This window comes from Sphingomonas sp. (assembly GCF_030145815.1).
GTDB lineage: Bacteria > Pseudomonadota > Alphaproteobacteria > Sphingomonadales > Sphingomonadaceae > Sphingomonas.
On sequence record NZ_JAIXHL010000019.1, the window covers coordinates 1 to 104,516 of the forward strand.

98 protein-coding genes, 3 pseudogenes and 1 riboswitch are annotated in these 104,516 nt (G+C 66.3%); of the genes and pseudogenes, 50 read left to right on the forward strand and 51 right to left on the reverse strand.

Going from position 1 to position 104,516, the window contains the following annotated elements; all coding sequences use genetic code 11:
- Positions 1-232 precede the first annotated feature (232 nt).
- The 15 genes from trbG to KYX69_RS16165 form a co-directional block, all read right to left on the reverse strand.
- On the reverse strand, positions 233-1,114 hold the full coding sequence (gene trbG / locus KYX69_RS16095; protein WP_082737834.1) for a P-type conjugative transfer protein TrbG: 882 nt from the start codon (positions 1,112-1,114) through the stop codon (positions 233-235).
- Entirely contained in the window at positions 1,111-1,929 is an 819-nt protein-coding gene (gene trbF / locus KYX69_RS16100) for a conjugal transfer protein TrbF (protein WP_066573294.1), read from the reverse strand. Before trbF ends, trbG begins: the two co-directional genes overlap by 4 nt.
- A 3-nt stretch (positions 1,930-1,932) precedes the next feature.
- Positions 1,933-3,237 carry a P-type conjugative transfer protein TrbL gene (gene trbL, locus KYX69_RS16105; protein WP_066573929.1) on the reverse strand — a complete coding sequence of 435 codons (1,305 nt, stop codon included), beginning with the start codon at positions 3,235-3,237 and terminating at the stop codon, positions 1,933-1,935.
- Positions 3,238-3,357: 120 nt separating this feature from the next.
- On the reverse strand, positions 3,358-4,113 hold the full coding sequence (gene trbJ / locus KYX69_RS16110; protein ID WP_066657190.1) for a P-type conjugative transfer protein TrbJ: 756 nt from the start codon (positions 4,111-4,113) through the stop codon (positions 3,358-3,360).
- Positions 4,114-4,138: 25 nt separating this feature from the next.
- Positions 4,139-6,583 (reverse strand): conjugal transfer protein TrbE, encoded by a 2,445-nt coding sequence (gene trbE, locus KYX69_RS16115; protein WP_066573290.1) that lies wholly within the window; start codon positions 6,581-6,583, stop codon positions 4,139-4,141.
- The gene (locus KYX69_RS16120; RefSeq protein WP_066573287.1) at positions 6,577-6,852 is read right to left on the reverse strand and encodes a VirB3 family type IV secretion system protein; all 276 of its coding nucleotides are present in this window, start codon (positions 6,850-6,852) and stop codon (positions 6,577-6,579) included. Before KYX69_RS16120 ends, trbE begins: the two co-directional genes overlap by 7 nt.
- A complete protein-coding gene (locus KYX69_RS16125; protein ID WP_075152901.1) occupies positions 6,852-7,181 on the reverse strand; it encodes a TrbC/VirB2 family protein in 330 nt (109 codons plus the stop codon). Before KYX69_RS16125 ends, KYX69_RS16120 begins: the two co-directional genes overlap by 1 nt.
- Before the next feature lie 2 nt (positions 7,182-7,183).
- Complete coding sequence (gene trbB, locus KYX69_RS16130) at positions 7,184-8,137, reverse strand: P-type conjugative transfer ATPase TrbB (RefSeq protein ID WP_066573926.1); 954 nt, start codon at positions 8,135-8,137, stop codon at positions 7,184-7,186.
- Between the two features lie 41 nt (positions 8,138-8,178).
- Complete coding sequence (locus tag KYX69_RS16135; protein ID WP_066573285.1) at positions 8,179-8,583, reverse strand: CopG family transcriptional regulator; 405 nt, start codon at positions 8,581-8,583, stop codon at positions 8,179-8,181.
- Between the two features lie 2 nt (positions 8,584-8,585).
- Positions 8,586-10,610, reverse strand: coding sequence for a conjugal transfer protein TraG (locus tag KYX69_RS16140; protein ID WP_066573283.1), 2,025 nt, complete (start codon positions 10,608-10,610; stop codon positions 8,586-8,588).
- Positions 10,611-11,023: 413 nt separating this feature from the next.
- A complete protein-coding gene (locus KYX69_RS16145; RefSeq protein ID WP_300498972.1) occupies positions 11,024-11,896 on the reverse strand; it encodes a nucleotidyltransferase and HEPN domain-containing protein in 873 nt (290 codons plus the stop codon).
- Positions 11,897-12,290: 394 nt separating this feature from the next.
- Positions 12,291-14,114 carry an ATP-dependent helicase gene (locus tag KYX69_RS16150; protein ID WP_066573275.1) on the reverse strand — a complete coding sequence of 608 codons (1,824 nt, stop codon included), beginning with the start codon at positions 14,112-14,114 and terminating at the stop codon, positions 12,291-12,293.
- An 8-nt stretch (positions 14,115-14,122) separates the two neighbouring features.
- A complete protein-coding gene (locus KYX69_RS16155; protein WP_066573273.1) occupies positions 14,123-15,982 on the reverse strand; it encodes an AAA family ATPase in 1,860 nt (619 codons plus the stop codon).
- Between the two features lie 275 nt (positions 15,983-16,257).
- On the reverse strand, positions 16,258-18,240 hold the full coding sequence (rlxS, locus tag KYX69_RS16160) for a relaxase/mobilization nuclease RlxS (RefSeq protein WP_066573271.1): 1,983 nt from the start codon (positions 18,238-18,240) through the stop codon (positions 16,258-16,260).
- A 330-nt stretch (positions 18,241-18,570) separates the two neighbouring features.
- The gene (locus tag KYX69_RS16165) at positions 18,571-18,930 is read right to left on the reverse strand and encodes a hypothetical protein (protein ID WP_066573268.1); all 360 of its coding nucleotides are present in this window, start codon (positions 18,928-18,930) and stop codon (positions 18,571-18,573) included.
- A 440-nt stretch (positions 18,931-19,370) separates the two neighbouring features.
- Between KYX69_RS16165 and KYX69_RS16170 the strand changes: the two genes are divergently transcribed.
- A complete protein-coding gene (locus tag KYX69_RS16170; RefSeq protein ID WP_066573264.1) occupies positions 19,371-20,042 on the forward strand; it encodes a hypothetical protein in 672 nt (223 codons plus the stop codon).
- 101 nt (positions 20,043-20,143) lie between these two features.
- On the opposite strand, the pseudogene KYX69_RS16175 reads toward KYX69_RS16170, so the two are convergent.
- The 7 genes and pseudogenes from KYX69_RS16175 to KYX69_RS16205 all read right to left on the reverse strand — a co-directional run bounded on the left by KYX69_RS16175 (position 20,144) and on the right by KYX69_RS16205 (position 25,464).
- Positions 20,144-20,737 (reverse strand): annotated as a pseudogene (locus KYX69_RS16175) (lytic transglycosylase domain-containing protein).
- A 31-nt stretch (positions 20,738-20,768) separates the two neighbouring features.
- Complete coding sequence (locus tag KYX69_RS16180; RefSeq protein ID WP_066573259.1) at positions 20,769-21,362, reverse strand: S26 family signal peptidase; 594 nt, start codon at positions 21,360-21,362, stop codon at positions 20,769-20,771.
- Complete coding sequence (locus KYX69_RS16185; RefSeq protein ID WP_066573256.1) at positions 21,355-21,597, reverse strand: helix-turn-helix domain-containing protein; 243 nt, start codon at positions 21,595-21,597, stop codon at positions 21,355-21,357. Before KYX69_RS16185 ends, KYX69_RS16180 begins: the two co-directional genes overlap by 8 nt.
- A gap of 161 nt (positions 21,598-21,758) precedes the next feature.
- Complete coding sequence (locus KYX69_RS16190; protein ID WP_066573253.1) at positions 21,759-22,079, reverse strand: DUF736 domain-containing protein; 321 nt, start codon at positions 22,077-22,079, stop codon at positions 21,759-21,761.
- Positions 22,080-22,492: 413 nt separating this feature from the next.
- A complete protein-coding gene (locus KYX69_RS16195) occupies positions 22,493-22,834 on the reverse strand; it encodes a hypothetical protein (RefSeq protein ID WP_066573250.1) in 342 nt (113 codons plus the stop codon).
- Positions 22,835-23,005: 171 nt separating this feature from the next.
- Positions 23,006-24,895, reverse strand: coding sequence for a ParB/RepB/Spo0J family partition protein (locus tag KYX69_RS16200; RefSeq protein WP_075152902.1), 1,890 nt, complete (start codon positions 24,893-24,895; stop codon positions 23,006-23,008).
- Between the two features lie 86 nt (positions 24,896-24,981).
- Entirely contained in the window at positions 24,982-25,464 is a 483-nt protein-coding gene (locus KYX69_RS16205; protein ID WP_066573247.1) for a DUF2958 domain-containing protein, read from the reverse strand.
- 698 nt (positions 25,465-26,162) lie between these two features.
- Between KYX69_RS16205 and KYX69_RS16210 the strand changes: the two genes are divergently transcribed.
- A complete protein-coding gene (locus KYX69_RS16210; protein ID WP_066573243.1) occupies positions 26,163-27,095 on the forward strand; it encodes a hypothetical protein in 933 nt (310 codons plus the stop codon).
- 40 nt (positions 27,096-27,135) lie between these two features.
- Here the strand turns inward: KYX69_RS16210 and KYX69_RS16215 are convergent, their stop codons facing one another.
- The 4 genes and pseudogenes from KYX69_RS16215 to KYX69_RS23225 form a co-directional block, all read right to left on the reverse strand.
- Positions 27,136-28,137, reverse strand: a complete 1,002-nt coding sequence (locus KYX69_RS16215; RefSeq protein ID WP_066657194.1) for a hypothetical protein — start codon at positions 28,135-28,137, stop codon at positions 27,136-27,138.
- 41 nt (positions 28,138-28,178) lie between these two features.
- Entirely contained in the window at positions 28,179-30,470 is a 2,292-nt protein-coding gene (locus KYX69_RS16220; RefSeq protein WP_125458951.1) for a hypothetical protein, read from the reverse strand.
- A gap of 237 nt (positions 30,471-30,707) precedes the next feature.
- Positions 30,708-31,322, reverse strand: coding sequence for a DUF2285 domain-containing protein (locus KYX69_RS16225; RefSeq protein WP_066573236.1), 615 nt, complete (start codon positions 31,320-31,322; stop codon positions 30,708-30,710).
- Between the two features lie 40 nt (positions 31,323-31,362).
- Positions 31,363-31,488, reverse strand: a pseudogene (locus KYX69_RS23225) (DUF6499 domain-containing protein); the annotation flags it as partial.
- A gap of 276 nt (positions 31,489-31,764) precedes the next feature.
- Here KYX69_RS23225 and KYX69_RS16230 point away from each other — a divergent pair.
- The 7 genes from KYX69_RS16230 (at position 31,765) to KYX69_RS16260 (ending at position 37,421) form a co-directional block, all read left to right on the forward strand.
- The gene (locus KYX69_RS16230) at positions 31,765-32,511 is read left to right on the forward strand and encodes a LuxR family transcriptional regulator (protein ID WP_300498985.1); all 747 of its coding nucleotides are present in this window, start codon (positions 31,765-31,767) and stop codon (positions 32,509-32,511) included.
- Between the two features lie 78 nt (positions 32,512-32,589).
- Positions 32,590-33,210, forward strand: coding sequence for an acyl-homoserine-lactone synthase (locus tag KYX69_RS16235; protein WP_066573234.1), 621 nt, complete (start codon positions 32,590-32,592; stop codon positions 33,208-33,210).
- Between the two features lie 20 nt (positions 33,211-33,230).
- Complete coding sequence (locus KYX69_RS16240) at positions 33,231-34,109, forward strand: phytanoyl-CoA dioxygenase family protein (protein WP_066573231.1); 879 nt, start codon at positions 33,231-33,233, stop codon at positions 34,107-34,109.
- Entirely contained in the window at positions 34,106-34,708 is a 603-nt protein-coding gene (locus tag KYX69_RS16245) for a GntR family transcriptional regulator (protein ID WP_066573229.1), read from the forward strand. The genes KYX69_RS16240 and KYX69_RS16245 overlap by 4 nt, the downstream gene beginning before the upstream one ends.
- Before the next feature lie 135 nt (positions 34,709-34,843).
- Complete coding sequence (locus KYX69_RS16250) at positions 34,844-34,975, forward strand: benenodin family lasso peptide (protein WP_107525062.1); 132 nt, start codon at positions 34,844-34,846, stop codon at positions 34,973-34,975.
- On the forward strand, positions 34,972-35,676 hold the full coding sequence (locus KYX69_RS16255; RefSeq protein WP_066573227.1) for a lasso peptide biosynthesis B2 protein: 705 nt from the start codon (positions 34,972-34,974) through the stop codon (positions 35,674-35,676). The genes KYX69_RS16250 and KYX69_RS16255 overlap by 4 nt, the downstream gene beginning before the upstream one ends.
- Positions 35,676-37,421 (forward strand): asparagine synthase-related protein, encoded by a 1,746-nt coding sequence (locus KYX69_RS16260; protein WP_066573225.1) that lies wholly within the window; start codon positions 35,676-35,678, stop codon positions 37,419-37,421. The genes KYX69_RS16255 and KYX69_RS16260 overlap by 1 nt, the downstream gene beginning before the upstream one ends.
- On the opposite strand, the gene KYX69_RS16265 is transcribed toward KYX69_RS16260, so the two are convergent.
- From KYX69_RS16265 to KYX69_RS16290, 6 genes are all read right to left on the reverse strand, one after another.
- Positions 37,418-39,535, reverse strand: coding sequence for an Atxe2 family lasso peptide isopeptidase (locus KYX69_RS16265; RefSeq protein WP_157926354.1), 2,118 nt, complete (start codon positions 39,533-39,535; stop codon positions 37,418-37,420). The genes KYX69_RS16260 and KYX69_RS16265 overlap by 4 nt on opposite strands.
- Positions 39,532-42,099 (reverse strand): TonB-dependent receptor, encoded by a 2,568-nt coding sequence (locus tag KYX69_RS16270; protein ID WP_075152903.1) that lies wholly within the window; start codon positions 42,097-42,099, stop codon positions 39,532-39,534. The genes KYX69_RS16265 and KYX69_RS16270 overlap by 4 nt, the downstream gene beginning before the upstream one ends.
- An 89-nt stretch (positions 42,100-42,188) precedes the next feature.
- The gene (locus KYX69_RS16275) at positions 42,189-43,175 is read right to left on the reverse strand and encodes a FecR family protein (RefSeq protein WP_066573215.1); all 987 of its coding nucleotides are present in this window, start codon (positions 43,173-43,175) and stop codon (positions 42,189-42,191) included.
- Positions 43,172-43,756: an RNA polymerase sigma factor gene (locus KYX69_RS16280; RefSeq protein WP_231733682.1), complete on the reverse strand. Its 585-nt coding sequence runs from the start codon at positions 43,754-43,756 to the stop codon at positions 43,172-43,174. Before KYX69_RS16280 ends, KYX69_RS16275 begins: the two co-directional genes overlap by 4 nt.
- Positions 43,757-44,256: 500 nt before the next feature.
- Entirely contained in the window at positions 44,257-45,702 is a 1,446-nt protein-coding gene (locus KYX69_RS16285) for a TolC family outer membrane protein (protein ID WP_083629803.1), read from the reverse strand.
- A gap of 54 nt (positions 45,703-45,756) precedes the next feature.
- Entirely contained in the window at positions 45,757-46,056 is a 300-nt protein-coding gene (locus KYX69_RS16290) for a hypothetical protein (protein ID WP_125958629.1), read from the reverse strand.
- A gap of 355 nt (positions 46,057-46,411) precedes the next feature.
- Between KYX69_RS16290 and KYX69_RS16295 the strand changes: the two genes are divergently transcribed.
- From KYX69_RS16295 to KYX69_RS16340, 10 genes are all read left to right on the forward strand, one after another.
- Positions 46,412-46,741: a hypothetical protein gene (locus KYX69_RS16295; protein ID WP_066573210.1), complete on the forward strand. Its 330-nt coding sequence runs from the start codon at positions 46,412-46,414 to the stop codon at positions 46,739-46,741.
- A 53-nt stretch (positions 46,742-46,794) separates the two neighbouring features.
- A complete protein-coding gene (locus tag KYX69_RS16300) occupies positions 46,795-48,057 on the forward strand; it encodes a TolC family protein (protein ID WP_066573207.1) in 1,263 nt (420 codons plus the stop codon).
- Between the two features lie 2 nt (positions 48,058-48,059).
- Entirely contained in the window at positions 48,060-49,277 is a 1,218-nt protein-coding gene (locus KYX69_RS16305; protein WP_066573205.1) for an efflux RND transporter periplasmic adaptor subunit, read from the forward strand.
- A 3-nt stretch (positions 49,278-49,280) separates the two neighbouring features.
- Positions 49,281-52,511, forward strand: coding sequence for a CusA/CzcA family heavy metal efflux RND transporter (locus tag KYX69_RS16310; protein WP_066573203.1), 3,231 nt, complete (start codon positions 49,281-49,283; stop codon positions 52,509-52,511).
- Positions 52,512-52,569: 58 nt separating this feature from the next.
- Complete coding sequence (locus tag KYX69_RS16315) at positions 52,570-53,175, forward strand: cation transporter (protein ID WP_066573201.1); 606 nt, start codon at positions 52,570-52,572, stop codon at positions 53,173-53,175.
- Complete coding sequence (locus KYX69_RS16320; RefSeq protein WP_066573199.1) at positions 53,172-55,646, forward strand: heavy metal translocating P-type ATPase; 2,475 nt, start codon at positions 53,172-53,174, stop codon at positions 55,644-55,646. The genes KYX69_RS16315 and KYX69_RS16320 overlap by 4 nt, the downstream gene beginning before the upstream one ends.
- Entirely contained in the window at positions 55,643-56,842 is a 1,200-nt protein-coding gene (locus KYX69_RS16325; protein WP_066573196.1) for an acyltransferase, read from the forward strand. Before KYX69_RS16320 ends, KYX69_RS16325 begins: the two co-directional genes overlap by 4 nt.
- On the forward strand, positions 56,829-57,296 hold the full coding sequence (locus KYX69_RS16330) for an SRPBCC domain-containing protein (RefSeq protein ID WP_066573194.1): 468 nt from the start codon (positions 56,829-56,831) through the stop codon (positions 57,294-57,296). The genes KYX69_RS16325 and KYX69_RS16330 overlap by 14 nt, the downstream gene beginning before the upstream one ends.
- Complete coding sequence (locus KYX69_RS16335) at positions 57,293-57,589, forward strand: hypothetical protein (RefSeq protein WP_066661165.1); 297 nt, start codon at positions 57,293-57,295, stop codon at positions 57,587-57,589. The genes KYX69_RS16330 and KYX69_RS16335 overlap by 4 nt, the downstream gene beginning before the upstream one ends.
- Positions 57,590-57,774: 185 nt before the next feature.
- A complete protein-coding gene (locus KYX69_RS16340) occupies positions 57,775-58,203 on the forward strand; it encodes a hypothetical protein (RefSeq protein WP_066573188.1) in 429 nt (142 codons plus the stop codon).
- Between the two features lie 27 nt (positions 58,204-58,230).
- On the opposite strand, the gene KYX69_RS16345 is transcribed toward KYX69_RS16340, so the two are convergent.
- The gene (locus tag KYX69_RS16345) at positions 58,231-58,890 is read right to left on the reverse strand and encodes a cation transporter (RefSeq protein ID WP_066573185.1); all 660 of its coding nucleotides are present in this window, start codon (positions 58,888-58,890) and stop codon (positions 58,231-58,233) included.
- 75 nt (positions 58,891-58,965) lie between these two features.
- Between KYX69_RS16345 and KYX69_RS16350 the strand changes: the two genes are divergently transcribed.
- From KYX69_RS16350 to KYX69_RS16360, 3 genes are read left to right on the forward strand one after another with little or no spacing between them, the layout of a single operon-like run.
- Positions 58,966-59,364, forward strand: a complete 399-nt coding sequence (locus KYX69_RS16350; protein WP_066573181.1) for a helix-turn-helix domain-containing protein — start codon at positions 58,966-58,968, stop codon at positions 59,362-59,364.
- Positions 59,365-59,416: 52 nt separating this feature from the next.
- Positions 59,417-60,052, forward strand: coding sequence for a cation transporter (locus KYX69_RS16355; RefSeq protein WP_082738000.1), 636 nt, complete (start codon positions 59,417-59,419; stop codon positions 60,050-60,052).
- Complete coding sequence (locus tag KYX69_RS16360) at positions 60,049-60,693, forward strand: class I SAM-dependent methyltransferase (protein ID WP_300499005.1); 645 nt, start codon at positions 60,049-60,051, stop codon at positions 60,691-60,693. The genes KYX69_RS16355 and KYX69_RS16360 overlap by 4 nt, the downstream gene beginning before the upstream one ends.
- A 97-nt stretch (positions 60,694-60,790) precedes the next feature.
- Here the strand turns inward: KYX69_RS16360 and KYX69_RS16365 are convergent, their stop codons facing one another.
- Together KYX69_RS16365 and KYX69_RS16370 are read right to left on the reverse strand one after the other, a co-directional pair.
- Positions 60,791-62,692: an FTR1 family protein gene (locus KYX69_RS16365; protein ID WP_300499084.1), complete on the reverse strand. Its 1,902-nt coding sequence runs from the start codon at positions 62,690-62,692 to the stop codon at positions 60,791-60,793.
- A 212-nt stretch (positions 62,693-62,904) separates the two neighbouring features.
- Positions 62,905-63,312: a helix-turn-helix domain-containing protein gene (locus KYX69_RS16370; RefSeq protein WP_066573173.1), complete on the reverse strand. Its 408-nt coding sequence runs from the start codon at positions 63,310-63,312 to the stop codon at positions 62,905-62,907.
- Between the two features lie 83 nt (positions 63,313-63,395).
- Between KYX69_RS16370 and KYX69_RS16375 the strand changes: the two genes are divergently transcribed.
- Positions 63,396-63,764: a mercuric transporter MerT family protein gene (locus KYX69_RS16375; RefSeq protein WP_066573170.1), complete on the forward strand. Its 369-nt coding sequence runs from the start codon at positions 63,396-63,398 to the stop codon at positions 63,762-63,764.
- Positions 63,757-63,984: a GDCCVxC domain-containing (seleno)protein gene (locus KYX69_RS16380; RefSeq protein ID WP_075152904.1), complete on the forward strand. Its 228-nt coding sequence runs from the start codon at positions 63,757-63,759 to the stop codon at positions 63,982-63,984. Before KYX69_RS16375 ends, KYX69_RS16380 begins: the two co-directional genes overlap by 8 nt.
- Before the next feature lie 67 nt (positions 63,985-64,051).
- Here the strand turns inward: KYX69_RS16380 and KYX69_RS16385 are convergent, their stop codons facing one another.
- The 6 genes from KYX69_RS16385 to KYX69_RS16410 all read right to left on the reverse strand — a co-directional run bounded on the left by KYX69_RS16385 (position 64,052) and on the right by KYX69_RS16410 (position 71,102).
- Positions 64,052-64,438 carry a copper-binding protein gene (locus KYX69_RS16385; protein ID WP_066573168.1) on the reverse strand — a complete coding sequence of 129 codons (387 nt, stop codon included), beginning with the start codon at positions 64,436-64,438 and terminating at the stop codon, positions 64,052-64,054.
- On the reverse strand, positions 64,435-67,590 hold the full coding sequence (locus KYX69_RS16390; RefSeq protein WP_066573166.1) for an efflux RND transporter permease subunit: 3,156 nt from the start codon (positions 67,588-67,590) through the stop codon (positions 64,435-64,437). The genes KYX69_RS16385 and KYX69_RS16390 overlap by 4 nt, the downstream gene beginning before the upstream one ends.
- The gene (locus tag KYX69_RS16395; protein ID WP_066573165.1) at positions 67,587-69,065 is read right to left on the reverse strand and encodes an efflux RND transporter periplasmic adaptor subunit; all 1,479 of its coding nucleotides are present in this window, start codon (positions 69,063-69,065) and stop codon (positions 67,587-67,589) included. Before KYX69_RS16395 ends, KYX69_RS16390 begins: the two co-directional genes overlap by 4 nt.
- Positions 69,062-70,288, reverse strand: coding sequence for a TolC family protein (locus KYX69_RS16400; protein WP_066573163.1), 1,227 nt, complete (start codon positions 70,286-70,288; stop codon positions 69,062-69,064). Before KYX69_RS16400 ends, KYX69_RS16395 begins: the two co-directional genes overlap by 4 nt.
- 64 nt (positions 70,289-70,352) lie before the next feature.
- The gene (locus tag KYX69_RS16405; RefSeq protein ID WP_075152905.1) at positions 70,353-70,610 is read right to left on the reverse strand and encodes a hypothetical protein; all 258 of its coding nucleotides are present in this window, start codon (positions 70,608-70,610) and stop codon (positions 70,353-70,355) included.
- A gap of 96 nt (positions 70,611-70,706) precedes the next feature.
- A complete protein-coding gene (locus KYX69_RS16410; protein WP_075152906.1) occupies positions 70,707-71,102 on the reverse strand; it encodes a hypothetical protein in 396 nt (131 codons plus the stop codon).
- Positions 71,103-71,304: 202 nt separating this feature from the next.
- On the opposite strand from KYX69_RS16410, the gene KYX69_RS16415 reads away from it, so the two are divergent.
- The 7 genes from KYX69_RS16415 (at position 71,305) to arsH (ending at position 75,349) form a co-directional block, all read left to right on the forward strand.
- The gene (locus KYX69_RS16415) at positions 71,305-71,670 is read left to right on the forward strand and encodes a hypothetical protein (RefSeq protein WP_066573158.1); all 366 of its coding nucleotides are present in this window, start codon (positions 71,305-71,307) and stop codon (positions 71,668-71,670) included.
- Positions 71,671-71,740: 70 nt separating this feature from the next.
- Positions 71,741-72,094, forward strand: a complete 354-nt coding sequence (locus KYX69_RS16420; RefSeq protein ID WP_066573156.1) for a helix-turn-helix domain-containing protein — start codon at positions 71,741-71,743, stop codon at positions 72,092-72,094.
- A complete protein-coding gene (locus tag KYX69_RS16425) occupies positions 72,091-72,612 on the forward strand; it encodes an arsenate reductase ArsC (RefSeq protein WP_066573155.1) in 522 nt (173 codons plus the stop codon). The genes KYX69_RS16420 and KYX69_RS16425 overlap by 4 nt, the downstream gene beginning before the upstream one ends.
- On the forward strand, positions 72,602-73,033 hold the full coding sequence (arsC, locus tag KYX69_RS16430) for an arsenate reductase (glutaredoxin) (RefSeq protein WP_066573153.1): 432 nt from the start codon (positions 72,602-72,604) through the stop codon (positions 73,031-73,033). The genes KYX69_RS16425 and arsC overlap by 11 nt, the downstream gene beginning before the upstream one ends.
- On the forward strand, positions 73,030-74,112 hold the full coding sequence (gene arsB / locus KYX69_RS16435) for an ACR3 family arsenite efflux transporter (protein WP_066573151.1): 1,083 nt from the start codon (positions 73,030-73,032) through the stop codon (positions 74,110-74,112). The genes arsC and arsB overlap by 4 nt, the downstream gene beginning before the upstream one ends.
- Positions 74,109-74,546 carry a GNAT family N-acetyltransferase gene (locus KYX69_RS16440; RefSeq protein WP_066573149.1) on the forward strand — a complete coding sequence of 146 codons (438 nt, stop codon included), beginning with the start codon at positions 74,109-74,111 and terminating at the stop codon, positions 74,544-74,546. Before arsB ends, KYX69_RS16440 begins: the two co-directional genes overlap by 4 nt.
- Positions 74,543-75,349 (forward strand): arsenical resistance protein ArsH, encoded by an 807-nt coding sequence (gene arsH, locus KYX69_RS16445; protein WP_082737996.1) that lies wholly within the window; start codon positions 74,543-74,545, stop codon positions 75,347-75,349. Before KYX69_RS16440 ends, arsH begins: the two co-directional genes overlap by 4 nt.
- A gap of 175 nt (positions 75,350-75,524) precedes the next feature.
- Here the strand turns inward: arsH and KYX69_RS16450 are convergent, their stop codons facing one another.
- A complete protein-coding gene (locus KYX69_RS16450; RefSeq protein ID WP_066573147.1) occupies positions 75,525-76,817 on the reverse strand; it encodes a tyrosine-type recombinase/integrase in 1,293 nt (430 codons plus the stop codon).
- A gap of 258 nt (positions 76,818-77,075) precedes the next feature.
- On the opposite strand from KYX69_RS16450, the gene KYX69_RS16455 reads away from it, so the two are divergent.
- The 6 genes from KYX69_RS16455 to KYX69_RS16480 all read left to right on the forward strand — a co-directional run bounded on the left by KYX69_RS16455 (position 77,076) and on the right by KYX69_RS16480 (position 81,937).
- A complete protein-coding gene (locus KYX69_RS16455; RefSeq protein ID WP_300499029.1) occupies positions 77,076-78,905 on the forward strand; it encodes a site-specific integrase in 1,830 nt (609 codons plus the stop codon).
- A gap of 43 nt (positions 78,906-78,948) precedes the next feature.
- A complete protein-coding gene (locus KYX69_RS16460) occupies positions 78,949-79,401 on the forward strand; it encodes a hypothetical protein (protein WP_300499034.1) in 453 nt (150 codons plus the stop codon).
- 53 nt (positions 79,402-79,454) lie between these two features.
- On the forward strand, positions 79,455-80,141 hold the full coding sequence (locus KYX69_RS16465) for a hypothetical protein (RefSeq protein ID WP_300499037.1): 687 nt from the start codon (positions 79,455-79,457) through the stop codon (positions 80,139-80,141).
- A gap of 93 nt (positions 80,142-80,234) precedes the next feature.
- Positions 80,235-80,723 (forward strand): hypothetical protein, encoded by a 489-nt coding sequence (locus tag KYX69_RS16470; RefSeq protein WP_300499039.1) that lies wholly within the window; start codon positions 80,235-80,237, stop codon positions 80,721-80,723.
- 11 nt (positions 80,724-80,734) lie between these two features.
- Positions 80,735-81,322, forward strand: a complete 588-nt coding sequence (locus KYX69_RS16475; protein WP_300499042.1) for a hypothetical protein — start codon at positions 80,735-80,737, stop codon at positions 81,320-81,322.
- A gap of 9 nt (positions 81,323-81,331) precedes the next feature.
- The gene (locus tag KYX69_RS16480; protein WP_300499046.1) at positions 81,332-81,937 is read left to right on the forward strand and encodes a hypothetical protein; all 606 of its coding nucleotides are present in this window, start codon (positions 81,332-81,334) and stop codon (positions 81,935-81,937) included.
- 34 nt (positions 81,938-81,971) lie between these two features.
- Here KYX69_RS16480 and KYX69_RS16485 read toward each other — a convergent pair whose 3' ends face one another.
- The 5 genes from KYX69_RS16485 to KYX69_RS16505 all read right to left on the reverse strand — a co-directional run bounded on the left by KYX69_RS16485 (position 81,972) and on the right by KYX69_RS16505 (position 85,564).
- A complete protein-coding gene (locus KYX69_RS16485; protein ID WP_300499050.1) occupies positions 81,972-82,277 on the reverse strand; it encodes a hypothetical protein in 306 nt (101 codons plus the stop codon).
- Between the two features lie 17 nt (positions 82,278-82,294).
- Positions 82,295-82,981, reverse strand: coding sequence for a hypothetical protein (locus tag KYX69_RS16490; RefSeq protein ID WP_300499054.1), 687 nt, complete (start codon positions 82,979-82,981; stop codon positions 82,295-82,297).
- A 160-nt stretch (positions 82,982-83,141) separates the two neighbouring features.
- On the reverse strand, positions 83,142-83,768 hold the full coding sequence (locus KYX69_RS16495) for a MobA/MobL family protein (RefSeq protein ID WP_300499058.1): 627 nt from the start codon (positions 83,766-83,768) through the stop codon (positions 83,142-83,144).
- Between the two features lie 84 nt (positions 83,769-83,852).
- On the reverse strand, positions 83,853-84,731 hold the full coding sequence (locus KYX69_RS16500) for a 3'-5' exonuclease (RefSeq protein WP_300499060.1): 879 nt from the start codon (positions 84,729-84,731) through the stop codon (positions 83,853-83,855).
- A gap of 71 nt (positions 84,732-84,802) precedes the next feature.
- Complete coding sequence (locus tag KYX69_RS16505) at positions 84,803-85,564, reverse strand: hypothetical protein (RefSeq protein WP_300499063.1); 762 nt, start codon at positions 85,562-85,564, stop codon at positions 84,803-84,805.
- A gap of 625 nt (positions 85,565-86,189) precedes the next feature.
- Positions 86,190-86,413, forward strand: a riboswitch (cobalamin riboswitch).
- A 127-nt stretch (positions 86,414-86,540) separates the two neighbouring features.
- On the opposite strand from KYX69_RS16505, the gene KYX69_RS16510 reads away from it, so the two are divergent.
- The 11 genes and pseudogenes from KYX69_RS16510 (at position 86,541) to KYX69_RS16560 (ending at position 98,258) form a co-directional block, all read left to right on the forward strand.
- Positions 86,541-87,527, forward strand: a complete 987-nt coding sequence (locus KYX69_RS16510; protein ID WP_294017770.1) for a DUF1852 domain-containing protein — start codon at positions 86,541-86,543, stop codon at positions 87,525-87,527.
- A gap of 30 nt (positions 87,528-87,557) precedes the next feature.
- Positions 87,558-88,586 carry a methionine synthase gene (locus tag KYX69_RS16515; protein WP_257844191.1) on the forward strand — a complete coding sequence of 343 codons (1,029 nt, stop codon included), beginning with the start codon at positions 87,558-87,560 and terminating at the stop codon, positions 88,584-88,586.
- 85 nt (positions 88,587-88,671) lie between these two features.
- A complete protein-coding gene (locus tag KYX69_RS16520; RefSeq protein WP_300499067.1) occupies positions 88,672-89,670 on the forward strand; it encodes a bile acid:sodium symporter family protein in 999 nt (332 codons plus the stop codon).
- A 38-nt stretch (positions 89,671-89,708) separates the two neighbouring features.
- Positions 89,709-90,278: a flavin reductase family protein gene (locus KYX69_RS16525; protein ID WP_257844189.1), complete on the forward strand. Its 570-nt coding sequence runs from the start codon at positions 89,709-89,711 to the stop codon at positions 90,276-90,278.
- On the forward strand, positions 90,275-91,048 hold the full coding sequence (locus KYX69_RS16530) for an acyl-CoA thioesterase (RefSeq protein WP_257844188.1): 774 nt from the start codon (positions 90,275-90,277) through the stop codon (positions 91,046-91,048). Before KYX69_RS16525 ends, KYX69_RS16530 begins: the two co-directional genes overlap by 4 nt.
- A 107-nt stretch (positions 91,049-91,155) precedes the next feature.
- A pseudogene (locus tag KYX69_RS16535) lies at positions 91,156-91,251 on the forward strand (IS5/IS1182 family transposase); the annotation flags it as partial.
- 187 nt (positions 91,252-91,438) lie between these two features.
- Positions 91,439-92,485 carry an extracellular solute-binding protein gene (locus KYX69_RS16540; protein ID WP_294017771.1) on the forward strand — a complete coding sequence of 349 codons (1,047 nt, stop codon included), beginning with the start codon at positions 91,439-91,441 and terminating at the stop codon, positions 92,483-92,485.
- A complete protein-coding gene (locus tag KYX69_RS16545) occupies positions 92,476-94,062 on the forward strand; it encodes an iron ABC transporter permease (protein ID WP_300499071.1) in 1,587 nt (528 codons plus the stop codon). Before KYX69_RS16540 ends, KYX69_RS16545 begins: the two co-directional genes overlap by 10 nt.
- Positions 94,063-94,072: 10 nt before the next feature.
- A complete protein-coding gene (locus KYX69_RS16550; protein ID WP_257844183.1) occupies positions 94,073-95,095 on the forward strand; it encodes an ABC transporter ATP-binding protein in 1,023 nt (340 codons plus the stop codon).
- A gap of 275 nt (positions 95,096-95,370) precedes the next feature.
- Positions 95,371-97,554 (forward strand): TonB-dependent siderophore receptor, encoded by a 2,184-nt coding sequence (locus tag KYX69_RS16555; protein WP_257844182.1) that lies wholly within the window; start codon positions 95,371-95,373, stop codon positions 97,552-97,554.
- Between the two features lie 17 nt (positions 97,555-97,571).
- A complete protein-coding gene (locus KYX69_RS16560; protein ID WP_294017774.1) occupies positions 97,572-98,258 on the forward strand; it encodes a Fe2+-dependent dioxygenase in 687 nt (228 codons plus the stop codon).
- A 424-nt stretch (positions 98,259-98,682) separates the two neighbouring features.
- Here the strand turns inward: KYX69_RS16560 and KYX69_RS16565 are convergent, their stop codons facing one another.
- The 4 genes from KYX69_RS16565 to KYX69_RS16580 form a co-directional block, all read right to left on the reverse strand.
- Positions 98,683-99,492, reverse strand: a complete 810-nt coding sequence (locus KYX69_RS16565; RefSeq protein WP_300499076.1) for a hypothetical protein — start codon at positions 99,490-99,492, stop codon at positions 98,683-98,685.
- Positions 99,493-99,550: 58 nt separating this feature from the next.
- Positions 99,551-99,838, reverse strand: coding sequence for a hypothetical protein (locus KYX69_RS16570; RefSeq protein ID WP_126003483.1), 288 nt, complete (start codon positions 99,836-99,838; stop codon positions 99,551-99,553).
- 51 nt (positions 99,839-99,889) lie between these two features.
- Positions 99,890-101,881: an LPD7 domain-containing protein gene (locus tag KYX69_RS16575; RefSeq protein ID WP_300499078.1), complete on the reverse strand. Its 1,992-nt coding sequence runs from the start codon at positions 101,879-101,881 to the stop codon at positions 99,890-99,892.
- Between the two features lie 311 nt (positions 101,882-102,192).
- On the reverse strand, positions 102,193-102,795 hold the full coding sequence (locus KYX69_RS16580) for a helix-turn-helix domain-containing protein (RefSeq protein WP_126003481.1): 603 nt from the start codon (positions 102,793-102,795) through the stop codon (positions 102,193-102,195).
- 116 nt (positions 102,796-102,911) lie between these two features.
- Between KYX69_RS16580 and KYX69_RS16585 the strand changes: the two genes are divergently transcribed.
- Positions 102,912-103,403 carry a hypothetical protein gene (locus tag KYX69_RS16585; protein WP_126003480.1) on the forward strand — a complete coding sequence of 164 codons (492 nt, stop codon included), beginning with the start codon at positions 102,912-102,914 and terminating at the stop codon, positions 103,401-103,403.
- Positions 103,404-103,423: 20 nt separating this feature from the next.
- Positions 103,424-104,263, forward strand: coding sequence for a hypothetical protein (locus KYX69_RS16590; protein WP_126003479.1), 840 nt, complete (start codon positions 103,424-103,426; stop codon positions 104,261-104,263).
- Positions 104,264-104,516: the final 253 nt, after the last annotated feature.

The window sequence follows — 104,516 nt, forward strand, 5'->3', positions numbered from 1 at the left end:
AGAACACGCTGCTCTTTGCCTTCATCGGCCAGGCGGCAGGCCAAGCAGGCATCCTGCTCATCGCCGCCTCTGCTGGCGAACATTGAGCCCCGCCGCCGAAAAGGCGACTACGTCAACGGCCTGTTAAAGCGGATCGCGCGTCCGGGCCGGGCGCGCAGCACCAGGGTCTCGGGATCCACCTTCGGCGACCTCATGGAAGCGGCGCCGTCGGGCGCCTCAGCGATTTCTGCAGTCACGACGCTCTCCCCTTCGTCCGACCGCGGCGCCCGGCTTCATCGATGCGGGTAAGCCGGACGATCTCCTGGCGCTTGGCGCCGAGGCGGAGCTCGGCAACGTCGAAGATCCTGTCGACCACATAATAGCGTCCGCGCAGGCGGTAGTTGACCAGCTGCGCCTCGCCCTTCGCGCCAACGAGGAACAGCGGCGGCGCTTCCCCGACCGCCAGGCTCGCAGGAAACTCGATATAGGTCTGCCTGCCGTCGTCGAACGCGCGCAACGGCCGCCATCGCGGCGTATCCCCGGAGATGGCATAGTTGAAATGGAGCTGATCGACGTCGAGTCCGGCGGCCACCGGGGTAGCCGCAGCCGCCGCTTCCTCGGTTCGCTGGATCGCCAGCAACGCATCCTGCGGATAGGTCCAGCTCAGCGCCGACATGCCGACGCTGCGCGCGCTGGTGAGCGCGAGATGATAGGTCCGCCGATCCGTGGTGATGACGAGATTGGTGGAGAGACCCGCAGCATAGGGCTTCACGAGGATATGGACGCGCTTGCTGCCACCTGCGCCGCTCGTGGTATCGCCGATCACCCAGCGCGCCGTGTCGCCGCTCGCCACCGCGCCCAGCACCTCACCGGGCTCAAGCACGATGTCGGTCACGCGTTCCGGCGTGGTGTAGACCTGATAGATCGCGCCTTCGGCATAGGGCATGACCGCAGCGGCATTGAGAAAGGCCAGCGGAGACGGTTCGCGCGTTGCGGCCCGGTTTGCCGCGGCGATCGTCGATGTCGTCCGCTGGGGAGCATTGGCGGCGCTTGAACGCTGCGCAAAGGTGCTGGTGGGTACGATCAAGACAATCGCCACCGCAAACAGCGTGGGCAAGTTGCTGGGGCGTTTCATTGCCGATTCTCCGGATTGGCAGGGATTGGGCTCGCCGAGGCGGCGCCATCAGTCGCGGCGGTGATCGAAACTTCGGGGGCCGGTTGCACCGGGCGCGCGGCTGCTCGCGACGAGACCGCCGGGTTGGCCGCCGGCTCGATCTCGCGGCTCCAGTCGATCGCATCGACATAGAGGCCGAGCGGATTCTTGCGCAGCACCTCCGCCGATGCGGGCGGCTTGAGCTTGACGGTCAGGATGCCGGTCCAGTGCGAGGTTCCCGCCTGCGCGCCCCGGTCGAAGGCGGTCTCGATCCACTTCACCTGAAATGACTGATCCGACGCACGGACCACGCTCGTGACCTGAACCGATACCGTCTTTTGGCCAATGGCACCGAACGGGTTCGCCGACCGCGCATAGTCACCGAGGAACACCGCGCCACGCTGGCTGGCGAAGTCATAGGCCGATAGCCAGTCGCGCCGCATCAGCACCGGGTCGAGCGAGACTGAGCGCACCTTCTCGATGAAGCGGGCCAGATGCCAGGAGATCTGGGGGTCCGTAGGGCGATGCCCAGCCTCGGCTTCGCTGATCGCGCGTGCCTCGCCGAGGCGATCGACCTCGACGACATAGGGCGTCACCCGACTCTGCAGCGACTGCCATATCAGCGCGCCCGACATGGCCGTAGTGAGCGCCAGTCCGCCAAAGGCCATCAGCCGCCAATTGCGCGCCTGGACGCGCGCCGATCCGATCCGCTCGTCCCAGAGCTGGCCGGCACGATGAAAGGGCGTGTCGGGTTCGGGCGTTCGCCCGTAGCGCTGGACGCTTCGCTTGAAGAGCATCGCTCAGTCCTCCTTTTCCTTGATGTCAGGGGTTGCCGACGCGCCGCCGCGATCGCCCTCGCGCAGGGTGTGGGCGACGACCTGGCGATGATGGCGCGCATCCTGCTGGCGGCGCAGTGCCTGCGCCCAGGCCGGCTGGTGCTCGGCGGCCTGATCGGATCCGCTGGTGGCGGGCGTCTGCCGGTGGGCAAGCGCGTCGAAAGCTGCCTGGCGACCCGAAGCCGCGGCCTCGCCGATACCGAAAGCCCCGGCGGCGCGATTGCGCAATGCGCTGCCCGCCGCGCTCGCAACCCCCTTGAGCCCGGTGCCGACGCTGGTGGAGCCCGTGCTCTCCTGGCCGAGCTTGTAGGCAGTCGACGCTGCCGAGCCCATCGATGTGCCAGCACGGACCGCACCCAGAGCGGCCCCTCCGATGGCACGTCCACCGGCAAGGGCGGCACCACCACCCAGCGCAACGACGCCGGCGGCACCGAGCGCCGTGCCGGCGACCGCGCCGGCGCCGAGCTGAGGCGCACCGGAGACCAGGCCGGTCGCAATGCTCGGACCGAAAATGCCGAGTCCGAACAAGGTGAGTGCGGCGAGCGCCAGGCTCATCGCCTTCCCGATATCGGGCTCCTGACCCTGTAGGGATCCGACGAAATCGTTGAAGTAGTTCGAACCGATCCCAACGATAACGGCGAGCACCATCACCTTGATGCCTGAGCTGACAACGCTTCCCAGCACGCGCTCGGCGAGGAAGCTGGTGCGGTTCCACAACGCGAAGGGCACCAGCACGAAGCCGGCCAAGGTGGTCAGCTTGAACTCCAGGATCGTGATGAACAGCTGGATCGCGAGGATGAAGAACGACAGGATCACCAGCACCCAGGCGAAGAGCAGCACAGCGATCGTCAGGAAATTGTCGAAGAAGGTCGTGAAGCCGAGAAGCTGCGAGACCTGCTCGAGCAGCGGCCAGGCAGCGGAGAATCCCGTTCCGGCCAGCCTGCCCGGCTTGAGCAGATCGTCGGCCGAGATGGTGCCGCCGCCCGCGGTCAGCCCGGCCGCAGCGAACGAGTTGAACACGATCGTCGCGAGGGTTGGGAAGCTGTTCAGGATGAAGGCGAACGCGCCAACATAGAGGATCTTCTTAAGGAAGCGCCCCATCACATCCTGTTCGCCGCCCAGCGCCCAGAACAGGCCCGCCAGCGTGATGTCGATGCCGATCAGCGTCGCCGCCAGAAAATGGACATCGCCGCCCAGCAAGCCGAACCCGCTGTCGATGTAGCGAATGAACGCCTGCAGGAACTGGTCGATGACGTTGAGGTCGGTCATGGTCATTTCCTGTCGGCGGGGAGAAGTCCCGCGGAGCGCGCTCGGGGAACCGGAGACGCGCCCCGCGGGGTGACGGCGAACCGAGGGCAGCGCCCGCCGTCACGCTCGGACGGGAGGCCCCTAGCGAGGGTGGTAGGCCGTGCCGTTGCCGAGGAACTTTCGAGTGGCGGCCTGCGCCTCGGCCTGGGCCTGAGCGCGGCGCGACGCTTCGAGCGTCTCGACACGGTACTGCGCCGCCATCATGTTCTGGATCTGGAACTGCTGCTTGGCGGTGAGCGCCAGCAACTGGTTGGTCGCCTGTTGCGCCTGGAGTCCGCCCTCGGCGCCCTGGCTCTTCGCCACGATCGCGGCGAGCGCCTGTGCATCGGCAGCGACATTGCCGACAACCTGCGCCTGCACCTGCATCGTCCGATTGAACGCGGCGACCGAGGTGTCGAGGCGAGTCCGGGCACCGACGACAAGATCGTTGGTGGTCAGCGCCTGGTCGAAGCTCTGCGGAAACAGCCGCCGGAACTCGCTGTCGACATTATCGACCCGAAAGCCGATCCCTTGCGCCTGGCCCATCAGCCGGTCGATCTGCTGTAGTGTCCGGGTCAGCGCCTGGAGTTCGGGGAAGTCGATCCGGCTCAGATTCTTCGCCTGGTTCGTCAGCATCGTTGCCTGGTTCTGGAGCGATTGAATCTGGTTGTTGATTTGCTGGAGCGTTCGCGCCGCAGTGAGCAGGTTCTGCGAATAGTTCGACGGATCGAACACGGTGATCTGCGCCCGCGCCGGCGGCGCATGTAGCGCCATGCCGAGCGAACCGGCGCTGCCGAGCGCGAGCGCTGTGGCGACGAGATACTTCGAGAAGTGTCGGCGGAGGTTTCGCTGGGACATGGGTGTTCTCCTTTCGGTTAGAGGGTCAGCGAACCGGGGGAATGAAGTCGCCGAGCAGCGCGGCGGCCCATGCGAGGTCGCGCGAGGCGAGGAATTCGGCGGCGAAGGCGCTTGCGCCACGTTCGGTGAGCAGCGCATCGATCTGCTGCTGGCTGTCCGGATCAGAGGCGCCGCAGAGGGTGAGCGCGATCGGTCCCAGGCCGAGCTCGAACAGGCGATTTCCGCGGGCGGACTGGAGATAGTAATGCCGCTTGGGCGTAGCCCGCGCGACGAGCTCGATCTGCCGCGCATTGAGTCCGAAGCGCTGATAAGCGGCCTGGCTCTGCGGCTCGATCGCCCGGTCGTTGGGAAGCAGGATGCGCTGCGGGCAGCTCTCGATGATCGCGGGCGCGATGCTGCTGTCGGCGATATCGGCCAGGCTCTGCGTCGCGAACAGCACCGCGACGTTCTTCTTGCGCAGCGTCTTCAGCCATTCGCGGATGCGCGCGGCGAACAGCGGATGGTCGAGGAAGATCCAGGCCTCGTCGAGGATCAGCAGCGTCGGACGACCGTCGAAGCGCTCCTCAAGCCGGTGGAACAGATAGGTCAGGACCGGTGCGACCACACCCGACTGGGCCATCAGCGCCTCGGTCTCGAAGCATTGGATATCGGAGAGCGCCAGCGCCTGTTCGGCAGCATCGAGCAGCCGGCCATAAGGGCCATCGAGCGTATAGGCGGTCAGCGCGGTCCGCAGTGCATTCGACTGGAGCAGCAGCGTAAACCCCGTCAGCGTCCGCTCCTCGACCGGTGCTGAGGCGAGCGAGCCCAGCGCCGACCAGACCGCTTCCTTGACCTCCGGGGTGACGAGGACCTTCTCGTGCGCGAGCAGCGCTGCAATCCATTCCGCCGCCCAGCTACGCTCATCGGTATCGTCGATCTTCCGCAGCGGCTGAAAGGCGAGCCCACTTCCTCCGTCCTTCCCTGCGCCGCTTCCCAAGCCGAGCGCGTGATGCGCGCCGCCCATAGCGAGCACCGCGGCGCGTGCGGAAAAGCCCTTGTCGAAGATGTAGAGCTGGGCACTCGGATAGCGCCGGAACTGCAGCGCGATCAGCGCCAACAGCACCGACTTGCCCGCGCCGGTCGGCCCCACCACCAGCATATGGCCGACATCCCCGACATGGGTCGATAAGCGGAACGGCGTCGTGCCCGCGGTCTGAGCGACCAGTAGCGGCGGCCCGCCGAGATGGGCATTGGTGACCGGCCCCGCCCAGATCGCCGAGAGCGGCATCAGATGGGCGAGATTGAGGGTATGGACCAGCGGCTGCCGGACATTGGCATAGGTGTGGCCGGGCAGTGAGGACAGCCATGCCTCAACCGCGTTGACGCCCTCGCGCACGCAGGTGAAGCCGAGGCCGTTGACGATCCGCTCGACCGCGCGGACCTTCTCGTCGGCGCGCATACGGTCCACGTCCGAGACGGTGATCGTGACGGTCAGATAGCCGAACGCGACATAATCTGCGCCGAGCGCCTGCAAAGCCTGGTCGGCGTCGACAACCTTGTTGTCAGCGTCGCTATCGAGCAGCTGCGCCGGCTGATTGTACATCACCTCGCGCAGCATCGCGGTGATCGACTTGCGCTTGTTGAACCATTGGCGCCGGATCCTGGTCAGCGCCTTGGTCGCGTCGGTCTTGTCGAGCGCGATGAAGCGGGTGACCCAGCGATAGCCAAAGTCCGAGGCGTTCAGCGCGTCGAGGATTCCCGGACGGCTCATATTGGGGAAGCCGAGCACGGTGATGGTACGCAGATGCCGGTCGCCGAGCTTCGGCTCCAGCCCACCGACCAGTGGCGTATCGGCGAGCAGCCCGTCGAGATACATCGGCGTCTCGGGCACCGCGACCGGCTGGCAGCGGGTCGAAATGCAGGCATGAAGATATGCAAGCGTCTCCTCGGAGGAGAGCCCGCGTACCTCAGGCATGAAGCCCGCGAAGAGATCGAGCACACGGTCGGTCTCCGCGATGAAGCCGGCCAGCGCCATGCGCCAGTCGCGACCATCGACCTCTTCGTTGCGCTCGACCAGCGACCGGCCGGCAGCATCGCTCGCATCGGCCGGCGGCAGGAAGGTGAGCGTCAGGTGATAGTGGCTTTCATAATGCGCGCCCTCTGCTTCGAAGGTGGCGCGGCGCTCCTCGTCGACCAGCCAGGAAGCGGCATCGGGAAAGGCGCTCGCCGGATAGGCGAGCGCCTCGACACGCTCGGCCTCGAAGAACAGGGCCCAGCCCGATCCGAACCGCTTGAGCACATTGTTGGCGCGGGCGCAGGCGCCGACCAGTTCGGCCTCGGTCGCGCTTTCCAGATCCGGCCCGCGGAAGCGAAGCGTGCGCTGAAAGCTGCCGTCCTTGTTGAGCACTACGCCCGGTGCGACGAGCGCTGCCCAAGGGAGATGATCGGCGAGCCGGTCGGCGCACTGGCGATATTCGCGCAAGCTCAGCATGCGAGATAGCTCCTCTGGCGGAGATGGCGGAGCAGGACCGGCGCGAAGTCCGGGTCGCGGCGCGCTGCGAACACCGCGACGCTGTGCCCGACCGCCCAGAGGGCCAGCCCGACCAGCCATTGCTGGAGGCCCAGCCCGATCGCTGCGGCGATCGTGCCGTTGACGATCGCCAGCCCGCGCGGCGCGCCGCCGAGCAGGATGGGCTGCCCGAGGCTGCCATGGATCGCTGCCTCAAACCCTTCGATGTGATGGCCGACGCGAGTCGACATCAGACCAGCGCCCCGCCGCCGAAGCTGAAGAAGCTCAGGAAGAAGGAGGAGGCGGCGAACGCGATCGACAGGCCGAACACGATCTGGATGAGCCGGCGAAAGCCGCCCGAGGTCTCGCCGAACGCGAGTGTCAGGCCGGTGGTGATGATCACCATCACCGCGATGATCTTGGCGACCGGCCCCTGGACCGATTCGAGCACCTGCTGGAGCGGCTGCTCCCAGGGCATGCCGGAGCCACTCGCGAGGGCCGGCGCGGAAACGGCGATCGCCAGCCCGAAGGCAAGCGCAGCTAAGGGGAGCGGAGGGCGGCAAGATACGGACAGGCGCATGGTCAATCTCCTTGAGGTGCGCGGGCGAAATCGAGGGGGTGGTCGAAAAGAGCGTAGTCGCCGTCAGGATCGAGGCCGGCGACGCGTGCGAGCGTGTCCACCCGGCGAGCCGAACCCCGCCCGGCGATGAACACGACCAGATCGATCGCATCGGCGATCAACCGGCGGGGCACGGTGACCACGGCTTCCTGGATCAGTTGCTCGATGCGCAGCAGCGCGGAGGCTGCGCTATTGGCATGGACGGTAGCGATTCCGCCGGGGTGGCCGGTGTTCCAAGCCTTGAGCATATCGAGCGCCTCGCCGCCGCGTACCTCGCCGACGATGATGCGGTCGGGCCGCAGGCGCAGCGTCGAGCGGACCAGATCAGCCATGGTGACATGGCCGGCGCGGGTGCGCAGCGCGACGGTATCGGGCGCAGGCGACTGCAACTCGCGCGTGTCCTCGATCAGGATCACCCGCTCGTCTAGATGCGCCATTTCGCCGAGCAGCGCGTTGGCCAGCGTCGTCTTGCCCGAACTGGTGCCGCCGGCGACGAGGATGTTGCGGCGTTCGACCACAGCCAGCGACAGCAGGCGCGCCATCTCGGCCGACATGATCTCGTCAGCGACATAGTCGAGCAGCGTGTAGATGCGAATCGCCGGCTTGCGGATCGAGAAGCAGGGCGCGAGGCTGACCGGGGGCAGCACGCCTTCGAACCGCTCGCCAGCGCCTTCGCCATGCGGCGGCAGCTCGGCCGAGACGATCGGCGACGCAGCATGCACCTCAATACGGGCGTGGCTGGCGACGAGCCGAATAATGCGCTCGACCTGGGCCGGCTCGAAGCGGATGCCGGTATCGGTCCGCCCTTCGCCCAGCCGATCGAGCCGCAGCGCGCCATCCGGGTTTATCATCACCTCGAGTACGAGCGGGTCGGCGAGGGCTGCGGCGATAGCTGGCCCCATCGCAGTGCGCAGCATCGCGCGGCGCCGGCCTTCCGACACGGTATCGGCCGCGCCGCTCACGACCCCTTCTCCAATGGCTCGGTGGGGCCGAGGGTGCGCCTGCCGCTGGCAAGTTGGCGTCCGACCTGGCCGACAAATTTCTCGAACCGCTCGAGCCCGATCGCGAGCGCCGCGCTGTCGGCCTCGGGCAAGGGCGCCGTGACCAGCAGCTGGTAGCGCACGAACAGCGCAAGGCTCTCAAGCACCACGTCGATGTCGCGGCGGACCAAACCGATCTCGCGCGACATGCGGTCGAGCCGGACCTTGAGCAGGTCATCGACCTCCTTTGAACCGTGCCGCGCGAGCCAGCTCGCCAATGCGTCGTTGACCAGCCGAGACTTGTTCGCGCCGGGACTGGCGGCGAGTGCTTCGAGCGCTTCGCTGAGCTCGCGATCAATATAGAGGTTCTGGCGGACCTTCATCGTCAGAGCCCCGGAATGAGGTCGCGATGCGCGCCCTCGTTGATGCCATAGGCGCGCGCCGCCGGGGTCAGCCCCTGCGCCTGCTCCATCGCGCGCTTGTCCGCGGCAACATTGTCGTCGTCGTCCGGCGCGACCTGCACGGCCTGGTCCGCCTCGACAGAATGGGCCGTGCCCTCCTGGGCGAGGCCGGGATGCCGCTGTTGCTGCATGCCGCCATCATCTCCGGCATCGGTCAGATCCGCGGCGAGCTCGAGCCGCGCGTCGGGGAACCGCGCGAACCGGCCCCAGTCGTTCGATCGCTGGCGGGGGCGGTCGCCATAGACACCATCGGCGAGAACCGGTGCCGGCTGCACCCGACCGCTGAAATTACGGTCCTCGAAATAGCGCAGTTTGGTCGCGCGGACCGGCGCGAGCCCGGAGAGCAACACCAGCTCATCGGTCGCCGGCAGCTGCATGACCTCGCCGGGCGTCAGCAGGGCACGGGCGGTTTCCTGGCGGCTGACCATGACATGCGCGAGCCAGGGTGCGAGCCGATGGCCGGCATAATTGCGCATCGCGCGCTGCTCGGTGGCGGTACCGAGCGCGTCGGAAATACGCTTGGCGGTGCGCTCGTCGTTGGTCGCGAAGGCGACGCGGACATGGCAATTGTCGAGGATCGAATTGTGCTCGCCATAGGCCTTTTCGATCTGGTTGAGGCTCTGGGCGATCAGGAAGGCGCGGATGCCGTAGCCGGCCATGAAGGCGAGACTCGTCTCGAAGAAGTCGAGCCGGCCCAGCGCCGGGAACTCGTCGAGCATCATCAGCAGCTGGTGCCGGCGCGTCGTAGCGTCCCGCTGCTCGAGCCGCTCGGTCAGACGGCGGCCGATCTGGTTGAGCACGAGGCGGACGAGTGGCTTGGTGCGGCTGATGTCCGAGGGCGGAATGACCAGGTACAGCGAGACCGGCCGCTCGCCATCGATCAGGTCGGCGATTCGCCAGTCGCAGCGTGAAGTGACCTCGGCAACGGTCGGGTCACGGTAGATGCCGAGGAACGACATCGCGGTCGACAACACGCCCGAGCGCTCATTCTCGCTCTTGTTGAGCAGTTCGCGCGCGGCCGAGGCGATGACCGGATGGACGCGCGGCGTCTCAGGAGTGCCGAGATGGTTGGTCGACATCATCCGCCGAAGCGTCGCGACGAAGCTGCGCTGCGGATCGGACAGGAAAGTCGCGACGCGGGCGAGCGTCTTCTCCTCCTCGGCATAGAGGATATGGAGGATCGCCCCGACCAGCAGCGCATGGCTCGTTTTTTCCCAGTGGTTTCGCCGCTCGAGCGCCCCCTCAGGATCGACCAGGATGTCGGCGATGTTCTGGACGTCGCGCACTTCGTCGGCGCCGCGGCGGACCTCGAGCAGCGGATTGTAGCGCGCCGAGCGCGGGTCGGTGGGGTTGAACAGCAGACAATGCGAGAAGCGCGACCGCCAGCCGGCGGTCAGCGTCCAATTCTCGCCCTTGATGTCGTGGACCACCGTCGAGCCGGTCCAGGACAGCAGAGTCGGCACGACCAGGCCGACGCCTTTGCCAGACCGGGTCGGCGCGAACGCCATGACGTGCTCGGGGCCGTCGTGACGCAGATACTGGCCGCCGAGCCGACCGAGCAGCACGCCGCGGTCGCGGTACAGCCCCGCGCGCTCGATCTCGCCGGGCTTTGCCCAGCGCGCGGAGCCATAAGTGGTGACGTTGCTGCGCTGGCGGGCGCGCCACAGCGACCCGGCTATCGCCGCGCCACAGCCGAGGAAGCCGGAGGCGCCAGCGAGCATGCCCGCCTTGTCGAAGACGTGCGGCGCATAGGCGTCGTAATGATACCACCACGAAAACAGCGCCCAGGGCCGGTAGACCGGGACATCACCGACGATCAGCCAGGGCCGGCCCAGCTCGGGCTGATAGGCCAGCATCGCCGCCGCCCATTGCGTCGCCGCCCACAGGCCCGCGATCACAAGTCCGAAGACGATAAGGATTTGTCCGATCAGCAGCTTGGTGGGGGTCACGAAGAGGCTCCCGCCGGGGGAAATCCCGACGGGCAATGACTCTTCCAACGGCGCTCGAAATTACATGGTGCCCAGCGGCGCTGTGCGGCCAGCTAGGGCTGAGATGACGATGCAGTCATTCGACATATGGCCGGAAGCATTCGACTGATCAAACGCGAAAGGCCGCCCCTCTCGGGACGGCCTTTCCATTGTCATCCGAACGCGGACAGCTCAGCCGAGCCGGACCCCCGCGGTGGAGGTCATGCTCAGAGATTCTGCCGCGCGCGACGTGCGACAATGAGACATCTGACCACCTCCTTTCCGTTGTTGAACGATAGGAGGGATGTCGGTGGTGCACGGCGCCGTTTCAAGTCAGGGCATTGATCTTGATGGAGTTCTACGACCCAGCCGTGGCGCGCAGCTGCTCCAACCTCTCACGCGAGACCCGCTCGATGATGTCGCGCAGCGCTCGCACGCACGCACGCCAGAATCGCGTTCAGCTCCTCGATCGTAATCTCATAGGCGCTGGAATAGCGGGCTTCGACATAGCCGCGCTTGAGCAACTGGAAGCGCCGACGATCGATGCGGGTATCGCGGGGCCAAGCCTCGATCAGCCGGGGCTCGTTGCCCTCAGCGAGCGAGCGTAGGAACTTGATATTGTGCGAGCGTGGGAAATAGAGGGTCCGCACCAGTAGGAAGCAGACGTAAGCGCGCTCAGTTGCCTGATGCAGGGTGAAGGCTGCGTCCTTCCATTCCTGCTCTCCGATGTAGAACTGCGCGCCCTTGAGAGAGCTGTCGATCTTCTTCAGCCACTCCTCGAAGTACGTCTTCGCCATCTGGTAGGCGTCGGCTTGGGTGAGCGGCATCGGCGTCGCCAGCGGATGGCAGGGCAGCTCGTAGAGGACGATCCCGTCCCGCGCGATGTCGACCCAGAAATACTCGCCGCGCTTGAGCGACTGGTTCACCTCGTCGAGCGAATGCACAATGATGTTGACCGGCCGCGCGATCGCCGCGTCGCGCAGGATGCGATCCTCTGCGATGTACCAGTAATGGGCGATGTCGGTCAGGTCGTCGTGGTTGACGATCACCAGCAGGTCGAAATCGGATTGATAGCCGTTCTCGGGTTCGTCGACCCAATCGGAACGCGCATAGGATCCGAACAGGATGATCTTGAGGATCTTGCCGTTCTTACGGCTCGGCGTTGTAGCCCTGCCGATCGCCTCTTCGAACTCCTCCATCAGGACGCCCTGGACACGCTCCAGCTCGCCCCTTTGCACCTCAGGCAGATGATCCACGTCGTTCTTCATCAAGGGAATCTTCGGCGAGCGCGGGCGGAATGGCAAGCGCGGGTTGGCACCGCAATCGTTTGAACGATAGGAAGAGCCCGTTCGGCGGCGTCGGATGGCCCTCATGGGCGCGCGTCTCAAGCGCGTTTCTCAACTTCCGGGGCCGCCGGACACCCCAGGTAGGTTTGCGCGAACGCGATGGCGACTACTGGCTGTGAGTCGTCTGGCGGCTTTCGGGGACGAGAGCGCGTTAGCCGTGTCGCCAAACATGCTGACATGGACTTGGCGTGAGCAGTTGCCTTGGGGAGATCGATGAAGCGTTGCGTGCCCCCTTGGCGCCGGCTCAGCCACCGCGGTTAGGATGCCGGGGCTGACCTAGCCGAGGTCCCCGACGCATTGCAGCGCGCTAGTCAGGCTATTCGACGGGGATCAGCAATACGCAGACGTCATCTTTAGGGGACATGATCGTCGTACGCATCTTGGCGCGGGTCACGCTGACGCGAAAATTCTGGCGGGCCTGAGTCATCGCGCCTGAGTTCACATTGCCGCCAACGATACGATCAGGGTTGCCCACAATTTCGCCTTTGAACCGCTTCGGCCAGCCTTCGAAGATGATGACTTCGTCGAACTGCTTCCCTTTGGCCTTGTGCATGTTCATCACGACGATGCCGGATTCGGGTTTGTGTGCCGTCGCGAAGTGCTCCTGGACGAAGGACTGCCGCGTAATTGGGAGGGCGTTCTTATAGCCGCCGGTTTCGCGCCAATCCTGTGAGAGGCTTTGACGCAGCTGTGTGCCGCGTTCGAGCAGGCGGACATTGCGGGCTTCCTGCGCCACCTCAACAAGCCGCGTGCAGGCGCCAGCTTCAAGGACGGCTCGAACCGCAGCCCAATCGGCATCGGGCTGTCCGGTCAAGGCGATGGCCGTCGCAGCCTGGTGAACCGCGAACGTGGCCTGGAGGACACTGTTACCTGGCGGTGCCTTGCCCTTGGCGAGGCATCCATTCCACTTTTCCAGTGCCGACCTAAAACGCGCGGCGTCGGCCAGATGGCCCTTCGTCGGCGCTGCCCCGCCGCGTCCGTCGAAGAAGCTACAGAGCACGTCGACAAATTCATCCAAACAACCGCTGTGACTGCGCTGTTGCAGGAGGAAGGCGATCACCTCGGCGGCGAGGATCGGGCCTTCCATATCCACCGCCGCTGTATGCGCAATTGGCGGCACATTTCCGAATGGCGCGCGCAGATTGTCAGACACGAGACGCGTCATACGCTTGGTCGGAACCAGGATCGCAAGCGACCAGTCCCGGCGACCCAGCGCGAGGAGCCGTTGCCGCGCCTGAAGAACCTGCGTGACGAGCGACGCATAGGCTTGGTTAGGGTTCGACGCGAACCCCTCATATTCGACGCCCTGATAGGGCTCGTCGCGAAACTTGCCCGTGAGGAGGTGATTGCCGAAGATCGCGATATCGGTGCCTTTGCTCCGGTGATTGTCCCCGGCCAGGTCGTGCTCGGACGGCTTGAACGCCTGCTTGAAGTGGTTCAGCCGCTCCGGATCGGCACCGATAAAATCGAAGATTCGCTGTTCAGGATCGGCCAGCGCGATTAGCGTGCTGCTCTTGCCAATCGCCTCGACCGCGCGCCATTGCTCGGCGCTAGTGTCCTGGAACTCGTCGAGGATGATGAACGGGTACATGGTCGACACAAGCTTGCGGACCTTGGTCGAACCGTGCAGCAAGATGGCCACCCGCTCCGCGAACAGGTCGAAACAGACCTTGCCCTCCTCAGTCGCCAACCGCATGCGCTCGGCCACTTCCAGAGCGGCCTTCTGCGCCTTCTCCTCGTCCGACAACTTGGACGGCGCCTTGAAGCTGCTGCGGATCGCCGACAGCGCGATCGCCTCGTTCGGCGGCGTCAGGATCGTCATCCGCCGCGGAAATCCGACCAAATAGCCGTGCGCCTTGAGGATTCTCCAGAAGAAGGAGTGATAGGTATCGACTTCGATCCGCTTCTTTTCCTCCTTTGTGACCGACTGTTCTTCATCGATCGCCTCGAACACGCGCGAGACGGTCGCACGCGCAAAGCTGAGAAAAAGGATGCGCTGCCCCGGCCTCAGTTTCTCCCGCGCGATCTTCGCTGCCTTCAAGATCGACACGGTGGTCTTGCCCGAGCCAGGACCGCCCACGACGAGCTGATGCCCCTCGGCAGTCAGAACATCCTTTTGCGCCGACGTCAGATCGACCATCGCGCCCTCTAAACGCCCGGTGCGGGGGCAGCGACTTGCCCGCTGTTCCCTGCCGGGGGAGCTGGCGGCACAGGCGGGATCGGCGCCGCAGGCGGCGCGGCCGGTGGATCACAGATCGCCTTCAGCATTATGCAGGCATCGCGGATCCAGGACGGGATTTCGGCCTCGGAGCACTGGCCGAGGAAATCGGCGATGCCCCAGTTGCCCTTTGCCCAGCCGAAATACTCTTTCAGCGCCGCGATCACATTGGCCTTCGGATTCGCATGTTTCGCAAGGATATGCGGCGGCCAGTCGAGCGCGTCGGAGAACCGTTCAAGCGCATCCTGGGTCGTATTCTTGAGGATGAGATCTTCGATCCCCTTTTCCTCGTGCATGAACAGCCGCTCGACCTGGGCTTCGATTGCCGCCTTCGCCGGATCGGTCTGCTTGTCGCAAAGCCCGAACGTCCGCTTGCCGAGACCCTTATACAGCCCGGCGAGATCGGCGATCTGGGACTCGGTGCCCGCATCGATGATGCAGATGCCGAGCGCCTCAAGCGAGGCATAGGTGGCGGGATTTAGCTCCGACAGCCGCCGCGCGGCCACCGGAAAGGCGCTGGCCTCGGTGGCGCCTTCGGCGATCAGCACGCGACGGGACAGGAGGCCTTCGCAGAAACGCGTGCGAAACTCCTGCCGATAGCGCTTGTGCTTTACGCTGTCGGGTAACGCTATCTGCGCTTGAGTGAGCACACCGTCATTGGCCCGCGACAGGATCACGGTCTCGTCGAGCTTGAATTCTTCCAGGACATAGGGCGAGTGCGATGTGACGATCGACTGCGCGGCCAACTTTCGCAGCTCATGCACGATCCGCTTCTGGGCATAGGGAGGGATCGCAGTCTCGACCTCTTCCATGGCGAAGATAACGTTCTGCTTGTCCTCAGCGATCTGCGACAGCATAGCCAACACCAACATGTTTATCGTGCCGGTGCCCTGGCGATAGAAGGGCGCGGCGTGATCGCCATCGCCGGTGGCAATGAAGGCAGTCACGACCTTGCGCAGATGCTCACGCGTGAGATTCGACACCTTGAGGTGCGGCTTCACACCCCATTCGCGCGGTACATATTTCTTCAACGACTTGTCGATGCTGTCGAGCACGCCGGAAATGCCCAGCGCGGGATCACTTGCCACGTCGAAGGCAGCAAGCGTGCCGATCGTGCCCTCCCACATCTGCGGCCGAATTTCCTTCAGCCGCAGGATGATGTCGAGCAGGCTGCCATGCTCCAGGCTCAGCGCGCGCGAGCCGGTGCGCAGAGAGCGCAGGAACAAGAAGCCGCAATGCTGTTTGTCCTTCTTGGAGAACGGTTCGGGCTTATCTCCCTCCGTCAGGCTGCGCGAATAGAAGGTGTTGCCGACAAAATCGTCCTCATCGGAATCGTAGCCGCCGATGAAGGTGACGCGCAGCGCCGCCTTGATGTTCGCTGCATCAACACCCGCCGGGTTGGCCTCGGTGAAGAAATCGCCGGTTTCGACATTGAGCCACTCGATATTGCCGCCGAACCTAGCCTCCTGCTCTTCCGACAGGCCGACTATGGTGACTTCGACGGTGATCTTCGGGGCTTCGGCGACGGGTGCCTCTCCAGACGCATCGGGCACGGCACCCCCCTCCGCGGAGGCTGCGGCCACGGGAAGATATTTGCCCTCAAAAAAATCATGCTCATCGACTGGAGGGCGACGACTCAGTCTATCCGGCCCGAGCGCAAGATCTATTGCTTCCAAGACCGAGGATTTGCCCGTGTTGTTGTCGCCGATGAGCACGGCATGGTCGGGCAGCACCAGATTCGCAGAACTAATGCCCCGGAAATTCTCGATCGATACGGCGTAAATCTTCAAAGCAGCCCCCCGGCGCCATGCCCTTCATCGTTTCACTCGCTGCTTATTTATCCCCGACTCGATGGGGAGGAAAAAGGCGCGAGACGATCATTATCGGCCTGCGATGGCGTTCTGCAAACCGTCAAAACTCTACCGGCAGCTTTTGGGAGTACGCAAAAACTCCTACTCGTCCGATTAAAGGGCGCGAAGCGGACAGAAGGGAATGTCCCCTACTAGCTTTTGCTACTTTCCAGCCTCCGCAGCAGTCGATCCGCGTTTTCGATGCCACTGGCAACTCAGTCGATCACCGGCCCCTGTCGCGCCCGCCCGAACGACCAGCTGACACCGTCACCGCGCATCATCCCCGACACCGGCTTTCCGACCTGCCGCTCCAACACTGGCCGCCAAGGCACCAGCGTGAATTCACGCGACTTCTCGATCAGCGCAAACCGCCCGCTGACCAAGTCAATCCGGCGCCGCACGATGCCCTCAATCCGCGCACCCGGCGCGGGATCGGCAAACGATAGGTCGAGCTCCTCCGACAGCTGTCCAGCAACCCGCAGGAGCTCGCGCCGCTGCAAGGTCGAGAGAAGGTCGGGACGATAGCCCGTTGCGCCTTCCGCTTGCTCGGCCAGACCCTGCGCGATCAGCCATTGCCGGCGGCGATCCTGCGCGTCGCGAACCTCGGAGCCGAATCCCGTTTCGCGCAGCGCCAAGGGTTCCGCCGCGACCAGGCTTCGATCGAGCCAGGTTGCGGCATCCGCCACTACCAGTCGGGACAATGGCTGCGAGGACAGGATCTCGACCGCCACAGGCCGGTCCCGCAGCAGCCTCGCCTCATGCGCCGCGGCGCGCTCGAGATGGTCCTCGGCGACGATCCATTGTCCGGAGGGTTCACGAGTCACATTTCCGCTTAGCCGCCGTATCGCCTCGAGCCGGCGGATATGCGTTTCGGCGAACGCCTGGGTCGCGCTCGGATCGTGGCGGAGATGCGCGTCGATATCGTAGCGTCCGGCATTGGCCGCAGCGACGGCGGCAACGGTGCGGTCGACCGCACGCGCATCCGCGCGCTGCGGGTCGATCCGAACCACCGCGCCCTCGGGCACGATATCGAGGCCCGCGCCCTTGCCGATCGCCACGTAATGGCTGCGCCCGTCAATCCCATCGACGATCAGATAGTGATGATCGGCATGCTCGTCGGCGAGGCCTCGGCCAATGAGACGACCCACCAGCGGACGCGCGTGTGGCGCTGACGGATCATAGATCGCCTGGTCAGCGCTTGCTCGGTCCATTCCGCGGCGCGTGAACTCGCGCTGCATCGTGCGAACGATGTCGCCGCGCTCGGCCAGGCGCCGAAGCGTGTCGTCCAGTCCGGGCGCGAGACGCCAGCTCGTCCCACCAACCGGCTCAGCCAGGCCAAGCCGCCTCAGCTTGGCGAGCCGCCCGGCGCGGAGCGCCTGATCGAACGCGTCGCCCCGGGCGGTCGACACGACCCCGGCCTGCGCATCGCGCAGCAACGACCGGTCGAGCGAGGTTAGCCGTTCCTGCTCGACCTCGGCGCGCAGGCTGGCTTCGATTTCACGCGCCGAGCGCGGCCCGAGATCGAGATCAACCAGCTCGCACGCCCGCTCGCGCATGCCGCTTGTCAGATAGTCCCGCGCGATGATGAGATCGGCGCCGAACTGGTCCCTGCCGCGCACGACGATATGGGTGTGCGGGTGGCCGGTGTTGAAATGGTCGATAGCAACCCAGTCGAGCTTGGTCCCGAGATCTTCCTCGACCCGCGCCATCAGCCGCCGGGTCAGAGGCTTGAGATCCTCATATTGCGCGCCATCCTCAGCCGAAACGATGAAGCGGAACTGGTGGCGGTCGCCAGCCCAGCGCTCCCGGAATCCCTTACCATCGACTACATCATCGTCAGGCCCGTAGAGCCGCCCCGGCTGACCATCGCGCGTGGTGCCGTCGCGCTGGAGATAGCGCAGGTGCGCGACCGCGGCTCCAGACCCCTTGCCGGCGAGCTTGACGATGCTCGCCTTGATGATGACGCGACGCGCGCCATAGGCGCTGCGACTGCCGCGACCGGCAAGCACGCGACCGATCCCGGCGCCACGGCCGATCCTGGCACCCGAGAAGCCGGCGCGCTTGACGCCGAAGCCCGCAGCGCCGCCCCGCGCGAGATTGGCGGCTGCGAGCACGCGACCAAGATATTTCCGGACCCGCTTGCCGCCGGTGCTGCGCATCCGGCCAAGCCGCGGTTCGAACTCGTTTTCGTCGGCCATGAGAGGCATTCCGCCATAGGTATCGAGACAGCATGGCCCGCCTCTGCGCGCATGAAAACCGGTGCCATCGAACGCCGCGGAAATCCGTCGATTCCGGCCAGAACGGCACTGGCGCGCGTCGGGCAGTGCCACAGAAATCCCTGAAAAACGATGTGCAGACAATCACTTGCGGCACCACCGGTGCCACAGCTTTATCTTGCCTTACGCGGCCCTTCAGCTCGGGCCGTCCATCGGTGTCCTGGTGGCTCGCTATCCACCCTCGCCGAGGACAAAAGAAGCCGGGATGCGATGCCTGTCCGACACCGCATCCCGGCCGCATCTTCGCTTCGATCAATGCAGTGTCTCGAACGCCTTTCGCGCTGCCCGCGCGCCTGAGAAGCTGCGCCGCGCGATCATCCCATGCGGGTTTCCATCGCCATCGATGATGCAGATCGCAGCGAACCAGTGGCCATCCAGAGCCCCGATCACGGCAACCCGGTCGAACTCGAACCCCTCCTCCTCAAGCGCTTCATAGGCACCCAGCCAGCGCTCTTCGACCCGTGCATCCCAGATGAAATCGCACTCCTCCGCCGCGATAAACCGTGCCGCCAGCGCTTCCGCGGCGCCGCGCCCGAATTCCAGTTCGAGCCCTGCCACGAGCGTCGCCATCACGCGATGCGAACACTGCGAAATCGGTTGAAACATGGTCATGAGAACCTCCTGTCGCTTGACGTCTTCCGCTTCGAAGACAGCCTCTCGACGGCGGTTGCCGGCGTGCCTGTCAGGGCTGCCGGAGCGTAGCGCAGGCACCGCGCAGCGGCGGCGGAGGAACCGATTTTGTTGCGCGGCTACGAACAAACGCGCGTGCGCAGCACGCTCATTGTCGCAGCAAAATTGGAGGGGCCGCCGGCCTTGCACAGGCGCGCTGGCAGCCGCCATGCTGGGACGATCCGAGACGAGCCTCCTTATCCACAAGCTTGGCGCTCGATCGTCTTGCCCGCCCCGCAGACCCGATTATGATGTGAAGCCGGTTCCTCTCACCTGACCTGTCGCCGGGTCCAAGCAGAGCAGAGCGACAAGCGTTCGACAGCCGGACCCTCGGGCCGTCTTGTAATCGGCGATAAGCGGCCTTCACATGAGGACGGTTCGTCATGCCTTTATTCATCCTGACTCAAGCCAATATCGACGCTGCCAAGGCGGCGCTGCGCATGTCCCTGCCTGAAATTCGTTCGGGACATCTCACCGAAGCGCTGGCATTCAGCCTCGGCTTCGGCACCAACGCTGCGCTACGCGCGGCCATCGCCGCCGAGACCTGCAAGCCGCCCGCGCTCGCCGACGCCGACGCCGGGCTGTTCGCCGGGCGGCTCGAGACACTCGGCTATCCCAACATCGCGGTCGGCGCTTTCCCGGCCGCGATGCGCGAGGATGTCCTCGACGAGACACCCTATACCTGGTTCAGAAAAGGCGATCGCGCCGCGAACGATCGTCACTATTATGTCTGTCAGGCACACAACCGGCCAATGATGATGGTCAAGATGGCGCGGCAATATGCCGAGCTCGCATGGGACTGCATCACGATCGATTCCGATTGCGACGATCATGTCAGCCGGCCGAAAAGCACCGAGCTGGTCCGTGTCATGTTTCGTCTGTTTCAGGAACGCGCCCGCGGCGCGCCCGGCAAGCCTCTATTCTATGCCAGCGCGTTCACCGGCTCGATCAAGAAGCTGCTGCCGGACACCGCGCGCCAGCTTGCCGAAGACTATTTCAAGTTGCTCTATCTGCCGCTGCGCGACCTGCCGCCGCCTCGGCGCCGCGCGGCCTGATCCTGCTCAAGAAGTAATCTCATCGCCATCGACCTCGACGACCCGTTCCAGCAGAGCGGGTCGTCGAGCGGAGCTGGGCGCGACGGTGACAGCAGGACGGATCAGGGGACCACGCGGTCCCGACGCAGAGTTACGAACAGCTCCCCGGCTGGCGCCGGAGCAGCCGCTGCTGGATCCGCCCTGACGTTCAGCACGACAAAGAGGGTGGGCTTGCGCGGTTCGATGGTCGCCGCAGGCGGGCTTTGACGATCGCCGCCCACCGTCGCCAGATAGGCGATCGTCTCGCCCGGCAGCGGCTGGCGGCCCGCCAAATAGGCAGCGTAGCGCCCGGGTCCGGCATTATAGGCGGCGAACATGCCCGGATAACCGAATCGGTCATACATGCGCCGCAAATAGGCGGTGCCGGCGAGGATATTGTCGCGCGGATCGAATGGATCGCTGCCGAGACCAAGCGCAGCCCGCATCTCGGCCCAGGTGCCCGGCATCAACTGCATCAGCCCCATCGCGCCGGCGCGGCTGACGATCGGCCGCCCCTAGAGCATCGTCCGGCCGCCGCTTTCCGCCTGCATCACCCGTTCGATCCAGGCGACTGGCAAGCCGAACCGTTGCGCCGCCTCAGTTGTAAGCGGGCGCCAATCCGCGACGGTCTGCGCCGCCGCCGGGCAGGCCAGCGCGAGCCATGCGGCCAGCGCCATCCACGCCCCTCTGCCGATCGGCCAACAGCGCCTAACCACCATTGGAACCTCCCGACCAAGTCCACAAGATCGTTGCCTTGCCGATCACGTCCGCGGCGTCAGTGGGTCCGAAATAGCGCCCGTCAAACGAGTCCGGCGTGTCCGACATCAGCAGCAACAGCGCGCCGTTGCGGAGGATCCGGCAGCCGGTCCACCAGGGCAGCGGCCGTCCGAGCCGGTCGCTGGCGCGCCGCGTCGCGAGCACGCTGCCATTGACGAGGATCTCGGGTCCGATCGCACAGACCAGGTCGCCCGGCACGCCGGCCACGCGCTTCACCAGCGGGACGTTCGCCGGGACATAATGCCGGCTCGCCGCCAGCGCGCGTACGGGCAGCGGGGTCCGCGCGATCACCATATCACCGCGGACGACGCCGTGGCCGGGCGCAACGCGATAGAGGCCGACCGGCGCGCTGGCGCTGGCGTTCCACAGCAATCGCGGCAGCGGCGGCGCGACGATGGTCGCGGCGAGACAGGCACATCCGAGCGCGACGAGGGTCGTGCGGCGCACCAGGATCCGGCGGCGCCATTTGGCGGCACGGAGCGCTTCGCCCCAGGCGAACAGCGGAAGATCGCGGCGCTCAATCATGGTCGCCGCCTTTGCGCCGGGCCTTCGACCAGGCCTCGATATCGTCGATATGGTAGTACCAGGCGCGACCATGGAGGCGGCAGACCGGCCCGCGTCCTTCCGCGCGCATACCCTTCAAGGTGCTGGGCGCGAGCCCGAGATGGAAGGCGGTCTGCTTGGTGGTGAGGAAGGGGCAGGTTTCGCGCGCCTTCTGCGCGCGGACGGCAGTGTCGTCGGGGTCGGTGGGGTCGGTCATGAGTCGGGATCCGCTATAGGGCGGCTGCCGGATCGCGCCGCCCGGACACCCAACTGAACCTCGAACGCCGCGCCCGGCAGGGTCGAAAACGGGCATATGCGTTTTCGACCCCCGTGCCGGTCAAGCGATCCGCGCCCGGTCGGGGCGCGGATCGGAACGGCTCAGTCGGCCGGGTTCCAGATGATGGCGAAGGAATCGTCATCGTCCTGGCCAGCGGCGCGGCCGAGATTGGCGTAGAGCCGGCGCGGCCCGAACTCCGGGGCGGCAAGGCTCAGCGAGACATAGTCGTTGCCGGACATCTCGCCACGACGGTTCCAGCCGGCACCGAGTTCGACCCCGCCCGCCATGACGACATAGTCGGGCTGGGTGTCCTTGGTCTTGCGGCTGTTCGGAACGATGGTGATGCCGGTGCGGATCGAGAGGGTCCGAAGCTCGCCCTTGAAGCCGTTTCCTTCGCGGGTGACATAGCCGATGGCAGCCATTGCAGGTCTCCTTGAGATGCTCGCCCGAACCGTTCCGGGCGATGGGCGGACCTCAGGGACGGCCAGCCGGACACCCGAACCGGCAGGCCGAAGCGCCAGCGGAGGACCGGAGCCAAAGGCTTATTTGAGAGCGCAGCGACCGCGAGGAGCCCGCGCCAGCGGGCGGGGAAATAAGCCGGCGGGCGATGGTTTCGGGAGGCCGGCGGCCGTTCCAGGTCATGCGCCCAAGGAGCCGTGGACGGTGCGGGATCCTTGCAAGCAGATCTGTGCCGCCTTTGGAGATCACTCGCGAAATTGGCTTCGCGCGGCCCGGTTGCGCGATCCGCGCGCAAACATTCTCGACGGGATTCCGCAATCAGGCACCCGCCCAGCGCTGCGCTGGCGGGCAGGAGCGCGACGGCGGCCCCAGAAATTCAGCGCGTGCGCAATTCCGCGCAGACTGCGTCGAACAGATCGAAGAACCGACGTTCAAGCTCGCCCTCGCTCAACGCGAACAGGGACGCGGCCACGGGCAGGTCGAGCGCCGCTGCTGCCCGCGCCCCATCAGTGCGATAATCGAAATCGAGATCACGCGCCGTGGCAAGATCGCCAGCATTGCGCATGCTGTAGTCCGCGATCCAGAAGCAATGGATCAGGCGCTCGCGCGGCGTCAGCGCCTCACGGCCCTGTGCGCGCTTCTTCTCGATGATGTCGTGCCCCGCATCGATCAACCAGGTCTGGTTGTCGATCTTTGCCCCCGATTCCCCACTATCCATCCGCTTGTTCTAGCGGGGATGCCCTCCGCTCGCACCATCCGCAAAAATCCGCGCGCCCGCGCCGAGCCCATCAGGGCGAGGCGCGGGCGCGCGGCCGGATTTCACGGTCCGCAACCGATAGCCAGCCCGCCGGAAACGCGCGGGAGCTGTGTCCCGCGCGTCCCTTCCGGTTCAGGCGGCGAGCGGTTCGGGTACCGCGTCGGTATCGTTCACCGCCGCCGCGTCCCCGCGCCGGTCGGGGTCCGGGGCGAGCGCCTGCGCGCCCGGCGCGGTCGGATCGGGATCGCGATCCGGCTCCAAGCTGGCCTCCATATCGGCCTTGGCGGCGCCGACCCTGAAGCTGGCCCTGACCGTGCCGACGCCACCGCGCGCAGTATAAGCGGCGGGCGGGAACGCCATCCAGCGCGGTACCCAGTGCTCGACCTTGGTACGTCCGTCGATGCCGTCGAGATGGTCCGTCACGATCCGTATCAGGGTCTTGCCCTTCTCCTTGGCATTGGCGGCGGCGATCCGTTCACCCGCGACCTCGGCGACCATCGCGCCGAGCACTTCCTTGTCGCGGAGCAGATCGAAGAACGCGGCGTCCGGCTGCCACCAGTCGGCCATGTCGAGGCCGAGGGTCAGCCCGACCGCCTCGACCGCCGCATCGCCCGCCGCGAGCGTCTCGCCCATCGCAACGGCGATCACGTCGCCCAAGGCCGCGTCGGGCAGGTCGAGCAGGCGCAGGAAGATGCCGACCAGCCGCCGGTCGTCGGCGCTGCTGCGGGTCACCGTCTCACGTTCGGGGTCCATGCCGAGCAACGCGAGAACGGCGCGGCGGCGCTCGTCGAACAGGGTCTCGCCCCGGCACGTCTCGACGCTTTCCTGTGTGGCCTCGTCGCGGCACGCCAAGGCTTGGCGGCGCACATTCCAGAGCGACGACCCGGCGACGAGGTGCGCGACCATCAGCCGCAATGCCACGCCGGGATGGCCGGCCAGCGCGGCGCGGACGGCGGCGAAGCGGTGCAGGTCGAGATAGGTCTGCTGCGCCGTGGTCAGTTCGGGCCGCTTGGGCTTCTCGGCCGGGGTGGCATCGGCTTTCGGTACGCGCGCCGCCTCGCGCCGCGTGACATAGCCTTCGTGGAAGGCGACCTCGCCGGTCGCGCGGACGTCGATATAGACGCGCCCGCCCTTGCGCTTGGGCCGCTTCTCATAGTCCCAGCTGGCGAAATGCTCGCTCTTGGGCACGATCGCGACCTCGCCCCAGCCCTCGGCGAGATAGGCCTCGCGGCGGGCGGAGATCGCCGCATCCTGCGCGTTCCAGAACGCCGCCGCATCGGCGAAACAGCGATCCGCGCCGAACAGGTCGGCGACGGTGACGAGGCCGCTTGCCTCGACATCGAACAGGGCAAGGCTCGCCGGAATGGTCTGCCCGCCGAGCAGCCATGCCTTGAGCTGCGCGCCGGTCGGTGCGCGCTGTTCGGGATCGTCGAGAAGCGCCAGCCAGTCGCGCTGCTGGCGCTTGCTCGCCATGGTCAGGTGGCGGATCGTGGCGCGGTCGATCCTGTCATCGGCATAGAGCGTGCGGATGCGCGGCAGCAAATTGCCGAGCGCGAGGATGCGCCTCACCGCGAGGTCGGGCAGGCCGAAGGTCGCGGCGATGTCGTCGGGGCTGCGCCCTTCCTTCACCAGCCGGGTGAAGGTCGCCCACTGCGTCACCTCGTCGGGGTCGAGGCGGGCGACATTCTCGATCAGCGAGAGTTCGATGGCGTCGGCATCGTCGCCGCTGTCGAGGATCGCGCAGGGCAGCATGTCGTCCTGGGCCTCGCCCTCCGCGCCCTCTGCGCGGCGTTCGGCGGCGGCGATGCCCGCCGCCGTGAAGCGCCGCGCGCCCGCGACGATCTCATAGCCGCCGTCCGGTTCCTTGGGGGGCACGCAATTGGGGCGCACCACCAGCGGGACGATGACGCCGCGCTTGCGGATGGTCGGCAGGATGTCGGCGACATCGGGCGGGCGCTTGCCGTAGCGCATATTGGTCTTGCTGACGGTGAGCTTGTCGAGCGGGATGAAATCGAGTCTCATGGGTGTGCTCCTTCAAGAGCACCGGTCCCGTCGCTCCTTCCACGATGGACGGGACCGGCTGGGCTGCGGCGGGAACGCGCCGCGCGTCAGCCGTCCAGCGGGTTGCCGGGCGGAAGCGGATCGGGATCGGGTGCACTTGCCGCACCGTCCCCATGGGGCGATGGCCGGGCCGAACGCGCCGCCGCCTCGATGGCGCGGACCACGGCTTGCGCGGCGAGGATCGAGCCGGCACCGCGCGCGGCTTCGGCCCAGACCGACAGCGGCGCGGTGGTCGCAAAGCCGATGTCGCGTTCGATGCCAAGCCCGAAGGGCAGGCGCAGCGCGGCGATCTCGGACAGGCTGAAATAGCCGAGTTCGGGGCAGCCGAATCCGAGATCGGCGAGCCCGAACAGCGTGTCGCCATCAGCGTCGAGTTCGGTCGCGAGCCAAGTCGCTGGCCCCATGGGATTGAAGAATTTGACGACCGGCACGGGATCGTGCGCGCGCTCGTTTCCCTGTCCCGAACGTTCGGCGTGCGCGGCGGCATTGACCTGCAAGGCCGTGCGCAAAGCGGAGGTCAGCAGCTTCATGGCCGCATCCCCGCCCCAGCGGTGCCGGTGATGATGGAATACATGGGTCAGCCTCCAACCCCGCCCAAAAACCCAATGGCCTCCCCCGGAAGCGGGGGTGGGCGGCAGGAGCGACCGGAGAGGCCCGCCTCGAGCGGACCAGGCATCCCGAAGGGACCGGAACATCAGTGGAGGAGCCGGGCGTCAGCCCGGCTTGCCGGGGACGCGAGCGGGCCTAGCAGGGCGCGCCGCCCACTCCCGCGCCACCGGGAGAGGCTACAAGCAACGCCGCCGCGCGAGCGGCGCCCGCTTCACCGTCGGCGCCCGCCGCCGACCCGGACAAAGGATGGGCTCTCGTGCGGCGCGGCCGGATCAGCGGCGCAGGGTCGGGCTTCGCGCCCAAAGGCGGCAATTGTCGCCGGGCGCGAAACCGGGCGCGCCGCCCGGCTGCGGAGCGCGCGTGCCCGCGGGGCCGCGATCAGGCGCCGCACCCTGCGGCTGCGCAGCAGTCCGGCAGTGTGCGTCATCGCCCCGCTCCGCCAGGGTCAGCGGCGCGCTGGCCCATGCCACCGATCGGCACCGCCGGACCCAGACCCGCAGAAGCTCGGCGACGGTAAGGCCACGCCATAGCGCGGGATCACGCGGGCCCACCGCGAAAGGGCGTTCCCTGCATTCCATCTCGACAGATGCTTCCCGTCCTTGCAGCAAGGGCAACAACGATGACCCGCCTGCTCTATCTCGATCAGAATGCCTGGGTGGCACTGGCGCGCGGCGCCTGGGACAAGGCCAGCTTCCCGAAGGAGCATGTAGCGCTGTCGAAGGTGATAGAGGGCATCCGGTCGCAGGCGATCATGGTGCCGCTGTCCTTCGCCAACATCTACGAGACCGCCAAGATCAACGATCCGGCGCGGCGGGCGAACATGGCGCACACCCAGGCCGTGATCAGTGGTGGCCGGGTGTTTCGAAGCCGGCGCCGCATATTCGGGGAGACGCTGGCCGCCTATCTCGCGCGTCGCCACGGCATTTCGCACCCCGAGCCGGAAGCGCACTGGTTCCTGTCCGATCTCTGGTTCGAGTCCGCAGCCGACTATTCTCCGCAAACCTATGGCTTCGAAATCTCACAGCCAGTGCTCGATTTCCTCCGCCAGGACCCTGTCCGCGCGCTGTTCGACTATCTGATGGCCGGCGAGGAGGACGTCCGCCTTGAGGCGGTCCGGCGCTACAGCGCAAGTTCGGCCGAGCTCATCGGCGGCATCGAATCGCGGCGCGCGATCGCCGCCGGCGAGACGCTGGCACTCCGGAAGCGCGCCTATGGCGCAAGGCTGATCATCGACGAGCTCGACTTCATCCTCGCGACCGGCAGGCAGCTGGGACTGGACTGGCGGACCGTCAGCGACATCGGCTCGTCGCTGGTGCGGCGCATCGCCGCCGAGATCCCGATCCTCAATATCGAGCGCGAACTGGCTGTTCGCCTCGAGGACCAGGCGCGCGGGATCAACGAGAATGATCTTCGCGACATGGCGGCGTTCACGACCGTAGTGCCCTTCGCCGACCTGGTCGTCGCCGAGAAGCAGTTCGTCAATCTGGCGCGGCAGGCCAGCCTCGACAAAGACCATAAGACGACGCTGATGACCTCGATATTCGACCTGTGAGCCGCCTTCACCTGAGGGGTGAGGCCGCCCCTTTCGTTCCCTAGAACAGCCACGAATAGGGAAAGGGCTGGACCCGGCGGCAGCGGACGCACCGGTAGGCGTCTGCGAGCACGAGCCGGGCTGCATTGTGCGGCGTCAGCGAGAACGGATGCTCGCACACCGCGCAGCGATATCCGCGCACATTGTCCATCTGGGCAAGGGCATAGCCCTCATTCTCGCCGCCCTCGACGAAGTAGAGGCCGAGTATCGAACGGACCTCGAACGCCCGGTGCGCCCCGGCATCCATGGCCCGCATCCGATCGAAAAGGCCGACAATGACATGCGACAGGTACAGCATCAGCTGCGGAAGCACCGCATAGAGCAGCTCGTACAGGTCGTCGTCGTTATGGTTCTTGAAGATGAAGTTGAAATTCTCCGGCTCGGTCCGCAATTCGGCATGCTTCGCGGTGACGAGATGGACCGCGTGCTGGAACAGTCCGTACAGGCCGTATGGGTTGTTCCGCTTGAACAGGGCTTCGTGCACGAATGACGCGGTCAGCACATTCGCGATCGGGAGCGTCGCGAGCGTCGTTTCCAGGATGGCCAGGCGCTGGCTCGCCATCGCGCGCGATATGACCGCATCGCCGTCCTCCGCCGTAAATGCCGCGTAGAAGGCGTCCTCATCGCCAAGCATCCAGGACAGGTACATCAGATTGTCGGTAAGCGGCTTGCGCAGGAGATTGTGGGCCACGACGACCTTGCGCTTCTCCATGCAGCGCAGCGCCTCGTAGAGGTGGTGCAGGCAGTCCGACACCATCGCCATGGTGACGGTGTTGAGGATCACCCGGCGTGCCTCGTCGGGATAGCCGGTAGCGCGCATGGCCTCGATCGGGCTCGTCCTGGCGATCTTCGTGAAGTTCCGGTTCTCGACCTTGCTGCGGAATTTGACGGTGACGATGTGCGCCCGGGCCGCCTCGTACTCCGCGAGCAACCGCACGCATTCGTCATGGAGGAAGAAGCAATATTCATGCGCGAGCCGCAGATCCCGTGGGATCCAGCGCAAGCGGTTGCGCGGTACTTTGTGGATGCTGGAAGCCATGATGCTCAGCCGGCTGCGCCCGAGGGCTCCACGGGCACCCGGATCGGCGCGGCATAGGCATAGGGAAGATCCCAGCGTTCGAGCATGCGCGCGAAGGCGACGCAGCGTCGGGTCTTCGCTTGCTCCATCGCGTCGTCGGCGAGCAGCACCATCCGGTCGAGCACATCCTCTTCGTGCGCCCTGGGAAAAACATGGAACACCGCGACGGCGTTCCCGCAGGCGCCCCGTGCGACCAGCGCACCCGGACGGTCCGGATCGGGACCGATGTCGCTGACCTGCTCGGCCAGTTCCTCAAGCGCCTCCTCGACGCATTCATCCGAGCCCGGGGGTATCGCGTCGAGCAGCGCAAGACCCATCGTCGTCCAGCTCGGTGTGCCGCGCGAGCGCAGGCGGTCAAGGATGGCAGCGATATAGGGCTCCACCGCCGGGCGCGGCTTCGGGCCGTCCCGGCCAATGCCGCGCCCCACATAGTAGCGATCGATCGCCTGCGACATCCCGCTGAATATGCCCTTGTGCGTCCCGGCCTCGATCTCGGGCAGTTCCAGTCCGCACACCAGATAGGTACCGAGATAGTCCAGCTCATCACCGAAGATCGGCACCTTGCCCTGGAACCGCTCCCGCTTCGCGAGATAGTGGAGGAAGTATAGCGGGTCATCGAGGATATGCGCGCACGTGCAGAGGTCGGCGATCCCCATGGTCGGAGGAAGCTCGACATCGTCCGGAACCAGCCCGGTCCGCTTGAGCTCGGACTGGGCAGACGCCAGTGCCGAGAAATCGTCCAAGGTGGCCGAGACGCGGATAATCGTGTCGATCCGGGCAGGCGGGAGTCCGAGGCCCAGTCCGTCCGCGACCGCGAGCGCTTCCGGCTGCCCGTCCCTGGCCGCCAGGAGGATGTCCCGCAAGCGTGCCGACTGCACCGCCGGATCGACGATCAGCTTCTGCACATGCTTGCGCACGGAATCCGGCGCACCGCGCAAACCGCTAGGCGTCAGTGCGCCGGACTTGGCTTCGGCGATGAGCACCACCCGGTCGATCACGGCGATCAGATCCGTCTCGTAGCGAACACCTTCCCAATACCATTCCGCATTGGGCAACAGCGTCGCCGAAGGAAGAACCTCCTCGATGACCCGCTTCATCTCCTCCTCGAGATACAGGGTTCGCCGCTTCTCCAGCGCCTTGGTGATTCCGGCCTCGGCGATGAGGGTGCGCAAGATCGCCGGCAGAAAGCTGACAAGCGATTGCGGCGCGAAGAAGAGGAAGTCGTCATCGACCCGGACGGCAGGCTTCAGCCACACCGGGTTCGAAAGGAAAAGATGCTCCTTGTCGTGTTCGCGCAACGCGCCGGGACACAGGCCGAGCGCCGCGAACACCCTGGTGACCAGCGTCACCGGTTTGTCGAGCCGCTCCGCGATCACGCCCGGCTCGACACGCATCTCCATGACCAGCCAGCGATCGGCATGGCTCAGCAGCATCGTCCTCAGGTGACGAAGCGGCATCCGCTTCGGGAGCGAGGCAAGGAAGGCGTCCGGATCGCCCCGGACGCCCTCGTAGCGCGCGAAGAAATCATGGACGATCGCCTTGCGGGTGCGCCCGCGGAAGATGTCCTTCAGGAGCACGAACCGCCCACCGAGCCGCTCCTGATGGAGGGCGACGAGCGCTTCGGCGATATCGACGAGATCGCTGGCGCTATATCCATGATGCGCTGCGAAAGCGGCGTCCAACGGCGCGTGCAGCGCCCGGACAATTCGCACCATGTCGTCGTAATAGCCCCAGTTGCGCACCATCTGGGTGTGATCGCGCATCCGCTCCTGCAACCCTATGCTGACCAGGCGGTCGAGATCGTCGCCCAGATCTTCGAGCTGGATCATCCGTCGCCGATGGAAGGCCGTCGCAAGCGCACTGACTGCGTCGATCGCTGCCTGGATTTGCCGATTGCTCGCCGGCTCGCGACCCCATTCCCAGCGTTCAAGGGTGAGCAGCAGCGCCTGGAGCAGTTCGATATGATGCTGTTCGATTCCCTCGATGAGCCCCTTGGTCGAAATCATGTCCGGACCGGCCGGCTGGCTCATCCCCCAGCACGCGATCGTGGCGATGACATGGGGTGGATAGGCTTCGCGGAAGACGGCAAGGATGGCCTCGATGTGCCCGGGGAATGCCGCCGCCGCCTTCCTGGCCTCATCGAGCGAGAGAGCCCGGTGCGCATCGCGATCAATGTCGGAACCCTTGACCTCCCGAACCACCATGCCGGGCCGGTCCGAGTACATCTCGCCCAAATTACCCGCGGCCGATCCCTTCAATTCCGGTCTCCGATTGCTCGGAACGAAGATAGAACATCTCGCGGTGTCAGGCTAGCTCCGTTCCTCACCCCAACGGTCAGGGTTCGATCGCGCGACCACGATCAACGGAATACACCGTCCCAGTCCCACCAGCCGATCGTCACCGCCAGGCCGAGACCCGCAAGGCGGGGCTCGGTGGCCGGCCGCAGGCGGCCATAGAGCGGCGGTCGCACGGCAGGCCGTGCGAGGCGCCACCCCTTAATCGCGCCGCATCAGCGAGCGATAGCCGCCCCCGGCCAGCCGCCGCGCGTCCGCAGCCAGGCGCCGCACTCGGGACCGGATCGAATCGGAGCGCCGATCCCCATCGCCGCGCCCCGCCGCATCGCCGAACAATATGCGGGCAATCTCGCGCTGGTTCGCCCCGGCCTGGACCGCATCATGGACGCGCAGCGCGAGAATCCAGCGCGCCACCCGCCGGTCGGGCGGATAGAGCGAGCGGGAAAAGCGGCGATTGCGGCACAGATCGATCAGCCGCCGCAGCGGCAGGATCCGGGCTCCGGCGGACGCAACGCCCTTCAGCCGATATTCGAGCAGCACGGGGTCACCGCCGGCCAGGCTGCCCTGCTCGATGTCGAGCCGGATGCGATGCCAGCCGTCCGAGAGCACCGCATGCTCGCCGTGCGGGTCGCGCACGAGCGTCAGCCACGGTGCCAGCAACGCCGGATCGATCGCGTCGGGATCGCCGCGCCCGATCGGGCTGGCGATGACGCGCAGCGTGCCCGGATCGAAATCGGCATGCCAGATGATCCGCGCGTCCGGGGCTTCGACCTCCGGGCGCTCGGCGAAAGTGAATCCCCCAGGAGAGGGGATCATCCCCCGACCCGAGGCCCGGCACGTCCGTGCCGCGCGTCGCGCTGCTCGCGCGGGTGTACCAGGCGATATAGCCGGGATCGCGGCGCAGCCATTCCCACATCAGCCCGGCCCGATCGACGCCGCGCAGCCGCGCATAGTCACGCGCATCGCGCCAGTCCCGCGCCACCCGCTCAGCCCGATTTCGTCATGTGGAGAAACAATGAAGCTGGCGCGAAATCCGATCGCTCCGAAATGGAGGATCGAACCGCACCAGACCATGCCGAATATATCGACAATATAAACTTGACTCGCTTGCCCTCCAAGTCTCTGTAGATGCGCTGATTTGTCTGCCTGTTGCCTCGCGACGGTGTGAGAAGCCGCCGCCCGGCCCGAAAGAGCATGAAAGGTCGATCAGAGGATCGACGGCAGCTTGAGATGCCGCCGCTGGTCGATTGGACGCCCGATGGGCATGCACGATATGGGGCCGTTCCTCCGGGAGCTCGAAGCCGCGACGAGCCCGGACGACCTGGCGCTCGCGATGGTCGAGATCTGCGCGATACTCGGGTTCGAGTATTTCGCGCTGACCCATCATGTCGACATCCCGAGCGCGACCGGTACCGACATCCGGCTGCACAACTACCCCGCACGCTGGGCGGACTATTATGACGCGCAGGCGCTCGGCGTGTCCGATCCCGTGCACCGGGCAAGCCATGTGACCAGCCGCGGCTTCCCATGGTCGCGGATGCACGACATGATCACGCTGACGCCGGGCGACCGGCGGGTGCTCATGCTCGGCGCGGAGCAGGGGATCGGCGACGGGTTCACGGTGCCGGCCAATGTACCCGGCGAGACCCTCGGTTCCTGCTCCTTCGCCAATGGCGCCGGCCGGCCCTTGCCCGAGGCGATGCTGCCGCTGGCACAGCTTGCGGGCCTGTTCGCGTTCGAGGGCGCACGGCGACTGTGGTCGACGCGCAAGATCGACGAGGCGGCGGCGCCGGTGCTGACCGACCGGCAACGCGACTGCATCCTGTGGGCGGCGCGCGGCAAGGGCGACTGGGAGATCAGCCGCATCCTTGGAGTCAGCGAGGAGACCGTAGCGCGCCATATCAAGCAGGCGTGCGAACGATACGGCGTACACAAACGGACATTGGTGGCGATCTGGGCGCTGTTCGACGGAACGCTCACCTTCACCGATATCTTCAAACGCTGACTATACCCCTTTTCCGGCATATCCCGCCGGCCGGCTAATCGCGACCCTTGGTCTCCCGACGATCAAGGAGCCACGACCATGTTGCACGCGATGGGAGCTGCAAACCGCCCGGTGTCGGACAAGGTGATGCGCGGGATGTTCGCGGCGCGGAAGCAGGTGTTCGTCGATCTCCTGAAATGGGACGTCCCCGTCCTCGGCGGCGCCTATGAGATCGACCAGTTCGACGACGCGCACGCGCATTATCTGGTGCTCGCCGACCGCGACGGCGGTCATCTCGGATCGGCGCGGCTGCTGCCGACGACGCGGCCGCATATCCTCGACAGCTTCTATCCCGAGCTGTGCGAAGCGGCGCCGCCGAGCGGCCCCGACATCTTCGAAGTGACCCGGTTCTGCCTCGACCGGAGCCTGAGCGCGCGCGAGCGCCGCGGCGTGCGCGACACGCTGGTGACGGCGCTGGCCGATCATGCGCTCGCCCATGGCATCGCCCGCTATAGCGCCATCGCCGAGATGGGGTGGCTGCAGCAGATTCTCGCCTTTGGCTGGCGGTGCTGTCCGCTCGGCCTGCCGGTGACGATCGGCGGCAAGATGCTCGGCGCGCTCGCCATCGAGATCGAGCCCGATACGCCGCGCAAGCTCGCCGCGGCGGGCATTGTCCCGCTCCCGGCGCTGCTGGGCGGCGACACGCTCGCCGCGGCCTGAGACGCGCAAGGAGACCCGCTATGGACCGCAACCCGATGCTGGCGGCCGCGATCGACCAGACCCGCGCCAGGCTCGCGCGCGACGGCTGGTGTGTCCTGCGCGCCGCGCTGCCGCCCGAGACGATCGCGGCGCTCGATGCCGACCTCGCCCCGGCGTTCGCGCAGACACCCTTCTGCCAGGGTAGTTTCTATGGCGAGACGACGAAGCGGTTCGGGCGCCTGCTGGCGCGCTCGGAGCGCATGGCGGCGCTGGTCCAGCACGCGGTGGTGCAGGGTGTGGTCGAAGCGATCCTCGCGCCGTGGTGCGACTGCATCCAGCTCAATGTCGCCCAGGCGATCGCGATCCATCCCGAGGCGCCCGCGCAAATACCGCATCGCGACCAGGATATGTGGCGGGGGCCGGTCGGCGAGATCGAATATCTCGTCAACGTGATCTGGCCGCTGACGCCGTTCCGGGCCGAGAATGGCGCGACGCTGGTCTGGTCGAACACGCACGGCGCCGCCGCGCTCGATCCGCCGCCGACCTCAGCGGGGATCGCTGCCGAGATGGAGCCCGGCGACGCGCTGCTGTTTCTCGGCTCGGCCTTGCATGGGGCCGGCGCCAACCGCACCACCGGGGTCCGGCGCGGGCTGGTGGTCGGCTATTCGCTGGGCTGGCTCAAGCCCTATGAGAGCCAGATGCTCGCCTATCCGCCCGATGTCGCGCGCGCATTCCCGCCCGGGCTGGCCGCTTTAGCCGGCTATCGCCAGCACCGGCCCAATCTCGGCAATTATGAAGGCCAGTGCCCGTCGGTCCTGCTCGCCGGCACGGCGGACACGCCACGCGCCGCCATCGATGCGCTGCGCCCCGACCAGCGCGACCAGGTCGAGGCGTTCCGCCGCAGCCAGACCGAACCATGAATTCGGGCCAGACTTCGGAGCGCGTCTATGAGACGCTCAAGGGCCAGCTGCTGCGCGGCGTGTTCCATCCAGGCGAGCGGCTCGATCCGGCGATGCTGTCGGTTGCGCTCAGCAGCAGCGTCACGCCGGTCCGCGATGCGCTCAACCAGTTGACCGGCGAGGGGCTGGTCGAGACGCGTACCGGCGAAGGCTTCCACCGGCCGCACCTCACGGCACCGGACCTGCAGGATCTCTATCGCTGGGCGGAACAGGTCATGACGCTTGCCGTGCGCGGATGGCCGCGGGATAGCGCGCGCGGGGACGTCGACGCGCCGCCCGGTCTCGACGGCGCGGAGCGGGCGGCGGCACTCTTCCTCGAGATCGGGCGGCGTTCCGGCAATCTCGAACATGGGCGCGCGATCGCCGCGATCAATGATCGCCTGCATGCGGTGCGCATGGTGGAAGCGCTGGCGCTGGGCGACGACGCCACCGAGATGGACGCGATCGCGGCGTGCCTCGAGAGCGATCGACGCATGTTGCTGCGCCTTGTGGGCGGCTATTTCCGCCGGCGTGCCCGGCTGGCGCACGAGATCGTGCGCGCCGCCTATCGCGAGGCCTGAAGGCGCACATCCCGCAAAGGCGCGGGGCATGCCGAAAACAATCGGCATATATTCTCAGTATAAAATTCGGATAGCGAACCCCCGCACCTAGCCTGTCTCGCGCTGCATCATGCGCAGCGCTCAAGGAGACGTGTCATGGAACGCAACCACGAGACCCCGTCCGACCTGATCGATCTCGGCGCCGCCAGCGTCGAGACCAAGGGCCCCAAGGGGGACTTCCCCGATGTCGGCGACGGCCGCATCCTCGCCGGCCTGACCGACGAATGATCGACAGGCGCGCGGCCCCCGGCCGCGCGCCATTCGTCATGGCCTATACGCTCAAGCCCGGCATCAGCTTCTGCCATGTGGCAGGCCGGACGATCTTCCTCGACCTGCGGGCCGACCGCTATTTCTGCCTCGCGAACGATGCCGAGCGCAGCTTTGATCGGCTAGCCGCCGCATCGTCCGGGCCTGAGGATATGCGGATCCTCGAGGGTCTGGCGCACCAGGGCATTTTGCGCGCCAGCGACACCGGATCCATCCTCCAGCCCTGTCCGGCGGTGACCGAGGCGCGCGCCAGTCTGCTCGACGCGGCGCCGACCCCGGTGCGCCCGCTCCAGACCCTGTTGGCCGGGACGGCACTACTTCACGCGCCGCTGCGCTTGCGGCTGTTCGGCCTGCATGCGGCGGTCGCCCGGCTCCAGGCCCGCAAGGCGCGTCTCAAGACCATACGATCGGAACGGGAGACGCTGGCGCGCGGCGCGGCGGCCTTCGCGCAGCTGCGCGCGATCGCGACGACGCATGACCAATGTCTGCCCCGGTCGCTGGCAGTGACCGATCGGCTGCTTGCTGCGGGCGTGCGGGCCGAGCTGGTGCTGGCGGTGAAGCTGCAGCCATTTGCGGCCCATGCCTGGGTGCAGTGGCAAGACCTGGTGGTCAACGACCGGGTGGATGCGGTCCGCGACTTCACGCCGATCCTGGTGGTGTGATGGGTAACCGGTATTTCGCGGCGATCGGTGGCGATGCCGCACGGGCCGATGCGGTCCGGCATGCGGCGCTTGCCGACCCAGGTTGGCGGATCGCGCTCGACCGGCCGGGGTGCCTCGTGGTCGCCGAGCGCGATGCGATGCTCGTGCCGATTGCGGACGATGGTCTTGTGATCGGTCCGCTGTTCGCCCTCGGCCGGTCCCATCGTCTCGACGCATTTTCCGCGTCCTCAGCCGCGACGCTTCGGGCGAATGGCGCGGCCGGGCTCGTCCGTGGCCATTGGGGCGGCTATGTCGCGATTGTCGCGGACACGGACCAAAATTCGGTCGCGCTGGTGCGCGCGCCATTCGGTGAACTGCCCTGTTTCCATGCGCCGTCCGCCCAGGGCTATGCGGTCGCGTCGGACGTGGCGCTGCTCGAGCGCTTCGGCGGCTTCCGTCCGCGCCTCGACTGGCCTGCGCTCGGCGACTTCCTCTGCGCCCCGCGCGTCCGAAGCGCTGCGACCTGCCTGTCCGGGCTCGGCGAATTGCGGGGCGGCGAGCAGATCCGCTTCGGCGAAGCCGGACCCTGCGTGACGACCCTCTGGTCGCCCTGGACCTTCGCCGACCCTGCACGCGCACTCGCGGACGGCAGGGAAGCCGTAAAGCGGCTCCATGGCGAGATCCTCGCGGCGGTCGGTGCGCGCGGATCCACCCTGACGCGCAGCGTGCTGATGCTGTCCGGGGGCCTCGATTCCTCGATCATCGCCGCGAGCGCTGCGGCGCGCGGGCTCGATCTGCGCTGCGCCAATATCAGCACCGATGATCCCGCCGGCGACGAGCGCCGCTATGCCCGCGCGGTCTGCGATCGGCTCGGCGTTCCGCTCGCCGAACGCCTGTTCCAGCTGGACGGCGTCGATCTCGAAACCTCTGCCGCGGCCGGATTGCCCCGGCCGGCATCGCGGGCCTTCGAATATGAAGCCCGGCGCCAGGCGCATCTCGTCGCCGGCAAGGAAGGCGCCGATGCCGTGCTGAGTGGCGGCGGGGGCGACAATATCTTCTGTTCGCTGCAATCGGTGCTGCCGCTGCTCGACTGCCGTGCCGGACTGGCGGACGGCCCTATGTATCGCCGGCTGGCGCGCGAGATCGCCGCGCTTTGCGACACCAGCGTGTGGACCGTCCGGCGCAAGGCATGGCTGCGGTCGTGGCAGCATCGGCCGCCGCCGCTGGACATCGACACCGGCTTTCTGTCGGCCGGAACCGCCGCGCGGGCGCGGGCGGCGTCGCGGCATCCCTGGCTGGAGCCTCCGGCGACGGTGCTGCCGGGCAAGGCCGCGCATGTCGCCTTGCTGCTCGGGCCGCAATATCTGACGGAGGACAGCGATCCCTGTGCGGCGCGCCGTTTCCTCTACCCGCTGCTCGCCCAACCGGTGGTCGAGCTCTGCCTGCGCATCCCGACCTGGCTGTGGTTCGAGCGCGGTTGCAATCGCGCCGTCGCGCGCCGCGCCTTCGAGGCGACGCTGCCCGAACAGGTCGCTTGGCGCAGGTCGAAGGGCTCGCCCGATGCCTTCCTCGTCGCGCTCTTTGAGAGCCGGCGCCAACAGATCCGCAGGCTGCTGCTCGACGGCAATCTCGCCGGACACGGGTTGCTCGACTGCGATGCGCTGGCGGCATATCTCGACGACCCGCGTCCGGTCCGCGGCTCCGGCCATGTCCGCATCCTGCGGCTGGTCGATGCTGAGGCGTGGAGCCGGTGCTGGCCCGGCTAGCGCCGCGCCGGCACTGCGGGCAGGTTCGGACGTGCGTCCCGCAGCGCGCGCCAGCGCGTATATTGCGCGTGCTTGGCGGGATCGGGATCCTCGCGCCCCTGCAGCCAGAAGCCGAACCAGTCGACATCGCGTTGATATTCGGCGAGCCGGTGCAACGGCTGGGTCCGGGTATGATATTCGCCCGGCGCGACATGCATCTCGACCGGCTTGCGCTTCTCGCGCAGCGCGGTGAACGCCTCGAGCGCGAGCAGATACTCGCTGTCGGCGAGCTGCATGAGGAGCGGCGTCTCGATCCGGTCGGCATTGAGCGACAGCGCCATCGGCTTCCAGAAGGCGGTGCCGTCCTCGCTCGCCAGCGGATAGCGGCGGACCGCGCGATTCCAGTCGGCCCAGGCGGTTCCGCCATAGGTCATCACCGTCTTGGGATCCTCGCAGCAGGTGCTGACCACGGCGGCAGCAAAGCGGTCGGAATTGATCAGCGCGTAGTTCACGGTCGAGGCGCCGTCGCTGAGGCCGGTGATCCCGATGCGCGCGGGGTCCGCGACGCCCAGCGCGATCGTGCGATCGACCCCGGCGAGCAGCGAGGCCAGCACGCTTCTGCGTTCCCCCCAGTCTTTGGTCATGGCGGCGATGATCGCGTCGATCGTCTTCAGCCCGGGATAGGCGGTGCTCTCGACCGCCGGCCGTTCGAAGCTCAGCACCGCGAAACCATGGGCGGCGAGCAGGAAGATCGGGTGCGCATCGCCGGTCCCCCCGCGCAGGAAGCCGTCGCTATGATATTGGACGATCACCAACGGCAGTTTCTCGCCCGGTACCGCATCCGGCGGCAGGACGAGATCGCCCCAGGCGGGCATGCCGGGTTCGCTTTGCCAGGTCAGCCGCTGGACCTTGCCGAGCCGCAGCCGCGCGAAACCCGGATTGGGGTCGAACAGCAGGGATTGCCGGCCACTGGCCGGATCGATCGCTACCACCCGGCGCGGCGTCACCGAATCCTCTGCGACACAATAGAGCTGTGCGTCGCGCCAGGTGCAGCCGGTGAGCCAGGCCGGACTGGCGAGAAGGCGCCGGACGGTGTGGCTGCCCGGGCGCCAGCGGTAGAGTGCCATACGCCCCTTGGCCCAGCCCTCGCGGCGCAGGAACAGCAACGACCCGTCCGCCTGCCACCAGAGATTGACGATGCCGTCGCGGCAGGCCACCGCTGCACAGGGTTGCTTGCGGCCGGTGCGATCGGCCACCCAGATGCGCAACGGGCTGAGCGGCCCCGCATCCTCGCGTTCGGTCCAGGCACGTTGGCCGTCGCGCGACATGGCGACGGCTTCGGCTTGGGATCCGCCGGGCGGGTCGGGCGGTAGTGCCGCTGCCTCCCCGGCGGTCGCCGCGCGGGTCTCGCCACGCTCGGGATCAACCAGGAACACGATTTGCGGCACGTCCGCTTCGCGCAGCTGCGGACGGGGGCCGGGGTTCGGCCGGACCCGCGCATCGTAGAGATAGCCCGACATAGCTTCGCGATCGAGCGCACGGCGCGCCTCGGCGATGCCGGGCCGGCTGGCATAGAGCAGATCGCGGCCATTCGGTGCCCAGGCCCAGCGCTCGACATCCACCGCCGACCGGGTGACCGCAGCGGACCCGCCGCCATCGGCGCGCGCGCGCCACAGCTGGGTGACGCCGTCGATCCGCTTGAGATAGGCGATCCATCGACCATCGGGCGACCAGGCAGGTACCACCAGGTCGGGAAAGCCGGTGTTGACGAACAGCCCGCGCTTGACGTCGATGGCAGTGATCATCTCACCACCCCGATCGACGACGCGCGGGGCCGCCGCGCCGCGCGCGGCGATCACCACCAGCGCCCGGCAATAGCCATTTGTGGCCAGATCGCCCCGGCTGAGCACCAGCGCGATCGACCTGCCGTCCGGTGACACGGCGAGCGGGCTCGGCAGGAAGAAATAGGACGGATCGGGCATGCCGATATCGCGCAGCTCGATCAGGTCGCTGGCTTCGAGCAGGCGCTGCGGCGCGCGCGCTTCGGCGGCGTTCGGCAGCATGTCGGCACAATCAGCCCATGCCGGAGGCGTCGTCACCAGCAGCATGCCGGCGAGCAGCTTGTACCTGCTCACCATTTCCTGGTCACCGACAGGCTGACGAAGCGTCCGAGCGGGGAATAGTTGGTCGAGTCATAGGGGGTGTCGTAGAAGAGCGACGTCGCGATCGGGGACGGTTTGGCGTTGAACAGGTTCTGGACCGACGCGATCAGGTCGAAGCCGCGCAGCGGTCCGCTATCCGCCCGGTAGCGCAGGGTGAGATCGATCGGGGTCATCCCGGCGATGCGGGCCGCGGGCGCCGTCCGGTTGTCGACGACCGGGCCGATATGGGTGACATTGCCGGTGATCGTCACCCCGCCGATCGACCAACCAAGATCGCCGCGCAAGCGCAGGTGCGGCGGGTTGAAGATCGTGCCTGCCAGCTGAGTGATCGGGAGCGCCGGCCCGATCTGCTGCTCGCTGTCGAGCCAGGCGGCATTGGCCGAGGCGGAGAGTCTTCCCCCGCCAAGATCGCCGGAATAGCGCAGCAAGGCATCGATACCGTGCACCGACTGCCGGCCGGCATTGACGCTGGTGTTGCGCACCAAGGCCACGACGTTCGCCGGGTCGTACGCGGCGCCCCCGGTCAGGTTGGTGAATGTGCTGGCGCCGGCGATGGTCGCCGCCTGCTCGGCGGTCGAGGGGTTGAGCGTGACGAAGCTGGCATAGCCCGCGTCGCGCAGCGCCGTCGCAAAGGACGGGATCGGCGTGACGATGCGGTCGCGGTACCGCACCGAGAAATAGGTCAGCTCGAGGCGCACGCCGTCGAGGAAGCGCGGGCGCAGTTCCAGCGTTGCCGACCAGTTGGTCGATCGCTCCGGCGCGAGGCCGGGATTGCCGCCGAGCAGCAGCAATGCCGTTGCCGTGGCGGGATAGCCTTGCCCTCCCACGGTTGCGGTGCGCGTCAGGTACAAGGTCTGGGGCTGGTATTGCTGGTAGAGCGTCGGCGCCCGGAAGCTCTTCCCCCAGCTCGCCTTGAGGGTGATATCGGGATGCGGCGCGAAGATCAGGCCGAATTTGGGCGTCGCGACGTCGCCGATCCGGCGATAGGCTTCGTAGCGGACCGCCGCGCTGAGTACGAGGCTGTGAACGAGCGGGATCGCCTGGCCGGGCGACACCAGCGGCAGGCTCAGTTCGCCAAAGCCGTAGGTGTCGGCCTGGGACTGGTCGATATTCTGGGTGCCGTTGATGCCGGTGAAGCGGCGAAAGTCGATCTGCCGATGGCCAGCGCCAAGCGCGATCCTGACCGGGCCGCCGGGCAGCGCAAACAGCCGGCCGTTCGCCGAGAGCTCGATCGAGCGCGCGCGGTTGATATAGTAGCCACCGGTGTTGACCGACAGCACGCCGCCCTGGAAGCTGTAGCCGCCATAATCGACCCGATCCTCGCCATAGGTGGCGGAGAGCATCGTGCTCCAGCCCTCCGGCAGCGACCAGGTCAGCGAGGGCGAGACGCCCCAGGCGCGCGCGGTCGATTGCGTCTTGCCCCGGGCCACGGAGAGATCGCCGCCGGCGGCGAGCGGATAAGTCAGGTTCGTCCAGCGCTTGTTGAACAGGCCGTCCATGGCGAATCGGAGATCCGGCACCAAATCCTGCTCAGCTGAAGCGAGAAGGCTGTGGCGCCGCTGCGCGGGAAAGAGGGTGAGTCCGGGCGAGCGTGTCGCGGCATAGTCGCGCTGGCGCGCGAGGATCGCATCGTTGCTGCCATATTCATAGGCGAGCAGGGCATTGCCCGACCGCCATGTCGTCCCTGCGGTGGCGCCATAGGTCTGGCTGAACCCGCCGCCATCGGTGGGGATGCCGAGCCGCGCGCTGGTCTCCACGCCCTCAAGGTCCCGCCGCAACAGGATGTTGACGACACCGGCGACCGCGTCCGAACCGAACAGCGCCGACGCGCCGTCGGGAACCACGTCGATCCGGCTGACCGCTCCGAGCGGGATGCCGGAAATGTCCACGGATTGCTTCGCCGCATTGTACGACAGGCGATGCCCGTTGAGCAGCGTCAAGGTCGCGTCGCCGCCGAGCCCGCGCAGATTGATCGAGGCACCGCCGCCCACATCCGCGCCGTTGGTCTCGGGCACGTTGAAGCCGACGCCCGGATTCTGGCCGCCGCCAAAATTCTGGGGCAAGCTGCGCGCGATCTCGACGAGCGTCGCCTGCCCGGCATTGCGCGCCTCCTCGCGCGTCACCTGGATTGTCGTCGATGCGGTGGGCGCTCCGCGAATGCGGCTGCCGGTGATCGTGATCGCCTCCTGCGCTTCGGCCGGTGCCGCGAGTGCCTGCGGCGTGGCCGGCGCGATGACGAAGGCCGCACCTGAGCGCCGTGCCTGCAAGCCCGAACCTGCAAGCAGCCGATCGAGCGCCTCGTCGATCGAGAGCATCCCCTTCAAGGCCGGTGCCCTGTGGCCGGCGATCAGGTCGGTCGGCGCGACGATGCTTTGGCCCGTTGCCGCAACGACTGCCTGAATCGAGCGCGCGAGCGGTTGGGCGGGAAGGTCATAGCTTTGCCGTTCGATCGCCTGTGCGCGGGCAACACTCGAACCCGTGGCGACCAGCACCGTACCGCTCAGGCAAAGTGCCAATAGTCCCGTCATACCCCGCATATGTCTTCCTCCCCATCCGGCATCCTTGCTGGTGCCATTCGGTGCGGAAACGACGCGGGCGGGAATTACCCTACGGCTTTTGCGTGTGCCTAGTGCAGCGAGAGCGATGCGTCGGGCTGGCGGCGAAGATCGAGCTGGAACATTGCCGCCGCTGCTTCGGCGAACCCTGCCGGATCGTCGGCAGCGAAGGCGCCGGTGATCCGGAGGGTTCCGATCCGCTCGGAGCCCAGCACCAGCTTGACGGCGTTGCGGCGGTTGAACCCGGCAACCGCCTCGCGCAGCGGCGTTGCCTCGAACGAGAGCATGGCTCCCGGCCAGGCGGTGTCGGCGGGATCGGCGGCGACCGGCGGCGAAGGCGCCTTGCCAGGTGCATAGACCGATGCTTGGCCCGGCACGAGCATCCGGCCCGGCGCGCCGCGTGCGATCACCGGGTCGGGACGGACCTCGACCGAACCGCGCAACAGGACGACGCGGACAAGCCCCGGGCGGAGCGCGACGTCGAAGATCGTCCCATGCGCGATGACCGTCCCGCCGTCCGCGCGCACCGCGAACGGCCGAGCGCTATCATGCGCGACATCGAACCGCGCACGTCCCTTGAGAAGCTCGAGCTGGCGCTGGGACGCACTATAGGCGACCCGCACGGCGCTGCCCCGATCGAGCGTGACCCGCGAGCCGTCCGCCAGCGTCACGGTCCGAACCGCATCGGCGTTGCTGGCATAAGCGACCGGCGCCGCTGCCGGGTCCGGTTGCATGCCGACCCGCAGCAACAGGCCGCTGCCGACGATCAGCACCAGAAGGGCGGCGACCGCCGCGACGCGCACGATCGGCTGCCGGTGCCAGACGCTGGCGCGGGAGAGGTCGCGACCCCGGCCGAGGCTGGTATTGGCAAGGAAGCTGAATTGTTCCCATTGCCGTGCGAGCCGGTCATAGGTCTCGCTGTTCAGGGCGTCGGCGCGCCATGCCGCGAACGCGGCCAGCTCGGCTTCGCTCGCACCCGCGCGCAGCCGCGCGAACCAGTCGGCGGCCTCCTGCCGCGCGCGTGCCGTAGCCTGATCCTCCCCGGCCGGTACGGTCATCGGAGCGACGAATGGCCGTCGATATGGGCGATGGCACGGCTCATATGCTTCTCGACCGCCTTGATCCCGAGCCCGGTCCGGGCTGCGATCTCGGCATAGCTATAGCCGTCGATTCGATGCGCCAAGAAGATCTCCCGTGTCCGCGGCTTCAATCGCAGCATAGCAGCTTCGAGCCGCGCGAGCATATCCCGCGCTTCGAGCGCGGCGATCTGATCTGGCCCCATGATGGCGACGTCGTCCACGCAGACATGCAGATGCGCGGCATGGCGCGCGGCAGCCTTGGCCTCGTCCTTCAGGAGATTCACCGCGGTCCGGTGCAGATAGGCCTCGGGGCTCTCGAGCCGATCGACGACGTTCTGGTCGAGCGCCGCGAGACGGACGAACGCCTGCTGGGTCAGGTCCTCGGCGGTGTCGTTGGTGGTCCGACGCGACAGGAAGCGGAGCAGCCGCGGCCGGTGCTCGCGAAACAGCGTCTCGAGCCGGCCGGTGACCGTCGGAACGACGCGATCCTCGGGCGGCAGCGGCTCGCTCTCGCCGATGCCGCCGGGAAGCTCGCGCGCCAGCCTCATGCGCTCGAGCATGGTGCCTCCGTCTGCCGACGGAACCGGATTGGAAGCTGAAACCTCGCCATATGCCGCTCCGCTTTTTCGAGGCGGAGCCGGCGAAAGCCGGGTGTTGAGAACATGCTTGAGACACGCGCCGACGCCTTTAGCCGCATGCGGCCTGGACATGTGCGACGGCCACCCGGCAATGCGCCGTGCGAGACCATGGCTTCTCAAGCGAGGTTCTCACGCCTCGGCGCCGTCGTGCCGACGACGCGAACGGAAGGATAAGCCCGTTCAGCGATTTAGCAACTCGGCGCTCGAACTGGAGCGGTCAGCCTTCCCTCCAGCCTATCGCAAGGGCTGTCGGCGCTTGGGTCCCAATCACCATTTGCGGTGCAAACGCGCATCTCAGCGACTCGCTCGGTAACGGATATCGCTGAAGACTCCATCTTCAATGCTAATGTACCACAATTACCTATCCCGAATTTGGGTCATCGCGTGTGTTTCGGTCGAGACAGGAGGTCACCGCGCGCCACTCACTGTGTCAAACTGTTGGGAAGTGCCATTCGCGGAACACCTCCATCAACGGTGCTCGGCGAGGCGGCTGACCGCAGTGGTTCGTCGTGGGAACTCTTGCCACCGCTACTAAATAGCCCAAGATCATGTGCCTCGGCCTGCCCCATCGCCACCAGCAGCCCGAACGCAGCGACATAGGCGTCGCGCCGCGCAGTGACGAGCTGCACCCGCGCATTGAGCAATTCCTGCTCGGCGTTGAGCACGTCGAGCACGTTGCGCGTACCCACCGTCAGCTCGGCGCGCACGCCTTCGACCGCGAGCGTGTTCGCCGCGACCGCATCCTCCGCCGACCGGATCAGTTCGAGCGCCGCTCGATGCCGGGCGAACGCCGCGCGCACCTCGGCGACGATGCGGCGCTCGACCAGCGTCACCTGCTCGAGCGACTGACCGTGCAGCGCTTGGGCGCGGCGCACCTGCGCCCCCGGCAACCCGCCCTGATAGAGCGGGATCGTCGCCGACAGGCCGATCGTCGCGCTGGTCTGGGATTGAAGGAAGGTCCGACCCGGCAGCGAGCTGGTCAGCGACCCCAGATAATTATTGTAGCCGCTCGACCCCACCGCCGAGAGCCGCGGCAGCCGCGCCGCCCGGGCGACGCGCACGTCATAGCCCGCCGCCTGTGCGTCGGTGCGCGCCGCGTCCAGCAGCGGGTTGCCGCCGAGCGCGATCGCGGTCGCCTGCTCGGCGGAACCGGGCAACCCCGGCAGCGGCGCCGGATAGGCGAGCTGGCCGGGTACCAGCCCGACGAAGCGGATGTAATTCTCGCGGCTCGCGATCAGCTGGGCCTGCGCCGCCTGGAGCTGCCCACGCGCCAGCGACAGGCGTGCCTCGGACTGCGCGACATCGGTGCGGGTCAGGTCCCCGACCTCGAACCGGTCGCGCGACGCCTGGAGGTTGGTCGCGAGCACCGTGACGTTGCGCGTGTTGAGCTGGACGATCGCCTCGTCGCGCAGCACGTCCATATAAACCGAGACGATCGCGTTGAAGACGTCCGCCTCGGTCGCGCGCAGATTCGAGCGTCCCGATTCGACCCGGGCATCGGCGGCGCGGATCGAATTGGCGACGCGCCCGCCCTGGAACAACGGGAACGACAGATTGCCGTTGGCGGCAAAGGCACGGCTCGGCGCCGACAGGCTGTTGGCCGAGGTCAGCACATATTCCTGATAATCGGCGGTCGCGCTGAGCGTCGGCCGCGCCGCCGCCTTGGCGATCGGGACCCCTTCGTCGATCGCGCGCAGCCCGGCGCGCGCGGCGGTAAGCCCGGGATTGGTGCGATAGGCATGGCGCAGTGCCGCGCGCAGCGTGGTGACCGGGCCGGAATCCGCGGCGGGCGGCGCGTCCTGGGCGTGAGCGACAGACGCGGGAAGGACGGTCGCGACACACGCGGCCAAGGCAACGAAACGGTGCATGGGATCAATCTCCTGAGCGATGGGAAAGCCGCGCGGGAGCGGCGTCGTACATCGTCAGGCGATCGGCGGTCGCAGCGCTCTGGACGGGACCTCGCCGTGCACGCGGAAGTCATAGCGGGCACAGCCCGGGCTGCGCGACTGTATCACCGGCGTCAGCGTGACGTCGGCGAACACCCCGGCATGGTGATGGTGACAGAGATGTAAATGGGCTGGCAGCTCGCGGCGCTGCCCGTCGGCCTCACGCTGGTCCTGCGTCGCCGACACCCCTTCCTCGGCGCAGCGATCAGTCGCGATCGTCGTCGCAACCGGCATCGGCTCAACGCCGTGCAGCGCCGACTCGCCTACCATGGTCATACCGAGAAGAATTGCGATCAGCAGGCGGGGCATCGTTCCTCGTCCCGGGAAACGTCGGTAATGCGTCGCGGCGCCGCGTGCGATGCGCAGTATGACGCGGCTCCCATTGCAACATTCCTTGCGATCAAACAGGTTCTACTTCAAGATCAAATTCGCACGATCATGTTGAGACATGATATCAGTTGGAAAAATGATGTAAAGTAACAACTTCCATTCTACTTGCGATCGTCATGGCACGAATCGTTCTTGGAATAGAATTGATATATTATATCAACAATTGTGCTTGGGCCAACCTTCATCTGCCTGATTTTACTGGGGTGACAAGCACCTCGCACTGCGATATGGGCACTGTTCAATGCATCGTTTCCTCCTCCTGCTCCTGTGTGCGCTCGCAGCCCTGTCGATGGGCACGGGGGCGGTTGCGCATGCGGCGGAGCGCAGCGTCTGCGCCGAGCAGGCCTCGGACAAGGCCGAGGTCCATTCGGGAAATGAGGAGCCGGGCAAGCCCGCCTCCGACCAGGGCTATGGGCATCAGCATGGTTGCCATGGCCACCACCTCATGGCGATCATGCCCGAGAAGTCGGCCGTCAGCCACGCCCTGCCCTCGACTGCGCCGTTCGTGCGAATGGCGCCGGCGCTGTATGCCGCGCGCAGCGATCCCGCGTTGAGACCACCGCAAGCCTGACAACCACTCGGCCGCGCCTGCGCGGCATGGCTTGGTTTGTCAGGAGTATTTACATGCATCGTATCCTCGCGGCCCTTCTGGCCGCGGTGTCCTGCGCGGGAATCGCGCAGGCGCAGACGTCGCCACCGGCCTCGGCCGGCGACGTCCTCACGATCGACGACGCGCTCGCCCAGGCAGGTGCTGTGTCCCCAACCGGCGACGTTGCCGAAGCTGGGATTCGTGCGGCTGAGGCGGGCCGCGTCGTCGCGGGACTGAGGCCCAATCCCACCGTTACCACCGACGTCGAGAACATTCTCGGCACCGGACCCTATCGTGGCCTCGACGAATCCGAGACGACGGTCAATTTCGCGCTACCGATCGAGCTTGGCGGCAAGCGTTCGGCGCGCATCGCCGTCTCCGAGGCCGAAATCACCCGCGCGCGAATACAGACCTTGGTGGCGGGTGCCGACCTGCGGCTGGGCGTAGTCCAAGCCTATGTCCAGGCCATCGCCAGCGAGCGCCGCCGCGCGATCGCCGAAAGCCAGATTACGGTGACCACGGAAAATCTTCGGATCGCACGCGACCGGGTTGAGGCGGGCGCCAACTCGCCGATCGACGAGCAACGCGCCCAGCTCCAGCAGGTGAATGCCGAGACCGAGCTCGCCCAGGCGCAGCGCGCGGCCGAAGCGGCGCGTGCAACGCTTGAGCGCTATCTCGGCCGGCCGTTGAACGAAAGTCTCGACGCCGCCTGGTATGAGCGCGTCGGCGGCTACGGCCCACAAGAGCCGGTCCGCGCCGACGGCACGCTCGCGTTGGCGATCGCCCGCGCCGACGTATCGGCAGCCGAAGCACGGGTGCGGCTGGCGCGCAGCCAGCGTGTGCCCGACCTCACGGTGAGTGCGGGTACGCGGCGGCTGACCGCGACCAAGGATCAGGCTATGGTGTTCAGCGTATCGGTGCCGTTGCCGATCTTCAATAATGGCCGGGCCAGCGTGAACCAGGCGCTGGCCGAGCGCGACCGGGTCGATGCGCAGCGCCGCGTCGCCTTGTTCGAGGCGGAGCAGGCGATCACCGCAGCGCGCGCCGACCGCGATCGCGCGGCGGCCGCAGTGCGCGCATCGGGACCCGCGCTCGCCGCCGCGACCGAATCCGCGCGCATCGCGCGCCTCGGCTATGGCGAGGGCAAGTTCGACCAGATTGTGCTGCTCGATGCCGAGCGGACCCTGCTCGACACGCGCCGCGCCGCGGTCGACGCGCTCGCCCAATATCACGACGCCGAGGCCCGTCTGGCCCGGCTCACCGCGCCGGCGCCCGTGCCGGCGGCAACAGGGAATTGACGATGAACAAGCTCATCATTGGAGGCGCGACTCCGCTCGCGCTGGCGTTGCTGCTCGCCGGATGCGGCGGCGGCGACCCCGCCGCCAACAACAGCACCGAGGCCGGCCATGCCGAGGGCGAGGCGGGGCACAAGGAAGGCGAAGCCGGGCACAGCGAGGCCGAGGGCGCACACAAGAAAGGCGAGAGCGAAGGCGGCGGCGAGGAGGGCACGATCACGCTCACCGCGCAGCAGATCCGCGCCGCAGGCATTGAGATTGTGCGTCCGGTGTCGCGCGGCGGCGGCACGCTGCAGTTGCCCGCAACGATCGAGGGCGACCCGCAGGGAACGCAGGTCGTCTCGGCGGCGATCGGCGGGCGCGTCGTCGCGCTCAACTATAATCTCGGTCAGCCGGTCACGCGCGGTCAGGTCGTCGCGGTGATCGAGAGCCGCGAGGCCGCCACGATCCGCGCCGAGGTCGAGGCGGCGCAGGCGCGCAGCGCGCTCGCCCAGTCCAACCTCGCGCGCGAGGAGCGGCTGTTCAAGCTGCGCGTCTCGCCCGAGCGCGACGTGATCGCCGCGCGCACCGCCGCCACCGAGGCAAGCATCGCGCTGCGGCTCGCCCGACAGCAGGTTTCGGCCGCCGGGGTCAGCGGCGGCGCGCTCAACCGCATCGGCGTGACCGCGCCAATCGCGGGGCGCATCACCGCGCGCCCGGTGGTCCTCGGGCAGACCGTGGCCGCGGACGCCGAGCTGTTCCGCGTCTCCAACCTGTCGCGGGTCGCGGTGACCGTGTCGTTGTCGCCCGCCGATGCCGCACGCGTCGCGGTCGGCGCGCCGGTCGAGATCAGCTCGGGCGGACGCCGTTCGGCGGCGCAGGTGAGCTTCGTCTCGCCGGTACTCGACGAGACCACCCGGCTCGTCACCGTAATCGCGCTGATCGACAACAGCGCCGGCCAGTGGCGCGTCGGCGAGCCGGTCACCGCGGTGGTGCAACTGCCCGGTCAGGGCGGCGGCGCCGTCAGCGTGCCCGCCTCGGCGCTCCAGACCGTCGAGAATCGTCAGGTCGTGTTCGTACGCACATCGAGTGGGTTCCGGGCCGTGCCCGTGACCGTCGGTGCGCACAGCTCCGGCTCGGTCGTCGTGACCTCAGGCCTCACCGGCCGCGAAGAGATCGCCGGTACCGGCAGCTTCACCCTCAAGGCCGAGCTCGGAAAGGGCGAGGCGGAGCACGGACACTAAGCCATGATCGAACGTATTGTCACCTTTGCGGTCGAGCGGCGCTGGTTCGTCCTGCTCATGACCCTCATCGCCACCGTCATCGGCGCCGTCTCGTTGAGCCGGCTACCGATCGATGCGGTTCCCGACATCACCAACAACCAAGTCCAGATCAATATCCGCGCGCCCGCGCTCTCACCCGAGTTGGTCGAGAAGCAGGTCGCCTTCCCGATCGAGACCGCGCTCGCCGGCGTGCCCGGTCTCGAACATACCCGCTCGCTCAGCCGCAACGGCTTCGCGCAGGTGACCGCAGTGTTCACCGATTCCACCAACATCTATTTCGCACGCCAGCAGGTCGCGGAGCGGCTGCGCACCGCGGAGGAAAGCCTGCCTGCGGGTGCGACACCAGAAATGGGTCCGATCGCCACGGGTCTTGGTGAAGTCTATATGTGGACCGTCCACATGGCCCACCGGCCCGAGGACAAGCACAAGCCCGGCGAACCGGGTATCCAGCCCGACGGGAGCTACCTGACGCCTGAGGGTGAACGGCTGGTGAGCGAAGCCGACAAAGCAACCTATCTGCGCACGACGCAGGACTGGATCGTCGCGCCGCTGCTCAAATCCGTTCCGGGCCTTGCCGGCGTCGATTCGATCGGCGGCTATGTCAAGCAGTTCCAGGTCGTCCCTGACGTGCAGCGGCTGACCGCACTGAAGCTCAGCCTCGGAGACCTCGCGACCGCGCTCGAGGAGAACAACAGCGCGGTCGGCGCGGGCACGGTCGACCGCAACGGCGAGGGTCTGGCGGTGCGTTCGGATGCGCGCATCGCCAACGCCGACCAGCTCGGACGCACCGTCATCGCCACCCGCGAAGGTGTGCCGATCCTGCTCAATCAGGTCGCGACTGTGCGCACCGGCCAGGCGATCCGCATGGGTTCGGCCTCGGAAAATGCCCAGGAAGTCGTCGTCGGCACCGCGATCATGCGGATCGGGGAGAACAGCCGTAACGTCGCCTCGGCCGTCGCCACGCGGCTCGACGAGGTCAACGCCTCGCTGCCGACCGACATCGTCATCCAGCCGGTGCTCGACCGCACCGGGCTGGTCAATTCGACGATCAAGACGGTGGCGAAGAACCTCTCCGAAGGCGCGCTGCTGGTCATCGTCGTGCTGTTCCTGCTGCTCGGCAATTTCCGCGCGGCGCTGATCGCGGCGCTGGTGATCCCGGTCACCATGCTGATGACCAGCTTCGGCATGTTGCGCGGCGGCGTTTCGGCCAATCTGATGAGCCTTGGCGCGTTGGACTTCGGCCTGATCGTCGACGGCGCGGTGATCATCGTCGAGAATGCGCTGAGACGCATCGCCGAACGTCAGCACCATATCGGCCGCACGCTCGACAAGGGGGAACGGCTGTCGGTAGTGGCGGGCGCGGCGCGCGAGATGATCCGGCCCTCGGTCTATGGCCAGGCGATCATCATCCTCGTCTATGTGCCGCTGCTCACCCTGACCGGGGTCGAGGGCAAGACCTTCACGCCGATGGCACTGACCGTCATCCTCGCGCTGGCCTTCGCCTTCGTGCTCTCGTTGACCTTCGTGCCGGCGATGCTCGCGATCTGGCTGTCCAAGCCGGTCGAGGAGAAGGAGGGCCGGATCATGTCCTGGCTCAAGCGCCGCTATGAACCCGGTCTCGACCGGGCGATGGCGCGGCCGCGTGTCACGATCCTCGCGGGCGTCGGCGCTTTCCTGCTCGCGATCCTCGCCTTCATGACCCTGGGTCAGGAGTTTCTGCCTCAGCTCGACGAAGGCGACGCGACCGTCCAGGTGTTACGTGTCCCGGGTACCTCGGTCGAGCAGAGCCAGGCGATGCAGTTCCAGGTCGAAAAGGCGATCTCGAGCATTCCCGAGGTCAAATTCGTCTTCTCAAAGACCGGCACCGCCGAGCTCGCCTCGGATCCGATGCCGCCCAACATCTCCGACACTTTCGTCATCATGAAGAAGCACGCGGACTGGCCCGACCCCAGCCTCACCAAGGCCGAGGTCGTCGCCAAGATCGAGAAGGCGCTGGAGGGGCTTCCCGGCAACGCGTTCGAGATCAGCCAGCCGATCCAGATGCGGTTCAACGAGCTCATCGCAGGCGTGCGCGGCGACATCGCGGTCAAGGTGTTCGGCGACGACACCGACGCGATGAACGATACCGCCAACAAAATCGCCGGCATCCTGCGCGGCGTGGACGGCGCTACCGACGTCCGCGTCGAACAGACCGAGGGACTACCGATGCTCGACATCCGCCCCAATCGAGATGCCATGGCGCGGCTCGGAATCACCGCGCGGGTCATGCAGGATACCGTCGCCGCCGCGATCGGCGGGCGCGACGCCGGCATGATCTTCGAAGGTGACCGGCGCTTCGCGGTGACCATCCGGCTGACCGATGCCGCGCGCGCCGACCTCCAGACATTGGGGCAGGTACCGGTGCCGACTCCCGACGGGGCGTTCGTCCCGCTCGAGAGCGTCGCCGATATCGCGGTGACCTCCGGTCCCAACCAGATCAGCCGCGAGAATGGCAAGCGCCGCGTGGTGGTTCAGGCCAATGTCCGCGGCCGCGATGTGGCCGGGGTGGTCGAAGATGCGCGGGCGGCGATCGCGCGCGACGTTCGCCTGCCCGCCGGCCAGTATCTCGAATGGGGCGGCCAGTTCGAGAATCTCCAATCGGCTAGCGCCCGGCTCATGCTCGTGGTCCCGGCCTGCTTCGCGCTCATCATCCTGCTGCTCTACGGGGCATTGGGAAGCGTACGCGACGCAGCGATCGTGTTCACCGGCGTGCCGCTCGCGTTGGTTGGCGGGGTACTCGCCTTGTTCCTGAGGGGTATGCCCTTCTCGATCTCGGCAGCCGTTGGCTTCATCGCCCTGTCTGGCATCGCGGTTTTGAACGGGCTGGTCATGGTCACCTCGATCCAGGACCTGATGGCGCGCGGCGTCAGCCGGGCCGAGGCGGCCTATCAAGGTGCGCTCGCGCGGTTGCGGCCGGTAGTGATGACCGCGTTGGTCGCCTCGCTTGGCTTCGTGCCGATGGCGATCGCCACCGGATCGGGCGCCGAGGTGCAGAAGCCGCTCGCCACCGTGGTGATCGGCGGCCTGATCTCGGCGACGTTGCTCACCCTGTTCGTCCTACCGACGCTATACGCCCGCTACGGACGTCGCGAGACCGATGTTAGTGAAGTCGAGACGCCGTCGTCGCAGGGAGGAACGCCGCTCCCCGCCCACTAAGGTAACCCGGACCCGCCGCCGCGTGCGGCGGCGGGTCTCCGATCCGGAATGCTGGACCATGGCTCAACCGCAAGCCGACGACCGCCGCGAACGCCGCACCTTATGGTGGGTTCTGGCACTCAACGTGATGCTGGCGGGCGGTTTTCTCGGCGCCGGGCTCGTCGGCGATTCGAGCGCACTAATCGCCAACGGCCTCGACAATCTCTCTGATGCGGCGGTCTATGCGTTGAGCCTCGTGGCGCTCAGCCACGGACTGGCGTGGAAGCGCCGCGCAGCCAATGTGTCAGGCGCAATGCTGCTGCTGTTCGCGGTCGGTATCCTCATCGATGTCGGCCGGCGCTATGTCCAGGGCAGCGAGCCGATCGGCGCCACCATGATGATCATGGCCGCGATCGCCGCCGCCGTGAATTATCTGTGCCTGCGCCTGTTACAGCGGCTCGAGGCGCCTGATGTCAATCTTCGCGCCGCGACCACTTTCAGCTTCAACGACTTCATTTCCAATGGCGGGATCCTCGTCGCCGGCCTCCTTGTGCTGTGGCTCGGCAGCAACTGGCCCGACCTCGTCGTCGGCCTGCTCACCGCGCTGATCGCGATCAAGGGCGGCATCGAGATTCTGCGCGATACCCATCGGCAATCCCATCGCGACCGGGAGGAGACATCATGACCGAGATACTGCGCATTGATATCCCTGTAGTGCTGCCCGAGGTCGCCGACGCGGCCGACGCCTGTGTCGCGCGATTGACCGCTGAACTTGCCGGCCGTCGCGGCATCGCAGAAGCGCATGTCGTTCCTGCGGCCGGCGAGGCGCCCGCGCATCTGTGCGTCCATTACGATCCGGACATCGTCTCGCTGGTGCGGATCCGCGAGCTCGCTACCGCCGCCGGCGCGAACATCACCGAGCGCTTCGGCCATCTTCGCTGGGACGTCGAGGGGATCAGCCATCAGCGCCGCGCGCGCAGCATTGCCGAACAGCTTCAGCGCGTGAACGGGGTGATCGAGGCAGAGGCGAGCGCATCGGGCACGCTGCGGATCGAGTTCGACCGCACGCTGACCTCCGAAGCGGCGTTGCGCAGCTTCCTCGACCAGCTCGGGGTGCATGAGCGCAAGACGCCCGCCAACGCACCCGCTGTCACGCCGGACAGAGGCGCCGGCGACGATCACGCCGGGCATGATCATGGCGAGGGCGAACACGGCCATGCCCATGGCGGCCTGCTCGGCCCCAACACCGAGTTGTTCTTCGCGCTGGCCTGCGGCGCACTGCTCGGCATCGGCTTCCTGCTCGAAACTCTGGCCGCCGTTCCCGAATGGCTGCCACTCGCACTCTATATCGGCGCCTATGGCTTTGGCGGCTGGTTCACACTGCGCGAGGCGATCGACAATCTGCGCCTCAAGAAATTCGAAATCGACACGCTGATGCTGGTCGCCGCGGCCGGCGCGGCGGCGCTTGGCGCTTGGGCAGAAGGGGCGCTGCTCCTGTTCCTGTTCAGCCTCGGCCATGCACTCGAACATTATGCCATGGGCCGCGCCAAGCGCGCGATCGAGGCGCTGGCCGAACTCGCGCCGCAGACTGCGCTCGTCCGCCGCGGCGAAGCGCTCGTCGAGCTGCCGGTCGAGGACCTCGTGATCGGTGACACCGTGGTCGTCAAGCCCGATGAGCGCCTCCCCGCCGACGGGTTCCTCGTCAAGGGCACGAGCAGCGTCAACCAGGCGCCGGTCACCGGCGAAAGCATGCCGGTCGACAAGCGTCCCGTGCCTGATGAAGCTGCAGCGCGCGCGCAGCCCGAAGCGCTCGAAGCCGCCTATCGCGTGTTCGCCGGCACGATCAACGGCAGCGGGCTGATTGAGGTCGAGGTCACCCGCAAGTCGACAGAATCCGCGCTCGCTCGCGTCGTCCAGCTGGTCAGCGAGGCCGAGACCCAGAAGTCGCCGACCCAGCGCTTCACCGAACGCTTCGAGCGGGTGTTCGTGCCTGCTGTGCTCGGGCTGACCGTGCTGTTGCTGTTCGCCTGGGTGGTTGTCGACGAGCCGTTCCGCGATAGCTTCTATCGGGCGATGGCGGTGCTGGTCGCGGCCAGCCCCTGCGCGCTCGCTATCGCCACACCGAGCGCGGTGCTCTCGGGTGTCGCGCGCGCGGCGCGCGGCGGTGTGCTGATCAAGGGAGGTGGGCCGCTGGAGGAACTGGGTTCGCTGAAGGCGATCGCGTTCGACAAGACCGGCACGCTCACCGAAGGGCGCCCGCGTATCACCGACATCGTGCCGGCCCAGGGCATCGATCCCAGTGAACTGCTCGCCGCCGCGGTCGCGGTCGAGCGGCTAAGTGACCATCCACTCGCCCGCGCGATCGCGCGCGATGGCCAGGATCGGCTCGGCGAACGCGAGGTGCCGCCCGCACATGACCTGATCAGCATCACTGGCCAGGGCGTTCGCGCGACGCTGGACGGCGAGACGGTGCTGATTGGCAAGGCCGAGATGTTCGGGGTCGGGGCCATCGCGCCGCTGTCCGGCGAAATGGCGGGCGCGATCGCCGCGCTGCGCGAGCAGGGCCGGACCACCATGGTGGTCCGGCGCGGGGTGCAGGATCTGGGCGCGATCGGGCTGATGGACACGCCACGCGCTGCGGCGAAGGAAGCGATCGCCCGTATCCACGCGATGGGTATCACCCGGATGATCATGATCTCGGGCGATCATCAGAAGGTCGCCGAGTCGATCGCCAAGGAGGTGGGGCTCGACGAGGCCTGGGGCGACCTCATGCCCGAGGACAAGGTCGAGGCGATCCGCAAACTGCGCGCCACCGACAAGGTCGCGATGGTCGGCGACGGCGTCAACGACGCACCGGCGATGGCCAATGCCACCGTCGGCATCGCGATGGGCGCGGCCGGCTCCGATGTCGCGCTTGAGACCGCCGATGTCGCACTGATGGCGGACGATCTCGCGCATCTGCCGTTCGCGGTCGGGCTCAGTCGCGCAACCCGCCGGATCATCCGCCAGAATTTGGTGGTGAGCCTTGGCGTGGTCGCGGTGCTCGTGCCGGCGACGATCTTGGGGCTCGGTATCGGTCCCGCCGTGATGGCGCATGAGGGCTCGACGCTCGTCGTCGTGTTCAATGCACTGCGGCTGCTCGGATACCGCAAATGACCGGGAACGACCCCGCCGGCCGCGCCGGGGCTGCCGCAGTTAACCCCGCGTTCCTCTATATGGATGCGTTACGCGCCGTTCTCGCGCTCGTCGTCGCCTTCGGCCATATCTGGGCGCTGCTGATCGCGGACTACCGGCCGACCGACGACCTTCTCGTCAAGTCTCTCTACCTTGCCGCCGGCTTCGGCCACCCCGCGGTGATCCTGTTCTTCGTGCTCAGCGGCTTCTGGATCACGCGCAGCATCCTGCTCACGCCGCCAGCGCGCTGGACCTGGTCGGGCTATCTCAAGGATCGCCTCGTAAGGCTGCTGCTGGTGGTGGTACCGGCGCTACTGCTCGGCGGCCTGTTCGACTTTGCCGGGGTCGCCACGAGCTCGCCGACCCATCTCGGGCAGACCGGCAGCTATGTCTTGCCGCGCAGCGTCGCGACCTACCTCACCCTTCCCGACTTTCTCGGCAATCTCGTCTTCCTCCAGGGGCTGGTGGTGGCGCCATTCGGCTCTAATGGCCCGTTGTGGAGCCTCGCCTATGAGTTCTGGTTCTATATCTGGTTTCCTGCGCTGTGGTTCGCGCTGACGCAGCGGCGTTTCTCCTTCGCGCTGCTCACCCTCGCGCTCGGCATCGTCTATCCCGACCTGTTCTTCCACTTCCTGAGTTGGCTGTTCGGCACACTGCTCTTCCTCGTCTATCGCTGGTGCGAGGCCAATCGCACCCGAGTCGGCGCCATCCGTGACACGCTCTGGCTGCCCGGCGCGCTCCTGTTCGTGGCAACCCTCGCCTGGGGACGCACAGGCGCGTTTGCCGCCGAGGATCCGGTGCTCGCGTTCAGTTTCGCGATGTTGCTGCTAGGGTTGCTTCTGCGACGCACGCCGGCGCTTCCCGGGATTGCCCACCTCGCGCGCTACGGCCGCGAAACGAGCTTCTCGCTCTACGCGATCCATTTCCCGCTGATGGCGCTGGCGACCGCGGCGCTCATCGCCGCCGAGCGCCTGCCGCCCGACCCGCAAGCGATCGCCTGGGCGCTTGCGATCCTCGCCGCCTCGGCGTTTGCTGCTTGGGGGTTCGCGCGCGGCACTGAATCCCATACCGCAAGGGTGCGCGACTGGCTTGGCCGCGCCACAAGTGCCGGCACCCAAAGGCTCGCCGCGACCGAGAGCGGGATGGTTCTAGGGAGGCGCCGCCATGATCGCCGCTGAGAACGAAATCGCTATTCCTGCCCGCCCCGAAGCGGTCTGGGAGGTGCTGCTCGACTTTGAGCGCTATCCGAGTTGGCACCCCTTCATCGAGCTCGTGGGGGACCCCTCACTCGGCGCGAAGATCGAGTATCGCTACACCGGCAAGATGCTCGGGATGGGGCGGTTGCGCAAGATGCACAGCTTCGCGCGGATCACGGCGCTCGCGGCGCCCATCGAATTCGCATGGCGCATGAGCATGGGCTCGTTCCTGTTCCGGATCGACGAAAGCTACCGCCTTGAGCGGCATCCGACCGGGACCCGGCTTGCGCATCGTGTCGAGTATCGCGGCGTGGTCGCCCGGCTTTGGCGAGCAGGCATCACCAGTCGTGCCCATGTCATGATATGCGAGACCGATACAGCGTTGCGTGCCCGCTTCGTGAAGCGCCCGCCGCCACGCAAGCGAGGGCGTCGATGAACGATCGCGATTCATCCGGCCGACAACGCCATCGCCGCCCGTGGAGCGAGGATGACGACCGCGACCTGCGGCAGATGATCGAGGCGCGCGAGTCCGTGGCGCATATCGCCAGCACTTTGCAACGGACCCAGGACGCGATCCGCGGCCGCGCCGCCCAGTTCAAACTGATCCTGCCATCCGCGTTGCGCCCATGGCGCCGGCATTGGCGTCTCAGGGCGGGCAACGCGTCGCCAGCCACCCATCCGCAGAAAACCCAATCCGGGGACCCGGCCTCGGACGATGGCGGCAAATGAGCCGCAAGCGACATCAGAGCCGCCGTCAGAAGTGCGCTCGCTGTTGCATCCGGGACCAACGGCCGTGGGCCTCACCGGTCTGCTCGAGTACCGGTGATCGCTGCACCGCGACGGGGTCGGCACCTGAGGCTCCTCCTCCCGCGTCGGCTCTCCCGTCACCGCTACATGTTGATGAGGACAAACCCATGCGAGCCCGCACCTTCGCCGCCGCCCTCTTGCTCGCCCCCTTGCTTGTCGGCTGCATGAACGGACGCTTGCTGACCCCGATCATCGAGGCGCCACCACCCCAGCGCTTCGATATCTATTGGGTAAAAGCCTATGCCGCGCGCGATGCGGTCATCGTCACTGGCAAGGTCCGGCGCCCACTCGGACGGACGATGCCGGTGTCCGGGCATCTGCACCTCATTGCCTCATTCGGCGATGGCCAGCCCAAGGCGATTGCCGATACCCGCTGGGGCCCGATCGGCAGCCGCCAACGCAGCGGCAGCTTTTCGGCCCGGATGATAACAACCGACGCCACATCGCTTAGGCGCATCCGCATTGAGTATCGGCCGGGCCCGGCATGCGCGGTCAACCCACGGGCATCGGCCGCGCATCGCCTGCCCCGGCCATGATCGCAGCGATCGGGTTTTGGAGATCTATCATCCTGCGGCCCCCGGCTTTCCGGCAAATATGACCGGCGACGCTGCCGGACCCGACAGCTCGCGCATCGCATGCCGGATGATCTGCGCACCCCCAATGAGGCCGAGTCCAGCCATCACCCCCGCGACAATGAGATCGGGCCACGCGGTACCCGTTCCGAACACGCCTGCCGCGGCAAGCACCACCGCGACATTACCGATCGCGTCGTTGCGCGAGCAGATCCATACCGAGCGCATGTTCGCATCCCCCGTGCGGTAGCGAAACAGCATCAGCGCTACCGCACCATTGGCCACGAGCGCCGCAATACCCACCGCGCCCATCATCTCGGCCTCCGGAAGCGTACCATGCCAGACTGCCCAAAGCGTGGCTACGAGAACATACAGGCCCAGCAGGACGAGCGTGGCACCCTTCAGAAGCGCGGCACGGGCACGCCATGCCAGCGCCATGCCAGCCACGCCGAGACTGATGGCATAGTTGGCGCTGTCGCCCAGGAAATCGAGGGCGTCGGCCTGAAGGGATTTCGATCCGCCGGCGATACCGGCAACCATCTCGACGAGGAACATGGCAGCGTTCACCGCCAGCGCAATCCACAAGGCGCGCCGCCAGTGCGGATCGACCGCTGCCTTCTTGTCGTCGCAGGCGCAGCTCGTGCAGACCATTTCAACCCTATCGAACGAATCGGCTCCGCATTCTATATGCGGACTGTAGCAACTAGAGGGTCAAGCGGTTTTCCCATGCAGATCGGCGAACTGGCACGCATCACCTCGACCAAGGTCGAAACCATTCGTTTCTACGAGAAGATCGGATTGCTTCCCGAGCCCGGGCGCACTGCGGGCAATTACCGCGATTATGGCGGCGACCATCTCGCCCGGCTCTCCTTTATCCGCCGCGCGCGCGACCTGGGCTTCACGCTCGATCAGGTGCGCGAGCTCCTCGCCCTTTCCGACGATCGGGATCGCTCTTGCGGTGCCGTCGACACCGTCGCGCGTGCGCATCTCGCGCAGATCGATCAGAAAATTGCAGATCTCCGCGCACTGCGCCGCGAGCTCGACGAGCTGATCGGCCAATGCCGCCAAGGCGCGATTTCCGACTGCCGGATCATCGAAGCATTGGGACCCGAAACAAGCCATTGACCCTATAGTGACTATAGGGTGCAAAACCTGCTCGCGACTCGCGGAGGTGATGATGAGCGACTGTGGATGTGAGGCCGATACCGAACGTGCGGGCACGGACCCTGCCTATCGGCGGGCGCTATGGATCGTGGTGATCCTCAATGTCGGCTTCGGCGTGCTTGAGCTGGCGGGCGGCTTCATCGCCGGCTCGCAGGCGCTGAAGGCGGATTCGCTCGATTTCATCGGCGACGGATCGATCACGCTCTTCGGGCTGATCGCGCTGGGCTGGGCGGCGGTCGCGCGCAGCCGGGTTGCACTGGTGCAGGGCCTCTTCCTCGCAAGTCTCGGGCTCGGCGTGATCGGCTTTGCCGGGTGGCGCGCGTTCAATGCCATCCCGCCCGAAGCCGGATTGATGGGCGGGATCGGGATCGTCGCGCTCCTCGTCAACATTGCGGCCGCGCTGGTCCTCGCGCGGTTCCGCAACCAGGGGGACGCGCAAGCGCGCGCCATCTGGCTGTTCTCGCGCAACGATGCGCTGGCCAATATCGCCGTGATCGGCGCGGCGGTGCTGGTCGGCTGGACGGGACAGGCCTGGCCCGATCTCCTCGTCGCCGGCGTGATCGCGTTGCTGTTCCTCCATTCGGCCTATGACATCATCCGCGACGCCCGCCGCGAGCTGGCGGAGCATGCGACGAGGGCGCAGGCATGACTGACGGCAGCTACACCCCGCCGCTCGGGACCGGCGACACCGCCGATTACGACCGTGCGATCCGGCGCTGGACCCGCGAAATGCGCTGGCGCTATGCGATGATCGGGTTGCTCGCGGCACGTCCGGGCGAGACCGTCATCGATGTCGGGTGCGGCACCGGCAGCTTTGCCGTGATGCTGAAAGCGGCCGCCCCTGGCATACGGGTCATCGGCATCGACCCCGATGAGGAGGCCTTGGCGATCGCGCGCGCCAAGGGACAGGCGGCGGGCGCGGACATCCAGTGGGAGCGCGGATTTGCCCGCGATATCGGTTCGCGCGCCGCCGATGCGGTGACGTCGAGCCTGATGTTCCATCAGGTCCCGATGGCCGAGAAACGGGCGGGTCTCGCCGCGATGCATGCGGCGCTTCGGCCCGGCGGCAGGCTCGTGATCGCCGATTACGGGCGGCAGCAGGGATTGATGCGGCTGTTACTCCGCCTCACCATCCAGCGGCTCGATGGCGTGACCGACACCCAACCCAATGCCGATGGCGTGCTCCCCGAGCTCGTCCGGGCTGCGGGGTTCGACAATGTCCGGGAGGCGGCCCGCATCCACACGATAACCGGCACGATTGCGTTGATCATCGCGGATCGGCCCGGCTGACGAGGAGCAGCGGATGGTCATCAAGGCAGAGCAGAAGGCGATCCGGAAACAGGCCGTGCCCGCCTTTGCGCTTTGTCTTGCGGTGCTCGCCGGCCGGCTATTCGGCAGTTGAGCCCGGCACGCGGGCGGCGGCCGCGCTGCGCCCACTGTACCAGAAGCCGGCAACCAGCACGCCGATCGCCGCGATCTGCGCAAGCACGGTCTGGGTCGTCGGAAACAGCCCGAGAATCTCGATGCGCGGCACGTTGGCGAGGGGCATCACGCCGAGGATCCCGGCCTCCTGCAGCCCGGCGACGCCCTTGCCGGCGAGCACGACCGCGAGGATCGCGATCAGGATCGCGCTCCACGAGAAGAATTGGGTGATCGGAAGCCGGGCGCTGAACCGGAGCATGACCCAGGCGATCACGGCGAGCAGGCCGGCAGCGGTGGCAGCGCCGGCCAGCATCGCCATACCATTCCCCTCCGCCCAGAGCGCGGCGTAGAACAGGATCGTCTCGAACACCTCGCGATAGACGACGAGGAAGGAAAGCAGGAACAGGAACCAGCCCGACTGGCGCGACAGCGCCGCGGTCACTTTGGCCTTCACATAGCGCTGCCACGCCTCGGCATTGCTCTTGCCGTGCATCCAGATGCCGACGCTGAGCAGGATGATCGCCGCGAACAGCGACCCGAACCCTTCGGTGAGCTCGCGCGATGCGCCGCTCACGCTGATGAAATAGGTCGCGACGAACCAGGTGGCGATCCCGGCGGCGAGCGCGGCGATCCAGCCGCCATGGACGAAGCCGAGCACTTCGGTGCGCTCGGTCTTTCTGAGGAACGCGATCATCGCGATGACGATCAGCAGCGCTTCGAGTCCCTCGCGCAGCAGCACGCCGAACGCGCCGAGGAAGCTCGATGCGCCGCTCGCCCGCTCGGGCGCCAGCGCGGCTTCGGCCTCGCTGAACAGATTTGCCAGCGAACGGTTCGCCACTTCGACTTCGCTGACCGGACGCCCTTGTCCGATCGCCGCGCGAAGCGCGCCCATCGCACCTTCGATCCGCGCCATCAGCGCCGCATCCCGTGCAGCGAGCACCGGCTCGACCGGCTCGAAGCCGTCGAGATAGGCGGACAGCGCGAGATCCGCCGCGGCCTTGCGGTCGCCGGCGCGATAGGCAGCCAGGCTCTGGGCGAGCCGTTCGCGCGTCAGCGCGAGCGAACCATCGACGCGCACGGTCACCGCGTCGGGATGGCGGCGCAGATAGGCAGTGAGCGCGGTCGCTTTTTGCGAACCGATGTCGGCCGCCAAAGCGGCCGGGGTGACGCCGACCAGCGCCGCCAGATTGGGATATCGGGCGCGGATCGCCGCGTCCTCGCGCCACAACCGCTCGCCCTCGCGCGCCGCCGCTTCGGGATAGGCGATTTGGCCGGCATGGAAGGCCAGCGCCCAGCGATCGGCCTCGGGCAGCGCCGCGAAGCTCTGCATCGCCGTGCCGTCGAGGCCCTGGCTGATCACCTGATAGAGGCCGAACAGGCTGCGCTGATCGGCACGCGCCTTGTCGGTGAACGCGATCGGCGGGGGATCGAGCCCGGCTGCGTCGCGTCCATGGCCGTCGCCGTTCGCGCCATGGCAGGATGCGCAATTCTGCGCATACAGCGCGGCAACGCGCGTGAGCTCGGGCGGAGAACTGGGCGCCAGCGGAACCGGATAGGCCGCGAGCAACGCGGCGGCGAGCGCCCGCGATTGCCCGGCCACCGCTTGCGGCGATTCCCTGGCGGCGATTGCGCTGCGCAGGGCGGCCGATCGACGGAGCAGATCGGTCCTGGCCGAGCCGGGTGCCAGCGTCTGGATACGCGTTTCGACCTGGCCCGCGAATTCGGTCATCTCGGCATATTCGGCGGCGCTGATGACCTTGCCGCCAGAGACCGCGCCCGAATAGTCGACGGCGATATAGTCGAGCAGCCGCCAGGTCGTCTGCACCTCGGCATCGCTGGCCCGCGCCGCGAGCGGCAGCGTCAGCATGGTCAGCGCCAACACCAACCACAGCAACAAGGGTCGGCGCGCATCGGCAGGGGTGGGAGCAGCAAGGTGGCCGGGGCGCATCGACGAGTCCCTTGTTAAGAATCGTTCGCGATCTGCACCCTCTAGCAGGTCGAGGGTCAAGGGCTATTTCCAAATTCGGCGATCGGATCGCCAACGGCTGGCCAGGCTTGGGCTCAAAGCCCTGGATCCGCTCAATGGCGCGCGGACAATGTACTGATCAGCGGGCACCCGACCTGATCGCCGGCGCTGCAGGCCCGAACGGTGTCGGCGAGCACCCGCTCCATGCGCTTCAAATCCACGATTCGCGCGCGAACCTGCTTGAGGTGCGAGGCCGCGATCTCGCGGGCATCGTCACAGGAGACAGTGTCGGCGGTGGCTATGCCGAGCAGCGCGCGGATCTCGTCCAGCGTGAAGCCCAGTTCGCGGGCGCGCCGGACGAAATTGAGCCGCGCGACATCGGCCGTGCCGAAACTGCGATAGCGGCCGCGTCGCGCGGCCTTGGGCAGGAGCCCGATACGCTCATAATAGCGGATCGTCTCGATATTGCAGCGGGTGCGCCGCGACAGCTCCCCGATTGCGATGGTCTCCGATGTCGTCATCCGCTGCTCGAAATTGGGGGTTGAGTCTGTAGCGGCTACAGACGGTAGGGTGCGATTCCGTTGATCGCAAGGAGTCGCCCATCGTGTCCGGACCGCCTGATTCCCGTCCGCCTTCGGGCGCGCGCGGCGCCGCCATTTTTACGGCCGGCGGCATCGCGGCAGCCTTTGGCGTCGCGTCGTGCTGCGCGCTGCCGATGTTGCTCGCCACCGCTGGCCTCGGCGCCGGTTGGCTCGGCGGTATCGCCATGGCTGCCAGCCCGTATCGGACGCTGCTGCTGTGCGTGAGCGCGCTTTTCCTGATCGGCGGCGCGGTCCTGCTCTGGCGGCAGCAGCGCATCGCGAGGGCCTGCGGCCCCGATGGTGCCTGTACGCCGCCTGGCGTGCGGGTGGTCCTCCTCATCGGCCTGCTGCTCGGCGCGATCCTCCTCTGGCTCGGCTATTCCTATGTCTGAGGGCTCGTTCATTCCCCAATCGACGCTCACCTGTCCGCTGTGCGGGGTGGCAAAGACCGAGACAATGCCGACGAGCGCCTGCCAGTATTTCTATGACTGCAGCGGGTGCGGGGCGGTGCTGCGGCCAAAGGCCGGCGATTGCTGCGTCTTCTGTTCCTATGGCACCGAGCCCTGTCCCCCGATCCAACTCGCGGGACCGGACGCCGCCTGCTGCCGCTAGCCGGACGAGGCCGGGGCGGGCCACCGCCTTAGCGGCGGCCCGGGAACAGGGTTTGGAACCGTGCCGGCTATTGCTTTGCGATCGCGGTCACCTCACCGGCATTGCCGCGAACGGTCAGGTCGAAGGCAATTTTGTCCCCGACAGCGACGCCGCCCAGCAGTTCGGGCTTTGCGGTGAACGCCATCGTCATCGCCGGCCAGCCGAGCTCTGGAATCGGGCCGTGATCGAGCGTGATCTCGCCGGCCGCCTTGTCGAGCGCGGTCACGGTGCCGACGCCCTTGCTCGACTTCGCCTCGGCGGGCATCGCCATATTGCCCGACATAGCGTCCGTGCCGCCGGGCGCGTCGGCCGTCGCGGTGTTGGCGGGTGCCGCCGTATCGCTCGCGGGCTTCTCGCCGCAGGCGGCGAGCAGCATGGCGAGGCCGAGTGCCGGGGTCAGGTAGAGTGGGTTCATTGGTCGTCTCCTTGCAGGTTGCGGGTTGAAGCGGGCGTCGCGCCGGGCCGGCGCATCAGGAGGTAGGCGGCGGGGATCACGAACATCGACAGGAGCGGCGCCGTGAGCATGCCGCCGATCATCGGCGCGGCGATCCGGCTCATGACCTCGGAGCCCGCGCCCGAGCCGACCAGGATCGGCAACAGGCCGGCGATGATCACCGCGACCGTCATCGCCTTGGGCCGGACGCGCAGCAGCGCGCCTTCGCGAACCGCGTGCTGGACCTCGTCGGCGGCGGGTTCGGGCCCGCGCGCCTCGAGCGCATGCTTGAGATAGATGAGCATCACCACGCCGAACTCGGCGGCGACCCCGGCCAGGGCGATGAACCCGACCCCGGTTGCGACCGACTGGTGATAGCCGAGCAGGTAGAGCAGCCAGAAGCCTCCCGTCATCGCGAACGGCAAGGTGCCCATGATCAGCGCCGCTTCGCCGACGCGCCGGAAGATCAGGAACAGCAGCAGGAAGATGATCGCCAGCGTGGCAGGCACCACCAGCATCAGCCGGTCGAGCGCGCGCTGCAGATATTCGAACTGTCCCGAATAGGCGATCGACACGCCCGGCGAGAGCTTGACCTGCCGCGCCACCGCCGCTTGCAGGTCGGACACCACCGAAGCGAGGTCGCGCCCGCGCACATCGACATAGACCCAGGTCGAGGGCCGCCCATTCTCGGTCTTGAGCATCGGCGGCCCGTCGGCGATCGCGACCTTGGCGACGGTGCCGAGCGTGATCTGCTGGCCCGAAGGGGTCAGCACCGGTAGCGCCCGCAAAGCCTCGGGGCTGTCGCGCAGCTCGCGCGGATAGCGCACGCTGATCGGATAGCGTGCCAGCCCCTCGACCGTCTGGCCGATCGTCTCGCCGCCGATCGCGCCGGCGACGATCGCCTGCACGTCGGCGATGTTGAGCCCGTATCGGGCCGCTGCGGCGCGATCGATGTCGATATCGACGTAACGCCCGCCGGTCAGTCGTTCGGCGAGTGCCGAGCCGACGCCGGGGACGGCCTTGGCCACGCCCTCGACGTCGCGCGCGATGCGGTCGATCTCGGCAAGGTCGCTTCCCGATACCTTGACGCCGATCGGGCTCTTGATGCCGGTCGCGAGCATGTCGATGCGGTTGCGGATCGGGGGCACCCAGATATTGGCGAGTCCCGGCACCTTCACCGCGCGGTCGAGCTCCTCGACCAGCTTCTCCGGCGTCATGCCCGGCCGCCACTGGTCGCGAGGCTTGAAGCGGATCGTCGTCTCGAACATCTCGAGCGGTGCCGGGTCGGTCGCGCTCTCGGCACGCCCGGCCTTGCCGAACACGCTCTGCACCTCGGGGACGGTCTTGATCATCCGGTCGGTCTGCTGGAGCAGCTCGGACGCCTTGGCCGCCGACAGCCCGGGCAGTGCCGAGGGCATGTAGAGCAGGTCGCCCTCGTTCATCGCGGGCAGGAACTCGCCGCCGAGCCGCGACACCGGCCAGGCGGTGGTCGCGAACACGAGCAGCGCGATCACCAGCACCGTCTTCGGCCGCCGGAGCGTCCAGTCGATCGCGGGGCGGTACGCGGCGGTGAGCGCACGGTTGATCGGATTGGCCTGCTCGGACGGGATGCGGCCGCGGATCAGCCAGCCCATCAGCACGGGGACCAGCGTCACCGACAGGATCGCTGCCGCCGCCATGGTATAGGTCTTGGTGAAGGCGAGCGGCGCGAACAGCCGCCCTTCCTGCGCCTGAAGCGTAAACACGGGCACGAACGACAGCGTGATGATGAGCAGGCTGAAGAACAGTGCCGGCCCGACCTCGATCGCGGCCTGGGTGATCACCCGCCAGCGCTCGGTGCCTTCCAGCCGCTCGCCGGGATGATCATGCTCCCAGCGCTCCAGCGCCTTGTGCGCGTTCTCGATCATCACGATCGCCGCGTCGACCATGGCGCCGATCGCGATCGCGATGCCGCCCAGCGACATGATATTGGCGTTGACGCCCTGGAAGCGCATCACGACGAAGGCCGCGAGGATGCCGAGCGGCAGGGTCACGATCGCGACCAGCGCCGAGCGGACGTGCCAGAGGAACAGCGCGCAAACGAGCGCGACGACGATGAACTCCTCGATGAGCTTGTGGGTGAGGTTGTCGATCGACGCGTCGATCAGCTGCGAACGATCATAGGTCGGGACGATCGCCACCCCGGCAGGCAGGCTCTTCTTCAGTTCCTCGAGCTTGGTTTGCACGGCTGCGATGGTGGCGCGCGCATCGGCGCCCGAGCGCAGGATGACGACGCCGCCCGCCACCTCGCCATCGCCATCGAGCTCGGCGATGCCGCGCCGCATTTCGGGACCGACCTGGATAGTAGCGACTTCGCCCAGCGTCACCGGGACCCCGCCCGCGGCGGTCCTGAGCGGGATCGCGCGGAAATCGTCCAGCGACTTCAGATAGCCCGAGGCGCGGACCATATATTCGGCCTCGGCCAGCTCGACGACGGCGCCGCCGGCCTCCTGATTGGCGCGCTGGATCGCTTCGACGGCCTGGCTGTGGGTGACGCCGTAGCCGGCGAGCTTCACCGGATCGAGCACGACCTGGTACTGCCTGACCATGCCGCCGATGCTCGCGACCTCGGCGACGCCGGGCAGGCTCTTCAGCTCATAGCGCAGGAACCAGTCCTGCAGGGATCGTAGCTGCGACAGGTCATGGCCGCCGGTGCGGTCGACCAGCGCATATTCATAGACCCAGCCGACCCCCGTCGCATCCGGCCCGATCGCGCTCTTCGCCGCCTCGGGCATCCGGCCCTGCACCTGGTTGAGATATTCAAGGACACGGCTGCGCGCCCAATAGAGATCGGTGCCGTCGGCGAAGATCACGTAGACGAAGCTGTCGCCGAAGAAGCTGTAGCCGCGCACGGTCTTTGCACCCGGTACCGACAGCATCGTGGTTGCCAGCGGATAGGTGACCTGGTTCTCGACGATCTGCGGCGCCTGGCCCGGATAGCTGGTGCGGATGATCACCTGGGTGTCGGACAGGTCGGGCAGTGCGTCGATCGGCGTCACCCGCACCGCCCAGAGTCCGGCGGCGACCAGTGCCAGCGCACCCAGCACGACGAACAGCTTGTTCGCGACCGACCATAGGATGATGCGCGCGATCATTGCCCTGCCTCGCGCGTCATGCGGCGCAATGTCGGCCCTTCGGGCGGCTGGTCGAAGCCGAACCGCACCCGGTCGCCGACCTTGAACCCGCGCGCGAGCGCGGGCGAGCCGAGCCGGAACGTCATCGTCATCGCCGGCCATCTGAGCGCCGGTACAGGGCCATGATCGAGCGTCACGCCGCTGGCGTCGATCTTTCCGATCCTGCCGACCGCTTCATACAGCGCGGGCTGCGCGGCGGGTGGCCGAGCGGAACCCCCGATCGGCCGCGCGGGCACGCTCGACAGGCTCGCTTCGGAATCGAGCAGGAACTGGCCCGATGCGACAATCTTCTCGCCGTCGGAGAGACCCGCGAGGATCTCGGTCTTGCCGCCAGCTTCGCTGCCGGCCTGGACCTCGGCCGGCTGATAGCGGCCCCCCGCAAGTGCCAGCATGACGAGCGTGCGCTTGCCGGTACGGATCACCGCTTCGGATGGCACGAGCAGCGCGGAGCGGCTCGCGCCTCCAAAGTCCACGCTCGCGAACATACCCGGGCGCAAGCGTCCGCCGCGATTGGGCAACTCGATCCGTACCGTCAGCGTGCGGCTCTCGGCCTGGATGTCAGGCAGGATCGCGGCGACGCGGCCGGTGAACCGCTCGCCCGGCCAGGCGGAGAGCGTCGCCGTCGCGCTTTGGCCGGGGCGGAGCTGCCCCGCCAGCGCTTCGGGAACCGCGGCGTTGAGCCACACCGTTGCGAGTCCATTGACTTCGGCAAGGGTTTGTCCGGCGGTAACGGTCATGCCCTGGCGCACGCCGAGCGTCTTGATCGTGCCGCCGGCCGGTGTCGCGATCGTGATCACATTGTGCGGCCGGCCGCCGCGCTCGACCGCGGCGATCGTGCCGGGCGGCATGCCGAGCAGCGCGAGCCGCTGGCGCGCCGCCTGTGCCAGCGCCGGATTGCCGGTTCGGCGCACCGCAAGATACTCGGCCTGGGCGCCCGCCCATTCGGGAATGAGCAGGTCGGCAAGCGGCGCCCCCGCGCCGATCACATCGCCCGGCGCCCGGGCATAGACGCGTTGCACAAATCCGGCGGCGCGCGCCTGGACGATCGCCACGTCGCGCTGGTTGAAATCGATCGTGCCGGTGGCGGTGAGGCCGCTCGCCAATGCGCCGCGTTCGGCGGTGGCGACACGAAGCCCCAGGCTTTGCACCCGCGCCGGATCGATGGCCATGCCAGGCGCGCCCTGCGCGCCCTCATCGGCGTATTTGGGCACGAGCTGCATATCCATGAACGGCGACTTGCCCGGCTTGTCGAAATGCTGGCTCGGCACCATCGGGTCGTACCAGTAGAGGATCTTGCGGCCGTCCTGGCCGGCCTGTTGCGGCGGCGCATCGGTCCGGCCGAACTGGGCGATGCCGTAGCCGGCGGCGCCCGCGGCAAGCGCAAGAACGGCACCGGCAAGCCCGAGCCGGGCGCGGTGTGAAAGCTGGATGGTCATTGGTCACCCCCATAGGTCAGCACCAGCCGCGCGGCGTCGCGCGCGACGGTGGCTTCGCGGTCGAGCATCTGGAGCGCGGCACCGGCGAACATTGTCTGGGCCTGGATCAGGTCGAGCAGGGTCGCACGGCCGGCGGAATAGCTCACCGTCTCGAGATCGGCCCGCTGGCGGGCAAGCGGGAGCAGCGTGTCCTTCGCGCGCATCCATTGCCCATGGTGCATGACATGGTCGGCAAGGCCCGCTTCGAGCTCGGCGCGCAGGGCGCGCCGGACATCCTCACGCTGCGCCAGGACGGCCCCTTCGCTGGCGACCGCGGCGTCGATCCTGGGATCCTGACGCTTCCGGGTAAACAGCGGAAGGCTCATGGTCGCGCCCAACGAGACCATGTCGCCATAGCCACTGCCGCGCTTCTGATAGGCAAGCTCGAACCCCCAATCGGGACGCTTCTCGGCGCGTGCCAGCGAGACATCGGCCTCGGCGGCACGCACGCGCGCGATCACGGCTGCGAGATCGGGATGCCGGTCGATCGTGGCGCGCAGCGCCTCCGGCTCGATCGCGAAATTCGGGATCGCGCCCTCGATCTCAGGGCTGGGGTCGCCGGTCCAGCGCGACAGGATCGCGCGCGCGCGCGCCACTTCGGCGGCGACCTCGCTGCGCCGGTCCTCGAGCGCGGCGATCGCCTGGCGAATTTCGAGGGTCTGGGCCGGGCGCGCCGAGCCCGACGCGACGCTCGACGCTGCCGGCGCCACATATTGCGCGAGCTCGGCGAGCGCTTGGTCGAGCGCACCGAGCCGCCGTTGCGCATAGGCAAGGTCGATCCAGGCAAGCGCGGTCGCCACCCGCACCCGGCGCAACTCGGCCCCGGCATCGGCTTCGGCGACGCCGATATCCGCATCGGCCTTGCCGCTGCGCGCATGGCGCTTGGCGAGGTTCGGTACGTCCTGGCTGATACCGAGCCGTGCCATCGTCATCTCGTCACGACCAAAGCGAAAGGCGGGCGGCCCCGAGATCGGAACATTGTCGAGCCCGGCGCCGAGGCGGGGATCGGGCAGTTGGCCGGCGGCGGTCGCGGAGGAACGCCGCGCCTCGACGTCGAACGACCGCGCCTTGAGCGACGGCGCCTGCGCGGCCGCGACGGCCAGCGCGTCGTCAAAGGTCAGCGGGTCAGCGACGGCCGCGGTGGGAAGCGTCGCGAGCAGCGACGCCAGCAAGAAGGTGCGCATGGCGATCTCCTGACATGGAAGCCTGCGATGCCGGCGGGGCGCTGCCGCCCCGCCGGCATCGGACTCAGCTAGGCTCGCCGCGCGAGGGCGCCATGCAGCCGGTCGCGTGCGTCGCCATCATCGCGCAGTCGCACGATGCCGCCGGTGTGGCGTCGGCCACCCAGACACGGCGCGGCGGCGCAATCGGCGCGCGCGGCCCGAACTGGGGCTGGGGGCGCCATTCGTAATGACCGGAGGCGGCAGGCGGGTTCGCGGCCTGGGCGGCGGCGGGCAGGATCGTGGCCGCGGCGAGTGTCGCAGCGAGACAGGCAAATCGAGTCATCGGTGTTGTCCTTGAACTGAATTTCGGAGTGGCACGGCGCGGTGCGCGAAGGATCGAAACGATCCATTCAGGCGCGACGCGACGCGGGTCTCGAAGTCAGATCAGGACTGTGGGCGGCTCGGGTTCGGGGCCGTAGGACCGCCCGGCAAGCGGCGCGATATAGGTCGGCAGGAACGGGATCGGCATGGCCGGCGAGAGGGTGGCAGGCGCCGGGCCGTCGCCAAGCAGGACGGGGATGGTGCAGCCCATCTGTGCGATACAGGCGAGCGTCAGCCCCTTGCACGGCTGCGGTCCCTTTTCGGGGGGCTGCGGCTGGGCCGGTGTCATCATCTCGGCGCAGTCCATGCCAGCCATGGCATGGTCGGCCATCGCCATTGGCTGTTCGACCGCGGCCGGTTTTGCCAGCCCCAAACCGTAGGCGAACGCCGCCTGCGCACCGAACATGCCGGTCAGGGCTCCCGCGAGGAGTAGCAAGGCGAGCAAGCGTTTCACGCGATCAGATCCTAGTCGATCTCCGAGGCAGCGACAATCGGTATGACGACGGCCGCCCGGATTGTCCGATCCTCGACCGGTCGGGGAGCGCTTAGGCCCTTCGATCCCGACGCCATTTCGGCAATTGCAAATTCCATATTTCCACAATAGTGGAACTACAGAATCGATTCGCGTAAAGCTTCTTCACGCACGGGAGGATTGGATGACAGGGTTGATCGCGTCGACCGCATTCCTGCTGCTCGTCGCAGCGCCTGCACAATGGGAACCACCCGAGGAAGTGCTGCAAGTACGTATCAACGGCAAAGGCGATTGGGCGGTGCGTTGTGCGTTTCAGGACAGCAGGGGCAAGGCTGTGATCAAGGAAGCACGGCCGGGCACCGACAGGCTGCATCTGAACCGGCCCGCTAGCGGCACCTGCACCTATCGGGCAGCGCCTGACAGACCGATGACGATCCGCCTCAAAAGCGCGTTGTATCGGTGCTCCCTGCCCGGTCCCGAACCCAAGACCTGCCAGCAAACCTTCCCGGCAGGCACGTGGGGTCAATTTCAAATCCAGAGCCGGGACTGATCGCATGGTGGTGGCGGCGAACGGCGCGACGGAGATTTGTCGGATTCGACATTTCCGCTACAGGCGAAACATGGAACTGAAAAATGCCGTCGCCGCCCTGTCCGCGCTCGCCCATGAGGCGCGCCTCGCTGTCTTTCGCATGCTCGTTCAGGCAGGTCCCGAAGGGCTCGCCGCTGGCGAGATCGCGCGGCGGCTCGACGTGCCGCCGAACACGCTTTCGTCCAATCTCAACATCCTGTCGCACGCGGACCTGATCGAGAGCAGGCGCGATGGCCGTTCGATCATCTACACCGCGCGCTACGCCAACATGACCGAGCTGCTCGAGTTCCTGATGCAGGACTGTTGCGATGGTTCGCCTGAGATTTGCGCGCCACTCGCCAGCGTTGCGATCAGCAGCCGCTGCATTCCCGAAGGTCAAGCATGAGCGGGCGCATCTACAATGTCCTGTTCCTGTGCACCGGCAATTCGGCGCGCTCGGTTTTAGCCGAAAGCGCCCTGAATAAGCTCGGGGCTGGACGCTTCCGGGGCTTTTCGGCCGGCAGCCATCCCAAGGGCGAGGTTCATCCTGCCGCTCTCGAATTGCTGCAATCGATCGATTATCCGGTCGAGGGATTACGCTCGAAGAGCTGGGACGAATTCGCCGGGCCCGGCGCGCCCGAGATCGATTTCATCTTCACCGTCTGCGACAATGCCGCAGGTGAAATCTGCCCGGTCTGGCCGGGGCATCCGATCACCGCGCATTGGGGAATCGACGATCCGGCGCTTGTCGAGGGCGATGGCCAGCGCGACGCGTTCAGGCAGGCACTCTATTATCTTTCCAACCGCATCTCGCTGTTCCTCGCGCTGCCGCACGAAAGCCATGACCGCATGGCGCTAACCGGAAAACTCCGCGCGATCGGGCGCGGCGAAGGCGCAACCAAGGCGAGTAGACATGGCGACTGACATCATCATCTATCACAATCCCGAATGCGGGACGTCGCGCAACACGCTGGCGATGATCCGCAATGCCGGCATCGAGCCGCATGTGATCAAATATCTGAAGACCCCGCCCGCGCGCGCCTTGCTCGAGCAGTTGATCGATCGGGCCGGGCTGACGCCGCGCGCGCTGCTGCGCGAGAAAGGCACGCCCTATGCCGAGCTGGGCCTGGGTGACGGGGCGCTGTCGGACGAAATCCTTGTCGATGCGATGATGGCGCATCCGATCCTGATCAACCGCCCGCTCGTGGTGAGCCCGCTCGGGGTCCGGCTGTGCCGCCCCTCCGAGGCAGTGCTCGACATTCTGCCGGCGCCGCAGCAGGGCGCCTTCGCCAAGGAAGATGGTGAGCGGGTCGTCGACGAAGCCGGCAATCGGATCCCGGCATGAGTAGCGGCATTGTGGCGGACGCGCCGGCCGCAGCACCGGCGCGCGCCGGCATCGGCTTCTTCGAGCGCTGGCTGACACTTTGGGTTGCGCTCTGCATCGTTGCAGGAATCGCGCTCGGCGCATGGGTGCCGGGTGTGTTCGCGCGGATCGCGGCGGCCGAGGTCGCACGGGTCAACCTCGTCGTCGCAGTGCTGATCTGGCTGATGATCGTACCGATGCTGCTCAAGATCGACTTCGGTGCGTTGGGTTCGGTGAAACAGCATTGGAAGGGCGTCGGCGTCACCCTGTTCATCAACTGGGCGGTCAAACCCTTCTCCATGGCACTGCTCGGCGCTGTCTTCATCGGCTGGCTGTTCGCGCCGCTGCTGCCGGGTAGCCCGTCCGACTATATCGCAGGCCTGATCCTGCTCGCCGCCGCGCCGTGCACCGCAATGGTGTTTGTCTGGTCGAATCTGTGCGACGGCGAGCCCAATTATACGCTGAGCCAGGTCGCGCTCAACGATCTCATCATGGTGTTCGCCTTCGCGCCGCTGGTCGGACTGCTGCTCGGCGTCGCCTCGATCACGGTACCCTGGGACACATTGTTGCTCTCGGTCGTACTCTACATCGTCCTGCCGGTGATCGCGGCGCAGTTGCTGCGCCGGGCCTTGCTGACAAGCGGCGGCCAGCCTGCGCTCGACAAGCTGCTCAGGGCGCTGGGGCCCATCTCGCTCTCGGCCCTGCTCGCGACGCTGGTGCTGCTGTTCGGCTTTCAGGGCGAGCAGATCCTGTCGAGGCCGCTGGTGATCGTGCTGCTCGCGGTACCGATCATCATCCAGGTCTATTTCAATGCCGGGCTCGCCTATTGGCTGAGCAAGAAGCTCGGAGTCGCCTGGTGCGTCGCTGCGCCAGCGGCATTGATCGGCGCCTCCAACTTCTTCGAGCTGGCGGTGGCTGCGGCGATTTCGCTGTTCGGACTCAACTCGGGCGCGGCGCTCGCGACCGTGGTTGGGGTGCTCGTCGAAGTGCCGGTCATGCTTTCGGTCGTCGGCATCGTGAAGCGCACGCGCGGGTGGTATGAGGCGGGCGCCGCGGCATGACCGACCTGGTGTTCTTCGCGGTACCGCGCGGCGGCTACGACATTTTGCGCAGGGCGCTCGAAGAGGCTGAGCTTCCCACAATCGACCTCGAGCAGCCCGGCCGCCTGTTCTTCGGCCTGTCCGACGCGGCAGGCCCGATCGGCTATGTCGGGCTGGAAGGCGACAGCGCCGACCGGCTACTGCGCTCGCTGGTGGTGCTGCCCAGCCGCCGCGGCGCAGGGCACGGTACAACGCTCGTCCGCGAGCTCGAGACGATCCTGCCTGGGGAGGTGACGCGCCTCCATTTGCTCACCGACTCGGCCGCCCCCTTCTTCCGGCGGCTCGGCTTTGCCGATGCCGACCGAGCCGAGGCGCCGCCCGGCATCGCCGCCACTGAACAACTCGCCTCGCTCTGCCCAGCGAGCGCTTCGTATCTCGTGAAGGACATGCAATGAGCCGGGTTCGCGTACTCTGTGATGCCGATCGTTTCCCCGCCCTCGATCCATCCTATGTGATCGCCCGGCCGGCACTGGGTCTCGGTGCCGACCAGTCGCCGCCGCGCATCCTGTTGCTCTACGGATCGCTGCGCGAGCGCTCCTTCTCGCGCTTCGCAGTCGAGGAAGCCGCGCGCCTGCTCCAGCTGTTCGGCGCTGAGACGCGGATCTTCGACCCCTCCGATCTGCCGCTGCCCGATCAGGTCCAGGGTGACGACCATCCCGCTGTCCATGAGCTGCGCGAACTGTCGATGTGGTCCGAAGGGCAGGTCTGGTGCAGTCCCGAACGCCATGGGCAGGTCTCGGGCATCATGAAGGCGCAGGTCGATCATTTGCCGCTGAACATGGGCGGCATGCGCCCAACCCAGGGCCGCACCCTCGCCGTCATGCAGGTATCGGGCGGCTCGCAGTCGTTCAATGCTGTCAACACGCTGCGCCTGCTCGGCCGCTGGATGCGGATGTTCACCATCCCCAACCAGTCGAGCGTGGCGATGGCGTACAAGGAGTTCGACGAGGCGGGCCGGATGAAGCCGTCGAGCTATTACGACCGGATCGTCGACGTGATGGAGGAGTTGGTCCGCTTCACGGTGCTGCTCCGGCCGCAGGCCGACCAGCTCGTTGACCGCTATTCCGAGCGCAAGCAGGCCGACCGGGTGATCGATCCGGCCACCGACCTCTCGGCGATCGCACTCGGCCAGGGTTGTGGCCGCCTGGGGGATAAGGCGCTCGATCTTTCGTGCGGGGCCGGCAAGCCGGTCGGCTAGCGCTTACGGTGCGGCATGGAGATGGGCCGCGAGATCGATCGGCGTCGGTGGGATCGATCGGCGCGCTTTGGTCGAGCGCGTGCCTGCCGGCTTCCATCTTCGTTGGCATGCCGGTGCCGTGCGAGCATGGCGATGCGGTATGACGCGTCTGGCGGCTGGCCGTCCTATGCCTGTCTCATGCCGCGATCGGCATCAGCGGCACCACCGCTCGCGCGACCAGTTCGTCGAGCCCCTCGGTGATCCAGCGCGAATAATGCCGCTCGATCATCGCGACCGAGGTGTCGTGGAGAGCGGCGACCAGCCGGATCGGCAGCCCGGCGCGCAGGCCGCGCACGATCGAGGAGTGACGCAGGCCATAGGGGATGGTCGCGGCGGGTAGTCCGGCCGCTGTGACGGTGCGCTTCCACATCCGGGTCATCTCGGACGGCGCGCTCCAGGGGCCGCGATCGACGCGCACCCATTCCATCGGGCCGGTCTGCCTGTGGCGCCAATGCTCGAGCAGCGGCGCCGAGAGCGTCCTGCCCTCGGTCACCGGCCGGAGTGCGGCGAGGATGTCCTGCCCGACCTGGACACGGATATATTGGAGCTGGCGCTTTCTGCCCTTGAACGACTGCGGGATCATCAGCCGCGCTTGTTCGGCCTGGACGTCGCCGACGGTCATGCGGGCAAGCTGCGAGAAGCGCGCGCCGGTGGCGGCCAGCAGCGCGACCAGCCGCCCGAAATCCTCCTCGAGGCGAAGCGCCGCGGCGACGATGCGGCGGACTTCGTCGTCGCTGAGGATCTGGTTGTCGCGCGCGACGGTGATCAGCACTTCGGGCGCATCGATCTTGAGCCCGTATTTGATCGTGGTGGGCAGGTCGGCGGGCAGTGCCTTGCGGTGCTCGACGAACGCGGCATTGAGCGCGGCTTTCAGATCGTTGACGACGCGCTGGATGCTCGCGGGTTTCTTGCGGGCAAGGCGCAGCTGCCAGGCGCGCAGGTCGCTTTCGCTGAGGCAGGCAAGGGTGACCGAGGAGAGCTTCTCATCCTCGAGCACGAAGCGGTTGAGCTTGTAATGCGCGTCGGAATTGAGGGTGCGGCCGGCCTGGCTCGAGCGGCGAGCGTCGCGCATGGCGACATAGGTGCGGGTCGCGTCGCCGACGGTCATGGCGGGATCGCTCGCGCTGGAAGCGGGTCCGTTGGTCTCGATCTCGATCCAGTGCAGCGCCGCGTCGAAGGCCTGTTTGTAGCTGAGGATGTCGCGGCCATTGGCGTCGCGCAGGTCGTCGGCTTCGCCAAGCGTGCCGGTGACATAGGCTTGCGTGTCGGCGCAGTGATAGCGGGCGATCCAGGCGCCTTTCAATTTGCCGCGATAATAGCCGAGAAACTGGCCTTGCGAGAGCTGGCGCCAATAGGGGCGCTTGCGGGGCAAGAGCCGCGCGCGGGCGGTGCGGTCCTGTATCCGGACTTCGACGGCGGTACGGGCCATAAGACAAGCGGGACTCGATTATTTCTCTCTTATCCTAGCCGGATTTGCCGGGATCGGCAAGGACGACTTATCTCTAACTATCTGTAATCATTGACGTCCAGGAACGTCCGAACACGTTTTGTTCTATGGCTTTCACGGCTGAAACACGGGTTCGATTCCCGTAGGGGTCACCAATCTGCTTAAAATCGGCAGAATTGGCGGTTTTCCGAACATTTAAGTCTCTGTGGGTACACCTGATGAGTACACCGGAGACGTTCGATGACCAAGATCAAGGGCCTATGGCAGGATCCCCGCAGCGGCATCTTCTACCTTCGCCGGAAGGTGCCCGAGGCGCTGCGGCCGATGTTCAACTGCGGCGAGCTCTACAAGGTGACGCTCGGCACGTCGGATGCGCGTGAGGCCGGGAAGAAGCTGGCGATCGCCAATGGCGAGTTCGAGAAGAAGCTGGCCACCTTCCGTGAAACGCTGAAGAACCAGGGCGGTGGCGCCCTTTCGGCTGAGGAGGCTCAGGCGCTGGTCGAGCGGCACCTTACGCGGCGATCGGGAAGCGGCTTCGCTTCGGGCGGGGTGGATGTCGCGTTCGTGCTGCGCGAGCTCGATGATGCGGTAGCAGATCTCGCGGGTGAGCGCCTGCCGACCGCCCAATCGATGCCGCCAGCAGAATGGATTGCCTATCGCAAGCGCGTGGCGGGCAGCGACACCGATGACGAACTGTCCGAGGAGACCATCGCGCGGCTCGAAGCGGAAATGGCGGCTCGTCATCGCCATCTGGGCGAGCTCTGGTTCGACTATCAACGCCGGACGCCACGTCGGCGCTGGCGGGCGCTGCTTACCGAGCAGGTCGCCGCGCTCAAGCGCCAGATCGGTCTTGCAGAGGGCAACATCCCCGGCATCGACGAGCCGCTGGCCGACGCGATCGCGGCGGCGCTCGCCGCACCTCAAGTGCGAGAACAGTTGCCGCAGGTGCAGTCTCTGCGACGTCGCCCCAACGCGACCCGCGCGCGCCCCGACATGAAGCTGCGCGACCTCGCCAAGGAATGGAAGGCGGCACGCAAGCCGGGCAAGAAGGCCGTTGCGGCGGCCGACAAAGCGGTCGAGGACTTCACCAGCTACATCGGCGACATCGGCATTGGCGAGATCACGGCCGATGACTGTTTCGAGTTCCGCGACGCTGTGGCCAAGATGCCGGCAAGCATGTCCCGCGCGCATCGCAGCCTCGCATTCGTCGATCAATACGCACTCTACGCCCGGCGCGAGGATCTCGAGCGGGTCAAACCCGCATCGGTCAAGAAATATCTGGGCGCGATCCAAGCGCTGCTGGGGTTCGCCTTCCAGGAGCGCTTCATTCCCGCCAACGTCTCGGCCGGGATCAAGGTCGAGGGCTATTCCAAATCCAGCGACCGGCGGCCGTTCACCCATGACGAGCTCTCGAAGTTGTTCGCGCTCCCGCTGTTCACCCAATCCTGGTCGATCGAGCACAGCAAGGCGGCCGTGTCCGATGTGACGCTACGCTGGCTGTTTCTGCTCGCGCTGTTCACCGGCGGACGAATCGAGGAACTTGGACAGATCCTGCTCGCCGACATCAAGCAAGAGGGACAGGTCTGGTATGTCGATATCGACGACTACATCGACCCTGCCAACCTGGAAGCGACCAAGCGGGTCAAGACCGAGGCGTCGATCCGCCTGCTGCCGCTCCACCCCCGGCTGGTTGCGCTCGGACTCATCAAGCGCGTCGAGGCGCTGCGGGCGGCCGGCGAAACCAAGCTGTTTCCCGATCTCACCCCCGATTCGCTCGACGTCCAGACTAAGGAAGCGAGCCGGCGCGCCGGCCGGATCATCGACAAGGTCAGCGTCGATCCACGTCTCGTGTTCCATAGCTTCCGGCACACGTTCAAGGATCTGTGCCGCGACGCCGACATTCCGATCGATGTGCATGATCAGCTCAGTGGTCATGCTCCTGCGAGCACCGGTGGGCGCTACGGTTTCGGGCGCGCGGTCGCCAAGCTCGCCCAGCATTTGGCGCAGCTGAAGCTGGAGATGATCGACTGGGCGGCGATCGAGACCGCGGCAGCGGCGCGCGCTAGCTGATCTTGTGCCAACCGCCTATGCAATCAGGCTGGCGAAACCTAAGATGCATGATCGTTACCTCTCCGATCCGCTCGACGACCTCCTGCAGCGGGCAGGTCTGTCGCCCGTCAAGGTCGATATGGCGCTTGAGCGACTGGCGCGGCTCTGGCGGCCCACTGTCCTCAAGCCCGGCCATGTGTATCTGCGGCAGATCCGCGAGCGAACCGACATTAACGTGGTCGGCATTTCGCGCCGCTACCGGCGGCTGCTCGTCGAAATCGAGCAATTCAAGGATAAGCAGTTGCTCTGGCGCTACCATGAACGGAGCCGATCGGACTGCGCCTTCGCCTGCGCAGGGCAGATCCCGCACACAGTCCGCGACGCTCTGCTCGGACAGCCGCTGCGAACGCTCGTCGTACCCACGCCCGCCATCGGCGCGGTGACCATCGATAGCCTGTCGCGCGACCGTGACGGCTGGCTGGACCTCAAAGTCACCCCCGAATGGCGCTATTTCTGACTCTGGCTACCCTCGCTCTTCCCGGATGCATGCCCGCGCCCTAGCATCGGCGCATGGCAGATCGTTCGCATCACCGTCTCAGCGCAGCCCATCTCGATGATCTGGCAATGGTCATTCTCACCACGCCCCCCGGATCAGACCCGACCGCCACCCATCCTGAACTCGATGAGGAATCGCGCGCGCGCCTGCGCACGCGGCTCAAGCTGATCAGCCGGCACGACTGGCCTGCTAACATGATGGAGGATCCGGCGATTCGCCGTGGCTATACGCTGCGGCAGTGCTTCCGGCTTATGACGGTTTTGCTCCTGCTCGACGCACATGTGCCGCCGAGCGTCGCCGTCCCGATCGTCCGAAGCAATGAGCTGCTCTTCCTCCGCACGATTGCGCCGCGCCTGACCAGCGCGGGACCGAGCGCCGCAGGCGACCCAATCGCGGTCGTCCTGCTCGGCCAACTATGGGAATGGGTCGATGTGGTCGCGTCGGCAGCCGTAGATCCTTATCGCGTCCGCACGATCGCACGTGCCGAACTGAGCAGCCTATGGTCGAGTGATCAGGATCTCGGCTCGGCAGGGCAGCGACTCGTGATCGATATCGGCGGTGCTGGCCGGACGATGTGGCATTGGATGCGGGTCCGCGGCCTCATGCCGGAAGACGCGTTGACCGACCTGCTTACGGAGATCGAGAAGGCATCGGCTGAACCGCCTTATCGGCCTGCCGGTGAACGATCCAGACGCCGTTGACGATCACCAGAAATATTTTGGGGTCACATGACCCCGACAACTTGACATTGCCCTGCTAGTTAAATATTCCTGCCCCAACGCAGGAGGTTCGCCATGTCGCATGAACTCGTTTTGGCGCAGGTGCGCCCCTGGGGCAGCACGCTGCAGCCCGTTACCATCGGACGATCGCACGTCGTGCTGCAGGCGCCCGACGGGCACCTGTGGGACAGTGTGCGGGACGCGTTCTGGGGGCATCACCTCGACATGTGCATGTGCGAGGACCAGACTGATCAGCTCGAGCTGATGCGCGCTACCTTGCGCTGCGTTGCAGAAGAGATGTACAGGATCGATCCACAAGCGATGATCCAGCACCTGTTTGATGGCAGCGAGTTGTTCTTCCGCTGCTACATGCTCGACCTTTCCAATCGCGACCTGCTCGAGCATCAGGGTACCGTGTTCAAGCACGCCCAGCTCTCGAGCCTGGGTTGGTCGGTGCTTGCGATGCTCGAGGCCACCAAGCCCGTCATCATCGATCATGACGATGCAACCCAGCAGCGTTCCGCCGCCATTCAGCGTGGCGAGCAGCGCATCCTCGCCAGCTAAGGAGAAAAGGCATGCCCGATAACACCTTTAATCGCGGGGCCACGCCGGTGGCCGGCGGCACCCTGTTCGAGCGCATGCGGCGCACGATCCATATGCCGGCGGTCGATGTGCAGGACGACATTCCGCGGTTCCTGCACGCGCCGGCGACCGGCACGCGCGATCTCGTGGTCGTCGAGACGGCGGCACCGCCGAGTGACGGCGCGGTGCGCTTCACGCGCGGCGAGATTGATGGTCAGCCGGCGGTACTGATGCAGGAGCGCGGCGCCGACGGCGCCTGGACCGAGAGCTGGTCGCTGCCGACCGACTCCATCGACGCACGCGAAGGCATGATCGGCTGGCTCAACACCCAGTGCCACCGCTGGGAGCGGTTCGCGACCATGCTCCACCGCCGGGGCGCGGACGAGCTCACCCACTGGATCTTCGAGCTGATGGTGGTGCCCAGCACCGATCACGCCACCCCGCCCCGGTTCGAACCGCAACGCTGGACCACGCTCCAGCAATATGCCGCCCCGTCGTTCCGGCAGTCGAGCCGCGTGTCGAGGATCATCGACGATTGCGCGTGCCGGCCCGGCAGCGTGCAATCGACCCGCGATTTCTGATCGTCCGCCATGTTTCACGATCGCGACTGGTTCTTCACCGACGAGCCGACCGTCATGTGGGGGCGGCAGCTCGAATATGTCGATGGCAAGGACAATCCCGATTACGTCGTCACGCCCGACCGCAGGCGCTTTACGACGCTCAGGCGTGCGTTCGCCTTCTACCGTGTCGGCACCGGGTTGCGCGGGCCCGGCGACGCGCAGCTCGAAGTCATGCGCCGGACGATGTCGTGGCTACATTCCGGCCGCTACGAGCAGCCGATCTTCAAGGCCGGTGCCAGGTGCCCGGCATCGTCGCGCCACCTCAAGGTCGATGACCGGCGGGCGGTCTGCGACATCTTCGGCGGTTCGACGGCGCTGTTCGAGCATTATCTTCTTCATCTCGAGATGCTCGGCCTTGCCACCGTGATCGACAGGCACGGCTATGTTCTCACCCGCGAGGGCCAGGCGGCGCTCATTATGCTGGAACTCACCCGTCCCGGGTCGGGGATTGCAACCCATGTCGGCTGGCTTGAATTTCTGCACAGCTACAATCGCTGGCCAAGTGTCGATCCCAATCAGTGGGCCAGCGGGATCATCGTCGCGTCCGACCTGAACGAGGACGCCAGCATCGATTGATCGCAACACGGATTAGGGGTTGCGGCAGCCATGGTCAGGGCACCAGTCGGTTCGCCCAGATCTCAGCTCGCACCATTGACTGCGGAAACAGGCTCCTGAGTTCAGTCTGATCGAGCGCGAGCTTCAGGCCCTGCTTCAAGAGTCGGCGCTCGGCGCGGCTTAGCTTGCGATCGGACCGGGAATTTGGCTGTCCGATGCCACGGCTAAGAATGTGGCGAGCGATACGCCGCGACCGGATGACGAGCGCTGCCCCCAACAGCGTTGCAATGGCTGCGACCAGCAGCCGCGCCATCAGCGGGATCGCCAGGATTGCCGCGGAGACTGCGATGATGGTGATCATGATATTATCTTTTCCCCTTATCCTGAAAGCCTGCCCACTCCTCTCCCCCTGCCCTTCCGCTGACCTTCCTTGATAACCAACGAGGTGGCATCGATGCCGAGGCGAAGGTCGCCGAGGGCGAGGTCACGTTCGGCATGGGTCACGATCTCCTCGCGGATCGGATGGCGCGAGAGCAGCCGGTGATCGATCAGCTCGCGGATGCGGCGTCCCGGGGCCACAGCGATAATCGTTTCGGGCACGTTCAGGTCCACGCAAAATGCGCGCGGAAAGATGATGCAGTGATCGATCTGCAGTGATGTGGTCGCTCTGAAATCGGGTGTAAGCGGCTCCAGTCCCGCGCAGCCGATGAGGTTGACCGGACCGTGGCAGACCCCGATTGGGGCAATGGATTTTAGCGCCGTACATCCTTCCGCGCTAACGCGGTTCACCTCATGCAGACCAGAAGGCAGACGTTTGAGGCTGACACATCGGTCGATGATCAGCGCGCCCCTGACAATCAGCCGCTCGGGGAGCGCTTCAAGGCGCGTGCAGCCGGACAGGTCCAGGCCGCCATCGACCCGCAGGGCATTGCACAGATATTGAATGGTCGGGTCCGATATCGTGAGATCGCCGGGCACATGGATCGCTTCCTGGAACCTCAATCGCCCGTGCCGCAGCCGCGCATGAACGCTCTCCGCGGTCATGCGCAAGAACTTTCCAGCCATCATCGTCCTCCCAGACCGCGTGACCGTGTCGGACGGTCGCAGCATGGCATGTGGGTCGCGCCGCCTTCAGGGCGGCGCGATGTCCAGTTCCTGCGAAGGGATACCGAACCCCAAGCTTATAGGCCGATGAACGGCTAGAACGAAGTCGATCGGGGCTGGATCACGCCGCAAGCGCATAGCTGCGCGGCGCAATTCCGCTATACGCCCACCACTTCTCCGCGAGCGCCTTGCGCGCCTTCTCCGTGCGCACCCAGTTCTGCCGGATACGGCCAAGATCGGGATGGACCGGATCGAACACCCGCATGGCGATCAGCATGTGAACATGCGGCAGGATTTCAGGCTTGTCGTCGCTCGCCGCCCGGTGGTGGATCGCCCAATCGACCACCATGCCCTGCGAGGTCAGATGGTCTTCGGCGAACCCTTCGATCAGGTTGCGCCAGCCGGCCACATCTTCGCCGATCGGCAGCGACCCCACCGCATGCGCGCAAACTGGCTCGTCGGGACGGATGCTCGCGGCATGCCGATCGGCCTCGTCCCACAGTCCGATGCCGTCGAGCGAGGGGTGATTTGCCCGCGCCGGAGCGCTACGGCCGTGCGCCGCTAGGTCGTCACGCCGGGACCAGTCCGGCGTGGGGCCGAACGTATCGATGCCGTGCTGACGATGAATATAGAGCCACGACGCGCGTGCGGTGCGATGCGTGCGCAGCAGCTCGGGCGTGTAACGGCCGCTGTGCTGGTGAACGGCATAGCGGACGTTGAACGGGCGGTCGTGATAGAGGCTATACATGGTATTCTCCCTTGTGTGTTGGTCGTAAGCGGCCATGATCGGCGGCGGACGCCGCTCGACTTTCGTGCAATCGAGATGAGAGGCTCAGGTGCGATGGCGCTGGTGCCAGGTGATCTCGCGCAGCGTTGGTCGGTGGCAGCCCGCTTCGGCAGCGAGCCATGCACGCTCGTCGTCGGTCGCACTTCCGGCAACCTCGATCCACCAGCAGCGGATCTTCGGGTTCCACCGATACCCTCGTGCCTTCAGCCGGTCCTTGACCTCGAACGGCGCGCCATTAGCGATGAGCCGCACGGTCGGGCGTTGCGCCGAGAGGATCATCTCGCTGCAGGCTGTCTTCCCCGATGGCAGCGTCGTGGCGAGCAGCGCGACCAGCGCGGCGACATCGGCATCGGCGCGGTGACGGGTATTGAAGAACCCGGCCACCTCGCCGAGCAGCGCGCCGAGTTGGCGGCCCTCATAGCCATGACCGCGCCAGTCGATGTCCTTGAGCGAGCATACCCACGGCTTGCCCGCCACTGAAGGATAGCGCCGCTCGATCCAGGCGGCATCGAAGCTCGCGTTGTGCGCAACGATCAGGTCGGCGCCCGACAGCAGGTCGAGCGCTGCCGCATCGTCAATCCGCCTGCCGGCGAGGTCTGCGTCGGTGAGCCCGGTCAGCGCCGCGATCTGCGGTGGCAGCGGGTACCCCGGATCCTCCAGCCAGTCATGCACCCGCCTGACCCCAACGATGCGGCCGCGTGCATCGAACCAGACGTGGCAGATCGCCAGCTCGATGATGTGCCCGGTTGCCGGATCGAGCGAGGTGGTCTCCGTGTCCAGAACTGCGGCAGTGCGGACCCGGCCTTCAGCCGCGGGTAGCGGTAGCAGGTCCAGCGGTGGCAGTGAGCGCAGAATGCGGTAGTCGGGATGCGCTTCGAGCAGCGCTGCGGCGCGTTCGGTATCAGGTGACAGCCATTGTCGCATGATCTCGTCTCCACAAACGACAAGGCCCCGCGCTAGCGGGGCCTTGTCGAGGTTGGTGCAGATGTTCAGGTTCAGACGTAGGAGAGGCCTTCCTCGAAGGTCACCCAGCGTGCATCCTCGTCGCCGGCATCGCGCCTGACGCGGTACTCGCGATAGTAGCTCGCGAACGAGCCTGCCCGGCCGAACGGCCGCGAAGTCAGGATCGCCTTCACTTCCGGGCGTGCCGCCTCGAGATCGATCAGCTTCTCGCGCAGCGGCAGCAGCGTCTCGAAAAAGGCATCCGGCAGTCCCGCCAAGAACGATGCGCCATGGGCCCACAGCATCAGACGCGACACGGCGCTGGTCAGTGCCACGCCTTCGGCCGCAGCCGGCGCGTCACGGCGCCACCACTGCGCGACATCTCGGTCGGCAACCATGTTCGCCGCGATGCCGAGGCGGCGGCACAGCCCCACTTCGTCGTGTCCGGAGCCGAACATCGCCACCGCGTCCACGCGCCCCTGCCCGCTCGCCAGCGCGCCGAGCTTGGGCTCGACAAAGAACCGCCGCGCGGCCGCCTCAATGTTCAGCACATTGCAGTCGAGTTCGGTGATGACGGTCGGCGCGCCGGCGAGCAGCGCGTCTTCCACCAGCACCGGCAGCGGGAATTCAAGATCGCGCGCATCGGACATACAGGTGACGGTCACATCGCGGCGCCCGTCATCGCGCATGTGCAGCGTTACCACCGCCGCCGCGACCGGCTTGCGTGCCATTGCGGTGCCGGGTGGCATGTCATCAACGGGCACGCACGCCAGGCCGATCGCCTGGACGACCGGCGGGACATAAGGGGAGTTCATGAGCATTCTCCTTGAAGGAGAACCGGAAAGCCAAGAGCCAGATATCAGCTCTTTTCCTCTACTTCCCAGTTCTCACTCCCTAGCGCTCAGCGCTCTCTCATCGCAGCCGAAACGATGGTCGATCGGTTGCGATAGCCAACGCTGGCCTCGGGCAGCGGGCTGGTTTTCCCACGGCTAAGCCAAAATTTTTTGGTTGACGGAATGACCGAAGCTGGGCCGCAACCGGACTGGCGGCTTGTGGCCGCCGGAGCGGCATAAGCAGACATCGTAGCGGGTGGTGCGCGTACAACTCGAATTAGGCCGTCAGCAGCCTGTCTATTTTCGGGTACGGCAGTGGGCAAAGCCGACGCACGTAAGCCGATTGCGCCAGAACTCCGTTTCTGAACACTGCCGTCTTCCGCTCGATCATCACCTCGCAGTGGGTCTGCGGTCCGAGAGCATGGCTCTCGATCTCGCCCCGATTGCGGACCATGTCGTTGGTCGACCCTTGTGCGTCACGCTCTCGACCGGCCGCACCCGTCGATATGTCAATCATCAATTCCCGCATGACAATCGCCGCGCAGCACAATCTCATAACGATATAAAGATATCTTTATATCAGGATTGACAGCGTAGTTTCGATTGTGTTGAAAGGGCGCGTCGAGGTTCCCCGCCTCAGGCACGACGGCGGGGCTAAGACGGGAAGCCGGTGATGTCCTTCTGGGCAGATTCCGGCGCTGCCCCCGCAACTGTAAGCGGCGAGTGGCGGTTCCATTTTGTGCCACTGAGCGTCCGCAAGACGCTCGGGAAGGCCGGAACCACCGCGACGACCCGTGAGCCAGGAGACCTGCCTCCGACGCGATAACGTTCCTCGGACGGGGGTGTCTCCGGTGGATCGCGCTTGACGCAGGGCTTGCGGCTGTCCGCCGTCGCCTGTCCATCGTGCGCGTTCTTCCTTCGGCCCTCCTGCCCGCACATGCAGTTTGGGGTACCGACCATGACCGACAGCGCCTTCACCTTCACGCTCAAGAGCATTCCGTTCGACGAAGAGTATCGGCCGGCCGACAATACGCGGATCACGACCAACTTCGCCAATCTGGCGCGGGGTGAGCGCCGTGAGGAAAATCTGCGCAACACGCTGCGCATGATCGACAACCGCTTCAATTCACTGGCGCACTGGGACAATCCGGCGGGCGATCGCTACGCGCTCGAGCTCACCATCATCACCGCCGAGATGCATGTCGCCGCCAACGGCGCTCAGGATGCGTTCCCGCTGATCGAGATCCTCAGGACCACGATCATCGACAAGAAGACCAGAGCGCGGATGGACGGCATCGTCGGGAACAATTTTTCCTCCTACATCCGCGATTACGACTTCAGCGTCGTGCTGCCCGAACATAGCAAGGCGCATCCCAACTCGGGCACGCCAGAAGGGTTCGGCGACCTTCACGGCAATCTGTTCAAGCATTTCCTGAAGTCGGAAGCGTATCGCGCAACGTTCAGCAAGCCGCCTGTGATCTGTCTCAGCGTGTCGAGCAACAAGACCTATCAGCGTACCGGCAACGAGCACCCGATCCTGGGCTTTGAATATGAGAATGACGAGTTCTCGGCGACCGACGACTATTTCGCGAAGATGGGGATGAAGGTCCGCTACTTCATGCCGCGCAACAGCGCCGCGCCCTTCGCCTTCTACCATATCGGCGACCTGCTGGGCGACTATACCAACCTCGAGCTGGTCAGCACGATTGCGACGATGGACACGTTCCAGCGCATCTATCGCCCCGAGATCTACAATGCCAATTCGGTAGCGGCGGAACAGTATCGGCCTAGCCTGAAATACCAGGACTATTCGCTGACCCGCATCGTCTATGACCGCGAGGAGCGTAGCCGGCTCGCGTTTGAACAGGGCAAGTTCGCCGAAGAGCGGTTCATCAAGCCCTATCGCGCAGCGCTTGAACAATGGTCGGCCAGTTTCGCCGCCTGATCTCCCCTGAATTCAAAGGTATTTTCGAACATGACGATGTTGTTGCCCACGACGACCGCGGGCAGTCTGCCCAAGCCCTCCTGGCTCGCTGAGCCCGAGAAGCTGTGGGCCGCGTGGAAGCATGAAGGCGAAGAACTTGTCGCCGCCAAGCAGGACGCGCTGCGCCTTGCGGTCGATGATCAGAAAAAGGCGGGTATCGACATCGTCGGCGATGGCGAACAGACGCGCCAGCATTTTGTCACCACCTTCATCGAGCATCTGGAAGGCGTCGATTGGGAAAAGAAGCAGGTCATGCGCATCCGCAACCGCTACGACGCCAGCGTGCCGTCGGTGGTGGGCGCGGTGTCGCGGCCCAGGTCGGTGTTCGTCGAGGATGCCAAGTACCTGCGCGCGCAGACCGACGGGCCGATCAAATGGACGCTGCCCGGTCCGATGACGATGATCGATACGTTGTACGACGATCACTATAAGAGCCGTGAGAAGCTCGCCTGGGAATTCGCCTGCATCCTCAACGAAGAGGCGAAGGAGCTGGAAGCCGCAGGCGTCGATATTGTCCAGTTCGACGAACCGGCGTTCAACGTCTTTTTCGACGAGGCGAACGACTGGGGCATCAAGACTCTGGAGCGCGCCGCCGAGGGGCTTAAGTGTGAGACCGCGGTCCACATCTGCTATGGCTATGGCATCAAGGCGAACACCGACTGGAAGAAGACGCTCGGCTCCGAATGGCGGCAATATGAGGAAATCTTCCCCAATTTGCAGAAGTCGACGATCGATATCGTCAGCCTCGAATGCCAGTGTTCGCGCGTACCGATGGACCTGATCGAGCTCATTCGCGGCAAGAAGGTGATGGTCGGCGCGATCGACGTGGCGACCGACACGGTCGAGACGCCCGAAGAGGTCGCGGCGACGCTGCGCAACGCGTTGCGCTTCGTCGATGCCGACAAGCTCATCCCCGCCACCAACTGCGGCATGGCGCCGCTGTCGCGTGCGGTTGCGAACGGCAAGCTGAGGGCGCTGGGTGCGGGTGCGGAGATCGTCCGCAAGGAACTGGCGGCGTAAGCAAAAATCGGGTCCGGCGATGCCCACACGGCATCGCCGGACGGCGTATCCGGGCGCGGTCGCGTGCTCGATTCAGGAATATTCGATGAACGCTCTTCTGCGCCGCCCGCGGCTCGATCCCTATATCTTCGCGATCATGGCGATGGTCGCGGTGGCCGCGATCATTCCCGCGCGGGGCGTCCGGAAAGAGGTGCTTGATCATGTCGTGCACGCCGCGATCGCGCTGCTGTTCTTCATCTATGGCGCGAAGATTTCGCGGCAGGCGATCTGGCAGGGCATCGCCCATTGGCGCCTGCAGGGTCTGGTCTTTGCCACCACCTTCCTCGCCTTCCCGGTGATCGGGTTCGCGTTGATCGCTCTGGCGGGGGGCGTTCTGGATAGCGGGCTGGTCACCGGCCTGATGTTCCTGTGCCTGTTGCCCTCCACGGTGCAATCGTCGATCGCGCTGACCTCAATCGCGCGCGGCAATGTCCCGGCGGCGCTGTGCTGCGCGTCGCTGTCGAACCTAGCCGGGGTGGTGATCACGCCTGTGCTCGCGGCACTGCTGCTGACCACCAATAGCGGCGGCATTTCGCTCGACGCGGTGCGCGAGATCGCGCTGCAGATCCTGCTGCCCTTCATCATCGGCCAGTTGGCGCGCCCGCTGGTCGGCGACTGGTTCACCCGCCAGAAGACGCTGACGATGCTGGTCGATCGCGGATCGATCCTGCTGGTCGTCTATGCGGCGTTCAGCGCGGGCGTGGTCGCGGGCATCTGGAGCAAGGTGACGCCGCAGAGCATTGCGCTGGTCATCCTGCTCGATCTGCTGCTGCTGTCGATCGCCCTCGTCTTCACGACTGCGGCCGCTCGCCTGTCGCGCCTGCCGGTCGAGGATGAAGTCACGATCGCGTTCTGTGGATCGCAAAAGAGCATGGCGAGCGGACTGCCGATGGCGAACATCCTCTTTCCGGCCAGCACTGTTGGCCTGATCGTCCTGCCGCTGATGCTGTACCACCAGATGCAGCTGATGATCTGCGCCGCGCTCGCCCGGCGCTACAGCCTGCGCCCCGAACAAGCCGTGCCGATGGTCACAGCCGCGGCATGACCCCGATTCATCCAGCCGTCAGTCAAGGATCAAACCCTATGACCATCCTCCGCGATATCGACGACGACAGCGATCTGCGCCAGCTGTTCGGCCGGTTCCCGACCGGCGTCACGGCATTGTGCGCGATGAATGGGGACCAGCCGATCGGCATGACCGCAAGCGCCTTCGTGGCGATCTCGCTCAAGCCCGCATTGGTCTCGGTGTGCATCAAGCACGGGTCGTGGACCTGGCAGCAATTGCGCGGGTGCGACCGGATCGGAATCTCATTTCTGGGCCACGGGCACGCCGCAGTCGCGCGTCAGCTATCGCAGCGCAGCGACGACCGGTTTGAGGGGCTGGATTATGACGTGACCACCAACGGCGGGCTGTTCCTCGCCGGTGCGACAGCCTGGCTCGAATGCGCACTCGAGCGGGAGATACCTGCCGGAGACCACGACATCGTCCTGTTTCGCCTTCATCGCGCATCGGTGGCCAACGCGGTCATGCCTCTCGTCTTCCACTCCAGCGACTTCCACACTCTTGCGCCCGTCGATCAGATGCACTGTTCATTGCCATCTTCAGGGCTCAAGGTCGGAGCCGCTGCCTCGGCAGCGTGCGCAGATCGATGAGCAGCGACCTCGCCGCCGTTGCGCCCGGTACCGTCCAGTTGATCGATATGATCTTCCCCGGCGATGCCAACCATCACGGCACGCTGTTCGGCGGCGTGGCGCTCGCACATATGGACAAGGTGGCGTTTCTTGCCGCCACACGTCATGGCCGCGCACCGTTCGTTACCGCAGCATCGGACAAGATCGATTTCAGGGCACCGGGACGCATCGGCGAGATGGTCGAGGCCACCGGTCGCGTGGTTCGTGTCGGCAACAGTTCGCTCGATGTGGAGGTCGAACTCGTTGCCGAAGCCCTGGTTACTGGTGAGCGACGCACCTGCGCGAGCGGGCGCTTTGCGATGGTCGCGGTAAAGACGGCCGAAACGGTCCTGCCGCTCCCGCCGCTCGACCTGACTGCTTCTGCGCCAAACGACGATCTCTTGCGGATGGTCGAGATCGTATTCCCACCGCAGACCAACCATTATGGTACGCTCTACGGCGGCGACGCGCTCAAGATGATGGGCAAGGCGGCGTTTATCGCCGCGACCCGGCGCGCGCGCGCGGTGATGGTCGTGGCGGCGTCGGACAAGATTGAATTCGAGTCTCCCATCCGTGAAGGTGAGTTGGTCGAACTCGCAGCCAGACCGGTTGGTACCGGCCGCACGTCGGTGCAAATCGCTGTGGACCTGTGGGCAGAAGGCCTTTTGACGGGCGAACGCCGCCTGGCCGGGTCGGCGCGCTTTACGATGGTTGCAGTCGACCGCGAAGGACGGCCCACCGCGTTCGGGTGACATATGCCGCTCACTGCCGTTCTTCTAGGCGGCCTGCGTCTCATCTCCAAGCGAACCGCAAGAGCATGATAACGACGACCGCTTTCGGGAATTAGAGCGAGTTTTGGTTGAGTGAAGCCCAGTTCGAACGGCTGCGTCCGCTGCCGGACAACGTGCGCGGTGTGGCGCGGGTCGATGATCGGCGGGTGATCAGCGGCATCATCCGGCGCGCGGTGCATCTCGAACATCTCAACTTTTCTCAGCGGCTTTGAGCGTCGGATCGCGTTGCGCGCGGTTTGGCTGGTCGCTAGCGAATCGAATGACGCGCTGGTGATCCCGCCACGGGGTTGTTGAGAACCGGTTGCAACTGGTCTAGATCGGCGGGGTCATTTACGAACGACTGGAGTTGATGTGTCGAGATTTCTTGCCGTCGCCGCAACCTTTACGCTCGCGCTGACCACCGCCTGTTCGGACGGCGCCAAGGACAGCGGCGCAGCCGCGGGTGAACAGGTCGTCAACCTCTACACCGCGCGCCATTATGACAGCGACAATGCATTGTATGAGCGGTTCACGCGCGAAACCGGGATCAAGATCAACCGGATCGAGGGGCGGCCCGACGAACTCATCGCCCGGATGAAGAGCGAGGGTGCAAACAGCCCTGCCGACCTGTTCATCACCGCCGATGCCGGCGCGTTGTGGCGCGCGCAGCAGGCGGGCCTGTTCCAGCCGGTTCAGTCCGAAACGCTGACCGCGCGCATCCCCGACAATCTGCGCGAACCCGGCGGAAACTGGTACGGCTTCATGCGCCGCGCGCGCGTCGTCGCCTATGACGCGGCCAAGGTTCAGCCCGAAGAGATTGACGATTACGCCAAGCTTGCCGACCCGCGTTTCAAGGGCAAGATCTGCGTCCGCTCGTCCGACAGCGTCTATAACCTCTCGCTCGTCGGTGCCCTGATCGAGGCCTGGGGGCCGGCACGCACGGACCAGTGGGTCAAGAGCATCGTCGCCAACATGGCCCGCCCTCCGGAGGGTGGCGACCGCGACCAGATTCGCGCGGTCGGCGCTGGCGTATGTGAAGTCGCGCTGACCAACAGCTATTATTATGTGCGGATGGCCACCGGTGAAGACGCAGCGGATCGCGCCATCACGCAGAAGGTGAAGCTCGGATTCCCCAGCCTCGACGGCAAGGGCGCGCATATCAACATCTCCGGTGGCGGCGTCGCGGCCAACGCCCCGAACAAGGCGAATGCACTCAAGCTGCTCGAATTCTTCGCCTCTGCCGACAGCCAGGCGCATATCTCGAAGAACAATAACGAGTACCCCGCGTCGCCCGATGTGCCCGCACCGCCGCCGGTGGATGCCTATGCGACCTTCACCGCCAACCCGATGAGCGTCGCCGCCTTCGCTGCGCGCCAGCCCGAGGCCCAATCGATGATGAGCGCGGCGGGTTGGCGCTGACGGCGCTGCGCCAAGGCGTTCTTCCACGCATCTCGATCCCGGCCGCCCTTGCAGGGGCGGCCGGAATTGCCGTTGCGTTGCCGCTGATCGGTGTGGTGTTCGCAGCGCTGGGCAGCGAGACCGCGGACATCGCCGGGCGCGACGTCGTGCGCTATGCCGCCACCTCCGCCTGGCTGGCGCTGCTCGTCGGCATCGCCACTGCGGTCACCGGCACGGTCGCGGCCTGGCTGGTGGTGATGCACCGTTTCCCCGGGCGCGACCTGTTCGCCTGGGCGCTCGCGCTGCCGCTCGCCGTCCCCGCCTTTGCGCTGGCCTATGGCTATGCCGATCTGCTCGATGTCGCAGGGCCGTTGCGCAGCTGGATGCGCGCCGACCTTGGCTTTGACCTGCCATTCGGGATCCGCGCCAGCGGCGGGGCGGCATTCGTGCTGTCCTGCGCATTCTATCCTTATGTCTACCTCGCGATGCGCGCCGCGTTCGTGAACCAGTCGGTCAACATCCTCGAAGCCGCGCGGATGCTCGGCTGCAGCGGATCGCAGGCGCTGTGGCGGGTGGCGCTCCCGATGGCACGACCGGCGCTCGCCGCAGGCGTCGCGCTCGCAGTCATGGAGACGCTCGCCGATTATGGCGCGGTCCAGTTTCTGAGCGTCCAGACCCTTACCACCGGCGTCGTGCGCGCCTGGTCGGTCTATGGATCGACGGTCAGCGCCGCACGCTTCGCGCTCCCGCTGCTGGCAGCCGCAGCGCTGTTGCTGTGGATCGAACGGCAGGGTCGCCGGGGCAGCACGCATGAATCGGGCCGCGGGCGCTGGCGCGACATGCCGGTCCGACCGCTCGCCGGACCTTCGGCCTGGGCGGCAACCGGATATTGCGCGGTGCTGCTGCTCGCGGGCCTGGTGCTTCCGGTCGGCTGGCTCGCATGGAATGTCGCCGGGGTCACCCCGGACTGGCCGCGCCTGACCCGCGCGGCGGGACACAGCCTGTCGCTCGGCATCGCCGGTGCGATCGTCACCGTGACTCTCGCAACCATGCTCGCGCTCGGAACCCGACGGCTGCCGCTTGCCGGACGGCTGGCAAGCCTTGGCTATGCTACGCCCGGCGCGGTGATGGCGATCGGGCTGCTCGCGCCGGCCGGGGTCATCTGGGGGCTGGTGCCGGGATCGGGCATGGCGGTGGGCATCGTCCTGCTCGTCTATGCCTATGCCGCGCGACTGATGGCGGCCGCGCTTGAGCCGATCGACGCGGGCCTGACGCGGGTCACCCCGTCGATGATCCAGGCGGCCCGGACGCTCGGGCGCAGCGAGAGCGGCGCCGCCTTCGCCGTCGAGCTTCCGGTGGCGCGCGGCGCAATGCTGACCGCCGCACTGATCGTGTTCATCGACGTGCTCAAGGAACTGCCCGCAACGCTGATCCTGCGCCCGTTCGACTTCGACACGCTGGCGGTGATCGCCAGCAACTATGCGCTCGACGAGCGGCTGGGCCAGGCCGGGCTGCCCTCGATCCTGATCGTCGCGCTGTCGCTGCCTGCGGTCGCATGGCTCACGCGCCGGATTGCGCGGGCGCGGCCCGGCACCTAGGCGCAAGCGGATGACCCATCCTGTGCTCGACGTCCGGACTGTCTCGCGCCGCTATGGCGACAGGCCGGCAGTGACCGACGCAAGCTTTACCCTGACGGCGGGGGGCGTCGCCTGTCTGCTCGGCCCGTCTGGCTGCGGCAAGAGCACGCTGCTGCGGATGATCGCTGGGCTGGAGCCGGTCGATGGCGGCGAAATCCACCTGGGCGGCACGATCGCTTCGCAGCCCGGGCGGGCGATCGCACCGGAGGATCGCGGCGTCGGGCTGGTGTTTCAGGACTTCGCGCTGTTTCCGCACCTCAACGTCACCGACAATATCGGCTTTGGCCTGCGCGGGCGTCCGAGCGCGGCGCGGGCAGAGCGGGTTGCAGCGATGCTCGCGCGCTTTCATATCGAGCATCTGGCGCATGCCTGGCCGCACACCCTGTCCGGCGGGGAGCAGCAGCGGGTGGCAATCGCCCGCGCGCTGGCCCGCGACCCAGCCCTGGTGCTCCTCGACGAACCCTTTTCCGGCCTGGACGGCCAGCTGCGCGCCGAGGTGCGGGCGGCGGTGCTGGCCGATCTGCGCGCAACCGGAACGAGCGTGCTGATCGTCACCCACGACCCGCGCGAAGCAATGCAGGTGGCCGATCACCTGATCCTGATGTCGCACGGACAGATATTACAGACGGGGTCGCCGCAGGATTGTTACCGTGCCCCGGTGTCGGTGGGGGCCGCACGATTGCTGGGAGATGCGCTCGTCTTTCCCGCGCAAATTCGGGCCGGGGTCACCCAGTGCGTCATCGGGACGTTCGACGCGGGGGCGCAGGCCGACGGCCCCGCCGAGCTGATGGTGCGCCCCGACGCCCTTGCCCTGCGCGAGAAGTCCCCCATTCGCGCCGAGGTGATCGACACCCGGTTTTCCGGGGACGCAACCGATGTGACGGTACGGATCGCCGAGACCCGCTTCACGCTCTCGGTACGGGGCGACGCCCCGCAATCCGGGCAGCAGGTTGGGATTGCGGTCGATCCGAAGCGGGCGCGCATCTTTCGCTGAGCCTACGCAGGTCGGCGACCTTTCTGCGGAGGCAAGGCGCACCGCTGTTTCGCATCGTTCGGGGCACTTTCGTTCGATCCGCCCGAGCGACTTCGCACTGATTAGCCCTGCCGCGACGGTCATTCCCCGGTGCTAATCAAGCCTCCGACAGCAATCATCAGCGCACTCGCCAGCATTCAAAGCCCGACGGGCGCGAGCGCCTCAAGCCAAACTCAAAGTTGCAACTAATTCGCATTACGATTATTCGGCTCGCGATATTCGCGGGAGAGTGGTTAGTGATTCGCAATACGCTGATCGGCGCGCTGGTTTCCGGCGCGTCACTTGCAGGGACCCCGGCCTCTGCGCAGGGGTCGGACCCTGTCGAGAATGAGGTCGTGGTAACGGGGAAGTATCTGGCCGACCGCCTGTCGACACCGCAGCATACCCAGCCCCTGGTCGATACGCCGCAAACCATCACCGTCGTTGAGGACGACCTCATGGCCGAGCAGGGCCGCCGCACCTTGCGCGATGCGATGCGCAACATCACCGGCATCAGCTTTCAGGCCGGCGAGGGTAATCCGCCAGGCGGATCGGACGCCTTCAATGTGCGCGGCTTTTCCGCGCGGGACGATGTGTTCGTTGACGGGATTCGCGATCCCGGCAACTATTTCCGCGATCCGTTCTATGCCGAGCGGATCGAAGTCACCAAGGGCCCGGCTTCGGCATTTGCCGGCCGCGGCAATGTCGGCGGGACCGTCAACATCGTGACCCGCCAACCCGTGTTAGCAGGTCGGATTTCCGGCGAACTGGGTGTTGGCACCGACAACTTCTTCCGTGGTACGTTCGACGTGAACCAGGTGGTCGACGAAGCGGCCGGCATTGCCGTTCGCCTGACCGCGATGGGACACAGTGCGGATGAGCCGGGCCGCGATCATGTGTTCAACCGCCGCTGGGCGGTAGCGCCTTCGATCGGCTTCGGCCTTGACGGCGACACCAGCTTCATCGTCAATTATCTACATCTGGAGCAGAACGACCGTCCCGATGCTGGCTTGCCCAATGGTCGCAATCCCAGTCTGGCGGGATCCGGCTTCGAAGGTCGCGTAGCGCCCGTCCACCGCACCAACTTCTATGGCTATTCGACCGATTATCGCACGGTGGCCACGGACAGCGTCACCGGGCGGTTCGAACATCGTTTCAGCGACAGCGTGACCATCCGCAATACGACCCGCTTCGCCAGGGTCCATAACGACCAGCTGATCTCATCGCCTCGCTTTGTCGGCAGTGTCACGACGCTGGGACCTGCCACCCAGGCCGTCGGCAATCGCAAGCCGCGCGATCAGGTCGACCGGCTGTTCATCAACCAGACCAGCCTGACGGCGAAGTTCGCGACCGGCGGAATCGACCATACGCTGGTGATCGGCGGCGAACTGGTCGACGAATCGAACGAGAACCGGCGGCGGCTCGATGCCAATGGCCCTGTGACGAACCTGTTCGACCCGGTGCTCCAGGCGGCAGCGCCGATCGCGTACAACGGCACACGTGCACGGACCGATGTGACCACACAGTCGCTCTACATATTCGACACGATCGAACTCGGCGAACAATGGAACATCGTTGCCGGAGTGCGGCATGACTGGGTCAAGACCCGCGCGCGGGGCATCGATGATTCCGGCACCGCGCCGGGATTTGTGGTCGATTTCACCCGCAGCGACAGCGAATGGAGCGGCAATGCCGCGCTGGTGTTCAAGCCGAGCAGCAATTCGAGCATCTATGTCGCCTATGGCACCGCGTTCGAACCGGGCAGCGGGGCGGAGGTCGTTCAGCTGGCGGGCGGTAACAACAATGCTCCCGTCACCGCAGCCAACTTCTTCGTCGATCCGGAAACGAGCCGGGCGTGGGAAGCAGGTGCCAAGATCGACCTGATGCAGGACACTCTGCAGCTTTCGGGTGCGGTGTTCCAGATAACCCGCGACAATGCGCGGACCCCGGGCATCAACCCGGGCGATCCAGCGGTCGTGCTGGATGGCGAGCAGCGCGTCAGTGGATTTGAACTCCAGGCCGTCGGTCGCGTCACGTCGAAGTGGAACCTGTTCGCAGGGTACAGCTATCTCGATGGAAAAGTGACCCGATCCAACCGTCCTTTTGAGGTAGGCCAGCGGCTCGACGGAACGCCGGAGCATTCCGCCTCGATCTGGACCAGCTATGCACTGGCGACGGGGTTTGTCATTGGCGGCGGCGCTCAACACGTGTCCAGCCGGACAAGCAACATCCGTCCGACCGCGACATCGGATTTCGTGATCGTCACGCCCTCCTACACGGTCTTCGATGCCTTTGCCGAATATGACATCACCGATCGGATCGGACTGCGCGCAAATGTCTATAATATCGGCGACGAAAGCTATTTCTATTCCTTCGCCAGCGGCCAGTCCATTCCGGCGGCGGGTCGATCGGCAACGCTTACCTTGACGTTCAAATACTGATCTTTGAAGGCTCGGGCATGATGATCGAGCTCGAAAACCTACTGAACGCGGATGCGGTTCGCCGCATCCGCCTCATTCTTGAACACGCGCCATGGGCGGACGGCAAGGCTACGGCCGGGTATCAGTCGGCGCTCGCCAAGAGCAACGCGCAGCTTCCCGAAGACTGCGCCGAAACCCGTGAAGCGGGTGCCATCATCCTGGCGGCGCTGGAACAGAGTCTCGTATTTCGGTCGGTCGCGCTGCCGCGTTCCATCTTTCCACCGATGTTCAATCGCTACGGCATCGGCCAAGGCTTCGGCTCGCACGTCGATAATGCCTGGCGTCCCAGCAGCAGCGGGGCGACGATCAGGACCGATTTGTCCGCTACCCTCTTCCTGTCCGACCCGGACGAATATGATGGCGGCGAACTGGTGATCGAGGACGGACATGATGGCAAACGGGTGAAGCTCCCGGCCGGGCACCTGTTTCTATATCCGGCGACTACGCTCCACAGCGTGTCGCCCGTCACGCGCGGGACACGGGTGGCATCGTTTTTCTGGGTCGAGAGCTTGGTCGCTGATGCGGGGCGTCGTGACATCCTGTTCGACATGGACATCGCCATTCAATCGCTGAGAGCGCGTGTCGGCGACGCGGACGCCGCACTGATCGCGCTGACTGGATGCTATCACAATCTGGTCAGGTCATGGTCGGCAGGATCGGGTTAACGTCAGCTGCCCTTTGCGCGCGGTCCTTTTACAGCACTCACGAAGCCGAAGGTCGGCGACATGCGCGCCAACCTCTGGGAATATACCAAAGGGGAGGTTGCTACCCACACCCGCCTCGGAAAACTCACCGGTGAGCTCCCGACCGATTCTGCGGACTTCGTGAACCGCCCCGGGTTTGCCGGAGGCTCCAACTCCTGAGAAGGTGGAGCGTGTATGAGCAAAGCGACGAACAAGTTTGCGCCGGAAGTCCGCGACCGAAAGCGGGCGCAGGCTGAGTCGGTTCGCCCGGTCCGGACGTAACGGCGTCTGATCGAACGGCAGGTTTCAGGAGTTCTTGAGGCCTGCCGGAACGACCGACATTGAGGCGCATTGCTGCCGGCACCATTGCAAGCAAACCTACCTCAGAATGCTGAGACCAGGTGTGTCACTGGCGCTGTGGACCGATTTCGACCGTGTCGGGTTCCAGCAAAATGCTTGTGACCGTCCATTGCTGGCGCCTGAGAGCAACCTCGACGGGCCAGGTGACCATTGACCTGATCCGTCGCTGATTGAGCTCGGGCGATCGTGTCTCCACAATCTCGCCGAGCTGCCAGCCCGCTGCAGCGAGCGCGATAATTTCAGGAACCGGAACGTCGAGATCGAGCGTGTCACCCGTATAGAACGCGCCGCCCTCGATCTGCTGCCAGGCCGACAGGATAGGAACGCTGTCGTCGCTTTGGCCAAGGGTCAACATGTGACTGTCGACGTCCAGTTGAACGGTCTCGACGATGTTGCGGCTGAACCACCACTCATCCCTCTTGCCCATTGCGATCACCGCGGCGTGCAGATCGAGGCCTTCTGCGACCAGTGTCGTCTTCTGCTGACGGTCGATCAGCACACGCGATGGGTCGAGATCGGCATGGCGACCGTTGATCGTCAGGCCGAGCCTGGCGGCAGTGGCGTTGCGCCGCGCCTGCAGCACAGGACAGTTCCCGAACATTGCTTTGATGATCGGCATGGCTACCTGTACAGGGCCGCCGCGTGCGCCGCCGGGGATGAGTTTGCGGGCCCCGTGGAGCGGGATGATACCCTTGAACGTGTTGCGCGTAATCGCGGCTGACCAGGTCCGATAGGTGAACCGGATTTGACCCTGCTTATCCATACGGACGCGCGGCCGGTCGGGCAAGCCGGCGAAAAGGCGGTCGGCGGCTCGCTGGAAGCAGGTCGTATAGTCGAGATAGTCATTCGGTTTCATAGGCCGCCTCCCCCAGGTACATTATGCACGGCGGTGCATGAGCTGATGGCGGCCCGGATCATCGTAGCGGCTGTTCGTCGCTGTCCGGCGGCGCCAGGAGCGTTTCGCGCTCGGCGCAGGCCCGGACGGCTGCCGCGCGGCCGCCCCAGGTGTCGTCTTTCCTCACCTTGCAGAAACAGGCGAGCTCTTGGTCAAGATACCAGAGCGACGCGGGGCAAGTGGCGCACGCCGGAAAGGGTACAAGCGGCTTGCGCTCGTGCATTACCGCGGCCAGCTCGTTCATGATCCCCGGGCGCTGCTCGAATGTGGCGAGAACGTCCGCCAAGTTCGGATCATCTTTTCCCAACTGCCTTCTCCTTTCCTCGCTCGCGCCGTGCGCAAGCGGCCGTATAGCTAATCACCGACTCCTCCCCGCTGCCTCAGCGCGGGCTTGGTGCGTTCGGGATGAGGGCAGCGTGCGTTCGACACCGTCCCGCGGACGCTCCCCACCGCGGCGCTTGCTGCTTGCGGCGGCGCGATCGTACTCGCGGGGGTCCCAATCATCCTCGGCAAGCTGGCGAGCGGCCCTGGCGAGGATGGCACGGCGCTGGTGCTCCGACATTGAGCCGGCACTTGCGCGGTGCGGCACAGCGTGCGCCTGGTTCGCAGGGGCGTGGCGCTCAGCTGTGGCACTTGCGACCTCCGGCATCGCTTGCGGGTGACCGGCGGCGGCGTTCGACCGCCGAACTGCATCCCGCCGCTGCTGGATGCGGGACGATCGCCGTCGCGCGGGCGGAACGGTCGTGGCGGCACCTTCCTGCACCTCGATGCCAAGCTCCCGCCCAAGCCGCCGTGCCTGAGCCACAAAGGCAGGATCTCCGTACGCGGCCACGGTGCCATAGCGGGTTCGGGCAACGATCAACGCGGCACGGACAGCGTCATCGGCGCTGTCGTTGATCCAGATGCGATCGCCGCGCTCGACAAAGGCTGGCGCGCTGCCGCGCAGATCATCGCGCCAGTATTGCACCGACGCACCCACCGGAACGGCGACGAACCCCGTCGGCGCGATGCGATCTGCCGGGCACGTCGCCCAATCGATCACAAGCGAGCAGTCCTGAGCTCCCAGATCGTCCGGTACGATGTCATCGAGATTGTCGATTTCGTCAATTTCGCTGCGCAGTTCGCGAAGCGCTGCGATGCGGTCGCGATATTCGGCATTGATCGCAGTGACGCGACGGTTCGCGATCGCGGCAAGCCCTGCCCGCAGCTTTGCAAGGTCGGCAGGATCGCCAGCCAGCTGGCCCAGCTCCGCGCGCCTCGCGGCAAGATCGGCTCTGAGGTCGCTTAGCAGCGACTTGCGCTCGAGCCTCAACCGTTCGACCCGCCCCTGTAGCGCCGCGTGCAGCGTTTCCGCCTTCGTATCGCGCTCTGCCCAGCGGCTCGCGCGCTCAGGATAGAGGACGCGCGGCTCGTAAGGCTCCGGCTCGATCGTCGGCTGTGACCATTCGCCCCAGCGTCGCGTCAGCCTGGCCCAGCTCAGTGCCCGATCGACATTCGACAGTTTGACGCGGTGAAGGCCGTCACCGCTTCGAATCTCGCCGCCGCTGCCGGCCTTGACGACCTGCGCACCGAGCGGTGCAAGCAGGGCTTGCGCTTCGTCCCATGATGCTGCCCGCTCAAGCTGCGGTACGAGCAGTTCCTGTGCATAACGGGTGAAGCTCTCGACGCCCGTCTCTTCCTCCGATTGAAGAACATAAGGATTGATCGCCGCCCGCTTCTTTGCTCGCGGCGGCATCGACGCGGTCCGCTCGACCCTGCCGTCGCGAACCTCATATCTCGCGCCCGCCTCGCGAGCGAACCCATGCGCATGTTCGATCCGTGCCATCGCTCGCTGCATCGCCTCATGTGAGCGGCCATCGCGACCGAACGGGGTAGCCGCGCCATGTTCATCGAGCGTCAGGACCAGGAAATGGATGTGACGATTGTCGGTGTCGCCGTGGAGCGCCCACATGATGATCCCGGCCTTGCAGCCAAGTTCATCGGCGAGGGTCGCCGCAGTATCGGCGCATGCTTCCGGGGTGATGTCCTCCTCGGTGTGAACCGATCCGACCAGGTGGCGCGCGGGCTTCTTCGATCGACTCGACCGCTTGGCCATGCGCTGCTCGAGCTCGAGTAGCGCTGCATCCCAGGCGAGCACCTGGCCGCCGACGAGACCGCCCGTCGCCAGCACGCGTTCGGCTTCTGCTTCGCGCGCAGCTTCCCTGCCGGCTACCATATAGCGCGACAGGGTCAGTCCATATTCCTCGGCAGGCGTGCTGCGTTTCGCCGTCTCCATATAGCGGGCCAGCGATCGCGCGTAACGCGACGCATTGCGTTCCGCTTCCTTTGCCGGCTTTTCGACGATGACCATGCGGGGAGATTATCCGCGCGCAATCGACCGCCCAATGTGATCTTGCGCAAACTTGCCTGACCCGGACGAACGAACCGGGGCAGCCCGTAACATGCGCGACAGCGCGTAACTGGCTGCGAGAAGCGAAGCGCCGAGCGGCCATTCGACGGCTTCACCCTGGTGAAGCCCCATCCTGTGTCAAAAATCTCCCCCTGAGAGACTTTCCAGCACGTCATGTGATGCAAGACGATCGAACGGTATGTGGCACGATCGGACCACACTCGACATTGCGCGCGCCAACATGTCGTGACCTGACATAACAGCTCGATGCGCTATGCGCTCAGGTCGATCTCCGGCACCGGCTCAGCCGGTCGCAGCGATGGCCGGAGCGCATTGGCTAGCCGAGGTTGTTTGAACTTGGTCGCGATCCTGTCCAGCCAAGGCGTCGCGTCCCTGGCCTCAAGGAAGGCGAACATATCGTCAGCGTCTTCAAACCCCAGTGCAGTGGCATAACGCTTGCCGACGCGATCATGCCGGACGCCGAGAATGTCTGGATAATAAAGCACGTGCCGCTCGAAGTCGGACAGCGTGGCGATGCTGCAGCCAACCTTTTCGGCGACCTGTCCGAGCGTCTGGCCCGACGCGCGCCGCGCCAGGCGGGCGAGAAAGCCCCACGGCAGAGCATCGCGCGCAGGGAGATCCCAATCGAGGCCGGGCAAACGGCCGAAGACCGTCGGATGCGTGAGCGCGCGCACGAGCTCCACGCCTGGGGTCGTGCGCCCTTCCTCAAGGCGAATGATCGTCTGGCGGGTCACGCCCACGCGGCGCGCAAGTCCCGTCCGCGTCCACTTCTTATCGTTGCGAGCTTGCTTAACCGCCTCCCCGAATGAGGCGGTCACGTCAGTTCGGGGGAAGCGCGCTGGCGGACACGGCATGACACCGCGATAACAGCGCGGGTCGAAAAGTGTAACATATTTCTACAGATTTAGATGTGCCATCCCAAAACGTCGGGATGAGCAATCCAACGCCGCCTTCATCCCCGCGATCGCACTTGTCGAAGCGCCGGCACCTCGACGGCGCCGCGCTCGAAGCCGCGCTGCGTGCCCAGCACCAACGCGATGCGACTGAGGAGCCGGCCTCGCTGCTCACGACGATGGGCGCGGTCAGACTGCTCAAACCACTCATCCTCGACCGCCGCATGCGCAAATGGACCGATCCAATGATCGCGGCATTGCTCGCCGAGCTGGGCGTCGAGATCAGCGCCGAGACCTTGCGGACCTATCGCAGCCGTCTCGCTCGCGAAGCTGGCGCCGTTGAACCGGCAATTGCGCCGTTCGAGGCGGCCGGACCCGCTGAGACGGCTGCGGCCGCAGCACCAGCGGCCGCGCCACTTCCCGCAGAGTCAGCTGCGCCGACCGTCGATCCGACGCCGGCGCCATCCCCCTCGCCCACCCCGCCGCCGGTGAAAGCCGCGGCGGACGCCGAGACCGGCGCGACCCCGCCCCGGTTCAATCCCGCAGTCGATCTCGATGACTGCGTCTGAACACCGCAAGGAGAAGTAAGTTGTTAAAATACGAACAGCGCAAGGCCATCATCGGCCTCAAGGACAAAGGAGGCGCCAAGCTGTCGACGTCGCTCATCGCAATGGCGACGGTGCTCCGCGCCACGGCCGGCGACAAGTTCCGGGTCCACGTCATCGATGCCGACGGGTTCAATTCGACGCTCACGCAGCGATTGGGTGAGCGCGACGAAGCAGGCCGGCTTTTGTCCGAGCAGGACGCCGGGCGGGGCGTGTTGAAGGCCGACCTGTTCCGGCCGGAGGGCGTCGCTCCCCTGTTCGAAGCCGTTGAATCCGACGCGCGCTTCGTCATGATCGACACCCCCGCCGGCGGCCTCACGAAGATCGACGAACTCAGCGAAAATCTCGGTGCCAGTCAGTTCATCCAGCACATCGTCGATTGCGGGCGGCAGCCGATCGTCATGGTGCCCTTCTCGCCCGACGTGGCTTCGATCAGGGGCGTCGCCAAGGCGGTGGAGCGGTTCGGCGCCAGCGCGCCGATCGTTGCCATGCGCAGCATGGTTGGCGTCAAGGAGAGCGACTACCGTCTGTGGTCGGCTGAGGACTTCCAGGACCAGTACGGGCGTCAGGTCGGCGGCCGCACCCGGGCAGCGTTTGAAGCGGTCGGCGGGCGGATGATCGACATCCCGGCCTTGACCCCCGGCTCCAACGCCATGGCTGAGGCATTGAGCCTCACCTACGCTCAGGCGGCTGCCTACGCCGGTGGCAGCTGGCAGACCTATGACCGCCTGAATGTCCAGCAGTGGCTGCGTGGGTGGGTGTCCGAACTGCAGAAGGTTGCCGACCTCCTCGGGCTGGAAGACGCCGATTGGAGGGCATTCTGATGAGCACGCCGATTTCCGACAGCTCCGATGACGGGGCCCCCTCTGCCCGCGTCTTGCTCGAGCGCTATTGCTATGGGCACACACCCGATGTGGAGGCGATCCTGCGTTTCGCGCACGATCATCGCCTTACCAGGCCGTTGACGTAGTCGCCTTTTCGGCGGCGGGGCTCAATGTTCGCCAGCAGAGGCGGCGATGAGCAGGATGCCTGCTTGGCCTGCCGCCTGGCCGATGAAGGCAAAGAGCAGCGTGTTCT

What these genes read in the sequence shown, in the direction of transcription:
- KYX69_RS16135 (WP_066573285.1), bottom strand. Translation starts at nt 8,583, where the DNA reads ATGAAGGTCCGCCAGAACCTCTATATTGATCGCGAGCTCAGCGAAGCG.
- KYX69_RS16495 (WP_300499058.1), bottom strand. Translation starts at nt 83,768, where the DNA reads ATGTATAGCCTCTATCACGACCGCCCGTTCAACGTCCGCTATGCCGTT.
- KYX69_RS16335 (WP_066661165.1), top strand. Translation starts at nt 57,293, where the DNA reads ATGAACGATCGCGATTCATCCGGCCGACAACGCCATCGCCGCCCGTGG.
- KYX69_RS16125 (WP_075152901.1), bottom strand. Translation starts at nt 7,181, where the DNA reads ATGCGCCTGTCCGTATCTTGCCGCCCTCCGCTCCCCTTAGCTGCGCTT.
- KYX69_RS16250 (WP_107525062.1), top strand. Translation starts at nt 34,844, where the DNA reads ATGGAACGCAACCACGAGACCCCGTCCGACCTGATCGATCTCGGCGCC.
- KYX69_RS16295 (WP_066573210.1), top strand. Translation starts at nt 46,412, where the DNA reads ATGCATCGTTTCCTCCTCCTGCTCCTGTGTGCGCTCGCAGCCCTGTCG.
- KYX69_RS16520 (WP_300499067.1), top strand. Translation starts at nt 88,672, where the DNA reads ATGAACGCTCTTCTGCGCCGCCCGCGGCTCGATCCCTATATCTTCGCG.
- KYX69_RS16580 (WP_126003481.1), bottom strand. Translation starts at nt 102,795, where the DNA reads ATGCCGTGTCCGCCAGCGCGCTTCCCCCGAACTGACGTGACCGCCTCA.
- KYX69_RS16190 (WP_066573253.1), bottom strand. Translation starts at nt 22,079, where the DNA reads ATGGCTGCCATCGGCTATGTCACCCGCGAAGGAAACGGCTTCAAGGGC.
- KYX69_RS16320 (WP_066573199.1), top strand. Translation starts at nt 53,172, where the DNA reads ATGACCGAGATACTGCGCATTGATATCCCTGTAGTGCTGCCCGAGGTC.
- arsH (WP_082737996.1), top strand. Translation starts at nt 74,543, where the DNA reads ATGAGCCGGGTTCGCGTACTCTGTGATGCCGATCGTTTCCCCGCCCTC.
- KYX69_RS16210 (WP_066573243.1), top strand. Translation starts at nt 26,163, where the DNA reads ATGACCCGCCTGCTCTATCTCGATCAGAATGCCTGGGTGGCACTGGCG.
- KYX69_RS16305 (WP_066573205.1), top strand. Translation starts at nt 48,060, where the DNA reads ATGAACAAGCTCATCATTGGAGGCGCGACTCCGCTCGCGCTGGCGTTG.
- KYX69_RS16180 (WP_066573259.1), bottom strand. Translation starts at nt 21,362, where the DNA reads ATGATTGAGCGCCGCGATCTTCCGCTGTTCGCCTGGGGCGAAGCGCTC.
- KYX69_RS16350 (WP_066573181.1), top strand. Translation starts at nt 58,966, where the DNA reads ATGCAGATCGGCGAACTGGCACGCATCACCTCGACCAAGGTCGAAACC.
- KYX69_RS16355 (WP_082738000.1), top strand. Translation starts at nt 59,417, where the DNA reads ATGAGCGACTGTGGATGTGAGGCCGATACCGAACGTGCGGGCACGGAC.
- KYX69_RS16255 (WP_066573227.1), top strand. Translation starts at nt 34,972, where the DNA reads ATGATCGACAGGCGCGCGGCCCCCGGCCGCGCGCCATTCGTCATGGCC.
- KYX69_RS16240 (WP_066573231.1), top strand. Translation starts at nt 33,231, where the DNA reads ATGGACCGCAACCCGATGCTGGCGGCCGCGATCGACCAGACCCGCGCC.
- KYX69_RS16460 (WP_300499034.1), top strand. Translation starts at nt 78,949, where the DNA reads ATGCATGATCGTTACCTCTCCGATCCGCTCGACGACCTCCTGCAGCGG.
- trbL (WP_066573929.1), bottom strand. Translation starts at nt 3,237, where the DNA reads ATGACCGACCTCAACGTCATCGACCAGTTCCTGCAGGCGTTCATTCGC.
- KYX69_RS16420 (WP_066573156.1), top strand. Translation starts at nt 71,741, where the DNA reads ATGGAACTGAAAAATGCCGTCGCCGCCCTGTCCGCGCTCGCCCATGAG.
- KYX69_RS16400 (WP_066573163.1), bottom strand. Translation starts at nt 70,288, where the DNA reads ATGCGCACCTTCTTGCTGGCGTCGCTGCTCGCGACGCTTCCCACCGCG.
- KYX69_RS16200 (WP_075152902.1), bottom strand. Translation starts at nt 24,895, where the DNA reads ATGAGACTCGATTTCATCCCGCTCGACAAGCTCACCGTCAGCAAGACC.
- KYX69_RS16205 (WP_066573247.1), bottom strand. Translation starts at nt 25,464, where the DNA reads ATGAAGCTGCTGACCTCCGCTTTGCGCACGGCCTTGCAGGTCAATGCC.
- KYX69_RS16515 (WP_257844191.1), top strand. Translation starts at nt 87,558, where the DNA reads ATGACGATGTTGTTGCCCACGACGACCGCGGGCAGTCTGCCCAAGCCC.
- trbE (WP_066573290.1), bottom strand. Translation starts at nt 6,583, where the DNA reads ATGCTGAGCTTGCGCGAATATCGCCAGTGCGCCGACCGGCTCGCCGAT.
- KYX69_RS16230 (WP_300498985.1), top strand. Translation starts at nt 31,765, where the DNA reads ATGGGCATGCACGATATGGGGCCGTTCCTCCGGGAGCTCGAAGCCGCG.
- trbB (WP_066573926.1), bottom strand. Translation starts at nt 8,137, where the DNA reads ATGCTGCGCACTGCGATGGGGCCAGCTATCGCCGCAGCCCTCGCCGAC.
- KYX69_RS16395 (WP_066573165.1), bottom strand. Translation starts at nt 69,065, where the DNA reads ATGACCATCCAGCTTTCACACCGCGCCCGGCTCGGGCTTGCCGGTGCC.
- KYX69_RS16170 (WP_066573264.1), top strand. Translation starts at nt 19,371, where the DNA reads ATGCCTTTATTCATCCTGACTCAAGCCAATATCGACGCTGCCAAGGCG.
- KYX69_RS16360 (WP_300499005.1), top strand. Translation starts at nt 60,049, where the DNA reads ATGACTGACGGCAGCTACACCCCGCCGCTCGGGACCGGCGACACCGCC.
- KYX69_RS16370 (WP_066573173.1), bottom strand. Translation starts at nt 63,312, where the DNA reads ATGACGACATCGGAGACCATCGCAATCGGGGAGCTGTCGCGGCGCACC.
- KYX69_RS16390 (WP_066573166.1), bottom strand. Translation starts at nt 67,590, where the DNA reads ATGATCGCGCGCATCATCCTATGGTCGGTCGCGAACAAGCTGTTCGTC.
- KYX69_RS16490 (WP_300499054.1), bottom strand. Translation starts at nt 82,981, where the DNA reads ATGGCTGGAAAGTTCTTGCGCATGACCGCGGAGAGCGTTCATGCGCGG.
- KYX69_RS16565 (WP_300499076.1), bottom strand. Translation starts at nt 99,492, where the DNA reads ATGAAACCGAATGACTATCTCGACTATACGACCTGCTTCCAGCGAGCC.
- KYX69_RS16440 (WP_066573149.1), top strand. Translation starts at nt 74,109, where the DNA reads ATGACCGACCTGGTGTTCTTCGCGGTACCGCGCGGCGGCTACGACATT.
- KYX69_RS16480 (WP_300499046.1), top strand. Translation starts at nt 81,332, where the DNA reads ATGTTTCACGATCGCGACTGGTTCTTCACCGACGAGCCGACCGTCATG.
- KYX69_RS16550 (WP_257844183.1), top strand. Translation starts at nt 94,073, where the DNA reads ATGACCCATCCTGTGCTCGACGTCCGGACTGTCTCGCGCCGCTATGGC.
- KYX69_RS16330 (WP_066573194.1), top strand. Translation starts at nt 56,829, where the DNA reads ATGATCGCCGCTGAGAACGAAATCGCTATTCCTGCCCGCCCCGAAGCG.
- KYX69_RS16525 (WP_257844189.1), top strand. Translation starts at nt 89,709, where the DNA reads ATGACCATCCTCCGCGATATCGACGACGACAGCGATCTGCGCCAGCTG.
- KYX69_RS16145 (WP_300498972.1), bottom strand. Translation starts at nt 11,896, where the DNA reads ATGAAGAACGACGTGGATCATCTGCCTGAGGTGCAAAGGGGCGAGCTG.
- KYX69_RS16425 (WP_066573155.1), top strand. Translation starts at nt 72,091, where the DNA reads ATGAGCGGGCGCATCTACAATGTCCTGTTCCTGTGCACCGGCAATTCG.
- KYX69_RS16455 (WP_300499029.1), top strand. Translation starts at nt 77,076, where the DNA reads ATGACCAAGATCAAGGGCCTATGGCAGGATCCCCGCAGCGGCATCTTC.
- KYX69_RS16575 (WP_300499078.1), bottom strand. Translation starts at nt 101,881, where the DNA reads ATGGTCATCGTCGAAAAGCCGGCAAAGGAAGCGGAACGCAATGCGTCG.
- trbG (WP_082737834.1), bottom strand. Translation starts at nt 1,114, where the DNA reads ATGAAACGCCCCAGCAACTTGCCCACGCTGTTTGCGGTGGCGATTGTC.
- KYX69_RS16365 (WP_300499084.1), bottom strand. Translation starts at nt 62,692, where the DNA reads ATGCTGACGCTGCCGCTCGCGGCGCGGGCCAGCGATGCCGAGGTGCAG.
- KYX69_RS16475 (WP_300499042.1), top strand. Translation starts at nt 80,735, where the DNA reads ATGCCCGATAACACCTTTAATCGCGGGGCCACGCCGGTGGCCGGCGGC.
- rlxS (WP_066573271.1), bottom strand. Translation starts at nt 18,240, where the DNA reads ATGGCCGACGAAAACGAGTTCGAACCGCGGCTTGGCCGGATGCGCAGC.
- KYX69_RS16415 (WP_066573158.1), top strand. Translation starts at nt 71,305, where the DNA reads ATGACAGGGTTGATCGCGTCGACCGCATTCCTGCTGCTCGTCGCAGCG.
- KYX69_RS16340 (WP_066573188.1), top strand. Translation starts at nt 57,775, where the DNA reads ATGCGAGCCCGCACCTTCGCCGCCGCCCTCTTGCTCGCCCCCTTGCTT.
- KYX69_RS16165 (WP_066573268.1), bottom strand. Translation starts at nt 18,930, where the DNA reads ATGACCATGTTTCAACCGATTTCGCAGTGTTCGCATCGCGTGATGGCG.
- KYX69_RS16345 (WP_066573185.1), bottom strand. Translation starts at nt 58,890, where the DNA reads ATGGTCTGCACGAGCTGCGCCTGCGACGACAAGAAGGCAGCGGTCGAT.
- KYX69_RS16185 (WP_066573256.1), bottom strand. Translation starts at nt 21,597, where the DNA reads ATGACCGACCCCACCGACCCCGACGACACTGCCGTCCGCGCGCAGAAG.
- KYX69_RS16325 (WP_066573196.1), top strand. Translation starts at nt 55,643, where the DNA reads ATGACCGGGAACGACCCCGCCGGCCGCGCCGGGGCTGCCGCAGTTAAC.
- KYX69_RS16450 (WP_066573147.1), bottom strand. Translation starts at nt 76,817, where the DNA reads ATGGCCCGTACCGCCGTCGAAGTCCGGATACAGGACCGCACCGCCCGC.
- KYX69_RS16510 (WP_294017770.1), top strand. Translation starts at nt 86,541, where the DNA reads ATGACCGACAGCGCCTTCACCTTCACGCTCAAGAGCATTCCGTTCGAC.
- trbJ (WP_066657190.1), bottom strand. Translation starts at nt 4,113, where the DNA reads ATGTCCCAGCGAAACCTCCGCCGACACTTCTCGAAGTATCTCGTCGCC.
- arsB (WP_066573151.1), top strand. Translation starts at nt 73,030, where the DNA reads ATGAGTAGCGGCATTGTGGCGGACGCGCCGGCCGCAGCACCGGCGCGC.
- KYX69_RS16315 (WP_066573201.1), top strand. Translation starts at nt 52,570, where the DNA reads ATGGCTCAACCGCAAGCCGACGACCGCCGCGAACGCCGCACCTTATGG.
- KYX69_RS16300 (WP_066573207.1), top strand. Translation starts at nt 46,795, where the DNA reads ATGCATCGTATCCTCGCGGCCCTTCTGGCCGCGGTGTCCTGCGCGGGA.
- KYX69_RS16560 (WP_294017774.1), top strand. Translation starts at nt 97,572, where the DNA reads ATGATGATCGAGCTCGAAAACCTACTGAACGCGGATGCGGTTCGCCGC.
- KYX69_RS16120 (WP_066573287.1), bottom strand. Translation starts at nt 6,852, where the DNA reads ATGTCGACTCGCGTCGGCCATCACATCGAAGGGTTTGAGGCAGCGATC.
- KYX69_RS16245 (WP_066573229.1), top strand. Translation starts at nt 34,106, where the DNA reads ATGAATTCGGGCCAGACTTCGGAGCGCGTCTATGAGACGCTCAAGGGC.
- KYX69_RS16270 (WP_075152903.1), bottom strand. Translation starts at nt 42,099, where the DNA reads ATGCGGGGTATGACGGGACTATTGGCACTTTGCCTGAGCGGTACGGTG.
- KYX69_RS16505 (WP_300499063.1), bottom strand. Translation starts at nt 85,564, where the DNA reads ATGAACTCCCCTTATGTCCCGCCGGTCGTCCAGGCGATCGGCCTGGCG.
- KYX69_RS16530 (WP_257844188.1), top strand. Translation starts at nt 90,275, where the DNA reads ATGAGCAGCGACCTCGCCGCCGTTGCGCCCGGTACCGTCCAGTTGATC.
- KYX69_RS16195 (WP_066573250.1), bottom strand. Translation starts at nt 22,834, where the DNA reads ATGGATAGTGGGGAATCGGGGGCAAAGATCGACAACCAGACCTGGTTG.
- KYX69_RS16275 (WP_066573215.1), bottom strand. Translation starts at nt 43,175, where the DNA reads ATGACCGTACCGGCCGGGGAGGATCAGGCTACGGCACGCGCGCGGCAG.
- KYX69_RS16380 (WP_075152904.1), top strand. Translation starts at nt 63,757, where the DNA reads ATGTCTGAGGGCTCGTTCATTCCCCAATCGACGCTCACCTGTCCGCTG.
- KYX69_RS16485 (WP_300499050.1), bottom strand. Translation starts at nt 82,277, where the DNA reads ATGATCACCATCATCGCAGTCTCCGCGGCAATCCTGGCGATCCCGCTG.
- KYX69_RS16260 (WP_066573225.1), top strand. Translation starts at nt 35,676, where the DNA reads ATGGGTAACCGGTATTTCGCGGCGATCGGTGGCGATGCCGCACGGGCC.
- KYX69_RS16405 (WP_075152905.1), bottom strand. Translation starts at nt 70,610, where the DNA reads ATGACTCGATTTGCCTGTCTCGCTGCGACACTCGCCGCGGCCACGATC.
- KYX69_RS16310 (WP_066573203.1), top strand. Translation starts at nt 49,281, where the DNA reads ATGATCGAACGTATTGTCACCTTTGCGGTCGAGCGGCGCTGGTTCGTC.
- KYX69_RS16150 (WP_066573275.1), bottom strand. Translation starts at nt 14,114, where the DNA reads ATGGTCGATCTGACGTCGGCGCAAAAGGATGTTCTGACTGCCGAGGGG.
- KYX69_RS16225 (WP_066573236.1), bottom strand. Translation starts at nt 31,322, where the DNA reads ATGATCCCCTCTCCTGGGGGATTCACTTTCGCCGAGCGCCCGGAGGTC.
- KYX69_RS16385 (WP_066573168.1), bottom strand. Translation starts at nt 64,438, where the DNA reads ATGAACCCACTCTACCTGACCCCGGCACTCGGCCTCGCCATGCTGCTC.
- KYX69_RS16465 (WP_300499037.1), top strand. Translation starts at nt 79,455, where the DNA reads ATGGCAGATCGTTCGCATCACCGTCTCAGCGCAGCCCATCTCGATGAT.
- KYX69_RS16470 (WP_300499039.1), top strand. Translation starts at nt 80,235, where the DNA reads ATGTCGCATGAACTCGTTTTGGCGCAGGTGCGCCCCTGGGGCAGCACG.
- KYX69_RS16290 (WP_125958629.1), bottom strand. Translation starts at nt 46,056, where the DNA reads ATGACCATGGTAGGCGAGTCGGCGCTGCACGGCGTTGAGCCGATGCCG.
- KYX69_RS16280 (WP_231733682.1), bottom strand. Translation starts at nt 43,756, where the DNA reads ATGCTCGAGCGCATGAGGCTGGCGCGCGAGCTTCCCGGCGGCATCGGC.
- KYX69_RS16235 (WP_066573234.1), top strand. Translation starts at nt 32,590, where the DNA reads ATGTTGCACGCGATGGGAGCTGCAAACCGCCCGGTGTCGGACAAGGTG.
- KYX69_RS16285 (WP_083629803.1), bottom strand. Translation starts at nt 45,702, where the DNA reads ATGCACCGTTTCGTTGCCTTGGCCGCGTGTGTCGCGACCGTCCTTCCC.
- arsC (WP_066573153.1), top strand. Translation starts at nt 72,602, where the DNA reads ATGGCGACTGACATCATCATCTATCACAATCCCGAATGCGGGACGTCG.
- trbF (WP_066573294.1), bottom strand. Translation starts at nt 1,929, where the DNA reads ATGCTCTTCAAGCGAAGCGTCCAGCGCTACGGGCGAACGCCCGAACCC.
- KYX69_RS16500 (WP_300499060.1), bottom strand. Translation starts at nt 84,731, where the DNA reads ATGCGACAATGGCTGTCACCTGATACCGAACGCGCCGCAGCGCTGCTC.